This is a genomic window from Pelomonas candidula, from assembly GCF_043555985.1.
GTDB lineage: Bacteria > Pseudomonadota > Gammaproteobacteria > Burkholderiales > Burkholderiaceae_C > Pelomonas > Pelomonas candidula.
Map to the genome: position 1 here is coordinate 386,988 of NZ_JBIGIC010000003.1, position 113,735 is coordinate 500,722.

101 protein-coding genes, 1 pseudogene and 1 riboswitch (2 of these 103 cut by a window edge) are annotated in these 113,735 nt (G+C 69.5%); of the genes and pseudogenes, 61 read left to right on the forward strand and 41 right to left on the reverse strand.

Annotated features, from left to right (window positions below):
• Positions 1-592: the final stretch of an Hsp70 family protein gene (locus ACG04R_RS08025; protein ID WP_394407841.1), read on the forward strand. Its footprint begins 698 nt before the window's first position; the window shows 592 of its 1,290 coding nt (coding positions 699-1,290); its start codon lies off the left edge, out of view; it ends in the stop codon at positions 590-592.
• Here the strand turns inward: ACG04R_RS08025 and ACG04R_RS08030 are convergent.
• Entirely contained in the window at positions 516-1,247 is a 732-nt protein-coding gene (locus ACG04R_RS08030; RefSeq protein WP_394407843.1) for a YecA/YgfB family protein, read from the reverse strand. The two genes, ACG04R_RS08025 and ACG04R_RS08030, sit on opposite strands and share 77 nt — an antisense overlap.
• A gap of 224 nt (positions 1,248-1,471) precedes the next feature.
• Between ACG04R_RS08030 and ACG04R_RS08035 the strand changes: the two genes are divergently transcribed.
• Positions 1,472-3,652 (forward strand): putative bifunctional diguanylate cyclase/phosphodiesterase, encoded by a 2,181-nt coding sequence (locus tag ACG04R_RS08035; RefSeq protein WP_394407844.1) that lies wholly within the window; start codon positions 1,472-1,474, stop codon positions 3,650-3,652.
• On the opposite strand, the gene gshA is transcribed toward ACG04R_RS08035, so the two are convergent.
• From gshA to ACG04R_RS08075, 8 genes are all read right to left on the reverse strand, one after another.
• A complete protein-coding gene (gene gshA, locus ACG04R_RS08040) occupies positions 3,622-5,115 on the reverse strand; it encodes a glutamate--cysteine ligase (RefSeq protein WP_394407846.1) in 1,494 nt (497 codons plus the stop codon). The two genes, ACG04R_RS08035 and gshA, sit on opposite strands and share 31 nt — an antisense overlap.
• A gap of 44 nt (positions 5,116-5,159) precedes the next feature.
• Entirely contained in the window at positions 5,160-6,821 is a 1,662-nt protein-coding gene (locus ACG04R_RS08045) for a SulP family inorganic anion transporter (protein ID WP_394407848.1), read from the reverse strand.
• Between the two features lie 130 nt (positions 6,822-6,951).
• Positions 6,952-7,944, reverse strand: a complete 993-nt coding sequence (locus tag ACG04R_RS08050) for a Bug family tripartite tricarboxylate transporter substrate binding protein (protein WP_394407850.1) — start codon at positions 7,942-7,944, stop codon at positions 6,952-6,954.
• Entirely contained in the window at positions 7,941-9,962 is a 2,022-nt protein-coding gene (locus tag ACG04R_RS08055) for a GGDEF domain-containing protein (RefSeq protein WP_394407852.1), read from the reverse strand. The genes ACG04R_RS08050 and ACG04R_RS08055 overlap by 4 nt, the downstream gene beginning before the upstream one ends.
• Positions 9,959-12,040, reverse strand: coding sequence for a GGDEF domain-containing protein (locus ACG04R_RS08060; RefSeq protein ID WP_394407854.1), 2,082 nt, complete (start codon positions 12,038-12,040; stop codon positions 9,959-9,961). Before ACG04R_RS08060 ends, ACG04R_RS08055 begins: the two co-directional genes overlap by 4 nt.
• Before the next feature lie 90 nt (positions 12,041-12,130).
• Positions 12,131-13,840, reverse strand: coding sequence for an ABC transporter ATP-binding protein (locus tag ACG04R_RS08065; protein ID WP_394407856.1), 1,710 nt, complete (start codon positions 13,838-13,840; stop codon positions 12,131-12,133).
• Positions 13,841-14,011: 171 nt separating this feature from the next.
• On the reverse strand, positions 14,012-15,034 hold the full coding sequence (locus ACG04R_RS08070) for an ABC transporter permease (protein ID WP_394407858.1): 1,023 nt from the start codon (positions 15,032-15,034) through the stop codon (positions 14,012-14,014).
• Positions 15,031-15,969, reverse strand: a complete 939-nt coding sequence (locus tag ACG04R_RS08075) for an ABC transporter permease (RefSeq protein ID WP_394407860.1) — start codon at positions 15,967-15,969, stop codon at positions 15,031-15,033. Before ACG04R_RS08075 ends, ACG04R_RS08070 begins: the two co-directional genes overlap by 4 nt.
• A gap of 139 nt (positions 15,970-16,108) precedes the next feature.
• Here ACG04R_RS08075 and ACG04R_RS08080 point away from each other — a divergent pair, with 139 nt between their 5' ends.
• From ACG04R_RS08080 to ACG04R_RS08115, 8 genes are all read left to right on the forward strand, one after another.
• Complete coding sequence (locus tag ACG04R_RS08080; protein WP_394407862.1) at positions 16,109-17,902, forward strand: ABC transporter substrate-binding protein; 1,794 nt, start codon at positions 16,109-16,111, stop codon at positions 17,900-17,902.
• The gene (locus tag ACG04R_RS08085) at positions 17,899-19,695 is read left to right on the forward strand and encodes an ABC transporter substrate-binding protein (protein WP_394407864.1); all 1,797 of its coding nucleotides are present in this window, start codon (positions 17,899-17,901) and stop codon (positions 19,693-19,695) included. The genes ACG04R_RS08080 and ACG04R_RS08085 overlap by 4 nt, the downstream gene beginning before the upstream one ends.
• A 104-nt stretch (positions 19,696-19,799) precedes the next feature.
• The gene (locus tag ACG04R_RS08090) at positions 19,800-20,129 is read left to right on the forward strand and encodes a PspC domain-containing protein (protein ID WP_394407866.1); all 330 of its coding nucleotides are present in this window, start codon (positions 19,800-19,802) and stop codon (positions 20,127-20,129) included.
• A gap of 151 nt (positions 20,130-20,280) precedes the next feature.
• Positions 20,281-21,921 carry a wax ester/triacylglycerol synthase family O-acyltransferase gene (locus tag ACG04R_RS08095; protein ID WP_394407868.1) on the forward strand — a complete coding sequence of 547 codons (1,641 nt, stop codon included), beginning with the start codon at positions 20,281-20,283 and terminating at the stop codon, positions 21,919-21,921.
• 37 nt (positions 21,922-21,958) lie between these two features.
• Positions 21,959-22,783 (forward strand): esterase/lipase family protein, encoded by an 825-nt coding sequence (locus ACG04R_RS08100; protein WP_394407870.1) that lies wholly within the window; start codon positions 21,959-21,961, stop codon positions 22,781-22,783.
• A 75-nt stretch (positions 22,784-22,858) separates the two neighbouring features.
• Positions 22,859-23,626, forward strand: coding sequence for a DUF4184 family protein (locus ACG04R_RS08105; protein WP_394407872.1), 768 nt, complete (start codon positions 22,859-22,861; stop codon positions 23,624-23,626).
• 64 nt (positions 23,627-23,690) lie between these two features.
• Positions 23,691-24,287: an ATP-dependent Clp protease proteolytic subunit gene (locus tag ACG04R_RS08110; protein WP_394407874.1), complete on the forward strand. Its 597-nt coding sequence runs from the start codon at positions 23,691-23,693 to the stop codon at positions 24,285-24,287.
• The gene (locus ACG04R_RS08115; RefSeq protein WP_394407876.1) at positions 24,287-25,183 is read left to right on the forward strand and encodes an alpha/beta fold hydrolase; all 897 of its coding nucleotides are present in this window, start codon (positions 24,287-24,289) and stop codon (positions 25,181-25,183) included. The genes ACG04R_RS08110 and ACG04R_RS08115 overlap by 1 nt, the downstream gene beginning before the upstream one ends.
• A 3-nt stretch (positions 25,184-25,186) precedes the next feature.
• Here ACG04R_RS08115 and ACG04R_RS08120 read toward each other — a convergent pair whose 3' ends face one another.
• The 3 genes from ACG04R_RS08120 to ACG04R_RS08130 all read right to left on the reverse strand — a co-directional run bounded on the left by ACG04R_RS08120 (position 25,187) and on the right by ACG04R_RS08130 (position 26,772).
• On the reverse strand, positions 25,187-25,420 hold the full coding sequence (locus ACG04R_RS08120) for a hypothetical protein (RefSeq protein ID WP_394407878.1): 234 nt from the start codon (positions 25,418-25,420) through the stop codon (positions 25,187-25,189).
• Between the two features lie 212 nt (positions 25,421-25,632).
• Positions 25,633-26,244, reverse strand: coding sequence for an EF-hand domain-containing protein (locus tag ACG04R_RS08125; RefSeq protein WP_394407880.1), 612 nt, complete (start codon positions 26,242-26,244; stop codon positions 25,633-25,635).
• 87 nt (positions 26,245-26,331) lie between these two features.
• Positions 26,332-26,772 (reverse strand): copper chaperone PCu(A)C, encoded by a 441-nt coding sequence (locus tag ACG04R_RS08130; RefSeq protein ID WP_394407883.1) that lies wholly within the window; start codon positions 26,770-26,772, stop codon positions 26,332-26,334.
• A 99-nt stretch (positions 26,773-26,871) separates the two neighbouring features.
• On the opposite strand from ACG04R_RS08130, the gene ACG04R_RS08135 reads away from it, so the two are divergent.
• The 5 genes from ACG04R_RS08135 to ACG04R_RS08155 all read left to right on the forward strand — a co-directional run bounded on the left by ACG04R_RS08135 (position 26,872) and on the right by ACG04R_RS08155 (position 32,796).
• A complete protein-coding gene (locus tag ACG04R_RS08135; RefSeq protein ID WP_394407886.1) occupies positions 26,872-27,267 on the forward strand; it encodes a GntR family transcriptional regulator in 396 nt (131 codons plus the stop codon).
• The gene (locus ACG04R_RS08140) at positions 27,264-28,151 is read left to right on the forward strand and encodes an ABC transporter ATP-binding protein (protein WP_394407889.1); all 888 of its coding nucleotides are present in this window, start codon (positions 27,264-27,266) and stop codon (positions 28,149-28,151) included. Before ACG04R_RS08135 ends, ACG04R_RS08140 begins: the two co-directional genes overlap by 4 nt.
• Before the next feature lie 12 nt (positions 28,152-28,163).
• The gene (locus ACG04R_RS08145; RefSeq protein WP_394407892.1) at positions 28,164-29,621 is read left to right on the forward strand and encodes a hypothetical protein; all 1,458 of its coding nucleotides are present in this window, start codon (positions 28,164-28,166) and stop codon (positions 29,619-29,621) included.
• Between the two features lie 121 nt (positions 29,622-29,742).
• A riboswitch (cyclic di-GMP riboswitch) is annotated at positions 29,743-29,843 on the forward strand.
• A gap of 95 nt (positions 29,844-29,938) precedes the next feature.
• The gene (locus ACG04R_RS08150; protein WP_394407895.1) at positions 29,939-30,802 is read left to right on the forward strand and encodes a hypothetical protein; all 864 of its coding nucleotides are present in this window, start codon (positions 29,939-29,941) and stop codon (positions 30,800-30,802) included.
• Positions 30,803-30,885: 83 nt separating this feature from the next.
• The gene (locus tag ACG04R_RS08155) at positions 30,886-32,796 is read left to right on the forward strand and encodes a potassium transporter Kup (protein ID WP_394407898.1); all 1,911 of its coding nucleotides are present in this window, start codon (positions 30,886-30,888) and stop codon (positions 32,794-32,796) included.
• A gap of 7 nt (positions 32,797-32,803) precedes the next feature.
• Here ACG04R_RS08155 and ACG04R_RS08160 read toward each other — a convergent pair whose 3' ends face one another.
• Positions 32,804-33,247 carry an SRPBCC family protein gene (locus tag ACG04R_RS08160; protein ID WP_394407901.1) on the reverse strand — a complete coding sequence of 148 codons (444 nt, stop codon included), beginning with the start codon at positions 33,245-33,247 and terminating at the stop codon, positions 32,804-32,806.
• Positions 33,248-33,306: 59 nt separating this feature from the next.
• Positions 33,307-33,783: a flavin reductase family protein gene (locus tag ACG04R_RS08165; protein WP_394407904.1), complete on the reverse strand. Its 477-nt coding sequence runs from the start codon at positions 33,781-33,783 to the stop codon at positions 33,307-33,309.
• Between the two features lie 140 nt (positions 33,784-33,923).
• On the opposite strand from ACG04R_RS08165, the gene ACG04R_RS08170 reads away from it, so the two are divergent.
• Positions 33,924-34,892, forward strand: coding sequence for a M48 family metallopeptidase (locus ACG04R_RS08170; protein WP_394407907.1), 969 nt, complete (start codon positions 33,924-33,926; stop codon positions 34,890-34,892).
• Between the two features lie 10 nt (positions 34,893-34,902).
• Here the strand turns inward: ACG04R_RS08170 and ACG04R_RS08175 are convergent, their stop codons facing one another.
• Positions 34,903-35,535 carry a Crp/Fnr family transcriptional regulator gene (locus tag ACG04R_RS08175; RefSeq protein ID WP_394407910.1) on the reverse strand — a complete coding sequence of 211 codons (633 nt, stop codon included), beginning with the start codon at positions 35,533-35,535 and terminating at the stop codon, positions 34,903-34,905.
• 96 nt (positions 35,536-35,631) lie between these two features.
• The gene (locus ACG04R_RS08180; protein ID WP_394407913.1) at positions 35,632-36,234 is read right to left on the reverse strand and encodes a helix-turn-helix transcriptional regulator; all 603 of its coding nucleotides are present in this window, start codon (positions 36,232-36,234) and stop codon (positions 35,632-35,634) included.
• 358 nt (positions 36,235-36,592) lie between these two features.
• Here ACG04R_RS08180 and ACG04R_RS08185 point away from each other — a divergent pair, with 358 nt between their 5' ends.
• Complete coding sequence (locus ACG04R_RS08185; RefSeq protein ID WP_394407916.1) at positions 36,593-37,393, forward strand: class II glutamine amidotransferase; 801 nt, start codon at positions 36,593-36,595, stop codon at positions 37,391-37,393.
• A gap of 58 nt (positions 37,394-37,451) precedes the next feature.
• Positions 37,452-37,964, forward strand: coding sequence for a DUF7482 domain-containing protein (locus ACG04R_RS28650; protein ID WP_419964741.1), 513 nt, complete (start codon positions 37,452-37,454; stop codon positions 37,962-37,964).
• Positions 37,965-38,020: 56 nt separating this feature from the next.
• On the opposite strand, the pseudogene ACG04R_RS08190 reads toward ACG04R_RS28650, so the two are convergent.
• The 3 genes and pseudogenes from ACG04R_RS08190 to ACG04R_RS08200 form a co-directional block, all read right to left on the reverse strand.
• A pseudogene (locus tag ACG04R_RS08190) lies at positions 38,021-39,088 on the reverse strand (acyltransferase family protein); the annotation flags it as partial.
• Positions 39,089-39,148: 60 nt separating this feature from the next.
• On the reverse strand, positions 39,149-39,841 hold the full coding sequence (locus ACG04R_RS08195) for a LytR/AlgR family response regulator transcription factor (RefSeq protein WP_394407922.1): 693 nt from the start codon (positions 39,839-39,841) through the stop codon (positions 39,149-39,151).
• Positions 39,829-40,887: a sensor histidine kinase gene (locus ACG04R_RS08200; RefSeq protein WP_394407925.1), complete on the reverse strand. Its 1,059-nt coding sequence runs from the start codon at positions 40,885-40,887 to the stop codon at positions 39,829-39,831. The genes ACG04R_RS08195 and ACG04R_RS08200 overlap by 13 nt, the downstream gene beginning before the upstream one ends.
• A gap of 170 nt (positions 40,888-41,057) precedes the next feature.
• Here ACG04R_RS08200 and ACG04R_RS08205 point away from each other — a divergent pair, with 170 nt between their 5' ends.
• Positions 41,058-41,549, forward strand: coding sequence for a lipocalin family protein (locus tag ACG04R_RS08205; RefSeq protein ID WP_394407928.1), 492 nt, complete (start codon positions 41,058-41,060; stop codon positions 41,547-41,549).
• 5 nt (positions 41,550-41,554) lie between these two features.
• Positions 41,555-41,998, forward strand: coding sequence for a hypothetical protein (locus tag ACG04R_RS08210; RefSeq protein ID WP_394407931.1), 444 nt, complete (start codon positions 41,555-41,557; stop codon positions 41,996-41,998).
• Positions 41,999-42,023: 25 nt separating this feature from the next.
• Here ACG04R_RS08210 and ACG04R_RS08215 read toward each other — a convergent pair whose 3' ends face one another.
• The 8 genes from ACG04R_RS08215 to ACG04R_RS08250 form a co-directional block, all read right to left on the reverse strand.
• The gene (locus tag ACG04R_RS08215) at positions 42,024-43,424 is read right to left on the reverse strand and encodes an efflux transporter outer membrane subunit (RefSeq protein ID WP_394407934.1); all 1,401 of its coding nucleotides are present in this window, start codon (positions 43,422-43,424) and stop codon (positions 42,024-42,026) included.
• A complete protein-coding gene (locus ACG04R_RS08220) occupies positions 43,424-46,702 on the reverse strand; it encodes an efflux RND transporter permease subunit (RefSeq protein ID WP_394407936.1) in 3,279 nt (1,092 codons plus the stop codon). Before ACG04R_RS08220 ends, ACG04R_RS08215 begins: the two co-directional genes overlap by 1 nt.
• Positions 46,703-46,720: 18 nt before the next feature.
• Complete coding sequence (locus tag ACG04R_RS08225) at positions 46,721-47,914, reverse strand: efflux RND transporter periplasmic adaptor subunit (RefSeq protein ID WP_394407940.1); 1,194 nt, start codon at positions 47,912-47,914, stop codon at positions 46,721-46,723.
• 171 nt (positions 47,915-48,085) lie between these two features.
• Positions 48,086-49,636, reverse strand: a complete 1,551-nt coding sequence (locus ACG04R_RS08230) for a peptide MFS transporter (RefSeq protein ID WP_394407943.1) — start codon at positions 49,634-49,636, stop codon at positions 48,086-48,088.
• Between the two features lie 123 nt (positions 49,637-49,759).
• Complete coding sequence (locus ACG04R_RS08235) at positions 49,760-50,341, reverse strand: L,D-transpeptidase (RefSeq protein ID WP_394407946.1); 582 nt, start codon at positions 50,339-50,341, stop codon at positions 49,760-49,762.
• 129 nt (positions 50,342-50,470) lie between these two features.
• Positions 50,471-51,292, reverse strand: a complete 822-nt coding sequence (locus tag ACG04R_RS08240) for a hypothetical protein (protein ID WP_394407949.1) — start codon at positions 51,290-51,292, stop codon at positions 50,471-50,473.
• 26 nt (positions 51,293-51,318) lie between these two features.
• Positions 51,319-51,681, reverse strand: coding sequence for a hypothetical protein (locus ACG04R_RS08245; RefSeq protein ID WP_394407952.1), 363 nt, complete (start codon positions 51,679-51,681; stop codon positions 51,319-51,321).
• A 154-nt stretch (positions 51,682-51,835) separates the two neighbouring features.
• Positions 51,836-52,627: an exodeoxyribonuclease III gene (locus tag ACG04R_RS08250; RefSeq protein WP_394408300.1), complete on the reverse strand. Its 792-nt coding sequence runs from the start codon at positions 52,625-52,627 to the stop codon at positions 51,836-51,838.
• Between the two features lie 184 nt (positions 52,628-52,811).
• Here ACG04R_RS08250 and ACG04R_RS08255 point away from each other — a divergent pair, with 184 nt between their 5' ends.
• The 3 genes from ACG04R_RS08255 (at position 52,812) to ACG04R_RS08265 (ending at position 56,613) form a co-directional block, all read left to right on the forward strand.
• On the forward strand, positions 52,812-55,136 hold the full coding sequence (locus ACG04R_RS08255; RefSeq protein ID WP_394407955.1) for a TonB-dependent receptor: 2,325 nt from the start codon (positions 52,812-52,814) through the stop codon (positions 55,134-55,136).
• A 109-nt stretch (positions 55,137-55,245) separates the two neighbouring features.
• Positions 55,246-55,914, forward strand: a complete 669-nt coding sequence (gene pyrE, locus ACG04R_RS08260) for an orotate phosphoribosyltransferase (RefSeq protein WP_394407958.1) — start codon at positions 55,246-55,248, stop codon at positions 55,912-55,914.
• 6 nt (positions 55,915-55,920) lie between these two features.
• Positions 55,921-56,613 (forward strand): hypothetical protein, encoded by a 693-nt coding sequence (locus ACG04R_RS08265; RefSeq protein ID WP_394407961.1) that lies wholly within the window; start codon positions 55,921-55,923, stop codon positions 56,611-56,613.
• A 36-nt stretch (positions 56,614-56,649) separates the two neighbouring features.
• On the opposite strand, the gene gatB is transcribed toward ACG04R_RS08265, so the two are convergent.
• Genes gatB through gatC form a run of 3 tightly spaced genes read right to left on the reverse strand, consistent with a single transcriptional unit; the run spans position 56,650 to position 59,887 of the window.
• The gene (gene gatB / locus ACG04R_RS08270) at positions 56,650-58,101 is read right to left on the reverse strand and encodes an Asp-tRNA(Asn)/Glu-tRNA(Gln) amidotransferase subunit GatB (protein ID WP_394407964.1); all 1,452 of its coding nucleotides are present in this window, start codon (positions 58,099-58,101) and stop codon (positions 56,650-56,652) included.
• Between the two features lie 2 nt (positions 58,102-58,103).
• Positions 58,104-59,591, reverse strand: coding sequence for an Asp-tRNA(Asn)/Glu-tRNA(Gln) amidotransferase subunit GatA (gatA, locus tag ACG04R_RS08275; RefSeq protein WP_394407967.1), 1,488 nt, complete (start codon positions 59,589-59,591; stop codon positions 58,104-58,106).
• Positions 59,588-59,887 (reverse strand): Asp-tRNA(Asn)/Glu-tRNA(Gln) amidotransferase subunit GatC, encoded by a 300-nt coding sequence (gene gatC / locus ACG04R_RS08280; protein ID WP_394407970.1) that lies wholly within the window; start codon positions 59,885-59,887, stop codon positions 59,588-59,590. Before gatC ends, gatA begins: the two co-directional genes overlap by 4 nt.
• 211 nt (positions 59,888-60,098) lie before the next feature.
• Here gatC and ACG04R_RS08285 point away from each other — a divergent pair, with 211 nt between their 5' ends.
• The 5 genes from ACG04R_RS08285 (at position 60,099) to rodA (ending at position 65,975) form a co-directional block, all read left to right on the forward strand.
• A complete protein-coding gene (locus ACG04R_RS08285; protein WP_056191483.1) occupies positions 60,099-61,142 on the forward strand; it encodes a rod shape-determining protein in 1,044 nt (347 codons plus the stop codon).
• A gap of 33 nt (positions 61,143-61,175) precedes the next feature.
• Entirely contained in the window at positions 61,176-62,180 is a 1,005-nt protein-coding gene (gene mreC / locus ACG04R_RS08290) for a rod shape-determining protein MreC (protein WP_394407973.1), read from the forward strand.
• Positions 62,181-62,280: 100 nt separating this feature from the next.
• Positions 62,281-62,802 (forward strand): rod shape-determining protein MreD, encoded by a 522-nt coding sequence (mreD, locus tag ACG04R_RS08295; protein WP_394407976.1) that lies wholly within the window; start codon positions 62,281-62,283, stop codon positions 62,800-62,802.
• Between the two features lie 6 nt (positions 62,803-62,808).
• Positions 62,809-64,824, forward strand: a complete 2,016-nt coding sequence (gene mrdA, locus ACG04R_RS08300; protein WP_394407980.1) for a penicillin-binding protein 2 — start codon at positions 62,809-62,811, stop codon at positions 64,822-64,824.
• The gene (gene rodA / locus ACG04R_RS08305; RefSeq protein ID WP_394407983.1) at positions 64,821-65,975 is read left to right on the forward strand and encodes a rod shape-determining protein RodA; all 1,155 of its coding nucleotides are present in this window, start codon (positions 64,821-64,823) and stop codon (positions 65,973-65,975) included. The genes mrdA and rodA overlap by 4 nt, the downstream gene beginning before the upstream one ends.
• On the opposite strand, the gene ACG04R_RS08310 is transcribed toward rodA, so the two are convergent.
• Complete coding sequence (locus ACG04R_RS08310) at positions 65,953-67,458, reverse strand: sensor histidine kinase (RefSeq protein WP_394407986.1); 1,506 nt, start codon at positions 67,456-67,458, stop codon at positions 65,953-65,955. The genes rodA and ACG04R_RS08310 overlap by 23 nt on opposite strands.
• Entirely contained in the window at positions 67,458-68,129 is a 672-nt protein-coding gene (locus ACG04R_RS08315) for a response regulator (RefSeq protein WP_394407989.1), read from the reverse strand. The genes ACG04R_RS08310 and ACG04R_RS08315 overlap by 1 nt, the downstream gene beginning before the upstream one ends.
• Before the next feature lie 153 nt (positions 68,130-68,282).
• On the opposite strand from ACG04R_RS08315, the gene recA reads away from it, so the two are divergent.
• The 15 genes from recA to ACG04R_RS08390 all read left to right on the forward strand — a co-directional run bounded on the left by recA (position 68,283) and on the right by ACG04R_RS08390 (position 83,745).
• The gene (recA, locus tag ACG04R_RS08320) at positions 68,283-69,320 is read left to right on the forward strand and encodes a recombinase RecA (protein ID WP_394407992.1); all 1,038 of its coding nucleotides are present in this window, start codon (positions 68,283-68,285) and stop codon (positions 69,318-69,320) included.
• A gap of 16 nt (positions 69,321-69,336) precedes the next feature.
• Positions 69,337-69,900 carry a regulatory protein RecX gene (locus ACG04R_RS08325; RefSeq protein ID WP_394408304.1) on the forward strand — a complete coding sequence of 188 codons (564 nt, stop codon included), beginning with the start codon at positions 69,337-69,339 and terminating at the stop codon, positions 69,898-69,900.
• A gap of 177 nt (positions 69,901-70,077) precedes the next feature.
• The gene (locus ACG04R_RS08330; protein WP_394407995.1) at positions 70,078-70,653 is read left to right on the forward strand and encodes a DUF2889 domain-containing protein; all 576 of its coding nucleotides are present in this window, start codon (positions 70,078-70,080) and stop codon (positions 70,651-70,653) included.
• A gap of 25 nt (positions 70,654-70,678) precedes the next feature.
• Positions 70,679-71,839, forward strand: coding sequence for an ADP-forming succinate--CoA ligase subunit beta (sucC, locus tag ACG04R_RS08335; RefSeq protein ID WP_394407998.1), 1,161 nt, complete (start codon positions 70,679-70,681; stop codon positions 71,837-71,839).
• 18 nt (positions 71,840-71,857) lie between these two features.
• Positions 71,858-72,751, forward strand: a complete 894-nt coding sequence (sucD, locus tag ACG04R_RS08340; protein ID WP_394408001.1) for a succinate--CoA ligase subunit alpha — start codon at positions 71,858-71,860, stop codon at positions 72,749-72,751.
• A 213-nt stretch (positions 72,752-72,964) separates the two neighbouring features.
• On the forward strand, positions 72,965-73,660 hold the full coding sequence (locus ACG04R_RS08345; RefSeq protein WP_394408004.1) for a TerC family protein: 696 nt from the start codon (positions 72,965-72,967) through the stop codon (positions 73,658-73,660).
• A 10-nt stretch (positions 73,661-73,670) separates the two neighbouring features.
• Positions 73,671-74,801, forward strand: coding sequence for a serine/threonine-protein kinase (locus ACG04R_RS08350; protein WP_394408007.1), 1,131 nt, complete (start codon positions 73,671-73,673; stop codon positions 74,799-74,801).
• Positions 74,798-75,595 (forward strand): Stp1/IreP family PP2C-type Ser/Thr phosphatase, encoded by a 798-nt coding sequence (locus ACG04R_RS08355; RefSeq protein ID WP_394408010.1) that lies wholly within the window; start codon positions 74,798-74,800, stop codon positions 75,593-75,595. The genes ACG04R_RS08350 and ACG04R_RS08355 overlap by 4 nt, the downstream gene beginning before the upstream one ends.
• A gap of 48 nt (positions 75,596-75,643) precedes the next feature.
• Complete coding sequence (locus tag ACG04R_RS08360) at positions 75,644-76,303, forward strand: FHA domain-containing protein (protein ID WP_394408013.1); 660 nt, start codon at positions 75,644-75,646, stop codon at positions 76,301-76,303.
• A gap of 239 nt (positions 76,304-76,542) precedes the next feature.
• Entirely contained in the window at positions 76,543-77,328 is a 786-nt protein-coding gene (locus tag ACG04R_RS08365) for an MBL fold metallo-hydrolase (RefSeq protein ID WP_394408016.1), read from the forward strand.
• Positions 77,329-77,573: 245 nt separating this feature from the next.
• Complete coding sequence (locus ACG04R_RS08370) at positions 77,574-78,053, forward strand: pilin (protein ID WP_394408019.1); 480 nt, start codon at positions 77,574-77,576, stop codon at positions 78,051-78,053.
• A 96-nt stretch (positions 78,054-78,149) separates the two neighbouring features.
• Positions 78,150-80,030, forward strand: coding sequence for a hypothetical protein (locus ACG04R_RS08375; RefSeq protein WP_394408022.1), 1,881 nt, complete (start codon positions 78,150-78,152; stop codon positions 80,028-80,030).
• A gap of 2 nt (positions 80,031-80,032) precedes the next feature.
• Positions 80,033-80,443 carry a GtrA family protein gene (locus ACG04R_RS08380; protein ID WP_394408025.1) on the forward strand — a complete coding sequence of 137 codons (411 nt, stop codon included), beginning with the start codon at positions 80,033-80,035 and terminating at the stop codon, positions 80,441-80,443.
• A complete protein-coding gene (locus ACG04R_RS08385; protein WP_394408028.1) occupies positions 80,440-82,011 on the forward strand; it encodes an NAD(P)/FAD-dependent oxidoreductase in 1,572 nt (523 codons plus the stop codon). Before ACG04R_RS08380 ends, ACG04R_RS08385 begins: the two co-directional genes overlap by 4 nt.
• Before the next feature lie 27 nt (positions 82,012-82,038).
• Positions 82,039-83,745 carry a PglL family O-oligosaccharyltransferase gene (locus ACG04R_RS08390; protein ID WP_394408031.1) on the forward strand — a complete coding sequence of 569 codons (1,707 nt, stop codon included), beginning with the start codon at positions 82,039-82,041 and terminating at the stop codon, positions 83,743-83,745.
• Position 83,746: 1 nt separating this feature from the next.
• Here ACG04R_RS08390 and moaC read toward each other — a convergent pair whose 3' ends face one another.
• Entirely contained in the window at positions 83,747-84,235 is a 489-nt protein-coding gene (moaC, locus tag ACG04R_RS08395) for a cyclic pyranopterin monophosphate synthase MoaC (protein ID WP_394408034.1), read from the reverse strand.
• A 97-nt stretch (positions 84,236-84,332) separates the two neighbouring features.
• Between moaC and ACG04R_RS08400 the strand changes: the two genes are divergently transcribed.
• Positions 84,333-85,937: a M48 family metalloprotease gene (locus ACG04R_RS08400; RefSeq protein WP_394408037.1), complete on the forward strand. Its 1,605-nt coding sequence runs from the start codon at positions 84,333-84,335 to the stop codon at positions 85,935-85,937.
• 125 nt (positions 85,938-86,062) lie between these two features.
• On the opposite strand, the gene ACG04R_RS08405 is transcribed toward ACG04R_RS08400, so the two are convergent.
• Positions 86,063-86,416 carry a phage holin family protein gene (locus tag ACG04R_RS08405; protein WP_394408040.1) on the reverse strand — a complete coding sequence of 118 codons (354 nt, stop codon included), beginning with the start codon at positions 86,414-86,416 and terminating at the stop codon, positions 86,063-86,065.
• Positions 86,417-86,585: 169 nt separating this feature from the next.
• Here ACG04R_RS08405 and ACG04R_RS08410 point away from each other — a divergent pair, with 169 nt between their 5' ends.
• The 8 genes from ACG04R_RS08410 (at position 86,586) to ACG04R_RS08445 (ending at position 93,505) form a co-directional block, all read left to right on the forward strand.
• On the forward strand, positions 86,586-87,302 hold the full coding sequence (locus ACG04R_RS08410; protein ID WP_394408043.1) for a TonB family protein: 717 nt from the start codon (positions 86,586-86,588) through the stop codon (positions 87,300-87,302).
• Between the two features lie 98 nt (positions 87,303-87,400).
• Positions 87,401-89,662 carry a TonB-dependent receptor gene (locus ACG04R_RS08415; protein WP_394408046.1) on the forward strand — a complete coding sequence of 754 codons (2,262 nt, stop codon included), beginning with the start codon at positions 87,401-87,403 and terminating at the stop codon, positions 89,660-89,662.
• Positions 89,663-89,687: 25 nt separating this feature from the next.
• Positions 89,688-90,371 (forward strand): Fe2+-dependent dioxygenase, encoded by a 684-nt coding sequence (locus ACG04R_RS08420; protein WP_394408049.1) that lies wholly within the window; start codon positions 89,688-89,690, stop codon positions 90,369-90,371.
• On the forward strand, positions 90,368-91,486 hold the full coding sequence (locus ACG04R_RS08425) for an alpha-hydroxy acid oxidase (RefSeq protein WP_394408052.1): 1,119 nt from the start codon (positions 90,368-90,370) through the stop codon (positions 91,484-91,486). Before ACG04R_RS08420 ends, ACG04R_RS08425 begins: the two co-directional genes overlap by 4 nt.
• A gap of 11 nt (positions 91,487-91,497) precedes the next feature.
• On the forward strand, positions 91,498-91,791 hold the full coding sequence (locus tag ACG04R_RS08430; RefSeq protein ID WP_394408055.1) for a PepSY domain-containing protein: 294 nt from the start codon (positions 91,498-91,500) through the stop codon (positions 91,789-91,791).
• Between the two features lie 3 nt (positions 91,792-91,794).
• Positions 91,795-92,340: a cytochrome b/b6 domain-containing protein gene (locus ACG04R_RS08435; RefSeq protein ID WP_394408058.1), complete on the forward strand. Its 546-nt coding sequence runs from the start codon at positions 91,795-91,797 to the stop codon at positions 92,338-92,340.
• Positions 92,341-92,562: 222 nt separating this feature from the next.
• Positions 92,563-92,991, forward strand: a complete 429-nt coding sequence (locus ACG04R_RS08440) for an SWIB/MDM2 domain-containing protein (RefSeq protein WP_394408061.1) — start codon at positions 92,563-92,565, stop codon at positions 92,989-92,991.
• Positions 92,992-93,076: 85 nt separating this feature from the next.
• Positions 93,077-93,505 (forward strand): hypothetical protein, encoded by a 429-nt coding sequence (locus ACG04R_RS08445; RefSeq protein WP_394408064.1) that lies wholly within the window; start codon positions 93,077-93,079, stop codon positions 93,503-93,505.
• Here the strand turns inward: ACG04R_RS08445 and ACG04R_RS08450 are convergent.
• Positions 93,502-93,894 (reverse strand): response regulator, encoded by a 393-nt coding sequence (locus ACG04R_RS08450; protein ID WP_394408066.1) that lies wholly within the window; start codon positions 93,892-93,894, stop codon positions 93,502-93,504. The two genes, ACG04R_RS08445 and ACG04R_RS08450, sit on opposite strands and share 4 nt — an antisense overlap.
• A 222-nt stretch (positions 93,895-94,116) precedes the next feature.
• On the opposite strand from ACG04R_RS08450, the gene ACG04R_RS08455 reads away from it, so the two are divergent.
• A complete protein-coding gene (locus ACG04R_RS08455; RefSeq protein WP_394408069.1) occupies positions 94,117-94,938 on the forward strand; it encodes an MHFG family PEP-CTERM protein in 822 nt (273 codons plus the stop codon).
• On the opposite strand, the gene uvrA is transcribed toward ACG04R_RS08455, so the two are convergent.
• A complete protein-coding gene (gene uvrA / locus ACG04R_RS08460) occupies positions 94,939-97,827 on the reverse strand; it encodes an excinuclease ABC subunit UvrA (RefSeq protein ID WP_394408071.1) in 2,889 nt (962 codons plus the stop codon).
• A gap of 76 nt (positions 97,828-97,903) precedes the next feature.
• Here uvrA and ACG04R_RS08465 point away from each other — a divergent pair, with 76 nt between their 5' ends.
• The 6 genes from ACG04R_RS08465 to ACG04R_RS08490 all read left to right on the forward strand — a co-directional run bounded on the left by ACG04R_RS08465 (position 97,904) and on the right by ACG04R_RS08490 (position 105,421).
• Positions 97,904-99,901, forward strand: a complete 1,998-nt coding sequence (locus ACG04R_RS08465; protein WP_394408074.1) for an alpha/beta hydrolase family protein — start codon at positions 97,904-97,906, stop codon at positions 99,899-99,901.
• 138 nt (positions 99,902-100,039) lie between these two features.
• Positions 100,040-100,291: a hypothetical protein gene (locus tag ACG04R_RS08470; protein ID WP_394408077.1), complete on the forward strand. Its 252-nt coding sequence runs from the start codon at positions 100,040-100,042 to the stop codon at positions 100,289-100,291.
• A gap of 195 nt (positions 100,292-100,486) precedes the next feature.
• A complete protein-coding gene (locus ACG04R_RS08475) occupies positions 100,487-101,692 on the forward strand; it encodes a hypothetical protein (protein ID WP_394408080.1) in 1,206 nt (401 codons plus the stop codon).
• A 58-nt stretch (positions 101,693-101,750) separates the two neighbouring features.
• Positions 101,751-104,714, forward strand: coding sequence for an ATP-binding protein (locus ACG04R_RS08480; RefSeq protein WP_394408083.1), 2,964 nt, complete (start codon positions 101,751-101,753; stop codon positions 104,712-104,714).
• A gap of 95 nt (positions 104,715-104,809) precedes the next feature.
• Positions 104,810-105,010, forward strand: coding sequence for a hypothetical protein (locus ACG04R_RS08485; protein ID WP_394408086.1), 201 nt, complete (start codon positions 104,810-104,812; stop codon positions 105,008-105,010).
• A gap of 144 nt (positions 105,011-105,154) precedes the next feature.
• A complete protein-coding gene (locus ACG04R_RS08490) occupies positions 105,155-105,421 on the forward strand; it encodes a 2OG-Fe(II) oxygenase (RefSeq protein WP_394408089.1) in 267 nt (88 codons plus the stop codon).
• Positions 105,422-105,448: 27 nt separating this feature from the next.
• On the opposite strand, the gene ACG04R_RS08495 is transcribed toward ACG04R_RS08490, so the two are convergent.
• The 3 genes from ACG04R_RS08495 to ACG04R_RS08505 all read right to left on the reverse strand — a co-directional run bounded on the left by ACG04R_RS08495 (position 105,449) and on the right by ACG04R_RS08505 (position 110,363).
• Positions 105,449-106,240: a putative signal transducing protein gene (locus ACG04R_RS08495; RefSeq protein ID WP_394408092.1), complete on the reverse strand. Its 792-nt coding sequence runs from the start codon at positions 106,238-106,240 to the stop codon at positions 105,449-105,451.
• A gap of 116 nt (positions 106,241-106,356) precedes the next feature.
• On the reverse strand, positions 106,357-106,830 hold the full coding sequence (locus ACG04R_RS08500; RefSeq protein WP_394408095.1) for a hypothetical protein: 474 nt from the start codon (positions 106,828-106,830) through the stop codon (positions 106,357-106,359).
• A complete protein-coding gene (locus tag ACG04R_RS08505) occupies positions 106,830-110,363 on the reverse strand; it encodes a hypothetical protein (RefSeq protein ID WP_394408098.1) in 3,534 nt (1,177 codons plus the stop codon). The genes ACG04R_RS08500 and ACG04R_RS08505 overlap by 1 nt, the downstream gene beginning before the upstream one ends.
• 197 nt (positions 110,364-110,560) lie before the next feature.
• On the opposite strand from ACG04R_RS08505, the gene ACG04R_RS08510 reads away from it, so the two are divergent.
• Positions 110,561-110,833, forward strand: a complete 273-nt coding sequence (locus ACG04R_RS08510; protein WP_394408101.1) for a hypothetical protein — start codon at positions 110,561-110,563, stop codon at positions 110,831-110,833.
• Here ACG04R_RS08510 and ACG04R_RS08515 read toward each other — a convergent pair.
• Positions 110,830-111,036, reverse strand: coding sequence for a DUF3565 domain-containing protein (locus tag ACG04R_RS08515; protein ID WP_394408104.1), 207 nt, complete (start codon positions 111,034-111,036; stop codon positions 110,830-110,832). The genes ACG04R_RS08510 and ACG04R_RS08515 overlap by 4 nt on opposite strands.
• Before the next feature lie 150 nt (positions 111,037-111,186).
• Entirely contained in the window at positions 111,187-113,064 is a 1,878-nt protein-coding gene (gene recQ, locus ACG04R_RS08520; RefSeq protein WP_394408107.1) for a DNA helicase RecQ, read from the reverse strand.
• 71 nt (positions 113,065-113,135) lie between these two features.
• Between recQ and ACG04R_RS08525 the strand changes: the two genes are divergently transcribed.
• Positions 113,136-113,735 carry the 5' end (the start) of an amidohydrolase gene (locus ACG04R_RS08525; protein WP_394408110.1) on the forward strand. The gene runs 720 nt beyond the window's last position, so only the first 600 of its 1,320 coding nucleotides appear in the window; the start codon lies at positions 113,136-113,138; the stop codon falls past the right edge of the window.

The following is a 113,735-nucleotide window of genomic DNA, read 5'->3' on the forward strand; positions in this document are numbered from 1 at the left end:
CCACATCGAGCTGGCCGGCCTGCTGCAGGAGTTCGGCTACCGCGCGACGGGCCCGACCGGACGCGAAGTCCCCAGCGGCATCTACTTCGACCTCGCCACCTGGCACCTCATCAACACCTGCTACTCGCCGCTGCGCGTGGCCGAGTGGCGCGGCATGAAGAGCTGGTTCAACGACGTGCGCCAGCACGCGCGGCTGATGACGGTGCTGGAAGACCGCCTGGGCCATGAGCTGGCAGCGCGCGCCGAGGGCGCCAAGATCGCCATCTCCGGCGGCGCCGACACGACGGTGGACCTGAGCCACGTCGAGCTCGGCCTCGTGCTGCCGCTGAGCGAGAAAACCGCCGTCGACGCGCTGCGCGCTGACCTGGACCGCATCATCTCGACCGCCCACGAGACCGTCGCGCTGGCCGGCCTGAAGGTCGAACAGATCGACGCGCTCTACTTCACCGGCGGCTCGACCGGGCTGCGGCTGCTGGTGGACGGCATGGCCGCCGGCTTCCCCGGCGCGGCACGCGTCACCGGCGACCGGTTTGCCTCGGTCGCGACCGGCCTGGGCTTGCACGCCCAGCGCCTGTTTGCGCCGGCGCATTGACGCCCCCGCGGCCGGGCTCGCCCGGCCTGCCTCCCGAGGGAGCGCGGGCATCCTGGGAGCGGCCCGGCGATGCCCGGAGCGGCCGTGACACGTCAGCCAGCATCAGCACCGCGCTGACCAGGCCTTCCACGGCCTCCTCCAGGTCGGCCGGCGGCTCCAGCGACTCGATCTCCTCCAGCAGCGCGTCGGCGTCCTCGAGGTCGTCGGGGTCCAGGTGCAGGTAGATCGCGGCCAGCGGCTCCAGCAGCGGCTCCTCGGGCAGGCGCATCAGCGCCGGGTGCGCGTCCAGCGCGTGGGCGAAGCCGGCCACCCAGGGCAGCACGGTCTCGCTGGGGTCGGCATCGTCATCGAGCTCGAAGATCCACGGGTCGAACCACTGCCGGCCGGCGATGGCGACGTTGAGCTCCTTGTGGCGGCGGCGCAGCAGTGCCAGCAGCTCGTCATCGACGCGCTGCGGCGTCGGCCTTCCCTCGCTGTCCAGGATGGGCGGCAGCCACGCGCCCAGCGGCACGGCCTCGGGCTGCAGCAGCACGCCGCAGAGGTAGCCGTCCAGCATGCTGACGTCCAGCGGCTCCAGCGGCGCAGGCAGCGCATCCAGCAGCGCCTGCAGGCGGTCGAGGTCGTCTTCGGAGAGGGCTTCGGGGGCGTGGTTCATCGTCGAATTATCGATAAGGTGTCGTGAATAGTGCCCGCCTGCAAGGCGGACTGCCGCCTACATTGGTGGTCCCAACGACGCCCTCTCACTCGAGGGCTTGAAGACCCGGCAGCCCGCTGACCGGGTCTTTTTTTATGTATCTCCCGGGCTTGCCGTGAAGGCTGTCGCGGACGTGGTGGCGCCACCAGGCGCCGTCGGCGCACATCGCGCCCATACTTGAAACCATGCCCGTCGCCGACATCGCGCTGCGCTTCGACCCCGGCGTCGTCGTGCTGTCCTACCTGACTGCCGCCTTCGCGTCCTTCGTGGCGCTGGACCTGGCGCAGCGGGTGCGCACGCCCGACGCGGCGAGCGCGCGCCTCTGGTGGATCACCGGCTCGCTGTCCATGGGCACCGGCATCTGGGCCATGCACTTCATCGGCATGCTGGCGCTGCGCCTGCCTTTCATGGTCGGTTACGACGCCGCCATCACGGGGCTGAGCTGGCTGGCCGCCGTGGCCGTGTCGGCCATCGCACTGCGCGTGGCGTCGCTGGACCAGCTGACGCCCAGGCGGCTGATGCTGGGCGCCGTCAGCATGGGTGCGGGCATCTGCGGCATGCACTACACCGGCATGGCCGCGCTGGAGCTGGCGCCTGGCATCCGCTGGAACTGGGCGCTCGTGGCGGCCTCCGCCGCCGTGGCCACCGGGGCCGCCGCGGCGGCCCTCGTCATCTTCTTCTGGCTGCGCCGGCTCAACGCCAGCCAGGCCCGCCGGGGCCAGGTCGCGGCCGCCCTCGTCATGGGCGCCGCCGTGGCTGGCATGCACTACACCGGCATGGCCGCCGCCGGCATCGCCGAGAACAGTGTCTGCCTCAGCGCTGACTCGCTGGCAGGCGACAACCTGGACTACCTCGTCGCCGGCGCCACCCTCGGGCTGCTGCTGTTGACGCTGTTCACTTCCATGCTCGACGCCCGGCTGCGCCGCCGCGCCAGCGGGCTGCAGCAATCGCTGCATGCGGCGACGACCGAGCTGGCCGAGCAGGCGCTGCGCGACCCGCTGACCGGCCTGGCCAACCGCCAACTGCTGGACGACCGCATCAGCCACGCCATCGCGCGCAGCCAGCGCGACGGCGCCGGCGTGGCGCTGCTGATGCTGAACCTGGATGGCTTCAAGCCCGTCAACGAGGCCTTCGGCCATGCCGCCGGCGATGCCGTGTTGCGCGAGGTGGCCAGCCGGTTGACGGCGCTGGCGCGCGGCCACGACACGCTGGCCCGCCTGGGCGCCGACGAGTTCGTGCTGCTGCTGGAGGGCGAGGCCGGCGAGGCCGTGCTGGCCCAGATCGCCCAGCGGCTGCTGGACTCGCTGGCAGAGCCCATGTCCGTCCGCGTCGGCGAGGGCCAGCAGCCGCTGCGGCTGTCAGCCTCCATCGGCATCGCGCTGCACGGCGGCCCGGACCTGTCCAGCCGCCCCCTCATCACCCAGGCCGACTCGGCGGCACAAGCCGCCAAGCGCAGCGGCGGCAACGGCTTCGCCTTCTTCGAGGCCCACATGCAGGACGGCGTGCGCGACCAGCTGGAGCTGTCCCGCGACCTGCGCACCGCGCTGGAAGACGGCGGTGCCGGCCTGAGCCTGCACTACCAGCCCAAGGTGGCGGGCGCCAGCGGCCTCGTGCTGGGCGTGGAGGCCCTGCTGCGCTGGCAGCACCCGCGACGCGGCCCCGTCAGCCCGGGCACGTTCATCCCGGTGGCGGAGCGCTTCGGCCTCATCACCACGCTGGGCGACTGGGTCATCGACGAGGCCTGCCGCCAGATCGCCGACTGGCGCGATCAGGAGGGGCTCAAGCTGCGCGTCGCGATCAACCTGTCCGTGCAGCAACTGCGCCAGCCCGAGGCGTTGCTGCAACGACTGGAGCAGGCGCTGCTGCGCCACCGCCTGGACGCCTCGCAGCTGAGCTGCGAGATCACCGAATCCGTCGCGATGGAGGATGCCGGCGCCACCGAACGCGTGCTGCAGCGGCTGAGCGCGCTGGGCGTGAGTCTGTCCATCGACGACTTCGGCACGGGCTACTCCAGCCTGGCCTACCTGCGCCGGCTGCCGGTGTCGCAGCTCAAGATCGACCGCAGCTTCGTCCAGGACCTGGAGACCAGCGCCGATGCCCGCGCCATCGTCAACGCCGTCATCGAGCTGGCCCACGCGCTGGGCCTGGAAGTGGTGGCCGAGGGCGTGGAGACCGAGGGCCAGGCCGACGTGCTGCGCGCCAAGCACTGCGACAAGTTGCAGGGCTTCCTGTTTGCCAGGCCCATGCCCGCACAGGAGCTGGCGCAGTGGGCGCGGCGCTCGCAGTCGCCGGACGCCCGGCTGGACTTCAGCGACTCGGTCTTTGCCGACGTCGATCAGACCGCCATGCGCTCCGGTGCGACGTAGAAGCGCCGGAATTCCTCGAAGCCCAGCGTGTCGGCCTTCTCGATGCGGGCCTGCTCGGCCAGCGACTCGGCCGCCATCTTCTCGAAGCGCTGCTGCAACTCGTCCGGGAACGGCAGGGCCAGCAGCGCGGCGCGGGTCGCATCGCTCTGGCGGCGGATGAAGCCGATGTGGCTGTCGTCGAAGTCCTGCGCCATGACGGCCAGCACGCGCGCCGACGGACACAGCTCGGGCCGCTGCAGCCGCTCCGCCACGCGCTCGAGCGCTGCGCGGTAGGCATTGCCGCCGTGGGCCGCGTCCAGCGCCTCGGCCTGGGCCCTGCAGCCGGCGATGATCTCGGCCGCCCAGTCCTGCAGGCTGCGCTCGCCGCCCTGCCAGTGCTCCAGCATCAGGCCCGGCTCGCGCCCGCGCGCGGCGACGGCGTGCTGGTTGCGTGCGTTGGCGGCGATCTCGTCTGGCGTGTCGTCAGGGCTTTCGCCGTGCAGGCAGTGCAGCAGGAAGGCGTCCAGCACGCGGATGGTGTCGGCGCCGATGCCGACCGGCTCGAAGGGATCGAGGTCCATCAGCCGCACCTCGATGTACTCGACGCCGCGCTCGCGCAGCGCATGCAGAGGCCGCTCGCCGGAGCGGATCACGCGCTTGGCGCGGATGGTGCTGTAGAACTCGTTCTCGATCTGCAGCAGGCTGGTGGAGAGCTGGTTGTAGTCGCCGCCAGGCGTCTGCACGCCGATGGCCTCGTACGCCGGGTAGGGCCGGCTCAGCGCGTCCTGCAGCGAGGCGGCGTAGCTCTCCAGGCAGTTGTACGTGACGGAGATGTTGGACTGCGCATCGCTCTGGTAGCCCAGGCGACCCATGCGCAGCGACGTCGCGTGCGGCAGGTACAGCGTGTGGTCGGCCAGGCGCTGCAGGCCGTGGTCGCGGCCATGCACGAAGCTGTCGCACAGCGCCGGGCTGGCGCCGAACAGGTACAGCAGCAGCCAGCCATCGCGGCGGAAATTGCGGATGGCGCCGAAATAGCCCTCCGTCGACACGCCCGGCAGCGACCAGTTGTAGTGGATGCCCGAGATCGTCTGCATGCGCCGGCCGTAGCGCTGGCCCAGGCCCATGCGGTAGACGCTCTTGGCGCGGCCGACGTTGCTGGAGCCGTAGCGGCCGATGGGGATGGTCTCGTCGGCCGGCAGGCCGCAGGGCATGGAGCTGACCCAGAGCCGCTCGTCGGCCAGCGCGCGGTAGACGGCCTGGTGGATCTCGGTGAGCTCGCGCAAGGCTTCGTCCACGCCGGCATGCACACCGGTGATGAGTTCCAGCTGCGACTCGCTGTAGTCGGTGGTGATGTGCGGGTGCGTCAGCGCCGAGCCGAGCGCGAGCGGATGTGGGGTCAGCGCCAGGCCGCCCCCGGGCAGAGCGCGCAGGCTTTCCTTCTCGATGCCGCGGCGGATGCCGAGCAGGGTCTCTTTGTCGTTCATCGCGTCTCGAGCGCTAATTGGGCCGAGACGGTAGCAGATACGCGCTACAACTGCCCTGGCGCGTCATGGTCAGCCAGACTGGGCCTCAGGTCATGTTCGCCGGCCTGGATGCCGTCATGGTGGCTGAGGTAGAGAGATACGTCGTGCCGCTCCAGCCAGCCGATGGCCCTCAGGCGGTCCAGCACCGGGCCCTTGACCTCGGAGAACTCCAGCCTCAGCCCCTCGATCCGCAGTGCCGTGTGCAGCTCCTGCAGCGCCGTCAGGCCCGACACGTCGATGTGGTTGACGGGCGCCATCAGCATCAGCACGCGCTGCGGCGTGCCGACGAGGGCGCGGTGCTCACGCACGCGCGCCAGCACCACGTCGGCCAGGCCGCGGGAGTTCGTGAACACCAGGCTCTCGTCGATGCGCAGGCCCACCACCTCGGGCTGGCATTCGACGGCGTAGCGTTCGACGTTGCGGTAGTGCTGCGTGCCCGGCACGCGACCGATGCGGGCCACGTGGGGCTGGGCCGTGCGCTGGATCAGCAGTGCGATGGAGCCCACCACGCCCAGCGCCAGCGCCGCGCCGATGCTCCACAGCAGCACCGCCGCCGAAACGGCCGCCATCAGCAGGCCCTCGGCGCGGGCGTAGCGCCAGGCCTCGCCGTAATGGCCCAGCGTGAAGCCGCCCAGCACCGCCACGACGATGGTGGCCGCCAGCACCGGCTTGGGCAGATGCGCCAGCGGCTCGGCCAGCAGCAGCATCGCCAGCAGCATGAAGCCGGCGACGAAGACCAGCGTCCAGCGGCTCTTCGAGCCCGCCTCGTGCAGCAGGATGCTGCGCGAGAAGCTGCCCGCCACCGGCATGCCGCCGGTCAGCGACGCGGCCAGGTTGGCTGCTGCCAGGCCGCGCATCTCGGCAGCCGGCAGCAGCTTTTCGCCGCGGCGCTGCGCCAGCGACTCCGCCACCGCCAGGCTGGACACGAAGCCCATCAGCGCGACCAGCGCCGCCGAGGGCAGCAGGTTCCGCCACAGCGCCGCATCCAACAGCGGCAGGCCTACCGGCAGCGCCAGCGACGGCAGCGCACCCACCTCAGCCACACCGCGCGCGGCCGGCGTGAAGGTCGACAGCAGCATCGCCCCGATCATCAGCAGCAGCGGCGCCAGCCGGGCCAGCGTGCGCGAGCCGGTGCGGCGCGACAGCAGCAGCAGTACGACGGCCGCGCCGCCCCAGGCCGCACTCAGCGGCGCAATGCCGTGCTGCACCGCCGCGCGCACCAGGGCCGGCAGCGTCGAGCCCGTCGCCGCGCTGCCCAGCAGCACCGGCACCTGGCTGGCCGCGATCATCAGCGTCGCGCCGTTCTCGAAGCCGCGCAGCGCCGGCACCGACAGCAGGCTGGACAGCGCATCCAGCCGCAGCAGCGCCGCCAGCGCCAGCAGCCCGCCCACCTCGGCCGCCAGCACCAGCGCGCCGGCCTCCGCGCTCACGCCCGGCGGCAGCCCGCCCAGGGCCTGGGCGATCATCAGCGCCAGCACGGCCACCGGCCCCAGGCCCAGCACGGGGCTGGAGCCCAGCGCCGCGTAGGCCAGCAGCGGCAGCAGGCTGGCGTACAGCCCCACCTGCGGCGGCAGCCCGGCCAGCATGGCGTAGGCCAGGCTCTGCGGAATCAGCAGCACGGCGACGACGGCGCCGGCCATCAGGTCGGCACGCCAGGTGGCTCTCATATCAGGTGCAAATCGTTGAATGCGCAGGCCGAGCGCCGGTCCGCTCCCAAGCCGGCCCGCCTCGGGCGATGCTCGAAGACTGCCAGGTGCATTCGCGTTCAGCAAGGCGCGACCGGACGAGGGGCTTCATCTATCTGTCCACCTTCACGCCGGACCACAGCACCACGCGCGCCCACTTGGCCGTCTCGGCAGCGATCAGCGCGGCCAGTTCGGCACCGCCACCCGTCTGCACCAGCATGCCGCGGGCCGTCAGCCGTTCGCGCAGCGCGGGGCCGGCCAGCGCGGCGGCGGTGTCGCGCTGCAGGCGGGCGAGTTGCTCGGCGGGCTGGCTGCTGGGCGTGAACAGGCCGATCCAGGCGCTGGCCTCGTAGCCCTTCAGCGCCGGGCCGCCGGCCTGCTCCACGGTGGGCAGGTCGGGCAGGCTGGGGCTGCGGCGCGCGCTGGTCACGGCCAGCGCCAACAGCTTGCCGGCGCGGATCTGCGGCAGCGCGGCGGGCAGCGTGTCGAACATCAGGTCCATGTTGCCGGCAACGACGTCCTGCTGTGCCGACGCCGCGCTGCGATACGGGAAGTGCAGCATGTAGGTCTGCGTCAGCCGCTTGAACAGCTCGCCGGCCAGGTGCGTGGGGTTGCCGTTGCCGCTGGATGCGATGTGCAGCCGCCCCGGCTGGGCCGATGCGGCGTGCACGAGGTCGGCCAGGCGGCGCACGCCCAGCGACTGCGCGACGGCCGGGTTCATGACCAGCACCAGCGGCACCGTCGCGACCAGCGCCACGGGCGAGAAGTCCTTCACCGCGTCGTAGGGCAGGCGGCGCGACAGCAACGGGTTGATGGCGTGCGTGCCGACGCTGCCCATCAGCAGCGTGTGGCCGTCGCTCGCGCCGGCGACCTCGGCCGTGCCGATGTTGCCGTCCGCGCCGGGGCGGTTGTCGACGGCAACCGTCTGGCCCAGGCTGCGCTGCAGCTCGGGCGCGAGCAGCCGCGACGCGATGTCGGCCGGGCCGCCGGCCGGATAGGGCACGACGATGCGCAGCGGGCGGGCCGGCCAGGCGGGCTGGGCCGACACCCCTGCGCTGGCCAGCCAGAGCAGCAGCGCACGGCGATGGCACAGGCGGTGGCTCATGCCGGGCCGACCAGCACGTTGAGACGCACCTGGCCGTGCAGGCAGGCGGCGTCGAAGTCCTGCAGGATGGCCGCCAGCGTGTCCGCGTCGGGCGCCTCGACGCCGTTGATGCCCACGCCGCGGTTGCGCCCCTCGGCCTTGGCCTTGTAGAGCACCATGTCCACCCAGTTGACGGCCTGCTCCCAGTGCAGGCGCAGCGCGGCGCTGCCCGTGCCCTGGCCGCCGAGCGGGAAGCTCGCGAAGCCGATGGAAGCGGTGATGCGCAGCGCGCCGTCGGGCGTGTCGATCGCCGCGCCGCCGATGCCGTTGAGGATGCGCGCCGCCATCTGGGCGAGGTCGGCGCCGGGCAGCTCCGGTGCGAAGACGAGGAACTCCTCGCCACCCCAGCGCACGACGAGGTCGCTGTCGCGCACCGCGGCGCGGATGCGCCGGCCCACCTCGACGATGACGGCGTCGCCGGCCGCGTGGCCGTGCCGGTCGTTGACGTTCTTGAAGTGGTCGATGTCGATCATCAGCAGCGCACCACGGAATCCCTCCGCCCCGGCCTGGCGCGCGGCCAGGTCCATGACGGCGAGGAAGTGGCGACGGTTGGACAGGTCGGTCAGCGGGTCTCGTTCACTCTGCGCACGCAACAGGCGCTGGTTGGCGGTCAGGCGCGCCTGGGCGCGGCGCATGCGCAGCAGCGTGACGCCGATCAGCGCCGTGGACAGCAGCAGCAGCGCGCCGACGGCGATGCCGACCTTCTGCGCCAGCCGGCCATTCTCCAGCTGCTGGTCCTTGAGCTGGCCGTCCCGGGCCAGCAGGTCGAGATCGCGCTGGCGGGCGGCCGTGTCGTATTTGCGGCGCAGCTCCTCCAGCGCGGTGGAGCGGTTGCGCTCGTTGACGCGCGCGTTCAGCTCGCGCTCGTCGTGGAAGGCGGCCAGCGACTCCTTGTACTGGCCGGCCTCGGCCCAGGTGTCGCCCAGCTCGCGCAGCTCGCGGGCGCGCGGCAGGAGGTCGGCCGGGTCGGCAGGGATCTCGACCACCCTGGCGAGCTCCAGCCGCGCGGCGTCGAACTGGTGCAGCTTGATGTTGGCGACGGCCAGGTTGTGATGCAGGCTGCGCTCGTTGAGGCGGTCGTGGAAGCGCTGCAGCACCGGCAACGCGCGCTGGCCGGCCGCCAGTGCCTCGGCCAGCAGGCCGAGATGCATGTAAGGGTCCACGAGGTTGGCGCGCAGCTGGGCGGCGAGGTGGGGCGCGTCGGCCTGGTCGGCCAGTTGCAGGCCGGCCTCCAGCGCGGCCCGCACGGCGGCGGCGTCGCGCGTACGGCGCTCGACGACGGCCTCGAAGTTGCGCACGCGCGCGCCGGCCACGGGGTCGCCCTGGGCCTCGATGTGCGCAGCGCGCAGCTCGGCACGCGCTGCTTCGCCCTGGTCCTGCTGCTGCAGCACGATGGCCAGTTGCCCCAGGCTGAGGGCGATGAGGTGCTTGTCGCCACCCGCCCGGGCCAGCGTCAGTGCGCGGCGGGCGGCGGCCTCGGCGTCGACGAAGGCGCCCTGCCCGCCCTGCTCGCGCATCTGCAGGCGCAGCGCCTCCCAGGTGGCGCGGAAGTCGCAGTCCAGCTCGCGCACGGCGCGGGCCTCGTCGCCGGCGGGGCAGTGCCGCTCCAGGCCGGCCAGCGCCCGCGCGGCCAGCGTGCCGGCGGGCTTGCCGGCGCGCTCCTGGATGAGGGCGCGCAGCAACCAGCTGCGGTCCGCGCCGTCCTCGGTCGACATCAGCTGCACGGCGATGACATCGGCCGCCTCGTACTGGCCGGCAGCCAGCTGCACGCGACCGCGCGCGAACAGCCAGGCAGCCTCGCGCGCCGGCGAGGCGTCGGCCGGCCAGCGCCGGGTCAGCTCGGCCAGCATGGCGGCCGGGTCGTCGAAAGCGCGGCGCGTGATGTTGGCCAGCAGCTGGCGGTCAGCCGCCAGCTCCGGGTCGGACACGGCGCCCGCCGTCGTGGCGAGCAGGGCCAGGGAGAGCAGCCAGGCCTTCATGTGCGGGTCGGCCGGAAGCCGTCGTGCGAGGGTGGGCCGCTCAGCGCCGTCAGCCCCACCTGGCCTTCGCCCCAGGCGGCCTCCAGGCGCGCGGTGAGCCGGGCAGCGGCAGCCACGTCGCTGGCGTGGATGCGCTCGACGCCGTAGGCCTTGTTGCGGCCGTGTGCCTTGGCGAGGTACATGACGGTGTCGACGAGGTCGATGGCGCGCTCCCACGGCAGGCGCAGGCCATGCGGCGGCACCGGCAGGCTGACGAAGCCGATGGAGACGCTGACGGCGATGCGGCGACCCTCGTGCTCGACCGGCTGGCCGCCCAGCAGGTCCAGCAGGCGCTGCGCGAGCTGCGGAGCGAACAGGCCTTCACGGGTGCGGGCGACGATGAGGAACTCCTCGCCGCCCCAGCGCACGACGAGGTCGTCGTCACGCACGGCCTCGCACAGCCGCCGCGCGATCTCGATGAGGACGGCGTCGCCGGCTGCGTGGCCGAAGCCGTCGTTGATGCGCTTGAAGTGGTCGACGTCGATGAGGAAGAGGCTGGCCTCGAGACCGTCGGGGCCGCTCAGGCTCTTGATGGCAGCCTGGAAGTGACGGCGGTTGGCCAGGCCGGTCAGGGGGTCGGTCTCGCTCTGGCTCTTCAGCGACGCGTTGCTCTGCACCAGCGCCTCGTTGGTGCGGCGCACGCGGCGGAAGGCCTGGTACAGCAGGCCCAGCGACACCAGCACGCAGCCGCCCAGCGCCGTCCACAAGGTGCCGGCGAGGTTGCGCTGGTGGACCTGCTCGGCCTTGATGGCGTTGTCGCGGTTCAGCAGCTCGATGTCGCGGGCGCGCTGCTCGGCGTCCTGGCGCTCCTGGGCCTCGATGAGCAGCTTGCGGGTCTCGTCGCGCAGTACGCGGTCGACGAGCCGGCGGTGCTCGCGCCAGGCGGCCACGGCACCAGCCAGGTCACCTGCACGCTCCAGATAGCCCGCCAGCTCCTTCCAGCCATCGGAGGCGTAGGCGACGGCGCCCTGCTGCTCGTCCAGCTTGACGGCGGCCTGCGCCTCGGCGCGGCCCTCGGCCACGCGGCCCAGCGCGATCTTGGCCAGGCCGATGTTGGAACGTGCCACGCTTTCGGCGCTGAAGTTGTGCGTGGCGTGGGCCAGCGGCAACGCCTGCTCGGCCAGCTCCAGCGCGCGCGCCGGGCGGCCCTGGCGCAGGTGATAGTCGGCAAAGTTGGCCAGGCCCAGCGCGCGCACCGAGTCGGCACCGGCGAGCGCCGCCTGCTCCAGCGCGTCGGAATTGGCGAGCAGGGTGATCGTCGTGTCGCTGTCGTCGGCGTGCACGATGCCACGCACCGTCTGGACCTGGTTCAGCGTCATCGGGTCCGGGTCCTTCTGCGCCTCCGCCAGCGCCTGCGCGGCGAGCTGGCGGGCGCGGGCCGGCGTGTCGGCGCGCAGCGTCGTGAACGCGAGATCGGCCAGCGACAACGCAACGCGCCAGGACTGCCCCGTCTGCTGGGCCAGGCGCAGCGCCTTGTGGCCTTCGGTCAGCGCGGCGTCCAGCTCGCCGGCGTCGCCGCTGAGGGCCGCGTACTGGCGGTGGTAGCGCCACCGGAAGACCGTGCCGGCAGCGCCGAGCTGCACGCTGTCCACGGCCATCAGCAGCTTGCGGGCCTCGCGCGTATCGCCCTGGGAGCGCTGATATTCGGCGCCGATGCTGGCCGCGGCGACGAGGGCGTCGGCGCGACGCTCGCCGGCTGGCCAGTCGCGCAGTTGCTGGCTGAGCTGGTCGGAGAGCAGGCGGTCGCGCGCCTGCGCTGCCAGCAGACCGCGCAGAGCGATGCTGTCCAGCAGGGCCGGGCTGCCGGGCCGCAGCCCCCCGGCGCGGCCGCGCAGCTCCAGCTCGTAGGCCGCAGGCTTGGCGCGGGCGGCGCGCTCGATGCGATCCAGGTCCTGCGCCAGGCCGGCATCGACGACCGCCGACGCGGCCGGCGCCGGCGGCGCGACCGCACCCTCTCCCCCGCCCGGCGAGCAGGCGGCGAGCAGCAGCGCAGCGAGCGCGGCGGTCAGCATCGAGGACAGGGCCTGGATTGGGTGCATCTGGGCGGAGGCAACGGGAGCTTGTGGTCCCGAGCCGATCATTTCAGCGCGGTTCCGTCGCGGCGTGGCGCACGCTCTGGCGGAGACCGTTCAGATTCCACGCGCCTCGCCCGGTCGGCCCACATAGCCGCGCGGCACGGCGCCCAGCAGGCGGCGCGTGTAATCCTGCCGCGGCGCCGCGATCAGGTCGCCCGTGGCCGCCTGCTCGACGACGTCGCCGTTCTGCATGACCAGCACTTCGTCCGAGATGAACTTGACGACGGCCAGGTCGTGGCTGATGAAGATGTAGCTCAGGCCGAACTCGTCCTGCAGATCCTTCAGCAGGTTGAGCACCTGGGCCTGCACCGACACGTCCAGCGCCGACACGGCCTCGTCCAGCACCAGCACCTCGGGCTGCAGCGTCAGGCAGCGCGCGATGGCGATGCGCTGGCGCTGGCCACCGGAGAACTCGTGCGGGTACTTGGCCATGGCGGCCTCGTCCAGGCCCACCTTGCGCAGCAGCGCGATGGCAAGCGCCTCGCGCTCGGCGGTGTCGGCGCCGATTCCATGGATTTCCATCGGCTCACGCAGCGTCTGGCCGATGCTGAAGCGCGGGTTCAGCGAGGCGTAGGGGTTCTGGAACACGACCTGGATGCGCCGGCGCATGCGCTGCCAGTCGGCGCCCCCCATCTTCAGCAGGTCCTGGCCGTCGAACAGCACCTGGCCGGCCAGGGTGCCACCCGTCTGCTCGTGCAGGCGCAGCAGCGCCAGGCCCATGGTCGTCTTGCCGGAGCCGGACTCGCCGACCACGCCCAGCGTGTGGCCGCGCCTGAGCTTGAAGCTGACGCCCTTGACCGCCTTGAACTCGCGACGGCCGAACAGGCCCTCCTTCAGCCAGAAGCTCTTCTGCAGGCCCGTCACCTCCAGCACGACGGGCGCGTTCGCGTCCTTGGCCTTGACGGCGGTGGACGCGGCGCGGCCGGCAATGTGGTCGTCGATGACCATCAGCCGCGCCGGGTTCTCGGTCAGCGACGGGCGGCAGGCCAGCAGCGCCTTCGTGTAGGCGTCCTGCGGGGCGTTGAAGATCTGCTCGACCGGCGCGGTCTCGCGCACCTGGCCGTGGCGCATGACGACGACGCGGTCCGAGATCTCGCCGACGACGCCCAGGTCGTGCGAGATGAACAGCAGACTCATCTTGTGGCTGTCCTTGAGCCGCGCCAGCAGCTCCATGACCTGGCGCTGGATGGTCACGTCCAGCGCCGTCGTCGGCTCGTCGGCGATCAGCAGCCTCGGGCTGCAGGCCAGCGCCACGGCGATCATGACGCGCTGCTGCTGGCCGCCCGACATCTCGTGCGGGTAGGCGCGCAGGCGCCGCTTCGGCTCGGGGATGCCGACCTCGTGCAGCAGTTCCTCGGCGCGCACCAGCGCCTGGCAGCGACTCATCCCCAGGTGCTTCATCAGCGGCTCGCAGATCTGCGTGGCGACGTCGAACACCGGGTTCAGCGAACTCATCGGGTCCTGGAAGACGCAGGCGATGTCCTTGCCGCGGACGGCCTGCAGCTCGCGCGTGGACGCCCGCAGCAGGTCGCGGCCCTGGAAAAGGATGCGGCCCTCTCGCTCGGCGTTGCTGGGCAGCAGGTTGAGGATGGACATGGCCGTCACGCTCTTGCCCGACCCCGACTCGCCGACCAGCGCCACGGTGCCGTTCTCCGGCACGTCGAAGCTGATGCCCTTGACGGCCAGCGCACGCTGCATCTGACCGCCTTCCTTGCCCATGCGGAAGGCGACCTTCAGGTCTTGGATGCTCAGTAAAGGGCTCATGTCAGTTGTCCGCCGCACGACGGTTTTGCGGGCCGAGCGCCGGGCCGCTCCCAAGCCGGCCCGCCTGGGCGATGTGCTTGCGGCTCAATGCCGCAAGCATCGCCGTCCCCTCGGGGGATCGGCTGGACAGGCCCGCGCTCAGCGCGGCCTGACCGGACGAGGGGCTCACAGTCATTCCAGGCCCCGCAACTTGGGATCGAGCGCGTCGCGCAGCGCGTCGGTGAACAGCGCGAACGCCGTGACGAACACGGCCATGAAGGCGGTCACGGCGGCGAGCTGCCACCAGTAGCCGAGGATGAGCTCGTTCTGCGCCTCGCCCAGCATCGTGCCCCACGACACCTGGTCGACGCTGACGCCCAGCCCCAGGTAGCTGAGGATGACCTCGCTCTTGATGAAGCCCACCACGTGCAGCGACAGCTGCACCAGCACCACGTGCGACACGTTGGGCAGGATGTGGCGGAACATGCGCGCCCCGCGGCTCGCACCGATGGCCTCGGCCGAGCGCACGTACTCGCGCACGCGGTGCTTGATGAACTCCGCGCGGATGAGCCGGTAGATGCCGGTCCACCCGCTCAGCGCCAGGATGCCGACGACCGCACCGATGCCGCGCGGGAAGATGGCCGCGAACGCGAAGATCAGCAGGATGCCCGGGATTGCCGTGAACACGTTGTAGACCCACTCCAGCAGGTCGCCCACCCAGCCCCCGAAGAAGCCCGACACGGCGCCCAGCACGGTGCCGATCAGCGTCGCGACGACGGCCGCCGCGAGCCCCACGAAGATGGTCACTTCGGCGCCCTTGACGACCTTGGCCAGCACGTCGCGGCCCAGCCGGTCGCCGCCCAGCGGCAGTGTCTCGGCGCGCACCAGCTCCTCGGTCTTGAAGGCCTTGGCGCGTTCGGCCCACTCGGCGTAGCGCGGCGCCAGCGGGTCGATGTCCGACAGGTCGACGTTGGGCCCCTTGGGCGCGGCGATGGTGCCGGTGTCCTCGGCCGGCTGCGGGCCCAGCAACGTGGGCGGCGCGTTGGGCACGCCGATCTCCTGCTGCCAGCCCGACGCGACGAGGTTGGTGGCGGCCAGCAGCACGACGACGAGGAAGACGGCAACGACGGCCATGGCCGCCATGCCGACACGGTCGGTCCGCAGACGGCGCCAGGAGGCGGCCCAGACGCCGCCGGAAGAGGCAGGCGCGCTCACTTGAGCACCACCCGGGGATCGACGACCTTGTAGAGCACGTCGACGGCCAGGTTGACCACCATCGTCAGCGCGGCCAGGTAGATGGAGAAGGCCTGGATGACCGGGTAGTCGCCGCGATTCACCGCGAGGTAGAGCTCACGCCCCAGGCCCGGGATGGAGAAGAACACCTCGATGAGGAAGCTGCCCACCAGCACGCCGGGCACCAGCACCGAGACGTTGGTCAGGATGGGGATCAGCGCGTTGCGCAGCACGTGCTTGAGCAGCACGGTGCGCTCGGTCAGCCCCTTGGCGCGGGCGGTACGCACGTAGTCGTGGCCCAGCTCATCGAGGAAGAAGCTGCGGTACAGGCGGATCTGCGGCGCCAGCGACACGGCCACGGCGACGAGGATGGGCAGCGGCGCGTAGGTGGTGAGGTTGGTCCAGGTGCTGGCCGTCCAGCCCTGCACCGGGAACCAGCCGAGGCGGAAGGCGAACAGGTACTGCGACAGGATCACGTAGACCAGCAGCGAGACGGACACCGCCACCGTCGTGCAGATCATCACCGCGCGGTCGGTCAGGCTGCCGCGCACGGTGGCCACCGCCAGCGCGAACGGGATGGCCAGCAGCACCTCCAGGATGAGGATGGGCACGGTCACCGTCAGCGTGGCCGGCAGCCGCGTGGCGAACAGGTGCGCCACCGGCTCCTGGGTGGCCCAGCTCTTGCCCCAGTCGAAGGTGACGATCTGCTTCAGGAAGATCAGCAGCTGCTCCCAGACGGGCTTGTTGAGGCCCAGCTGGTCGCGGATCGCCTCGATCTGCTCGGCGCTGGCATTCATGCCGCCGAGGATGATGGCCGGGTCGTTGCCAAACTTCTTGAACAGGAAGAACACCAGCAGCACGACCCCCACCAGCGTCGGGATCATCTGCCACAGGCGTCGCACGAGATAGGCCGCCATCGGGGCTCCTAGAAACCACAAACCCCGCCGGAACCGAGGGGTTACAACAGAAAACGGGGCGCAGTCTATGCGAGCGGCGCTGGTGACGCCCCTGACGGTTTCACTAGACTCCGCGCTTCTCCGAGCAAGCGCCCCCGCGATGAAGCTTCCCGTCCTGTTGAGCGGCCTCCTGCTGGCCGGCACGCTGGTCTCCGCCCAGGCGGCCGACAAGGTGATGCGCTACGCCTTCAAGGTGGCCGAGACCGGCTTCGACCCCGCGCAGATCTCCGACAAGTACTCCAAGGACATCGCCGGTGCCATCTTCGACGCGCCGCTGGAGTACGACTTCGGTGCCCGGCCCTTCAAGCTGCGCCCGGCCACGCTGGCCGAGATGCCCCAGGTCAGTGCCGACTTCAAGACGATCACGATGCGGGTCAAGCCCGGCATCTACTTCTCGGACGACCCCGCCTTCAACGGCAGGAAGCGCGAGCTGACCGCGGCCGACTACGTCTACAGCCTCAAGCGCCACTACGACCCGCGCTGGAAGAGCAACAACCTCTACCTGCTGGAGAACGCACAGATCCTCGGGCTGTCCGAACTGCGCCGCGAGCTGATGAAGGCGAAGAAACCCTTCGACTACGGCCGCGAGGTCGAAGGCCTGAAGGCGCTGGACCGCTACACCTTCCAGGTCAAGCTGGGACTGGGCGACCCGCGCTTCGTCCACCAGTTCGCCGACCCCGGCTTCCTCGGCGCCGTCGCGCGCGAGGTGGTCGAGGCCTACGGCGACCGCATCATGGAGCACCCGGTCGGCACGGGCGCCTTCCGCCTCGTCGAGTGGCACCGCAACTCGCGCATCGTGCTGGAGCGCAACCCCAACTTCCGCGACCTGCGCTACGCCGAGATCGCGCCGCCCGACGCCAGCGACAAACTCAAGGCCGAGGTGGCCGCGCTGCAGGGCAAGAAGCTGCCCATCGTGGACCGCGTCGTCGTCAGCATCGTCGAGGAGGCGCAGCCGCGCTGGCTGTCCTTCCTGCGCGGCGAGGCCGACGTCATCGAGGAAGTGCCGATCGACTTCGCCACCGTCGCGATGCCCGGCAACCAGCTCGCGCCCAACCTCGCCCGGCAGGGCATGACGATGACGCGCTATGCGCGCGCCGACGTGTCCTTCAGCTACTTCAACATGGAGGACCCGGTCGTCGGCGGCTACACGCCCGAGAAGATCGCGCTGCGCCGCGCCATCAACCTGGCCGTGGACCTGGACAAGGAGATACGCCTCGTGCGCCGCGGCCAGGCCATCAAGAGCCAGGGCCCGATACCCACCGTGGTGTTCGGCCACGACCCGGCCTTCAAGTCGGAGATGAGCGAGTTCAACCTCGCCAAGGCCCGCGCGCTGCTGGACCTGTACGGCTACAAGGACCGCGACGGCGACGGCTGGCGCGAGCTGCCGGACGGCAAGCCGCTGCTCATCGAGTACTCGACGCTGGCCGATGGCGAGCGCCGCCAGCTCGCCGAGCAGTGGCAGAAGAACATGAAGGCGCTGGGTGTGCGCTTCACGATCAAGATCGGCAAGTTCCCCGAACAGCTCAAGGCCGCCAACGCCGGCAAGCTGCAGATGTGGATGGTCGGCTGGGTCGGCACGACGCCCGACGGCGACACCTTCCTCGCGCTGGGTTCCAGCAAGGCCAAGGGGCACGCCAACAAGACCCGCTTCGACCTGCCGGCCTTCGAGGCGCTGTACGACCGCCAGAAGGCCTTGCCCGATGGCCCCGAGCGCCAGGCCGCCATGAACGACGCGCAACGCCTGCTGGTCGCCTATGCGCCCTACAAGTTCCACGTCCACCGCGTCTTCACGGACATGGCCCAGCCCTGGGTGCGCGGCTACAGCCGCAACCTGTTCGTGCGGGACTTCTGGAAGTACATCGACATCGACCCCGACACCCAGCCCCAGTCATGAGACTCCTCCTCGCCGCGCTCACCACCTGCCTGGCCCTGGCCGCGCCCGCCCGCGCCGCCGAGCCGCTCAAGACGCTGCATTACGCCTTCCGGGTCGCCGAGACCGGATTCGATCCGCCGCGCCTGTCCGACATCTACTCGCGCACGGTCACGGCCCACATCTTCGAGTCGCCCTACACCTTCGACCCGCTGGCCCGGCCGGCCCGCCTGGTGCCGCTGATCGCCGCCGGCCCGCCCGAGATAAGCGCGGACTTCAAGACCTTCACGATCAAGCTCCGGTCCGGCATCTACTTCGCCGACGACCCGGCCTTCAAGGGCAGGAAGCGCGAGGTCACGGCCGCCGACTTCGTCTACAGCATCAAGCGCTTCGCCGACCCGGCGACCAACGCGCAGGGCTGGTCCAGCTACGAGGACCAGGGCATCGTCGGCCTGGGCGAACTGCGCGAGCAGGTCCTCAAGAGCAGGAAGCCCTTTCCCTACGACACCGAGATCGAAGGCCTGCGCGCGCTGGACCGCTACACGATCCAGGTCAAGACCCACGGCCCACGCCCCCGGCTCGTCGAGGCCATCTTCGCGGGCAACGACCTCTACGGCGCCGTCGCGCGCGAGGTGGTCGAGTTCTACGGCGACCGCATCATGGAGCACCCGGTGGGCACCGGCCCCTTCATGTTGAAGGAATGGCGGCGCAGCTCGCAGATGGTGTTCGAGCGCAACCCCGGCTACCGCGAGCGCTTCTACGAGGCCCAGCCCGCCGCCGATGACAAGGAGGCGCAGGCCATCTACGCGAAGTTCAAGGGCCGCCGCATCCCGATGATCGACCGCATCGTCGTCGACGTCATCGAGGCCGACCAGCCGCGCTGGCTGGCCTTCCTGAACGGGCAGCACGACTTCATCGAGCGCGTGCCCGAGAGCTTCATCACACAGGCGGCACCTGGCGGACGGATCGCCCCCAACCTCGCCAAACGCGGCATGCACGCGGTCTTCACCGTCGCGCCGGACATGACGCTGACCTGCTTCAACATGGAAGACCCCATCGTCGGCGGCATGACGCCCGACAAGGTCGCGCTGCGCCGCGCACTGTCGCTGGCCTTCGACGTGAACAAGGAGATCAGCTCCGCCCGCCGCGGCCAAGGGATGCCCGCGCAGGCGCCCATCCTGCCCAATACCAGCGGCTACGACCCGGCCTTCAAGAGCGAGATGAGCGACTACGACCCGGCCCGCGCCCGCGCGCTGCTGGACATGTACGGCTACGTCGACCGCGACGGCGACGGCTGGCGCGACATGCCCGACGGCAGCCCGCTCGTGCTGACGCGCAACACGCAGTCCGATGCGCTGAGCCGCGCCCTCGATGAATTGTGGGATCAGGCGCTGCGCGCCATCGGCATCAAGCTGCAGCTCAAGGTCCAGCAGTGGCCCGAGAACCTCAAGGCCGCGCAAGCCGGCAACTACCAGATGTGGCCCGTGGGTTCGACCGCGGCATCGCCGGACGGCCAGGAGGCGCTGCAGCGCCTCTACGGCCCGTACTCGGGCACGCAGAACCTGCCACGCTTCAAGGACGCCCGCTTCGACGCGCTGTACGACCGCATGCAGGCCCTGCCCGACGGCCCCGAACGCGACGCGCTGTTCAAGGAGGCCAAGCGCATCGCCGTGGCCTACATGCCATACAAGGTCCACGCCCACCGCATCGTCACCGACATCGAGCAGCCGGCGATGACCGGCTTCTACCGCCCGCTGTTCTGGCTGGACTTCTGGCAGTTCGTCGACATCGACCCGGCGAAACAGCCTGTCCATTGATTTCCGCGGCGGCATCCCATCGAATCGACCGACTGTCGCAAGCCGCTGGCCTGCATGCGTGGCACCGCTAGGCTTCGCTCCATCAACACCAAAAGGAGCTCGAGATGAACGACGCAGAAGAACTCAACAAGCTGGCCGACTTGCACGCCCGCGGCGTGCTCAGCGACGACGAGTTTGCCAAGGCCAAGGCCCGTGTGCTGGGCGGCCAGACGCCCCCCGGCTACGGCAGCGCGGCAGGCCCCAACATGGGCGCCGTCAACGGCCTGCGCCGCTCGCGCATGGACCGCTGGATCGGTGGCGTCTGCGGCGGCATCGCCCGCGCGACGGGGCTGGACTCGTGGGTCTGGCGCCTGATCTTCACGGTGCTGTTCCTGGCCTTCGGCAGCGGCGTCTTCCTGTACATCCTGCTGTGGATCTTCGTACCGGAAGAATGAGCCCACCCCGTGCGGCCTGACGGCCGCCCCCTCCAGGGGGCACGCCCAGCCGCCTGGCAAGGCGGGATCGGCGGGAGTCACCGGAGGGGTCAGCCCCGAGGGCCGTCAAGGGTTTCGTCGGTATGCTGGGCCGACAACACGGAGACAGCCGATGAAACAGCTCGCCGGCCTCGACGCCAGCTTTCTCTACCTCGAGACGCCGCAGATGCCGATGCACGTCGGCGCGCTGCACCTGCTGGAGCTGCCCCCCGGCTACGACGGCGACTTCGTCGAGGACCTGCGCGAGCACATGCGCACCCGCATGCCGCTGCTGCCCGCGCTGCGCCGCAAGCTGCTCGCGATGCCGCTGGGTCTGTCCAACCCGGGCTGGGTGGATGCTGAACCCGATCTCGATGAGCACATCGTCGAGATCCCCTTGCCCGAAGGCAGCGGCATGGGCGAGCTGGAGGCTCAGGTCGGTGCGCTGCATCCCGTGCTGCTGGACCGGACTCGTCCGCTGTGGAAGTTCCACGTCTTCACCGGCATCGAGCCGGGCCCCGAAGGCCAACCGCGCGTGGCCCTCTACACGCAGCTGCATCACGCCGCCGTGGATGGCCAGGCCGCCGTCGCGCTGGCGCAGGTCATCCTCGACCTCAGCCCCGAGCCGCGCGCCATCGAGGCCACGCCGGCGCGCGGCAAGAAGCGCGGCCAGCTCGGCACCGTCGGCATGCTGCGCGCCGCCGTCTCGCAGCAATGGAAGCAGACCGTCAAGCTGGCCCGCTCGCTGCCCAGCGCCGCCGGCATCCTCGGCAACATGGCCGTCGGCTACGCGGGCGGTGCTGCGGCCGGCGCGTCCATCGACAAACTGCGCACGCTGCTGGCCGGCGTGGCCGCACAGACGACCGCGCTCGTGCGCGGCAAGGCGTCCGTGGCCGGCCTGGGCCCGGCGCCGCGCACGCGCTTCAACGTCAGCCTGTCGGACACGCGCTCGTTCGCCGGCGTCACGCTGCCGCTGGCCGAGCTGAACCGCACGCGCAGGCGGCACGGCGCCAGCCTCAACGACGCGGTGCTGTTCGTCATCGGCGGCGCGCTGCGGCGCTACTTCACCAAGCACGGCCCGCTGCCGCGCAAGAGCCTCATCGCCGCCGTGCCCGTGTCCACGCGCGCGGCCGGCGACACGACGTCCAACAACCAGGCCACGATGACCTTCATGAGCCTGGGCACCCACCTCGCCAAACCGGCCGAGCGCCTGGCCCACGTCATGGCGTCCAGCCAGGCGATGAAGGCACAGATGGCCCAACTCAAGAGCCTGATGCCGACCGACTTCCCCAGCCTGGGCATCCCTTGGCTGATGCAGGCCGGCGCCATGCTCTACGGCCGCGCCCGGGTCGCCGAGAAGCTGCCGGTCGTGGCCAACGTCGTCATCTCCAACGTGCCGGGGCCGCAGGTGCCGCTGTACCTGGCCGGCGCCAGGATGCTGACCAACTACCCCACCTCCATCGCCGTACACGGCCTGGCGCTGAACGTGACGGTGCAGACCTACAACCAGTCCCTGGACATCGGCCTGATGGCCTGCGGCGAGGCGCTGCCGCAGACGGCCGAACTGGCCGCCTACGTGGAAGCGGCGTTCATGGAGTTCCAGGCGCTGCAGGTTGCGGAGGCCGAGGCCAAGCCCGAGCCGGCACCGGCCGTGAAGAAGAAGACCCCGGCAAAGAAGGCGGCAGCGAACAGGGCGGCGGCGAAGAAGCCCGTCGCCAAGGCGACACCCAAGCCCAGGGCAAGCCCCGCCAGGAAACGCGCCGCGGCTGGCTAACAATGGTCGGGCCTTGCCCGCTCCCGTTTTTTCCTGAATGCCCGCCACCCGTTCCCCGCGCCTGCCGCGCCGCGCCCCGGCGCCCGCCACCGCCGCCCTCGACTGGTCCGACCTGCGCGCCCCCAATGCCTGGCTGCTGATGCTGGAAGGCCGCGCGCCGTGGGAGTACGCGGCGCTGCTGGCCTCGCTGCCATGGATGAAGAAGCTGCCGCAGGGCGATGGCCATCCGGTGCTGGTCTTCCCCGGCCTGGGCGCCAACGACGCGACGACCGCGCCGCTGCGCGCGCTGCTGGACTCGCTGGGCTACGCGACGCAGGCCTGGGGCCAGGGCTTCAACTTCGGCCCGCGCACCGGCGTGCTGGAGCAGGCACGGGCCGATCTGCAGCAGCTCTACCGCCGCCATCACCGCAAGGTCAGCCTGATCGGCTGGAGCCTGGGCGGCATCTACGCCCGCGAACTGGCCAAGGAATGCCCGGACCTGGCGCGCTGCGTCGTCACGCTGGGCACGCCGTTCACCGGCCACCCGCGCGCGACGAATGCGTGGCGCTTCTTCGAGATGGTCAGCGGCCAGACCGTGGCCGACGACCACGCACTGCTGGAACAGATCCGCCAGGCCCCGCCAGTGCCGACGACGTCCATCTACTCCAAGACCGACGGCGTCGTTGCCTGGCGCTGCAGCGTCAACGAGCCGTCACCGCTGGCGGAGAACATCGAGGTCCAGGCAAGCCACATCGGCCTGGGCGTGAACCCCATCGCGCTGTACGCACTGGCCGACCGGCTGGCGCAGCCGGAGGGGCAATGGAAGCACTTCGAGCCCAAGGGCGCGCGGCGCTGGTTCTACAAGACGCCGGAACGGCCCTGAGAATCGACCCGCCCGCCGGGCGGCATGGTGCATGCATGCGCGACGGTGACTTCGTGAGCTGTTGACGACCCACCCATGCCCTGGACCTTCGCCCACCCGGCGGCCATCCTGCCGCTGCGTTCCCTGTGCCCCCGCTGGCTGTGCTGGCCCGGCCTGATCCTCGGCGCGATGGCGCCGGACCTGAGCTACTACATCGGCATGCACGGCGCGCTGCGCGCCTTCTGCCACACGCCCGCCGGCGTCGTGAGCGTCTGCCTGCCGGCCTGCCTGCTGCTGCTGGGCCTGATGCAGCGCTGGCCGCGCCCGCTGACCGTGCTGTTGCCGGAACCCCACCGGTCGATGGCACGCGACGAACTGCAGCCGCCACCGCAGGCTGCCGCGGCGCGTTGGGCGGTGGCGGCGCTGTCCATCCTGCTCGGCGCGGCCACCCACCTGCTGTGGGACCTCTTCACCCACCCGGTGCCGCAGCTCGCCGACCTGTTGCCCTGGCTGGAGCAGCCCGCGCTGACCGTCATGGGCCGGACGCTGACGGCGGCCCGGCTGCTGCAGTACCTGAGCAGCGTGGCCGGCGCGCTGGTCCTCGCCGTCGCCTATGCGCGCGCGCTGCGCCGCCGGCCGGCCCGCACGCTGCCGCCAGACCCGCGGCGGACGCGCGTGCTGTGGGCCTGCCTGGCGACGGCGCTCGCGGTCGGCGCGCTGTCGGCCTGGGCGCTGACGCCCGACACGCTGCCCGGCTACCCGATGCGCCGGCTGGTGCGCGCCGTCGTCTGGAGCACCAGCTGCTTCACGGTGCTGTTCGTCGCCGCCAGCGCCCTCTGGTGGCGCCGCCACGGCGACGCCTGAAACCTCGTGGCGCGCCGACCGTTGATCTCGCGGTAAGGTAGCGCCCTCAACCGGACCCGTGACCATGCACCACCACACCCTCGCCGCCGACGACAAGGCCGCCAAGAAAGAAGCCCCCGAGAAGATGGAAGAGCAACTGCTCTTCAAGGGCCGCTACGTGATGATCTTTGGCGAGATCGACGACAAGATGGCCCACGCCACCTGCCGCCGCCTGCTGGCGCTGAGCCAGGAATCCGACGCGCCGATCACGCTGCTGATCTCGTCGCCCGGCGGCCACGTGGAGAGCGGCGACGCCATCCACGACATGATCCGCTTCGTGCGCGCCCCGGTCACGGTGGTGGGCACGGGCTGGGTCGCCAGCGCCGGCACGCACATCTACCTGGCCGCGCCCAAGGAACGGCGCCTCGCCCTGCCCAACACGCGCTTCATGATCCACCAGCCGGCCGGCGGCGCCGGTGGCCAGGCCAGCGACATCGCCATCCAGGCCAAGGAAATCATCCGCACCCGCGAGCGCATCGCCGCCACCATCGCCAAGGAGACGGGCCAGCCGCTGGACCGCGTGCGCGTCGACATCGAGCGCGACTTCTGGATGGGCACCGACGAGGCCATTGCCTACGGCCTGGTCTCCCGCGTCATCGAGCGCCAGGCGGACCTGGGCTGATGCAGGTCTCGGCCAACGGCGTCCGCATCGAAGTCGACGTCCGCGGCCCCGACAGCGGCGAGCCGCTGCTGATGATCATGGGCCTGGGCATGCAGCTCATCGCCTGGCCCGAGGGCCTGGTGGACGAGCTGGTGGCGAAGGGCTTTCGCGTCATCCGCTTCGACAACCGCGACGTCGGCCTGAGCCAGCCTTTCGACGAGCTGGGCGTGCCCAACGTCCCGCTGGCGGCGCTGCTGCACACGCTGCACCTGCCGGTGAAGGCGCCCTACCAGCTGGCCGACCTGGCGCGCGATGCCGTCGGCGTGCTGGACGCGCTGGGCATCGCCCACGCCCATGTCTGCGGCGCGTCCATGGGCGGCATGATCGCCCAGCACCTGGGCTTCGCCCACGCCGGCCGGCTGAAGAGCCTGACGCTGATGATGACCAGCAGCGGCGCCCGCGGCGTGCCGCGCGAGAGCCTCAAGGTGCGCCGGGTTCTGATGTCGCGGCCCCGGCCCGGCGCCACGCCGGCGCAGACGCTGGAGAACGTCCTCGACCACTTCGTGACCCTGTACGGCGTCATCGGCAGCCCCGGCTATCCGGCCGAGGCGCGCGCGCTGCGTGAGCGCATCGCGGTGGGCGTGCGGCGGTCCTTCCGCCCGCAGGCCGTGGCACGCCAGATCGTCGCCATTGCGGCCGACACCCACCGCGCCGAGCGCCTGCCGCGCATCGCGGCGCCGACGCTGGTCATCCATGGCGAGGGCGACGCACTGATCCCGGTGGCCGCCGCGCACGACCTGGCGGCACGCATCCCCGGCGCGACGCTGGAGGTCATTCCCGGTTGGGGCCACGACCTGCCCGGGGCGCTGTGGCCGCGCCTGGCCGGGGCCATCGCGGCCAACGCCGCGCGGGCCTGAGCGTCAGCGCTGCACGTCGGCCAGGGCCGCGATGGTCTCGTAGGTCTGCAACGCCTGTTCGAGGTTGGGGCCGCCTTCCAGCATGGCCTTCTTCAGCGCCACCTGCGCATCCTCGGTCTGCTGCTCCTGGTCCGACACCGTGCCGTCGCCGTTGACGTCGGCCGACGCATGGACGATGCCGGTGGCGATCTTGGCGGTGTCCTGCGAAGCCGCCACGCGGGCACCCGCAGCAGACACCGTCACCACGGCAGCGGCCTCCGCCCCCGCCGGCCGGGCGGACGCGGGGGCGGGCACAACTGCGCCACCCTGAGAGAGTGGGGCAAGTGATGGGGTGACGGGGGGCAGCATGGCGGATTCGGAGCGCTCGTTCCGGTCTATCGGCCCCCGAGCGCTGAACTTGAGCGCTTTCTTCGGTTGCGACAGGACACGGACCGGCCCGTGGCCATCGGTCAGCTCGCCGCGCTGGCCTTGCCGAGCTGCTCGACCGACTCGTAGGTCTTGACCGCGGCATCCGCCTCGGCAGTCTTGCCGCTGCTGGCGGCCTGGGCGGCCTTCTCGGCGGCCAGCTTGGCGTCGTAGGCCGCCTGCTCCTGCGCGGAGACCTTGCCATCCTGGTTGGTGTCGGCCGGCTCGTAGGTCTTGGTGCTGCTCGCGCTGGCCGTGCCGCCCGACTTGCCGCCGCTCGCGGCGGCGGCCTGCGCCTGACCGCCCTGGCTCTTGGCAATCGAGTTGCCGCCACCCTGGGCGGCTCCAGGCGGCGGGCCCTTGGGCGCGGCGGCCTTGAACTCATCCAGCGTCACCTTGCCGTCGCCATCGCTGTCCATCTTGGCCAGCATCTCCTCGGCGCTGGGTGCCGTCTTGCCCGCAGCATCGGCCTTCTTGGCGCCCTCAACGGAGATCTTGACGACGGCGGCCTTCAGGTCGTCGACCGTCAGGTAGCCCTTGTTGCCGGCATCCAGCTCCTTGAAGACCTGCTCGGCATCCGGCCTGCCAGCCTTGCTGGTCGACGAGCCGCTGGACACGGAACTGGCCAGCGCTTGGGTGTTGACGGCGGTGATCATGGGCGGCTCCCTGAGTGGTCCCAGGGTTTTCGACCATGCGCAAACCAGCTGTACCGGCTTTACCTGCTTGACACAAGCGGCACCACGTCAGTGCCCGGCGGCAGCGCTGCGCGCGTCGGCCTTGATCTCGACCACCGTGCGCTTGCCGTCCTCGGCCTCGACGGTCAGCGTCAGCGGCACGGCCTCACCGGCCTTGATCGGCGCTTTCAGCCCCATCAGCATGACGTGATAGCTGCCCGGCTTCAGCGCCACGGCCTGGCCGGCCGGCAGCGGCAGCGCGTCGACGGCGCGCATCTTCATGACGCCGCCGTCCATCTTCATCTCGTGGATTTCGGCCACGGCCGCCACCGGCGAGCTGACCGCAACGACCTTGACCGGCTTGGCGGCGGTGAGCTGCATGAAGGCGCCCGTGGCCTTCTGCGGCGCGACGGTGGCGCGCACCCAGGCATCGTCCACCTTCACGGCAGGGCTCTGGGCCTGCGCGGCCAGGGATGCGAACAGGGCGGAAGCGAGCAGCAGATGGCGCATGGCGGGTGAGGTCGACGACAAAACGCCGATTGTGCGACCGGGGGCTTGACCCTTACTGTCTACGTGTACTATAGTACTAGTACACATTGGCAGTTCCGCATGGACCCGACTCACTTCGTCCACATCAACACCGGCTCGCCCGAGCCCATCTACCGCCAGCTCATCGAGCAGGTGAAGCGGCGCGTGGCGGCCGGACAGCTGAAGGCGGGCGACGAGATCCCTTCGGTGCGCGAGCTGGCCCAGGCGCTGGCCGTGCACCCGATGACTATCTCCAAGGCCTATTCGCAGCTGGAGGCGGACGGCGTGCTGGAGCGCCGCCGCGGGCTGTCCATGGTCGTGGCCGCCCAGCACCGGCGCGCGCAGCCCACCGCCGACCGCGTTGAGCTGCTGCGCCCGACGCTGGAGAAGGCCGCCGCCGAAGCCCGCCAGCTGGAGCTGCCCAGCGCCCAAGTCCTGCAGTTGTTCAAGACCCTCCTCGACGAGCAAGCCCCATGACCAGCCCACACTTCCCGCACACCGACACCCTCAGCGCCGAGCTCCATGGCGTGACCCTGTCCTACGCCGAAGGCGCCAGCGTGCTGAACGGGCTGGACTGGCAGCTGCTGCCCGGCCAGGTCGTGGGCCTGCTGGGCCGCAACGGCGCCGGCAAGACGACGCTGCTGGAGACGCTGCTGGGCCTGCGCGACCCGCAGACCGGCAGCGTGAAGATCTTCGGCCAGGACGCCGCGCGGCTGGACGACGCGGCGCGCGCCCGCATCGGCTACGTGCCGCAGCAAAACGACTTGTTCGAGGGCTTCACGGCCACGCAGCTGCTGGCCTACTTCAGGAGCTTCTACCCGCGCTGGAACGAGTCGCGCGTGGAGGGCCTGCTGTCGCGCTGGGAGATCCCGCGCGACCGGCCCATCCGCAAGCTCTCGGGTGGCCAGCAGCAGCGCCTGTCCATCATCCGCGCACTCGCCCACGAGCCCGACCTGCTGGTGCTGGACGAGCCGGTCGCGAGCCTGGACCCCGTCGGCCGGCGCGACTTCCTGCGCGAGCTGGTGGACCAGGTGCTGGACCGCGGCACGACGGTGGTGTTCTCCACGCACATCCTGTCCGACCTGGAGCGCGTGGCCTTCAACCTCGCCTTCCTGAGCCGTGGCCGCATCGCGCTGCAGGCACCGCTGGACGACCTGCTGGAGCAGGTGCGCGCCTTCACCGGCAGCGTCAGCGAGATGGCCGGCCTGATGGGCCGCCTGGGTGTGCAGCCGCTCAAGCGCACGCCACTGGAGGCCGGCCGCGAGCGCGTGCTGGCGCGGCTGCCCGCCGACACGGCGTTGCCAGATGGCGTCGCGGCCGACCGCGTGAACCTGGACGACCTGTTCGCCGAGCTGACCTGACCTGACCTGACCATGACTGCAAGCTACAACCAGATCCTGCTGGCGGCCTGGCGCCAGTCGAACACGGACGGCAGCCGCTGGTTCCGCATCGTGTTCTACAGCGTGGTGCTGGTCGGCCTGGCCGTCGCGGTGTGGTTCATGCCGGTCATGCAGATGCGCATCGCCCTCGTCTGCGCGGTGCTCGTCTTTGCCCTGTTCGGGCTGTGGGTGCTGCTGCTGGTGAGCCTGCTGGAGCAGAACCACCCCACCACCACCCGCCTCGTGCCCGGCCAGCTGCGGCGGCTGCGCCAGGCCGCGCTGGTCGCTTGGTTGCTGATCAGTGGCGCGCAGGGCGTGCTGGTGTGGCTGATCCTGGCAGAGCGAGTGCCGTTGGCGCCGCTGCTGCTCGCGGCCGCCGCGGCCGGCGTGGGCGTCGCCTGGACGCAGCGCCACTGGATCTGGGCCATCGTGCTGTACACGGGCCCCTCCCTCATCACGCCGCTGCACCTGCAGCAGCGCCTGGCACCGCTGTGGCACGCGCTGGTCGATGTCTGGCAGCTGCAGCCCTGGGCCTGGCTGGCGCTGAGCCTCGTCGTGCTGGGCGCACTGCTGACGCAGGTCTTCGGCAGCGGAGATGCCGCCCACCACGCCGCCTACGAACGGCGCCGGCGCATGCTCAGGGCCGCACGCAATGGCATGACCGGCAACCGCGCCGGCATCGCCAACCTGGGCCGCGCCGGCGAATGGTTCGCGTGGCCGGTCGACGCCGGCGTCTCCCGGTGGCTCTCGCATCTGCTGGCCCGGGCGCAACCGACGCAGGCCAGCGTGATGGCTCGGGCCGAACTTGCGCTGCACGGCCTGCAGCACTGGCTGAGCCACTCGGTCAGCATGGCCCTGACTCTGGCGTGCGTGGTCCTGGGTGGCACCATGACGTTCAGGCTGTTCGGCATCTCGCCCGGCGCCATGTTCAAAGGCATGGCGCCAGCCATCGCCATCGGGCTGGGCATCGCCGGCTTCAACCCCGGCTTCGGGTTGCGCAACATGCTCTGGCATACGCGGCGCGAACAAGCGCTGCTGGTGCTGCTGCCCGGCATGCCCCAGGGCCCGCAGCTGAACCGTGCCGTGGCCTTCCTCCAACTGCGCCACTTCCTGCTGGCCTGGCTCGCGACGACGCTGCTGCTGGTCGGCCTGTTGATGCTGGCCGGCATGCCGTCGCTGCTGAGCCTGTCCATCGCGGCCCTGCCGCTGGGCATCCTGAACCTCACAAACGCGCCGGCCAGGATGCGTGCGCCGACGCCATGGGCGACGTCGCGTCCGGTGCTGGGCTTCTTCCTGGCGTACTCGGTGCTGTGGGCGCTGTGCGCCTTCGTGGACGGGCTGGTCTGGCCGCTGATGGCCGCCAGCGTGGTGCTCAGTACGGTGCTGCTGGCCCGGCGCTGGCGCACGCTGAGCCAGGCGCCATCGGCCCTGCCGGCCGGTCGGCTGGCCTGAGCAAGCCCGCCGCAAGCTTCAGAAACCGCCCGTCGCGAGCCGCCCGCCGCTCTTCCGGCGGGGGTGGTGATTCGTGAACTGGCGCACGGACGTGACAACGCTTGCATCCGCACACTGCGCCCCATGCAGTCGGCAAACCCGTTGAAAAGCGGGGACGCAAAGCCTCCGGTCTTCCCTGCCCCCAACCCTTGCCAAGGGGCAGCAGATAGCGGGGCCGCCCTGGGCGGACAGGGTCATGTCCGCAGCGTGGCACACGGGGAGGTGCCGGCTACTGCCCGGTAGCCCCACCCATGCACCAACCCGAAAGCACTCACGCCATGAAGACCCGCCTCATCACCACCGCCGTACTCGCCGTCATCGCCCAGCAGGGCTTCGCCGCCGACGCGACCGCCACGCAGACCGCCCAGCTCACCGGCCTCGTGCGCCTCGTCAAGAGCGATGGCAAGACCGTCATCGCCCAGGCCGCGCCGCTGCTTGTCACCACCAACGTGACGACGAGCAAGCTGCCCGAGATCACCGTCAGCGACAAGGACGCCTTCCTGAGCTCGCTGGGCCGCTGCGCCTTCAACTTCCAGTACGACGAGGTCAGCGCCACGGCCGTGGCCAGCAGCACCAACCGCCTCTACGGCAATGACGCGCTGATCGCACAGAACACGCAGATCGCGCTCACGCCCAAGGTCGTCAGGACGATCTGGACCCAGCCCTACCTCGTGGCCGGCGCGAACAACGTGAAGATCGTCGTCAACGCCGACTCGAGCGCACCGAGCATCGGCTGGGTGCGCATCAACGTGACCGGCACCTGCGGCGCGGCGACACCCGCGCCGGCGCCGGCGCCCACCACGGCCCCCAAGCCCGCGCCCGCCCCGGCGCCCACTGCCTCGGCCCCGACGCCTGCGCCGGCACCCGTCACCTACATCCAGCCCGGCTCGGGCGACTGGAACAACCTCAACACCGCGTGGGGCTACAGCAACTACGCCGTGACCCAGCTCAAGGGCAAGGGCTATGCGAAGTACGACGCGGTCGTGCGCCTGAACGCAGCGCTCACCGCGGCGATCACCGCGAAGAAGATCTCCAGCGGCGACTACGCCTCGCTGATGGCCGCCTGGAACGCGCTGCTGGCCGACCCCGCCTTCAAGGCCGCGATGGCGGCCATCGTGCCGACGACCGCCGGCAGGAAGTGAAATCGGCGCCGCCGGCAAGGCGGCTGCAAGCTCGGCTCTCGCCGAGGTGGCAAGCTGCCGCGCCCTGAGCGATGCTTGCCCCCATGACGACCGCGACCGACGCCTCCACCGACACCCCGCCCACGCAGCACCGCCACGGCCTCGCCGCACTGACGCTGGGCGCCATCGGCGTCGTCTACGGCGACATCGGCACCAGCCCGCTCTACACGGTCAAGGAGATCTTCACGCCGGCCACCGGCGTGGCCGTCACGCCGGACGCGCTGATCGGCGCCATCTCGGCCATCGTCTGGGCGCTGATGCTGGTCGTCACGCTGAAGTACGTCGTGCTGATCCTGCGCGCCGACAACCGCGGCGAGGGCGGCGGCCTGGCGCTGACGGCGCTGGCCACGCAGGCCGTGCGCGAGCGCCCCGGCCTGCGCCGCTTCCTGCTGCTGATGGGCGTGTTCGGTGCCACGCTGTTCTACGGCGACAGCGTCATCACGCCGGCCGTCTCCGTGATGGGCGCCATCGAGGGTCTGGAGATCGTCAGCCCCCACCTCGAAAGCTATGTGCTGCCACTGTCCATCGCGGTGCTCATCGTGCTCTTCGTCGTGCAGAAGCACGGCACCCATGTCGTGGGCCGCGTGTTCGGACCGGTCATCCTGCTGTGGTTCGGCGTGCTGGCCGTGACCGGCGCAATGCAGATCGCCCACCAGCCGGCCATCCTCGCGGCACTGAACCCGCTGCGCGCGCTGGAGTTCCTGGCCGGCCGCGGCTGGCAGGTCTTCGCCGTCGTCGGCGCCATCGTGCTGGCACTGACCGGCGCCGAGGCGCTGTACGCCGACATGGGCCACTTCGGCGCGAAGCCCATCCGCCTCGCGTGGACAGGCATCGTCTTCCCCGCGCTGGCGCTGAACTACCTCGGCCAGGGTGCGCTGCTGATGGCCGACCCCGCCGCCATCGACAACCCGTTCTACCGCCTCTTCCCCGCGGCGCTGGTGCTGCCGGTCGTGGTGCTGGCCGCGGCAGCCGCCGTCATCGCGTCCCAGGCCGTCATCTCCGGCGCCTACTCGATGACCAAGCAGGCCATCCAGCTCGGCTTCCTGCCACGCATGCCGGTGCGCAACACCTCGGCCGCGGAGGCCGGGCAGATCTACATCTCCAGCGTGAACTGGGCCCTGCTGGCGGGCGTGCTGGGCGCGGTGCTGCTGTTCCGCAGCTCCTCGGCACTGGCAGGCGCCTACGGCATCGCCGTCACGCTGACGATGATGATCACGACGGTGCTGACCTTCTTCGTCATTCGTCACGGCTGGCGCCTGCCCGCGCCGCTGGCCTGGGGCGCGACGGCGTTCTTCCTGGCGCTGGACGCGCTGCTGGTGGCCGGCTGTGCGATCAAGATCGTCGACGGCGGCTGGTTCCCGCTGGTGCTGGGCGGCCTGCTCTTCGTGCTGATGAGCACCTGGGCGCGCGGCCGCAAGGCCATGCAGCAGCACCTGGCCGACGAGGGCATCGAGCTGCTGTCCTTCGTCGAGTCCCTGCATGCCTACGGCGACGCCGAGCGCCCGCGCGCGGCGCGCACGGCCATCTACCCGGTGGCCAACCCGCAACTGGTGCCACCGGCGCTGCTGCACAACCTCAAGCACTACCAGGTGCTGCACGAGCGCAACGTCGTGCTGACGGTGGTCTTCTGCGATCGCCCCTACGTGCCCGACGCCGAGCGCCTGCAGCTCGAGCAGCTGGCGCCCGACTTCTGGCGGCTGACGCTGACCTACGGCTTCATGGACCAGCCCGACGTGCCGGCAGCGCTGCAGCTCTGCAACGTCCGCGGCCTGCACACCGAGCCTGCCGAGACCAGCTACTTCCTGAGCCGCGAAACCCTGGTGCCGCGCGCCGGCATGGCGCACTGGCGCGAAGCGCTGTTCGCGGCCATGAGCCGCAACGCCAGCAGCGCGGCGGACTACTTCCGCCTGCCGGGCAACGCGGTGGTGGAGCTGGGCACCAAGGTCCAGCTCTGACGCGGGCCTACTGCCGGATCTCCGGCTCGGCCAGCTGAGCCAGCAGCGTCAGCGACTCCTGCCAGCCCAGCATGCAGGCCTCGGCCGGGATCACGTCGGGGATGCCTTCCTGCCGGATGTGGACCTCGGTGCCGCAGAACACGGCGCGCAGCTCGACGGTGGTCGTCATCTCGCCGGGCAGGTTGGCGTCGTCGAAGGTGGCCGTGTAGCGCAGCTTCTGGCCGGGCACCAGCTCCAGGTAGCGCCCGCCGAAGCTGTGGCTGCCGCCGGTCGTGAAGTTCGTGAACGACATGCGCCAGCTGCCACCGACCTGAGCGTCCATCTCATGCACGGTGCCGGTGAAGCCGAAGGGCGGCAGCCACTTGGCCATCGCGGCCGGCGTCGTGAAGGCGCGGTAGACGCGCTCGGGCGGGCAGCGCAGCACGCGGTGCAGGGTGACGGTGTTGGCCATGGCAGTCCTTTGGAGTGGATACAGGCACGACGATCGGCACGCCACCGGATCGACAAGCCTCAGATCGGAAGCTCGGTGAAGTAGCGCCCACCGTGGAAGATCAGCGGCTGTGCACCCGGCCGCGACGTGCAGCGCTCCACCTCGCCGACGAAGATGACGTGGTCGCCCTCCTCGTAGCGGCTGCGGTTGGCGCACTCGAACACGGCCACGGCGCCCTCCAGCACCGGCGCACCGCCGGCGCCCTCGTGCCAGGCCACGCCGGCGAAGCGGTCGATGTCACGCGTCGCGAAGCGCTGGGCCAGCTCCTTCTGGTCCGCCGCGAGGATGTTGATCGCGTAGTGCGTGCCATGCGTGAACACCGGCAGCGAGCCCGCGCGCCGCGCCAGACTCCACAGCACCAGCGGCGGGTCCAGCGACACGGAGTTGAAGGAATTGGCCGTCAGGCCCACGAGGCTGCCGTCCGCCGAGCGCACGGTGACGATGGTCACGCCGGTGGCGAACATGCCGAGGGCGGCGCGGAATTGCTGGGGGTCCATATCAATGGCGCCCGGCCGCCCGAAGGCATGGATGCGCCCCCTCGGGGGGCAGCGAGCAGCGCGAGCGTGGGGGCTGATTCATTCAGGTGATTGTCGCCAGTCCTACGGGTGATGCGGCGGCGTCATCGCACAATGCCGGCATGCACGCCGACGACTTCCAGATCCACGACGACCTGCAGTTCAGCCATTCCATCGCCCGCCAGTTCGGCGCCTGTGGCGACTGCGTCGCGGGCCGCTGCGCGCCGAAGCAGCGCGGCCGCCGCCTCTTCACCGGCCTGATGGCTGCGACGGGCGCAGCGGCCTTCGCGCCGGCCTGGGCGCGCGAGGGCGTGGACGTCGGCCCCAAGAGCAAGTTCACCGGCCTCGTCTCGGCCGAGCAGCTGGAGCGCGAAGGCGGCCAGCAGTACGCGCTGATGATGCAGCAGGCTGACCAGCAGCGCGGGCGGGCGCCTTTGCAGCACCCGCAGCTGCAGAGGCTCCGCTACATCGCCCAGCGCATCATCCCGTTCAGTTACGAGTGGAACGACCGCGCGCGGCAGTGGAAATGGGAGGTCAATCTGCTGGGCGACCCGCAGCTCAACGCCTTCTGCATCCCCGGCGGCAAGATCGCCTTCTACTACGGCATCCTCGACAAGCTCAAGCTGGAGGACGACGAGGTCGCCGCCATCATGGGCCACGAGATGGCGCATGCGCTGCGCGAGCACGCGCGCGAGCGGGTCGGCAAGTCGGCCGCCACCAACCTGGGCGTCGAGGCGCTGTCCGCCCTGCTAGGGCTGGGCAACGTCGGCCGCACCGTGGCCGGCTACGGTGCGGAGATATTCAAGCTGACCTTCAGCCGCGCGGACGAGACCGAGGCCGACCTCGTCGGCATCGAGCTGGCCGCGCGTGCCGGCTACGACCCGTCCGCCGCGATACGACTGTGGGAAAAGATGATGGCCTCCAACAAGGGCGCGCCGCCGCAATGGCTGTCCACCCACCCGGCCAACGCGACGCGCATCCGCGACATCCAGGCCAACCTTCCCAAGGTCCAGGGCCTGTACCAGCGCGCGCCCAAGCCGGACCAGCGCTTCCCGGTCGCGCCGCCGCTCACGACGCGCTCCGCGAACTGAGCGCCGGCCGCTACCAGCGCGCCGGCAGCGTCTTCAGCCGCTGGTACTCGCCGGCGGCGATGCGCTTCAGGTAGCCGCCCAGCTCCAGGTCCTTGACGAGCTTGGACACCATCTCGCGCGAGCAACCCAGGCGCTGGGCCATGCCCTGGTGCGTCAACGCCAGCAGGCGGCCGTCGCCGGTGGATTCGTCGACGAGGTTCTTCAGCCGCCCGTAGACGTCGTTCAGCGCCAGCTGCTTGGTCGACAGCGTCGCCGCCCGGGCACGGCGGATGACCTTGGTCAGCAGCTCGAAGGCGAACTCGGGATGCTCGCTGATGTGCGTCAGCAGGCTGGCGCGCGTGACCATGACAAGCCGGCTGCCCACCTCGGTGATGACGCTGGCCGAGCGCGGCCCGCCGTCCAGGCTCATCTCACCGACGTACTCGCCGGGGCCGTAGACGCCGTAGGTGATCTCGCGGCCGCGCGCGTCGCTGCTGTAGGCGCGCAGCGAGCCCGACAGCACGAGGTAGAGGTTGTCGCCAACCGAGCCCTCCTCGATCAGCACGACGCCCTTGCGGTAGCTGCGCGAGATGCCGCGCGCGGCGAGCAGACGCAGCGAGGTCGGCAGGGCCAGGAGTTCGTTGTCGAGGGAATCGTCAGCCATCCAGACAGCGCGACGGGCAATAGGCCCGGCCGCGTGTCGGAATGTTAAGTCACCCGACCAGATGACCCGCCGCAACGGGTTGAAACATCGGATCGATCAGTTGACCAGCTTGGCCGGCCGCAGCGACGACACCAGTGGCGGCAACAGCGCCAGCTGGCGCATCAGCTCGCCGATGCTGTCGGCGCCGCTCTTGGCGCGGATGCTCTGGATCTGGCTGCGCACCGTGGAGATGGCCACGCCCTGGCGCTGCGCGACCTCGGCCGGCTTGACGCCGTTCGACAGCGCCTTCAGCACTTCGGTCTCGGCCGGCGTCAGCTGGTAGCGCAGCGCGAACCACTGCGCGGCGAGGTCACCGCAGAGCTGGCGACGCTCCAGGATCAGCAACACGGCGGCCTGGCTGACGTCCCGATTGAGCGGCACCACGACGACGTTGGCGCGACCGCACTCGGCGCGGTCGTCGCCCAGGCGCAGCAGGCAGCGCCGGCCACTCGCCTCGGCACCTTCCAGCGCCTCGGCCAGCGGCACCGCGTCGGTCAGCAGCCGGGCCCGAAGATGCGGGCCGACCAGCTCCAACGGGTGGTTGTCGTCCAGCGAGGCCCGCGCCGCGAGGTTGGTGTGCAGCACCCGGCCGGCGCCGTTGAGCAGCACAACGCCGTGGTCCAACTCCTCCAGCACCAGGCCCATCCACTGCGTCGACAACGACGCAGCCTGGCGACGCTCTTCGCGGGGGCGACCAGGGGCCTGACCCGGTTGAACAAACTCATTCATCCACATGGCAGCACTCCTTGGCTCACCCGCTGTGAGCCTTTCCTCAAAGCGTAGGAGAGCACGTTTGCAGTTTGGCGTAAATGTTGCTGGGTGTGTTTGTGAACGAATTACCGGCGCGCGTCATGCCCACAAAACGTCATGTCAAGTTAGGGATTGCGGGGCCGATCCCCGTGCGCCTTGTGCACAAAGCACGCTGGAATTAGCTCATGACGGAACATTCGTTGGCGTTTCTGTCATCCCCCGTCAGACTGGCAGCGTTCCCTCCCCACCGCCACTGACCACCACGCCGATGTGCGAGCTTTTCGCCCTCAACAGCCACCTGGCAGCCGCCGCCAACTTCTCGTTGAGCGGCTTTGCCGCCCGGGGCGGGCGCACGGCGGACCATGTCGACGGCTGGGGTCTGGCCTTCCATGAGGGCGAGCGCTGCGAGGTCATCGTCGAGGACCGGCCGGCCGCAGAGTCCGACCTGGCCTCGCACTACGGCCGCCATCCGGTCCAGGCACGCAACATCATTGCCCACATCCGCAAAGCCACGCAGGGCGTGCGCTCGGTCGAGAACTGCCACCCGTTTCGCCGCGACTGGGCTGGCCGCACCTGGGTCTTCGCCCACAACGGCGACCTGAAGGACTTCCACCCCGCGCTGTCCGGTGCGTTCACGCCGGCCGGCCAGACCGACAGCGAGCGCGCCTTCTGCTGGCTGATGCAGCGCCTGCAGCAGCACTTCGGCAACCGCCTGCCCGACTGGCACGAGCTGGCCGCCACGCTGGCGCCGTGGCTGCACGAGATCGCCGAGCACGGCCGTTTCAACCTGCTGCTGACCGACGGCCGCGCCATGCTGGCCCACGCATCGACCCGGCTGCACTGGCTGCGCCGCCAGCCGCCCTTCGGCCATGTGCGGCTGCGCGACGGCGACCTCAGCGTCGACCTCGCCACGCTGAACGGCCCGCGCGACCGCATGACGCTGGTGGCCACCGAGCCGCTGACGCACGACGAGGCCTGGACCGCCTTCCAGCCCGGCGAGGTGCGCGTGTTCGCCGACGGCAACTGCGTCTATCTGAGCGAAGGGCTCGCCGAGCGCGCCGCGGCTTGAGTCCCCCGACCTGGCCGGCCTGCTGTAAGGTGGTTGGCCATCGCCCCGACGGACTTCGATGCCCCCGACCCTGCTCACCCGCTTCGCCTGGCCCTGCCTCCTGGTGCTGTCCGGATGCGCCATCTACGGTCCAGCCGAGACGGTGCTGCCGCGCCAGCAGGCCTGGGTCGACGGCCGCCGCGTGGACTACGTGACCACCGACATCTCCGACCACGCCATGGCGGCCCAGGCCGGCGTCAACCACGTGCCTCGCCTGGCCGATGCGCTGGGTGCCGGCCGCGCCTCACTGACCGAGCGGGTCTACAAGTTCGCTGACGGCTCGCAAATCAGCGTGTTTGCCTCCGGCCCGGCGGCGCCGGGTGCCGATCGGCCCGACCCCAACTACAGCCCCTTGTGGCGGCTGGTGCTGGCGCGCTGGAAGGCCGGCGCATCGCCGCGCGAGCTGCGCTCCGAGGAAGCGGTGCTGGCCGCCGAGTCCGAGGGCTCGCTGACGCTGGAAGTGACCGGCATCGTCGTGAACTGCCCCATCACGCGCGGCGTCGACGGCGCGGCCCTGCGCGGCGTGCGCTGAATCCCCACCAGCAGCGCCAGCCCTTGCACCCGGCGCAGGGCCAGGTAGGCCAGGCTGCAGATCGAGAAGGTCAGCACGATCAGCAGCACCGCCTCCAGGCCCCAGGGCAGCGCCAGCGGCTTCAGGGCCTGTGTCAGCAGCACGATGACGCTCTGGTGCAGGATGTAAAGGCAGAACACCGCGGCGCTGGCCTGGCGCAGCCACGGCGATTCGCGCGGGAACGCGCGCTGCGCCCAGCCGCAGGCGGCAGCAATGCCCCACCACCCGAGCGCGCCTCGCGCCGTGCTGTAGACCACGCCGGCGGCGTCGGGCCACGGCTGGTCGCGGTAGGCATGGACGATGGACAGCATCAGCACCCAGAAGGCGAGGGACAGCGCCAGGGCCGCCCAGCGCAGCCGCAGCGTGGCCGGCCACAGGCCTTGAGCCAGCGGCGTGCGGCTGGCCCAGCCGATGGCGAACACGAGCCCGTACTGCAGATGGTTGTAGAGGTCGTGCACGAGATCGTGTGTCTCCGGCCAGTGCGGCCGCACGAAGACGCGCAGCAGCGCCATCGGCACGGCGGGCAGCAGCAGCCAGGCCCAGGCTGGCAGCTCGATGGCACGCGGCCGCAGGCGCAGCGCGGCCAGCCCCGCGCCGGTGACGGCGTAGACCCACAGGTAGGGCAGGAACCACAGGTGGTTCCACGTCGGCACGGTCATGCAGTCGGTGCCGCGGCAGTACCGGCCGCCGTGCAGATAGGCCCACCAGAAGTCCAGGTAGCCACCATCGCCGGGCAATTGCGCGGGCACCTTGGTCAGCACCTCGAAGTAGGCCTGCGGCGTCACGATGACGGCCATGCCGAACAGCAACGGCAGCAGCAGGCGCAGCGAGCGGTCCTTCAGCGTGCCGAGGGCGCCGCGCTTCGCGAACAGCCCCTGGCAGGCCGCGCCGGCAACGAGGAAGAGCAGGCTGAGCCGCCAGGGGTAGCTCAACGCCATGAAGGGTTCCAGCGCATCGCTGGCGGCGGGGCTTTTCACGTGCCAGTCCCAGCTCACGTAGTACATGCCCACGTGGTACGGGATCAGCAGCGCGAAGGCGGCGACGCGCAGGCCGTCGAGGAAGGGGAGGCGCGAAGAGGTGTTCATGCCCGCCAGCTTCGCGGCCGGGTGCGCCGGGCGCGAGCGGGCTGGGGCGAGCGGCGGCGCCTATGGGGCGAATGCGTCCAGCACGTCGCGGTAGCCGCGCGACACGCGCAACACCTCGCCGCAGGCCAGCGTCAGCTGGGCCTCGCCACCGCCCAGCCGCTCGATGCGCCGCACGTGCGCCGGGTTGACCGCGTGGCTGCGGTGCACGCGCAGGAAACGCGCGGCCCAGCCGGGGCGGGCCAGCGCATCGGCCAGCGTGGCGCGCTCCAGCAGGCTGCGCGGCGGCAGGTGCAGCTCGATGTAGTTGTCCGCCGCCGAGATCCACTGCACATCGGCCAGCCGCACGCGTTCGCCGCCCACCCACCACTCGCCCACCGGTGCAGGCGGGCGCGCCAGCCGCTCGCGCACGCGAGCCAGCGCGGCCGACAGGCGCTCGGCCGTGTAGGGCTTGAGCAGGTAGTCCAGCGCCGCCAGCTCGAAAGCCTGCAGCGCGTGCTCGGCATGCGCCGTCGAGAAGATCACGCTGCGCACGCCCGACTCGCGCAGCGCCGCGGCCAGCTGCACGCCGTTGCCGCCCGGCATCTCGATGTCCAGCAGCGCGAGGTCGGGCGGTGCGGCCAGCATGCGCACGAGGGCCAGCGCGGAGGGTGCGTCGGGCGCGTCCAGCAGCTCGGCCACGTCGGGCTCGGCCGCCAGCAGGCGGCGCAGCTTGGCGCGCGCGGCCGGCTCGTCGTCGACGATCAGCACGCGCATGGCAGCTCCACGGTCAACGTCATGCCACCGTCGTCCGGGCCGAAGGCCACGCGCGCCGCATCACCATAGCGCGCGTCCAGCCGTTCTCGCAGATTGCGCAGGCCCAGGCCGCCGTCGGGGTCGGGCGGGGACTCGGGCACCGGCGCATCACCGTGGTTGCTGACGCGCAGGCGCAGGCGGTCGCCCTCACGCGTCGCCGCGACGACGACGGTCACACGGCCGAGGTGGCGGGCCACGTCGTGCTTGACGGCGTTTTCCACCGGCGCGAGCAGCAGCAGCGCCGGCAGCCGGCATTCGCGCGCCGCCTCGTCCGCGGCGATCTGCACGACCAGCCGCTGCGGCCCGAAGCGCGCCTGCATCAGCGCGAGAAAGGGCTCGACCAGCGCCAGCTCCTCGCGCACCGTGTGCTCCACGCGCTGCTGGGCCGCCAGCGTCTGGCGCAGCAGGTCGGCGAGCTGGCACAGCAGCCGGTCGGCACGCGGCACGTCCTCGTACATGACGGAGGAGATGAGGTTCAGCGTGTTGAACAGGAAATGCGGCTGCACCTGGTCCGCGAGGCGCGCGAGCCGCACCTCGGCCAGGTCGCGGCGGGCGCGCTCCAGCTCCTGCGCACGCGCCGCCGCGGCACGGGCCATCCAGACGCCGCGCGAGATCAGGCAGAAGCTGATGTAGCTGACCGCGTCCTTGCCGCCCTCAAAGACCAGCAGCGTGCCGACGTCGTCCGGGTCGTAGCCCGAGCCCGCCAGCGTGTAGACCGCCAGCCGCAGGCCGCACATGCCGGCGATGTGCAGCACGCTGAACGCCGGCAGTCCCAGCGCATGCGCGAACAGCTGGCGTGGCCACGCCAGGCCTTGCAGCCGGCCGACCAGCGCATGCACGCCCAGCGCCAGCGTGCCGATGACGGCCACCGAGCTGAACTCCCACAGGAACGGCTCCCATGGCCGCGTGCCGTCGTAATGCTGCAGCGCCGACACGCTCAGCAGCAGCGCGATGACGGTCAGCAGTGCGACATAGGGCAGGCGCCAGCGGGGCGGCAGGATGGGCATGCCGCAGTGTGCCCGCTGGCGGCGCCGCGGCCGGCGCCATTCACCCCGGGCAGCCCGCCATTCGCCCCGGCCGGCGCGGGCTTCCGGGCTCGGCACAGCCGGCGACATGGTGGTGGCGCCAGAATCCGTCCATGCGAATCTTGCTGACGCTCCTGCTTGCCACCCTGGCCATGTCGACTCCCGCCATGGCTGCCGAACCGGCCCCGCTGCCCACCGTGGCCGAGGTGGACCTGGCCCGCTACGCCGGCGCCTGGTACGAGATCGCGCTGCTGCCCAACCGCTTCCAGAAGCAGTGCGTGGCCGACACGCAGGCCCGCTACCGGCTGGACGGCGAGCGCGTCGAGGTCATCAACCGCTGCCGCATGGCCGATGGCCGCGTGGACGACATCAAGGGCCACGCCAAGGTGGTGCCGGGCAGCGGCAACGCGCGGCTGCGCGTGACCTTCTTCTGGCCGTTCTATGGCGACTACTGGGTGCTGGCGCTGGACCCGGACTACCGCCACGTGCTCGTCGGCGCACCCAGCCGCCAGTACGCCTGGGTGCTGTCGCGCACGCCGCAGATGGACGAGGCCACGCTGCAGGCGCTGCTGGAGCGCGCCGCCGCGCTGGGCTTCGACAAGACGGCCTTCCGGCGCACGCCGCAGACGCAGCCGCTGGACTGACGCGCATGGCCGCCATGCACGTCGAACACCTCCGTTTGCAACGCGTCTTCGATGTGAGGCGAGGCGCGCTTTCCAAGACCAGTGTCACGAACTTCTCGTTCGAGACCACCGACGGCCGGCGCTGCCTGTCCGTACAGCTGCCTGGCCACCCACGGCTGGAAGCGGGTGACCCGATCGCGGCCGTGCTCACGAGGGCGGGCCACTGGCAGACACTGCGGGGCTGGAAGAACCTGGCCACCCATGAGATCAGCATCCGAGGCCAGCTCGACGGCGTCGACGCGCTGCGGATGGCCGTCGTGACGGCCTTCATCTTCGCCATGCGCCCGACGGCCGCCCCGGGCCGCACCTTGGCGGATCTGGCGTTGGGTGCCTGCGGGCTCATGGCCGTGGCACTGGCCCGGCAACAATGGCAAACGTGGCAGGCACGCCGCCTGCTGGAGAACCTCTGATCGAAGCCGCCCGAGGGCGGCTTCGTCATGGCTTACTCGACGCCGTCAGCCTGGCCGCAAACGCCTTGTGCACGGCCAGCAGCGCCGTAGCGCGGCTGGTCTGCACCTGGATCAGCGCGTCCTGCGCGGCCAGGCGGTCCTGCTCGGCGCTGAGCAGCACGTAGAAGTCGGTCACGCCGGCTTCGTAGCGCTTCAGCGCGAGGTCGCGGGCGCGGGTCGTCGCCTCGGCGGCGGTGGCCTGCTGCGTGGCCTGCAGCTCGGTCTCGCGCAGCGTGGACAGGCTGCCCTGCGCGTCCTGCAACGCCGTCAGCTGGGCCTGTTCGGCGGCCGCCACGGCAGCGTCGAAGCCGGCGCGGGCGGCGGTCTCCTCGGCCTTGCGGGCGCCGAAGTCCAGGAACTGCCAGTTCAGCGCGGCGGCGATGCTGTGGATCTGCGTGGCGCTCTTGAACAGGTTGCCGGTGCTGCCGGCGCTCCAGCCGATCTGGCCCGTCAGGCCCAGCGTGGGCCAGCGCGCGGCCCAGGCGACGTGGGCGCGCGACGCGGCGGCCTGCGCGCGCACGGCAGCGGCCTTCACGTCGGGGCGCTGCGCCAGCAGCGCCGCCGGGTCGGGCAGCGTGCCGAGGCTGATGAGCTTCGGCTCGGGCATGGCGGGCAGCGGGTCGCTGTCGGCCTTGTCGCAGTCGGCCGGCGGCTGGCCGCGCAGCACGTCGAGTTGCAGGCGCACGAGGCAGGCGGCGTTGCGCAGCGCGGGGACGCTGGCTGACGTCTGCGCAACGAGGGCCTCGGCACGGGCCTGGTCCAGCGCCGTGCCGCGGCCGGCGCCGACGCGGGCCTTCACGAGGTCCAGCAGCTGGTTCTGCACGACCAGCGTTTCCTTGGCGAGGGCCAGCCGATGGCCCAGGCCGATCAGCTGGGCCTGCAGGTTGAGCGCGGTGCCGGCCAGGCTGAGCTGGGCGGCGTCGCGGTCCAGCGCTGCGCTTTCGGCGTCGTAGCCGGCGGCCTGCGCGGTGGCCGATACGCGCCCCCACAGGTCGACCTCCCAACTGGCCGTGGCGTTGACGCCGTAGCTGTTGAAATTATTGAACTGACCTAAGTCGTTGGGCGCGCGCTGGCGGCTGGCGCTGGCACCGGCGCCCACGGAAGGCAGGCGGCGCGCGCCGGCCGCGTCGGCCAGCGCCTCGGCCTGCTTGAGGCGGGCCGCGGCACCGCGCAGGTCACGGTTGTTGGCCAGCACGTCGTCGACGACGCGCTGCAGCTGCGCGCTGTCGACGAAGGCGGCCGTCATCGTCGCGGCGCCGGGGTTGGCCGGCGGCAGCTGGGCGAACGTGGCGGGGGCGAGGTTGGCCGGGCCGGACGACAGGCCCGGCGCGGCGCAACCGGCCAGCAGCACGGCGGCTGCAGCGAGGGGGGTGAGGCGGGCGAGCATCAGTGGCCCTCCTTTTCGTCGTCGATGCCGGGGTGGAAGGCGTGCGCCGAAGCGTCAACCTGCGCGCGCAGCGCGGCGGCGCGAGCGCGGCGCTTCTCGGTGCCCTTGCGCAGCAGGCTGTAGAACACCGGCGTCAGGAAGATGCCGAAGAAGGTCACGCCCAGCATGCCGGCGAACACGGCGATGCCCATCGCGCGGCGCATCTCGCTACCCGCGCCGGAGCCCAGGATCAGCGGGATGACGCCGGCGCAGAAGGCGATGGACGTCATCAGGATGGGGCGCAGCCGCAGGCGGCAGGCCTCGATGACGGCATCGAAGACCGACTTGCCATGCTCCTCGAGCTCCTTGGCGAACTCGACGATCAGGATGGCGTTCTTGCAAGCCAGCCCGACCAGCACGACCAGCGCCACCTGCGTGAAGATGTTCAGATCACCCGACTGCATGAACGGCGGGAAGTGCGAGATCCACACGCCGAACAGCGCCGACAGGATGCACATCGGCACGATCAGGATGATGGCCAGCGGCAGGCTCCAGCTCTCGTACTGCGCGGCGAGCACCAGCACGACCAGCAGCACCGAGAAGGCCAGCACGGCGGCCAGCGTCGGCACCTGCACGTTGAGCACCGGCACCGTGACGTTGCGCGTCAGGCGGTCCTGGTAGGCCAGGTCGGTGAACTCGTAGCCGAAGCCACGCGGCAGGTTCTTCAGCAGCGACTCGATCTCGGCCTCGGCCTGGCCCGACGAGAAGCCGGGCTTGGGCGCGCCGTTGATGTCGGCCGACGGGAAGCCGTTGTAGCGCGTGACACGCGTCGGGCCGAAGGTCGGCTCCACGCTCATCAGCGAGCCCAGCGGCACCATCTGGCCGGCGTCGTTGCGGGTCTTGAGCTGCACGACGTCGTCGGCCTTGGCGCGGAACGGCGCGTCGGCCTGCACGATGACCTGGTAGGTCTTGCCGAACTTGGTGAAGTCGTTGACGTACAGCGAGCCGAGGTTGATCTGCAGCGTATCGTAGATGGAGCCCAGCGGCACGCCCATCTGCTTGGCCTTCACGCGGTCCACGTTGGCGAACAGCTGCGGCACGTTGATGTCGTAGTTGGAGTACGGCGTGCCGATGGAGGTGCCGGGGTTGCCGTAGACCTGGCCCAGCGTGCCCCAGGCCGCGCCGTACAAGGCCTGCTCACCCTGGCTGCTGCGGTCCTGCACCTGCACCTTGAAGCCACCAGCGATGCCCAGACCGTCCACGGGCGGCGGCGGCACGACGAACATGCGCGCGCCCTGGATCTGCTGGATGGCGCCGTTGACCTGGCCGAGGATGGCCTCCTTGCTCTTCTCGCGCGAGGTGCGCTTGTCGAAGTCTTCCAGGCCGAAGAACACGATGCCTTCGTTCGGCGACGCCGAGAAGCCGGCGACCGACAGGCCGGGGAAGGCCACCGAGTCCTGGATGCCCGGCACCTTCAGCGCGATGGCGCTCATCTGGCGGATGACTTCCTCGGTGCGGTCCAGGCTGGAGCCGGCGGGCAGCTGGGCCACGCCGATCAGGTACTGCTTGTCCGGCGCCGGCACGAAGCCGCTGGGCAGGCGAGTGAACACGAGCGCCGTGGCGCCCAGCAGCAGCGCGTAGACGATCAGCGCCAGCGACTTGCGCCGCAGGATGCCCGTCACGCCGCGGCCGTAGTCCTCCGAGCGGCGGCGGAAGAAGCGGTTGAACCAGTGGAAGAAGCCGCCGAACAGCTTGTCCATGCCGCGCATCAGCGCGTCCTTGGGCGCGTCATGCGGGCGCAGCAGGATGGCGGCGAGCGCGGGCGACAGCGTCAGCGAGTTGAACGCCGAGATCACCGTCGAGATCGCGATCGTGACGGCGAACTGCTTGTAGAACTGGCCCGACAGGCCCGGCACCAGCGTCAGCGGGATGAACACCGCGCACAGCACCAGCGCGATGGCAATGATGGGCCCCGAGACCTCCTGCATCGCCTTGATCGTCGCGTTGTGCGGCGTGAGGCCGTCCTGGATGTTGCGCTCGACGTTCTCGACGACCACGATGGCGTCGTCCACCACGATGCCGATGGCCAGCACGAGGCCGAACAGCGTCAGCGTGTTGATGGAGAAGCCCAGCGCCAACAGCACGGCGAACGTGCCGACGATGGACACCGGCACGGCCACCAGCGGAATGATGGATGCGCGCCAGGTCTGCAGGAAGATGATGACGACCAGCACGACCAGCGCGATGGCCTCGAACAGCGTGTGCACCACCTTCTCGATGGAGCTCTGCACGAAGCGCGTCGGGTCGTAGACGATGGCGTAGTCCACGCCCTTGGGGAAGCTGGGCTTGAGGCGCTCCATCGTCTTGCGGACGTTGTCGGAGATGGCCAGCGCGTTGGAGCCGGGCGCCTGGAAGATGGCGATGGCCGCAGCTTCCTTGTTGTTCAGCAGGCTGCGCAGCGCGTAGGTGTTGGCGCTGATCTCGACGCGGCCGATGTCCTTCACGCGCACCAGGGCGCCGGTCTTGGGCTCGGTGCGGATGATGATGTTGCCGAACTCCTCCTCGGTGGCCAGGCGCCCCTGCGCGTTGATGGCGAGCTGGAAATCGGTGCCCTTCGGGGCCGGCGACGCGCCGACCACGCCGGCCGCGACCTGCGTGTTCTGCTCACGGATGGCGCCCACCACGTCCGACGCGGTCATGTTGCGCGCGGCCAGCTTCTGCGGGTCCATCCAGATCCGCATCGCGTAGTCGCCCGCGCCGAAGCTCAGCACCGAGCCCATGCCGGGCACGCGCAGCAGGTCGTCGCGCACGTTCAGCGTGCCGTAGTTGCGCAGGTACAGCGCATCACGCGAGTTGTCCGGGCTGACGAGGTGGACCACCATCGTCAGGTTGGACGCGGCCTTCTCCGTCGTCACGCCGATCTGGCGCACGATGTCGGGCAGGCGCGGCAGCGCGCGGTTGATGCGGTTCTGCACCGCCGTCTCGGCGGCCTCGGGGTGCGTGCCGATCTTGAACGTGACCGTCAGCGCCATGCTGCCGTCGCCGGTGGCCTGGCTCTCGAAATAGAGCACGTTCTCCAGGCCGTTGATCTGCTCCTCCAGCGGCGTGGCCACGGTCTCGGAGATCACGCGCGGGTTGGCGCCGGGGTATTGGGCGCGCACGACGACCTGCGGCGGCGCGACCTCGGGGTATTCCGAGATCGGCAGCAACGGGATGGAGAGCGCGCCGATCAGGAAGATGAAGAGGGACAACACGGTCGCAAAGCGCGGCCGGTCGATGAAGAAGCGTGAGATGTCCATGGCTGGTGCCGCCTTTGCTTACTTCGAGGCGGCAGAAGCCGGGGCCGGGGCGGGCGCGGCGCCCTGCTGGCCCGCAGGCGCGGCCGGGATCGGCATGCCCTTGTCGTCCACCTTCAGCACCTGCGGTGTGACCGGCGCGCCGGGGAAGGCGCGCAGCAGGCCGTCGACGATGACCAGTTCGCCCGGCTTGACGCCCTCGACGACGCGCATGCCGTCGATCAGCGCGCCCGGCGTGACGGGGCGCGGCTGCACGATGTTGTTGGGGCCGACGATGAGGATGATCTTGTGCGTCTGGTCGGTCGTGATCGCGCGGTCGGGCACGACGACGCCCTGGTAGGTGGCGCTGCCGCCCAGCTTGACGCGGGCGTACAGGCCCGGCGTGAACTGGCCGCCCTTGTTGTCGAACACGGCGCGCGCGCGGATGGACGCGGTGGCCGGGTTCAGGCGGTTGTCGACGAAGTCCAGCTTGCCGGTGTGCGGGAAGCCCTGCTCGTTGGACAGGCCCATCTGCACGACGGTGGAGACCGGCTTGGCCGAGTGCATGTACTTCAGGAAGGTCGCCTCGCTGGCGTCGAAGTAGGCATAGACCTTGTCGTTGGAGACGAGCGTCGTCAGCACCGCATCGCCGACACCGACCAGGTTGCCGGGCGTCACATTGGCGCGCGACGTGCGGCCCGACACCGGCGCCGTCACGTTGGCGTACTCGACGTTCAGCTTGGCCTGCACCAGCGCGGCCTCGGCGGACTTCTGGTTGGCCTCGGCGGAGCGCAGCGCGGCGCGCAGCTGGTCGATCTCCTGCTGGCTGACGGCGTTGACGGCGACCAGCTTCTCGGAGCGGGCCAGATCGGCCCTGGCCAGCTCGGCCTGCGTCTTGGCGGCGGCAATCTGCGCCTCGGCGCGGGCGACGTCGGCCTTGAACGCGCGGGCGTCGATGCTGAACAACGGGTCGCCCTTCTTGACCAGTTGACCTTCCTTGAAGCGTACCGCCTCGACGGTGCCGGCCACGCGGGCGCGCACGTCGACGGTGTCAGGCGCCTCCAGGCGGGCGGTGAATTCGTCGAACTCCTGGACCTCGCGCTGCGTGGCCGGCGCGACGGAAACGGGCGGCGGGCCACCGGCGTGGCCACCGGGGCCGCCCTGCTGCTGGCCACAGGCGGCGAGCAGGACGGCAAGGAGGGAGGTCAGGGGCAGCGCCAGGCTGTTCTTCGTCATGGGGGGCTCCGGATGCAAGCCGGCGACTGTAAGCAAATCACACCCAGCCCTGTAACCCCGAACCTGAAAGACCTTTTGGCTGCTGACATGTCTTGTCAACAGCCCGGAACTGTGGACAAAAAAGCCGCCGGGCTGGGAGCGCGGCGGCTTTTGGGTCGGTTACGGCCGGGTTCAGTGAACGCCGTGCATCTTTTTCTTCATCCAGGGGGTCAGCAGCATCAGCACGATGCCGGCCCCGATGGGGATGGCCGTGAAGATCAGGAAGAAGACCGACATCGAGTAGTGCGTCGAGATGTCGTCGATGTACGAGCCGCTGAAGCCGGCCAGCTTGTTGGCGATGGCCGTGTTCAGGAACCACACGCCGAACATCAGGCCCAGCAGGCGCGCCGGGGCCAGCTTGGAGATGTAGGACAGGCCCACCGGCGACAGGCACAGCTCGCCCATCGTGTGCAGCAGGTAGGCCAGCGACAGGTAGACCATGCTGACCTGGGCCGTCTTGGCGCCCTGCGGGATGCCGGCCGAGCCGTAGGACAGCGCGGCGAAGCCCAGGCCCAGCAGCACCAGGCCGACGCCGAACTTGACGGGGCCGGGCGGGTTCCAGTGCCTCTCCCACATCTTGGAGAACATCGGCGCCAGGATGACGAGGAAGAACGAGTTCAGCACGCCGAACCAGCTGGCCGGCACCTCCGACTGGTCCAGCGCGAACTCGCGGCCCAGCATCCAGATGACCAGGCCCCAGATGACGGCGAAGGCCAGCGCGAGCAGGCCGTTGGCCAGCAGGTAGCGGCTGCCGGTGCTGCGGTTGAGCTTCCACAGCAGCCAGGTCAGCAGCACGGCGGGGCCGACGGTCATCAGCGAGTTGACGACCTTGAAGATGAAGCCGCTGGTGCCGACCAGCGAGCGGTCGGTGTAGTCGGCCGCGAAGATGGTCATCGAGCCACCGGCCTGCTCGAAGGCGAACCAGAAGAAGATCGTGAAGAACGAGAAGACGACGATGGCCTTCAGGCGGTCGGCGACGACGTGGGCCGGGCCCTCGTCGGCCACTGCAGCGTCGGCCTTGGCACGGTCCGCGGCGCTGGGCGGCGCGCCGATGTCGCCGAACAGCGCCTGGCTGAAGTAGAACTGCAGCGCGCCGAGGATCATGAACAGGCCGGCCAGACCGAAGCCGAGGTGCCAGGACACCTTCTCGCCGATGTAGCCACACAGCAGGATGCCGAAGAAGGCGCCGGCATTCACGCCCATGTAGAACAGCGTGTAGCCGCCGTCACGGGCGTTGTCTTCGGTGGGGCCGTAGAGCTGGCCGACGACGGCCGACACGTTGGGCTTGAACAGGCCGGTGCCCACGACGACCAGCGCCAGGCCGATGTAGAAGCTTGGCACCGTGTTCAGGAACATCGAGATGTGGCCGGCCGCGATGACGAAGCCGCCGATGACGACCGCGCGGCGCGTGCCGAGATAGCGGTCCGCCAGGTAGCCGCCCAGCACGGGCAGCAGGTAGGCCAGGCCCGTGTACCAGCCGTACAGCGTCGTCGCATCGGCGCGGCTCCAGCCCCAGCCGCCCTTGGCGACCTCGGACACGAGGAACAGCACGAGCAGCCCGCGCATGCCGTAGTAGGAGAAGCGCTCCCACATCTCCGTGAAGAAGAGGACGAAGAGCTGGTTGGGCTGGCCGAGGATGGTGGCCGGCGTGGCGCGGTCGGCCACGGGAGAGGGGTGAGTCACGTCGTTCGTTCCAGGTGGGCCCGGTAGGGCGGGCGAGGCGGGCGGTAACCCGCGGCACGGGGCGGGATTGTCCCGTCCTGGAACGCACTTTCCGGGCCAGCCGGACCTCGGGATTGCCCTGGGTCAGGGCGCGGCGGCGTGCGGCTGGCCGCTGCTGCCCGCAGCGACCCGCGGATCGCGCTCCGGCAGGATGTAGACCAGGCTGGGGCCGTTGCCCAGCGTGGGCAGCACGACCTCGTCGAAGAACGCCGGCTCGACGACGACGCAGCCCAGCGTGATGCGGTGGTCACGCGCGTCGGCCGATGCCAGCCGCTGCGGACGGCGCTGCGCCGCGGCGACCGGGCGCAGGCGGTGGATGGCGAGGTTGGCGTCGTAGTTGAACCAAACGACGCGCTCGCCGCTCAGGTTGCGGCCCGGGACGGCCTCGAAGCGGCCGGCCGGTGTCACGCGCTCGTGCTCGCCCAACGCCGACGGTGCCTTGCCGCGGGCACTGGCGGGCTCGGCGTCGCCGGGTGTGAGGCCCAGCAGCGCGGCGGTGCGGCCGACGAGCCGGCCATCGGCGGCGTAGACGGACAGCGTCGCCTGGCGCTTGTCGACGATGGCGAAGGGGCGGCCGTCCTGCGCATCGAGCGCGACCGGCCGGAGGGCGACCTCCACGGACGCCGCGGCCGTCGCCACGATGCCCAGGGTTGCAACGATGCCCACGATGCCGGCCTTGAACCGGCTTGCCCAACTGCTGCCCACGCGATGCCCCGCTCTTCCTGGCCGGCGCAACCTCGCACCAGCCTGGCGGGCAGTCTAGGAAAGCGGGCCTGCGGCGCACAGCCGAGGACTTCACGGTTTGGCGCTGTTACCTTGTCCGCCGGAAGCCTGAGCCAGGTATTGCGGTGCGGCGGCGGCAGGAAAGAAGGCCGTCAGCGCCCGCCTCTCGGGCAGCACGTAGACGACACCGCGGCGCTGACCGATGTGGGGCCAGACGGTCTTCTCGAAGAAGTCCACCGGCACGTTGATGCAGCCCCAGCTGATGCGGTTGTCCGCCGGCGTCGGCGTGGCCAGTCGCTGCAGCCGGCGCTCCCGGGGGTTGTCGTTGATCACGCGGTGCATGGACACGGCGGCGGCGTAGTCGACCCAGACCACTTCCTTGCCCTCGGCGTTGCGACCCGGCTCGGACTGGAAGCGGCCCGCGGGTGTCGTGCGTTCCGAGGGCTTGATGTCCTCGATGGCCTTGTTGCCGACGCCGGCCACCGTGTAGTCGCCAGACGCATAGCCCAGCAGCACCGGGCTGGTGCCGATCAGCCGGCCGCCGGGCTCGAAGACGTAGACCTGGGCGCGGCGCTTGTCGACGACGGCGAAGGGGCGGTCGCCGTTGTCCGCCTCGCGCACCGCCCAGGCGGCCACGCGGGTGACATCGGCCGGCGCGGAGACGCTGCCGAAGTCGAGGTGACGCTCGATGGCGGGCGCCGACGCGGGCAGCCCGGCCGCGACGGCGACGGGACGGGGGGCCGGCGCGTGGGGACGCCGGAACCCGCCCGTGCCGAAGGCGATGTAGAGCACGGCCAGGGCGACGGCTGCGAACAGCGCGCCCTGCCCGACGCCGAAGAGGATGTCGCGCCGCCGGGCGGCGGCGGCTTCATCGGCGCGGGCCCCGAATCGCATGCTCGGCCTCGGCGCGGCAGGCGGGCTCAGTGACGGTCGGCGCGGGGCGCGGGCTCGCTGGAGGTCGCAGGGGGCGTCGTGGCGGCCGGGGTCGGGTTGTCCTGCGGCAGCGGCGTGCTGCTGGTGGTGTCGGCAGGCGGTGTCGTGCGCGAGGGGTCATCGGCCTGCTGCGCCTGCTGGGGCTGCTGCATCGGGCTGGCCGCGGTGCTGTCCGCCGGCGGTGCCGCGTTCGGGTCCGCGGGCGTCTGCTCGCTGGGCATCGGGGCAGCGCTGGCCGCAGTGTCAGCCGGCTGGGCTGACGGATCTTCGCTCTGGGCCCAGGCCAGGCCGATGCCGGTCACGAGGACGGCGGCAGTCAGTGCAGTGGTGACGGTCTTGAGGTTGGACATGAGGGACTCCTTGTGAAGCGGGGGGACCGGCAACTCCACCGGTTGAGTCCACTCTAGGAGGGTCACGTCACGGCCGGGGTCGGTCCCCGGCCCGATGCGCTGTAGGAGGCGCGCCCACCGCGTAGCGCCCGGTTACGCCACGCTAGGGAGGCCCTCAGAGCGTGAAGTCGTAGTCGATCGTCAGCGGCGCGTGGTCGCTGAACATCTGGCCTGTGTAGATGGACTCGGCCTTGGCCAGCGCAGCGACGCCGGGCGTGGCCAGGTGGTAGTCCAGCCGCCACCCGACGTTGTTGGCGCGCGCGGCGCCGCGGTTGCTCCACCACGTGTACTGCTCGGCCTTGTCGTTCAGCGTGCGGAACACGTCGACGAGGCCGGCGCCCTCGGCCGTGTCGAACAGCCGCGTCAGCCAAGCGCGCTCCTCGGGCAGGAAGCCGCTGTTCTTCTGGTTGCCACGCCAGTTCTTCAGGTCGATTTCCTTGTGCGCGATGTTCACGTCGGCGACGAGGATGAACTCGCGCTCGGCCTTCAGCGCCTGCAGGTGCGGGTACATCGCATCCAGGAACCGGTACTTGACCTGCTGGCGCTCCTCGCCGCTGGTGCCGCTGGGGAAGTAGACGCTGATGAGGCTGAGCTTGCGGCCGGGTTTGTCGAAGCGCTTCTCGACCCAGCGGCCCTCGCTGTCGAATTCCGCAATCCCTAGACCGGTGATGACGTCGCTCGGCTGCTCCCTCGTATACAGCCCGACACCCGAATAGCCCTTCTTCTCTGCGTAGTGGAAGTGGCCGTCGAGCTTGCCGCAGCTGCGGAACTTGGCCTCGACGACGTCCGCCTGCGCCTTGAGCTCCTGCACGCCCACGGCGTCGGCCTGCTGCTGGTCCAGCCAGTCGAAAAAGCCTTTGCTGGCCGCGGAGCGGACGCCGTTCAGGTTGGCGGTGATGAAGCGCATGGACACGTCGATGGAATCTGGGTTTTCCTCAGTATCGCAGTGCAGCAAACGCACAACAGGGGCGGGTTCACCGTCATCTTGAAATTGTCACGTGATCTTTACTATCCCGTAGCAATCGAGAGGCATCACAAGTGCCCGGCTTCCCGTCTCCCCCGTTCACCGACCCGTCAACCGAGGAATTCCCATGCCGAATCACCGCATTTCTCTGACCCTGCTCGCGCTGGCGCTAGGCGCGGCCTTCCCCGTGCACCAGGCCGTGGCGCAGGAAGCTGCGGCCCCCGACGCCAAGGCCGACGTCACCAAGCTGCAGGCCGTCATCGTTACCGGCAGCCGCCGCGCCGAGAACCTGAAGGACGTGTCGCTGTCGATCTCGGCGATCAAGTCGGAGGAGCTCGACACCTACAACGCCAGCGGCCAGGACATCCGCGCGCTGTCCGGCAAGGTGCCCAGCCTGAACATCGAGTCGGACTACGGCCGCACCTTCCCGCGCTTCTACGTGCGCGGCCTGGGCAACACCGACTTCGACATGAACGCCTCCCAGCCCGTGGGCCTGGTCTATGACGACGTCGTGCAGGAGAGCATCGCGCTGAAAGGGTTCCCGGTCTTCGACATGGCGCAGGTGGAACTGCTGCGCGGCCCGCAGGGCACGCTGTTCGGCCGCAACTCGCCGGCCGGCGTCATGAAGTTCGACTCCGCCCGCCCGACCAAGCGCCTGGAGGGCTATGCCAACGTCGGCTGGGGCCGCTGGAACGCCGTCAACGTGGAGACGGCCGTCAACGTGCCAGTCAACGACGACCTGCAGCTGCGCGTGGCCGGCCTGGTGCAGCGCCAGGACAACCGCGTGCACAACCCGCTGGCCGCCACCGGCAGCGCGACCGCCGACCTCGAAGGCTACAACGACAAGGCACTGCGCCTGCAGGCCCTCTACAAGACCGGCGGCTTCGAGGGCCTCTTCAAGGTCCAGGCCCGTGACTACAAGGGCACGGCGACGACCTTCCGCGCCAACATCATCAAGCGCGGCACCAACGACCTCGTCGACGGCTACGACGACAGCTACTACCCCACCGACGGCTACAACTCGCAGACGCTGAAGTCCAGCGAGGTCAGCGCCCGGCTGCGCTGGGACTTCGACGGCATGTCGCTGTACTCGATCACCGCGCACGATCAGGCCAAGTTCTACAGCCGCGGCGACGTGGACGGCGGCTACGGCAGCCGCTTCGGTGGCATCCCAGACGGCCCGAGCTACCCCGGCCAGCCAGCACTCATCCCGTTCGACTCCCAGACCGCCGACGGCATCCCCTACCTGCGCCAGACGACGCAGGAGTTCCGCCTGCAGTCCAACACCAACGACCCGCTGCAGTGGATCGCCGGCCTGTACTACTTCAACGAGAAGCTGCAGGTGGACAGCTTCAACTTCGACAGCTTCGCCGCCGGCGACCCGCAGAACGGCTACGCCGTGCAGCACCAGGAAGCCACCTCCTGGGCCGCGTTTGGCAACGTGAAGTACGCCGTCACGCCCGACCTCAAGCTCACCGCCGGCCTGCGCTACACCGACGACAAGAAGGACTTCGACGCCCAGCGCACGCAGCACCCCACGCTGCCCAATATCGCCCTCGTGACCGCCAACCCCAAGTCGAGCAACTGGAGCTGGGACCTGGGTGCCAACTACAGCCTGGACAAGGCCACCAGCGTGTACACGCGCGTCGCCACCGGTTACCGCGCGCCCTCCATCCAGGGCCGCATCCTGTTCTTCGACGCGTCCGCCGTGCCCGCCGGCACGTCGCCGATCTCGATCGCCAACTCGGAGAAGGTGCTGTCCGTCGAGGCCGGCTTCAAGGCCGACCTGCTGGACAACACCGCCCGCATCTCCGGCTCGGTGTTCAAGTACCGCGTCAAGGACATGCAGCTGACGGCAGGCTCCGGCTCCATCAACCAGAACCGCCTCGTCAACGCCGCCAAGGCCGAGGGCCAGGGCTTCGAGCTCGACGCCCAGGCCATCATTGCCCGCGACTGGCGCACGACGCTGGGCTTCTCGTACAACGACACCAAGATCAAGGACCCCAACCTCTACGTTGCCCCCTGCGGCAACGCGAACTTCCAGTTCCTGCAGGCCAACACCGGCTGCACGGTGACCAACGCAGCCGGCCCGAACGGCACGGTCAGCATCAACGGCAACCCGCTGCCGCGCGCGCCCAAGATCGTCTGGAACTGGACGCTGAAGTACAGCACCGAGATCGGTGCCGGCGAGTTGACCGTGCTGACCGACTGGGCCTACAAGGACAAATACAACATGTTCCTGTACGAGGCCAAGGAGTACACGGCCAAGGCGGCGCTGGAAGGCGGCCTGCGCGTCGGCTACGGCTGGGAGAACGGCAAGTACGAGGTGGCCGCGTTCTCGCGCAACATCACCAACCACCGGCAGGTTGTCGCCGCCATCGACTTCGACAACCTGACCGGCATCGTCAACGAACCGCGCAGCTACGGCGTGCAGTTCAAGGCGTCGTTCTGACGCGCGGACGACAAGCGGGCCCCGCCTGCGACTCGGTGTAAACCACCTCAAGGCCCGATCCCTTCTAGGGATCGGGCCTCTTTTTTTGACCCCTAGAATCCTGGCGATCATGTCCGCCGCGCCCACCGATTCCCTCGCCCAGTCCTTTGTCGCCTTTGCCGTCGAGGCCGGTGTGTTGCGCTTCGGCGAGTTCAAGACGAAGGCGGGCCGGCTCAGCCCCTATTTCTTCAATGCCGGCCTGTTCGACGACGGCGCCAAGCTCGGCCGACTGGCGGGCTTCTACGCCGAGCGGCTGATCGCCTCGGGCCTGCCGTTCGACATGATCTTCGGCCCGGCCTACAAGGGCATCACGCTGGCAGCCGCCGTGTCGATGGAGCTCGCCCGCCGCGGCCGCAACGTGCCCTTCGCCTACAACCGCAAGGAGGCCAAGGACCACGGCGAGGGCGGCACCCTCGTCGGCGCGCCGGTCAAGGGCCGCGTGCTCATCATCGACGACGTCATCTCCGCCGGCACGTCGGTGCGCGAATCCATCCAGATGATCGAAGCCGCCGGCGCCCAGCCCTGCGGCGTGTCCATCGCGCTGGACCGCCAGGAGAAGGCGGCCGAAGGCGGCGTCGACAGCCCGCTGTCCGCCGTGCAGCAGGTGCAGCAGCGCTACGGCATGCCGGTGGTCGCGGTGGCGGGTCTTGCCGACCTGCTGGCCTACCTGGACGGCGCCCCGGAACTCGCCGCGCACCGCCCGGCCGTGCTGGCCTACCGAGAGCGCTACGGAGTCTGACTGGCCGTGAAACGCGCGCTGATCGTCACCGGCCTGCTGCTTGCCTCCACCGCCTGGGGGCAGGAGACCATGCCCGGCAAGGGCATCTACACCTGCACGACGGCCGACGGCCGCAAGCTGACCAGCGACCGGCCCATCCCCGAGTGCACCGCGCGCGAGCAACGCGTGTTGAACGCCGACGGCTCGCAGCGCAGCACGCTGCCGCCCTTCCTCAGCCCCGAGGAGCGCGCCGCCAAGGAAGCCGCCGACCGACGCGCCGCGGCCGACCGTATCGCCCAGCAGGACGCCGTCCGCCGCGACCGCACGCTGATGCAGCGCTACCCCACCGAGGCAGCCCACCAGCGCGCACGCAACCTCGCGCTGGACGACGCCAACAAGGCCATGCGCATCTCCGAACGCCGCATCAAGGACCTGGGCCAGGAGCGCAAGCCGCTGCTGGACGAGGCCGAGTTCTACAAGGGCAAGCCGCTGCCGGGCAAGCTCAAGCAGGCGCTGGACGCCAACGATGCCGCCGTCGAGGCCCAGCAGGTGCTCATCGAGAACCAGAAGGCAGAGATCGTGCGCATCAACACGCGCTTCGACGCCGAGCTCGCACGGCTCAAGAAACTGTGGGCCGGCGCCGCACCGGGCTCGATGCCGCCGCTGGAGGATGCGCCCAAGACGGCGCTGCCGGCCTCACCCTCCGCGTCCAAACGCTGAGCGGCCGATCCCGCACGGCGAGGCCGGCCGCGGGCATCAGCCGAGTTTCTTCTTCAGCAGCTCGTTGACCAGCGCCGGGTTGGCCTTGCCCTTGGTCGCCTTCATCGCCTGGCCGACCAGCGCGTTGAACGCCTTGTCCTTGCCGGCGCGGAACTCGTCGACCGACTTCTGGTTGGCAGCCAGCACCTCGTCGAGGATGGCCTCGATGGCGCCGGTGTCGCTGACCTGCTTCAGGCCCTTGGCCTCGATGACGGCGTCGACGTCGCTCGCTTCACCGGTCCACAGCACCTCGAACACCTGCTTGGCGGCGTTGTTCGAGATCGTCCCGTCGGAGATGCGACCGATGAGCTTGGCCAGCAGTTCGGGTCCGACCGGCGCGGCGTCGATCTCGCCACCCGACGCATTGAGCCGCTTGCTGATCTCGCCCATGACCCAATTGGCGACGAGCTTCGGCGTCGCACCCGCAGCCTTGGCGGCCTCGTAGTAGCGCGCCGTCGCCAGGCTCTGCGTCATCATCGTCGCGTCGTACTCGGGCAGGCCGTCGACCTCGATGAAGCGCCTGGCCATGACAGCCGGCAGCTCCGGCATCTCGCCCTTCACGCGCTCCACCCACTCCGGCGCGATGACCAGCGGCGGCAGGTCGGGGTCGGGGAAGTAGCGGTAGTCGGCCGAGTCCTCCTTGCTGCGCATCGCGCGGGTCTCGCCAGTGTCCGGGTTGTAGAGCACGGTCGCCTGCTGGATCTTGCGGCCGTCCTCGATCTCGTCGATCTGCCAGTTGACCTCGTAGTTCACGGCGTCGACGAGGAAGCGGAAGCTGTTGAGGTTCTTGATCTCGCGCCGCGTGCCGAAGGGCTCGCCGGGCTTGCGCACCGACACGTTGACGTCGCAGCGGAACGAGCCTTCCTGCATGTTGCCGTCGCAGATGCCCAGCCACATCACCAGCGCATGCAGCGTCTTGGCGTACTCGGCCGCCTCGGCGCCCGAGCGCATGTCGGGCTCGGAGACGATCTCCAGCAGCGGCGTGCCGGCGCGGTTCAGGTCGATGCCCGACTGGCCGTGGTAGTCCTCGTGCAGGCTCTTGCCCGCGTCTTCTTCCAGGTGGGCGCGGGTGAGGTTGACCTTGTGCTTCACGTCGCCAACGAAAAACTCCACCGCGCCGCCCTGCACGACCGGGATCTCGAACTGGCTGATCTGGTAGCCCTTGGGCAGGTCGGGGTAGAAGTAGTTCTTGCGGGCGAAGATGGACAGCGGCGCGACCTTGGCACCGACCGCCAGGCCGAAGCGGATGGCCCGCTCGACGGCGGCGCGGTTCAGCACCGGCAGCGTGCCAGGCAGGGCCAGGTCCACCGGCGAGGCCTGCGTGTTGGGCGCGGCACCGAAGGCCGTGGAGGAGCCGCTGAAGATCTTCGACTGCGTCGACAGCTGGACGTGGTTTTCCAGGCCGATGACGACCTCGTAGCCGCGGATGAGTTTGGGCGTCGTGGGCATGTTCAGATTCCTGCCGGAGCGCGCTGGTGCCAGTCGGTCGCCAGCTGGAGAGCATGCGCGGTGTGCAGCAACTGCCCTTCCTTGAAGTAGTTGCCGATCAGCTGCAGGCCAACGGGCATGCCGCCTTCGCCGGCGCCTACCGGCACGCTCATGCCGGGCAGGCCGGCCAGCGAGCCGGGCAGCGTGAAGATGTCGGCCAGGTAGGCCTGCGTTGGGTTGTCCTTGCCTTCGCCATGCTTCCACGCGACGGTGGGCGCCACCGGGCCGGCGATCAGGTCGCACTGCGTGAAGCACTGCTGGAAGTCGTCCGCGATCATGCGGCGCAGCTTCTGGGCCTGCAGGTAGTAGGCGTCGTAGTAGCCGTGCGAGAGCACGTAGCTGCCGATCATGATGCGGCGCTTCACCTCGGGGCCGAAGCCCTCGGCGCGCGTCTTCTTGTACATGTCCAGCAGGTCGTCGTACTGGGCCGCGCGGTGGCCGAACTTGACGCCGTCGAAGCGGCTCAGGTTCGAGCTCGCCTCGGCCGGGGCAATGATGTAGTAGACGGGGATGGCCAGCTCGGTGCGCGGCAGGCTGACGTCCACGAGCGTCGCTCCCAGCTTCTCCAGCTCGGCAAGACCCGCACGCACGGCGGCGTTCACATCGCCCGATAGCCCGGCCGGGAAGAACTCCTTCGGCAGGCCGATGCGCAGCCCCGCCAGCGGCTTGCCCGCGGCGGCGCCTTCACGGGCGGCCAGCATCTGCGCGTGGAAGTCCTGCGGCGGCTGCTGCACGCTGGTCGCATCGCGCTCGTCGAAGCCGCTCATGGCCGACAGCAGCAGCGCGCAGTCCTCGGCCGAGCGGGCCATCGGGCCGGCCTGGTCCAGGCTGGAGGCGAAGGCGATCATCCCGTAGCGCGAGCACACGCCGTAGGTCGGCTTGATGCCGGTGATGCCGGTGAAGCTGGCCGGCTGGCGGATGGAGCCGCCGGTGTCGGTGCCGGTGGTGCCGGGAACGAGGCGCGCGGCCACGGCGACGGCCGAGCCGCCGGACGAACCGCCCGGCACGCGGGACACGTCCCACGGGTTGTGCGCAGGGCCGAAGGCGCTGTTCTCGTTGGCCGAGCCCATCGCGAACTCGTCGCAGTTGAGCTTGCCGACGCTGACCGTGCCGGCCGCGTTCAGGCGGGCGACGACGGTGGCGTCGAACGGGCTGCGGTAGCCGGCCAGGATCTTGGAGCCGGCCGTCGTCGGCATGTCGGCCGTGACGTAGATGTCCTTGTGCGCGATCGGCACACCGGTCAGTGGGCAGGCGTTGCCGGCGGCAATCAGCGCATCGGCGGCGTCAGCCCGGGCCAGCGCGACGTCGGCGTCGACGTGCAGGAAGGCGCCCAGCTTTTCATGGGCGGCGATGCGATCCAGCGCGGCCTGCGTCGCCTCGCGGCTGGACAGGGCACGGCTCTTCAGGGCGGCGGCCAGCTCGGCCACGCCCATGTCGTGAACGGGCTTCATTCGATGACCTTGGGAACGAGGAAGAGGCCGTCCTCGACGGCCGGGGCGCTGCGCTGGTTCAGCTCGCGCTGGTTGCTCTCGGTGACCACGTCGTCGCGCAGGCGCAGCTGCACCTGCTGGATGGCCGACAGCGGCGTGTACAGCGGCTCGACGCCAGCGGTGTCGACGGCGCTCATCTGGTCCACGATCTTGAAGAAGTCGTTCAGGTTGCCGAGCAGCGCCTGCGACTCGGCTGGTTGAAGCTCCAGGCGGGCCAGGTTCGCGATGCGGCTCACGTCGTCGAGGGTGAGGCTCATTGGGGTCGTTTTCAGGTGTAAGGTTTGAGCGCAAAAGCCTTTGCAGACGGGCTCAAAACAGGGGTGATCGGTTATTATCGCCGCCCATCTTCATGGCCTTCGAGGCTGCCCTCTCAGCGATGCAATTCGTCGCCGTCCGGGCGGCCTCGCTGCTTATTCAGCCCCCCGATTTCGAGCCGCGCCCGCCGGCGAGGCTCCTCCCGCGCCCACCATGTTCGCCTCCCTGCGCCGCTATTTCTCCACCGACCTCGCCATCGACCTCGGCACCGCCAACACCCTGATCTACGTGCGCGGCAAAGGTATCGTCCTCGACGAACCGTCCGTCGTGTCGATCCGCCACGAGGGCGGCCCCAACGGCAAGAAGACCATCCAGGCCGTCGGCCGCGAGGCCAAGGCCATGCTGGGCAAGGTGCCAGGCAACATCGAGGCCATCCGCCCGATGAAGGACGGCGTCATCGCCGACTTCACCGTCACCGAGCAGATGCTCAAGCAGTTCATCAAGATGGTCCACGACTCGAAGACGTTCAAGCCGTCGCCGAGGATCATCATCTGCGTGCCCTGCGGCTCGACCCAGGTGGAGCGCCGCGCGATCCGCGAATCGGCCCTGGGCGCCGGCGCCAGCGAGGTCTACCTGATCGAGGAACCGATGGCCGCCGCGATCGGCGCCGGCCTGCCGGTGGCCGAGGCCTCGGGCTCCATGGTCGTCGACATCGGCGGCGGCACGACCGAAGTCGGTGTCATCTCGCTGGGCGGCATGGTCTACAAGGGCTCGGTCCGCGTCGGCGGCGACAAGTTCGATGAGGCCATCATCAACTACATCCGCCGCAACTACGGCATGCTGATCGGCGAGCCCACCGCCGAGGCGATCAAGAAGAACATCGGCTCCGCCTTCCCCGGCTCCGAGGTCAAGGAGATGGAGGTCAAGGGCCGCAACCTCTCCGAAGGCGTGCCGCGCAGCTTCACGATCTCGTCCAACGAGATCCTGGAAGCCCTGACCGACCCGCTGAACCAGATCGTCTCCGCCGTGAAGAACGCGCTGGAGCAGACGCCGCCCGAGCTGGGTGCCGACATCGCTGAGCGCGGCATGATGCTGACCGGTGGCGGCGCGCTGCTGCGCGACCTGGACCGCCTGCTGGGCGAAGAGACCGGCCTGCCGGTGCTGGTGGCCGAAGACCCACTGACCTGCGTCGTGCGCGGCTGCGGCATGGCCCTGGAGCGCATGGAGCGCCTGGGCAGCATCTTCACCTCCGAATAAGCCCACAAGCTCTCTCAAAGCGCCCCGCGCGCCATGCCTTTCGGCACCCTCGACCGCTCCCCACCGCCGTTCTTCCGCCAGGGTCCGTCGGCGCTGACCAAGCTCGCGCTGTGTTCGGCGCTGGCGCTGGTGCTGATGGTGGCCGACGCCCGTTTCAAGCTCGTGCAACCGGCCCGTGCCGCGCTGGCCCTCGTGCTGCAGCCGGTACAGCGCCTGCTGCTGACGCCGGTCGACGCCTGGGAGACGGCCGGTGACTACCTGCGTGGCACCAAGCGCGCCATGGCCGCCGAGGACCTCGCCCGCCGCCAGCTCGCCGAGCAGGCCGAGCGGCTGTCTCGCGCATCGGCGCTGCTGACCGAGAACGAGCGGCTGCGCAAGCTGCTGGACCTGCAGCCCTCGCTGACCGTGCCATCGCACGCCGCCGAGATCCTGTTCGAGGCCCCCGACCCGTACTCCCGCCGCGTCGTCATCGACCGCGGTGCGACGCAGGGCATCGCCGCCGGCTCGCCGGTCATCAACGAAGCCGGCGTGCTGGGCCAGGTGACGCGGGTGTATCCGCTGTCCGCCGAGGTGACGCTGCTGACCGACAAGGAAGCCGCCATCCCGCTGCTGAACGCCCGCACGCAGATGCGCAACGCCGCCGCCGGCCGCGCCGACGGCTCGGGCATGGAACTGCGCTTCCTGGCCGCCAACGCGGACGTGAAGGTCGGCGACCTGATGACGACCTCCGGCCTGGATGGCGTCTACCCACCCGGCCTGCCGGTGGCCAAGGTCACGGCCGTCGAGCGACGCGGTGATTCCAGCTTCGCCCTGGTGCTGCTGGCGCCCATCGCTCAGCCCGACAGCGCACGCCACGTGCTGGTGCTGCAACCGATGGACCGCCACATCGCGGCCAAGAAGGAGGCCGAGGTGGCCAGCGCCGCGGAAGCCGCCTCGGCCGCCGAAGCCAAGGCCACGGCACGCGAAGTGAAGAAGGCCGCACGCGCCGAAAAGGCGGCCGAGAAGGCGGCCGCCAAAGCCTCGGGAGCAACGCCATGATCATGCTGGCATGCCTGCCCCCCGCCGCGCTGCGGCGGCCCCCCGAGGGGGCCGGGCCTTGCTTGGGGCGGCCCGGCGCGCGGCCCGTGGAGAGCGCGCCATGATCATGCCGCGCGCCGCCGAGCGGCTGCTGCTGCCCGCCAATCCCTGGTTCATCGGCTTCACGCTGATCGCCTCGCTGATGATCGACATGGTGCCGGTCGGGCGAGTCGCCGCGATGCCGGACGTGCTGGCCGTGGTGCTGGTGTTCTGGGGCGTGCACCAGCCGCGCCGCGTCGGCGTGCTGTGGGCCTTCGTGTTCGGCCTGCTCATCGACGTGCACGACGGCGCGCTGCTGGGCCAGCACGCGCTGGCCTACAGCGGCCTGAGCTTCTGCGCGATCGCGCTGCACCGCCGCCTGCCCTGGTTCTCGCTGCGCGCGCAATCCATCCAGGTGCTGCCGCTGTTCTTCGGCGCCCATGCGCTGGCCCTCGTCGTGCGGATGATCGTTGGCGGCATGTGGCCGGGCTGGGGCGTGCTGCTGGCGCCGGTGTTCGAAGCCGCGCTGTGGCCTGTCGCCAGCGTGCTGCTGCTCGCCCCCCAGCGACGCGCGCCGGACCGCGACGCCCACCGTCCGCTCTAAGCCCAAGTGGTCGTCCTCAAGAACCTCCACCAGGAGCTGTCGCGCTTCCGTCTGCGCGTGCTGGCTGCGGGCGCCTTCGTGCTGTTCTGCTTCGGCCTGCTGATCTCGCGCCTGGTCTGGCTGCAGGTCATCCAGTACGACAGCTTCGCCGAGCGCGCCGAGTCCAACCGCATCGCGGTCGTGCCCATCGTGCCCAACCGCGGCCTCATCAAGGACCGCAACGGCGTCGTGCTGGCCAGCAACTACTCTGCCTACACGCTGGAGATCAACCCCGAGAAGGTCACCGACCTGGACGGCACCATCGAGGAACTCTCGAAGGTCATCGAGATCCAGGCCCGTGACAAGCGTCGCTTCAAGCGGCTGCTCGAGGAAGCCAAGCACACCGACTCGCTGCCCATCCGCACCAAGCTGACCGACGAGGAAGTCGCGCGCTTCACGGCGCAGCGCTTCCGCTTCCCCGGCGTGGAGATCAAGGCGCGGCTGTTCCGCTCCTACCCGCTGGGCGAAGTCGGCGCCCACCTGATCGGCTACATCGGCCGCATCAACCAGGCCGAGAAGAAGGCCATGGACGACTGGGAAGAAGAGGACATCGCCAACTACCGCGGCACCGAGTACATCGGCAAGCTGGGGCTGGAGCAGGCCTACGAGCGCGAGCTGCACGGCACGACCGGCTTCGAGCAGATCGAGACCAGCGCCGGCGGGCGCGCCGTGCGCCGGCTGGACCACAAGCCGCCCACGCCCGGCAACACGCTGCACCTGTCCATCGACATCAAGCTGCAGGCGCTGGTGGAGCAGCTGTTCGGCGAGCGCCGCGGCGCGCTGGTGGCCATCGACCCGCGCAACGGCGAGGTGCTGGCCTTCGTCTCCAAGCCCACGTTCGACCCCAACCTGTTCGTCGACGGCATCGATGCCGACTCGTGGCGCGACCTCAACGAGGACATCGACAAGCCACTGCTGAACCGCGCGCTGCGGGGCACCTACCCGCCGGGCTCGACCTTCAAGCCGCTGATGGCCATGGCTGCGCTGAACACCGGCAAACGCGACCCGCATCTGGTCATCCAGGACAACCTGACCTACAGCTTCGGCGGCCGCACCTTCGGCAGCGCCGAGGGCGACCGCGCCGGGCCGAAGGACATGCGGCTGGCCATCGTCACCTCGTCCAACGTCTACTTCTACAGCCTGGCCAACGAGATGGGCGTGGATCTCATCCACGACCAGTTGATGCCATTCGGCCTCGGCCGGCGCACCGAGATCGACGTCCAGGGTGAAGTGACGGGCGACTTGCCGTCGACCGAGTGGAAGCGCACGGACCGCCGGTTCAAGACGCCGGAACAGAAGCGGTGGTATCCGGGCGAGACCATCTCGCTGGGCATCGGCCAGGGCTACAACAACTTCACGATGCTGCAGATGGCCACGGCCTACTCGACCATCGCCTCCGGCGGCCTGCGCTTCAAGCCGCGCCTGGTGCGCGACATCGAGGACGTGGTCAAGCACGAGGACCGCCGCATCGCCAGCGACGCGCTGCCACCGCTGCCGCTCAAGCCCGCCGACGTGGCCATCATCCACAACGCGATGAACGGCGTGACGCTGGAAGGCACCGCGCGCCAGGTTTTCATGGGCGCGCCCTACCAGAGTGCCGGCAAGACCGGCACGGCCCAGGCCGTCAGCCTGAAGGCCGGCGAGAAGTACAGCAGCATCAAGGCCGACGAGCGAAAGCGCGACCACTCCCTGTACGTCGCCTTCGCGCCGCTGGACCACCCGACCGTGGCGCTGGCGCTGATCGTCGAGAACGCCGGCTTCGGCTCGATGTCGGCGGCGCCGATCGCGCGGCGCGTATTCGACTACCTGCTGCTGGGCCAGTACCCCAGCGAGGAAGACATCGCCAAGACGCAGCTGGGTCAGACCTTTGCACCCATCGGCACGCCGCGCCGCGCTGCCGACGTGCCGCTGCCAGGACAGCCGGGCTACGCCGCGCCTGCGGCTTCCTCCGCCTCGGCACCCGCTTCAGGAGCCTCGCAATGACGGTCATCGAACGCCCGCCGCTGATGAGCCGGCTGCGGCCCTGGCTTGTCGGCTTCGACATCCCGCTGCTGCTCGCCGTGCTGTGGCTGTGCGCCTGGGGCCTGCTGTGCATGTACTCGGCCGGCTACGACAACGGCACGCGCTTCCCCGACCATGCCCGCAACATGGTGCTGGCGCTGGGCCTGATGTTCATCGTCGCCCAGGTACCGCCGCAGAAGCTGATGGCCGTCGCCATCCCGCTCTACACCGTGGGCGTGCTGCTGCTGGTCGCGACGGCGCTGTTCGGCGTCACGAAGAAAGGCGCGACGCGCTGGCTCAGCATCGGCGTGACGCAGATCCAGCCCTCCGAGCTGCTCAAGCTCGCTACGCCGCTGATGCTGGCCTGGTGGTTCCAGAAGCGCGAGGGCATCCTGCGCTGGCCCGACTTCATTGCCGCCTTCGGCCTGCTGCTGCTGCCCTTCCTGCTGATCGCCAAGCAGCCCGACCTCGGCACCGGCATCCTCGTGCTGGCCGCGGGGCTGTACGTGATCTTCTTCGCCGGCCTGCCGTGGAAGCTCATCGTGCCGGCCTTCGTCATCGGCGCGGCCGCCGCGACGGCGCTGGTGCTCAGCGAAGACAAGATCTGCGAGCCCGACGTGACCTGGCCGGTGCTGAAGGACTACCAGAAGCACCGCATCTGCACGCTGCTGGACCCGAGCAAGGACCCGCTGGGCAAGGGCTTCCACATCATCCAGGGCGAGATCGCCATCGGCTCCGGCGGCACCACCGGCAAGGGCTTCATGAAGGGCACGCAGACCCATCTGGAGTTCATCCCCGAACGCACGACGGACTTCATCTTCGCGGCCTTCGGCGAGGAGTTCGGCTTGTTCGGCGCGCTGGCGCTGCTGTTCGGCTTCACGGCGCTGATCCTGCGCGGGCTGATGATCGCGTCCGACGCGCCGACGCTGTTCACGCGGCTGATGGCCGGCGCCGTGACGCTGAGTTTCTTCACCTACGTCTTCGTCAACATGGGCATGGTCAGCGGCATCCTGCCCGTCGTCGGCGTGCCGCTGCCCTTCATCAGCTACGGCGGCACGGCGATGGTGACGCTGGGCCTGAGCCTGGGGCTGCTGCTGTCGATCGCGCGGGTCAGGAAGCTGGTGAAAACGTAGGCACTGCCGCGAACCGGATCGTGAATCTCGCCCCCGGCCCCTGGCCATCCGGCGACTCGCCGCCCGCCGCACGGCGCACACGGGTGTCGTCCAGCGTCAGCTCGGCGTCGTGCTGCTGCACGATCTCGCGGACGATGGCCAGGCCCAGGCCCGAACCTTCGACACCGCTGCCCAGCGACCGGTAGAACGGCTGGAAGACCTTCTCACGCTCGCCCGGCGAGATGCCCGGGCCGGTGTCCTCGACCTGCAGCACGACGACCTGGCCGAACGGGTCCTCGACGATGCGCACCGTCACGACGCCACCCGCCGGCGTGTACAGCAGCGCGTTGTCGACGAGGTTGCGGATCAGCTCGCCGATCAGCACCGGCTGGCCTTGCACGTGCAGCCGGCTGTCTTCCGGCAGCACGCCGTCGTAGCCGAGGTCGATGCGTCGCTCCAGCGCGCGCGGGACGAAGTCGCGCACGGTGTCGACGGCGATCTCGGCGAGGTTGACCGGCTCGCGGCGCAGCGCCTGCTCGGCGTCCTCGGCCCGCGCCATCGACAGCAGCTGGTTGACCATGTGCGCCGCTCGCTCGCTGGCCCGCGCGATGTGTGCGAGCGAACGCTTGAGCTCCTCGGGCGACGCACGGCCGGTGTCGATCTCTCGCTGGATCAGCTCGGCCTGCGTGCGCAGCCCGGCCAGCGGCGTCTTCAACTGGTGCGCGGCGTCGGCCAGGAAGTGCTTCTGCCGGCTCATCGACGAGTCCAGCCGTGCCAGCAGGTCGTTGATGGCCTGAACCAGCGGCGCCACTTCGTCGGGCACGCGCTGCTCGTCGATGGGAGACAGATCAGAACTCTCGCGCGAGCGGATGCGCCGCTGCAGCTCGTTCAGCGGCGAGATACCGCGCGCCAGCGCCAGCCACACCAGCAGCACCGCCAGCGGCAGGATGACGAACTGCGGCAGGATGACGCCCTTGATGATCTCGTTCGTCAGACGCGTGCGCTTGCCCAGCGTCTCGGCCACCTGCACGAGCATGGTCTTGCCCGACACGGCCTGCCCCTCGGACGCCACCCACAGGTAGGCCACGCGCACCGACTCCGCACCGACCTCGTCGTCACGGAAGTGCAGCTCCCACGGCACGACTGGGGCATCGTCCGTTGGCACCGGCAGCGCAGCATCCCCACTGAGCAGTTCGCCGCGCACGCCCAGCACCTGATAGAAGACCGTGTCCGACGCATCCACACGCAGCAGCGCCGCGGCTTCCGGCGCCAGCGCGTAGCGGTCGCGCCCCTTGGCCGGTGCCTCCGCCGCGGCCGCCTGCTGACCCAGGCTGCGCGCCATCTCGCCCAGCTCGCGGTCGTAGGGGCGGTTGGCGATGCCTTGCGCCACCAGCCATGTCAGCGCCACGCTGATCGGCCAGATCAACAGCAGCGGGGCGAGCATCCAGTCCAGGATCTCGCCGAACAGCGAGCCCTGCTGGGGGCTGCTGCCGTCCTTCGCCATCAGCCGGCGATCTTTTCCAGGCAGTAACCGAGGCCACGCACGGTGGCGATGCGGATCGGGCCCTGCTCGATCTTCTTGCGCAACCGGTGGATGTAGACCTCGATGGCGTTGTTCGAGACCTCCTCGCCCCACTCACACAGGCGCTCGACGAGCTGGTCCTTGCTGACGAGACGACCCGCGCGCTGAAGCAGCACCTCCAGCAGCGACAGCTCACGCGCGGACAGTTCAAGCATCTGGTCGTTGATGTAGGCCACGCGGCCGGTGGCATCAAACGTCAGCGGACCGTGCTTGATGACGCTGCTGGCCGTGCCCAGGCCGCGACGCGTCAGCGCCCGCACGCGCGCCTCCAGCTCCTGCAGCGAGAACGGCTTGGCCATGTAGTCGTCCGCGCCCAGGTCCAGGCCCTTCACGCGCTGCTCGACGCTGTCGGCCGCGGTCAGAATCAGCACCGGCATCGTCGAGCCGCGCGCGCGCAGCTTGCGCAGCACCTCCAGCCCATGCAGGCGTGGCAGGCCGAGGTCGAGGATGACGAGGTCGAACTCGTGCGTCGCCAACGCTGTATCGGCCTCGGTGCCCGAGCTGACGCGGTCCACCGCATAGCCCGACGCGCGCAGCGCTCTCAACAGGCCATCGGCCAGCACTTGGTCGTCTTCGGCAATCAGGATGCGCATGGTGTTTATGTCTCCGGCGCCGATGTTATGTGTTGGTCATGTGGCTCACGCCATGAGCCACCCAGCGCCTAGGATGCTCATCAAGCCTGGGGATGAAATACTGTACAAACATACAGATTGCCCCATAATTCCGACATCGCACTGGAGAAACACATGGACGCGCCCGTCAAAGCCCTGAACACCGAAAAAGCCAAGGCCCTGCAAGCCGCCCTCGCCCAGATCGAAAAGCAGTTCGGCAAGGGCTCCATCATGCGTCTCGGTGAAGGCGAAGTCATCGAAGACATCCAGGTCGTCTCCACCGGCTCGCTGGGCCTGGACATCGCGCTGGGCGTCGGCGGCCTGCCCCGCGGCCGCGTCGTCGAAATCTATGGTCCGGAGTCATCCGGCAAGACCACGTTGACGCTGCAAGTCATCGCCGAGATGCAGAAGCTCGGTGGCACCGCCGCCTTCATCGATGCCGAGCACGCCCTCGACATCCAGTACGCCCAGAAGCTCGGCGTCAATCTGCAGGACCTGCTGATCAGCCAGCCCGATACCGGTGAACAGGCCCTCGAGATCGTCGACGCGCTGGTGCGCTCCGGCTCGGTGGACCTCATCGTCGTCGACTCGGTCGCCGCCCTCACGCCCAAGGCCGAACTCGAAGGCGAGATGGGCGACAGCCTGCCCGGTCTGCAGGCCCGCCTGATGAGCCAGGCGCTGCGCAAGCTGACCGCCACGATCAAGAAGACCAACTGCATGGTCATCTTCATCAACCAGATCCGCATGAAGATCGGCGTCATGTTCGGCTCGCCCGAGACGACCACCGGCGGCAACGCGCTGAAGTTCTACGCATCCGTGCGCCTGGACATCCGCCGCATCGGCTCCATCAAGAAGGGCGAGGAAGTCATCGGCTCCGAGACCAAGGTCAAGGTCGTCAAGAACAAGGTCTCGCCCCCGTTCAAGACCGCCGAGTTCGACATCCTCTACGGAGAGGGCATCAGCCGCGAGGGCGAAATCGTCGACATGGGCGTCATCGCCAAGCTCGTTGAGAAGTCTGGTTCCTGGTACGCCTATCAGGGCGAGAAGATCGGCCAGGGCAAAGACAACGCCCGCGAGTTCCTGCGCGAGAACCCCGACGTGGCCCGCGAGATCGAGAACAAGATTCGCGAATCCCTGGGCGTGGCGCTGCTGAGCGCACCGACCGAGGAATAAGCCCGCCGTGCCCGGCATGGCGCGGCAGCCCCTGTCGCTGAAGGCTCGCGCCATCGGCCTGCTGGCCCAGCGCGAGCACAGCCGCGCCGAACTGCGGCGCAAGCTGCTGCGCATCGAGCAGCAACAACGCACCCGGCAGGCCGCGGCGGCGCAATCTGCCAGCTTGAGAGGGCGCGAAGGCGGGTTCGATGAAAGCTCGGGCAGCGAAGCGCGGCCCGATAAGGATGACGCCGAAGTCGACAGCGAATCCGGCACGGCGGCAGTCGACGCGCTGCTGGACGCCCTTGCCGCCGACGGCTATCTGGATGAAACCCGCTTCGTCGAATCCCGGCTACACGTGCGGGCCGGTCGCTTCGGCACGCAGCGCATCCAGCAGGAACTGGCCCACCACGGGCTGAGGCTGGATGCCGATCAGCAGGCCGCGCTGCGTGCTTCCGAACTGGAGCGAGCCCGCGAGGTCTGGCTCAGGCGTTTCGGCACGGAACCGTCCCGTAACCCAGAAGACCGCGCAAAGCAGACGCGTTTCCTGCTGGCCCGAGGGTTTGCCCCCGAAGTGGTGCGCCGCTTGCTCAGAGCCTAAGGACCGCTTGACCCAGCGCGCAGGGGGCATTTTTACCCTCCGTGCTACATTGCCGGCTGCCGCCAGCACGGCGGTTCATCCGGTTACACGCCCCGAGCTCCTTGGCATAGCGGCCCTGAGAGTCGCCTCCACCCGCTGTCCCCGGCACCGGCCGGGTCGTTTCGCCCGCTCCGTTCCATGCGTCCCGTTCACCCGTCCGTCACGCGCCGCCCGCTGCACCGCCGCGCCCTCGATGTGCAGGTGTTCGCGCGTGAAGATGGCCTGTTCGACGTCGAAGCCAGCCTCATCGACACCAAGTCGCAGGACGTACCGCTGGCCGGCGTCCCCCGCAAGGCCGGCGATCCGATCCACCAGATGCAGCTGCATCTGACCATCGACGCGACGCTCACAATCACCGCCGCCTCGTCCGACACGCTGTGGATGCCCTACCCCGAGGCCTGCGCCGCGCACGGCAATGCCTATGCGCGACTCGTCGGCCTGAACCTGCTGAAGGGCTTCCGCCAGGACGTCGCCGAACGCCTGAGCGGCACCCAGGGCTGCACCCACCTCACCGAGCTGTGCCAGATCCTGCCGACGGCCTTCATCCAGGCGATGGCCGGCTCCATCATCGACACCCGCGAGGGCGATGCCGACGGCAACCCGCCCTTCCAGCTCGACCGCTGCCACGCGCTGCGCCGCGATGGGGCGACCGTTGCCAAGTTCTATCCACGCTGGCATCTGGCGACCCCAGAACCAGTACCGACCGCTTCCTGACTTCCCCGACCCGAAAGACCCAGCCATGAAAATCCACGAATACCAAGGCAAAGAAATCCTGCGCCAGTTCGGCGTGCCGGTGCCGCGCGGCATCCCGGCCTTCACCGTGCAGGAAGCCGTTGAAGCAGCCCAGAAGCTGGGCGGCCCGGTCTGGGTCGTCAAGGCCCAGATCCACGCCGGCGGCCGCGGCAAGGGTGGCGGCGTCAAGGTCGCCAAGACCATCGACGACGTCAAGGAGAAGTCCGAGGCCATCCTGGGCATGCAGCTCAAGACGCACCAGACCGGCCCCGAAGGCCAGAAGGTCCGCCGCCTGTACATCGAGGACGGCGCCGACATCGGCAAGGAGTTCTACATCTCGCTGGTGACCGACCGCGCCACGCAGAAGGTCGCGTTCATCGCCTCCAGCGAAGGCGGCATGGACATCGAAGAGGTGGCCCACAGCACGCCCGAGAAGATCGTCACCGAAGTGATCGATCCGCTGACCGGCATCACCACCGAGCAGTCCAAGAAGATCGCCGCCGCCATCGGCATGGAAGGCCACACGGTCGACCAGGCCGTCGACCTGTTCGCCAAGCTCTACAAGTGCTACATGGACACGGACGCGTCGCTGGTTGAAATCAACCCGCTGAACCGCGACGGCAAGGGCAACCTGATGGCCCTGGACGCAAAGTTCAACTTCGACGCCAACGCGCTGTTCCGCCACCCCGAGATCGTCGCCTACCGCGACCTGGACGAAGAAGATCCCGCCGAAGTCGAGGCCTCCAAGTTCGACCTCGCCTACATCTCGCTGGACGGCAACATCGGCTGCCTGGTGAACGGCGCCGGCCTGGCCATGGCCACGATGGACACCATCAAGCTGTTCGGCGGCGAGCCGGCCAACTTCCTGGACGTCGGCGGCGGCGCCACGGCCGAGAAGGTCACCGAAGCCTTCAAGATCATGCTCAAGAACAAGAGCGTGAAGGGCATCCTCGTCAACATCTTCGGCGGCATCATGAAGTGCGACACCATCGCCGAAGGTGTCATCACCGCCTGCAAGGCCGTGAACCTGTCCGTGCCGCTGGTCGTGCGCATGAAGGGCACCAACGAAGAACTGGGCAAGAAGATGCTGGCCGAATCCGGCCTGCCCATCATCGCCGCCGACACGATGGCCGAAGCGGCCACCAAGATCGTCGCCGCTGTTGCCTAACGCCCAGGAGTAAGAGAAATGTCGATCTACATCAACAAAGACACCAAGGTCATCACCCAGGGCATCACCGGCAAGACCGGCCAGTTCCACACGCTGGGTTGCCAAGCCTATGCCAACGGCAAGAACGCCTTCGTCGCGGGCGTGAACCCCAAGAAGGCCGGCGAGAAGTTCAGCGAGATCCCCATCTACGCGACCGTCAAGGAAGCCGCCGGCCAGACCGGCGCGACCGTCTCGGTCATCTACGTGCCGCCCGCGGGCGCCGCTGCGGCCATCTGGGAAGCCGTCGAGGCCGACCTGGACCTGGCGATCTGCATCACGGAAGGCATCCCCGTCCGCGACATGCTGGAAGTGCGCAACAAGATGAAGGCCAAGGAAGCCGCCGGCGGCAAGCGCACGCTGCTGCTGGGCCCCAACTGCCCCGGCCTGATCACGCCCGAAGAAATCAAGATCGGCATCATGCCCGGCCACATCCACCGCAAGGGCCGCATCGGCGTGGTCTCGCGCTCCGGCACGCTGACCTATGAAGCGGTCGCGCAGCTGACCGAGCTGGGCATCGGCCAGTCGTCGGCCGTCGGCATCGGTGGCGACCCGATCAACGGCCTCAAGCACATCGACGTGATGAAGGCCTTCAACGACGACCCGGACACCGACGCCGTCATCATGATCGGCGAGATCGGCGGCCCGGACGAAGCGGAAGCCGCCCGCTGGTGCAAGGCCAACATGAAGAAGCCCATCGTCGGCTTCATCGCCGGCGTCACCGCCCCTCCGGGCAAGCGCATGGGCCACGCCGGCGCGCTGATCTCCGGTGGCGCCGACACGGCGGATGCCAAGCTCGCCATCATGGAAGAGTGCGGCTTCACGATCACGCGCAACCCGTCCGAGATGGGCAAGCTGCTGAAAGGACTTCTCTGAAGTCCTTCAGGGCAGGCTCATATCCGCGTAGCGGATGTGAAGCCGCACAAGCGGCGGGCCGAAACTAAGGCACTGCTGTAAACCTGCCCCAGCGTCTGACGAGGGCCGTTCATAGAACGGCCCTTTTCTTTTGCCGATTGCTAGCTGCGTAGTTGCACGCAGGCACAAGGTCGCCGGCCGCAACGACACTCCGGAGACCAACCTCGCACCTGCATGGACCTGCTGAACGCCACCTTCTTCATCGCCCTGCTCAAGATCGTCTGGGTCAACCTCCTGCTGTCGGGCGACAACGCCGTCGTCATCGCGCTGGCGGCACGCAACCTGGCCCCGGCCCAGCAGAAGAAGGCCATCGTGTTCGGCAGCGGCGCGGCCATCGTGCTGCGCGTCGTGCTGACGCTGTTTGCGGTGCAGCTGCTGCAGCTGCCGTGGCTGAAGCTGGCCGGCGCCGTGCTGCTGCTGTGGATCGGCATCCAGCTGCTGGCCGACAACGATGCCGACGCCGAGGTCCATGCCAGCAACAGCGTCTGGGTGGCCATCCGTACCATCCTCGTCGCCGATCTCGTCATGAGCCTGGACAACGTCATCGCCGTCGCGGCCGCTGCCAACAGCGCGCCGGATAACGACCGCATGCTGCTGTTGGTCATCGGCCTGGGCCTGTCCATTCCGCTGATCATCTTCGGCAGCACGCTGCTGCTGAAGCTGATGGAGCGCTTCCCGTCCATCATCACCCTGGGCGCGGCGCTGCTGGGCTTCGTCGCCGGCGAGATGGCCACGACCGACGCCGCCGTGCACGACTGGTTCGAGGCCCACCTGCACGAGCTGGACTACACCGTCAGCATCGGCTGCGCCATCCTCGTCGTCGCCGTCGGCCTTGCGCGCGCCCGCCGCGGCAGGCGCGAGGCCGCCTAAGATCGGCCGCATGGCAAGCGGCGGCATCCCCGGCAAGCTGGGCGGACTTTGGCAGCGCCTCGTCGGCCGCGCCGATGACGCGCCGCCGGGTGAGCCGTCGGTGTCACCCACATCGCAGCAAACCCTGGCCGACGACACCCCGCCGACGCAGGCCGAGGTCGGCAGCACGCCGCCGGATCTGCACGACTTCGAACTCGGCGCCGAGATCGGCCGCGGCGCCATGGCCATCGTCTACAAGGCCACGCAGCGCTCCACCGGCCGCCAGGTCGCCATCAAACGCCTGGCGCTGAGCCGCGAGTTCTCCAGTGAAGACCTCGCCGACGTGCGCGACCGCTTCATGCGCGAGGCCCGCGCCGCGCGCGCGCTGCAGCACCCGGACATCCTGCAGGTCGTCGACGCCGGCCAGGACGGCCGCGACGCCTGGCTGGCGCTGGAGTACGTGCTGGGCCGCGACCTCAGCCTGTTCACGAAGCCCGGCCAGCTGCTGCCGGTGCGCGAGGTCGTGCAGATCGGCGCCCGGCTGGCACGGGCGCTGGACTATGCGCACAGCCAGGGCGTCATCCACCGCGACATCAAGCCGGCCAACGTCATGCTGGACCGCATCAACGGCAGTCTCAAGCTGATGGATTTCGGCATCGCCCGCGTCGGCGACGGCAGCCGCACGCGCACGGGCCTCGTGCTGGGCACGCCATCCTTCATGTCGCCCGAACAGCTGGCCGGCCTGACGGTCGACGGCCGCAGCGATCTCTACTCCCTCGGCGTACTGCTCTACCAACTGCTGACGGGCACGCTGCCGCACCAGAGCGAGTCCATGGCCCGGCTGATGCAGCAGATCGCCACCGAGCCGGCGCCGGACGTGAGGATTCACCGACCCGGCCTGCCGGAGTCCCTGGCCCTGGTGCTGGCCGTCGCGCAGGAGAAGCGTCCCGAGCTGCGCTATCCCAATGGAGAGCAGATGGCGCGCGACCTGGAGGCCGTGCTCATCATGGACCTGCAGAACGAGCCCGCCACGCCCGAGGCCGTCAAGCCCCAGGATGATGCCTTCGCACAAACACTGCGCTTGACCCCGGAGGAAGCAGGGCAGAATCGCCGCTCCTCCGCCCTACCCGGCGAGTCCCACGAGCCACCCCAAGCCCCATGATCCTGGAGTTCTTCAGCGCCACCGACGTGGGCCGCGCGCGCGACAACAACGAAGACTCGGTCGCCCTTGACGAGGCCGCCGGCCTGGCGGTGCTGGCCGACGGCATGGGCGGCTACAACGCCGGCGAAGTGGCCAGCCAGATGCTGACCAGCTTCGTCAGCAGCGAGCTGGGCCGCTGGCTCAAGGACGCCGGCCGCGAGGCCCGCGCCGGCGAGGTCAAGCGTGCGATGGACATCTGCGTGGACAACGCCAACCGCGCCATCTTCAACGCCGCCAACACCAACCCCAAGTACGCCGGCATGGGCACGACGCTGGTGCTGGGCGTGTTCCGCCCCGAAGGCCTGCTGCTGGGCCACGTCGGCGACTCGCGCGGCTACCGCCTGCGCGCCGGCCGACTGGCCCAGATCACACGCGACCACTCGCTGCTGCAGGAGCAGATCGACGCCGGCCTGCTGACCGTGGAAGAGGCCGCCTTCTCCAGCAACAAGAACCTCGTCACGCGCGCCGTCGGCGTCGAGGACACCGTGCTGATGGAGCTGCACCTGCACGAGGTGCAAGCCGGCGACACCTACCTCTTCTGCTCGGACGGCCTGTCCGACATGCTCGACGACGACAGCATCGCCAACCTGCTCAATGGCAATCCCACGCTGCCCGAAGCGGCACGGGCACTGATCAACGCAGCCAATGACAGCGGCGGCCGCGATAACATCGCGCTCATCCTGGCCCGCGCGGAGGGCCGTCAACGAACCGAAGGTCGGGGCTGGTGGCCCTTCGGACGACGTAACGGCCAGTAAGTCCTCGCCTGAGAGTCACGGCACGAACAACAGAACTTGAGGTCATTCATGGGCAAACTGGTGGTTTCGCTCGACGGCGTCGTGATCAAGGAAGTCCAGATCACCAAGGACAAGACCACGCTCGGTCGGCGGCCCTACAACGACATCGTCATCGACAACCTCGCCGTCTCCGGCGAGCACGCTGTCTTGCAGATGGTCGGCAATGACGTCTTCATCGAAGACCTCAACTCCACCAACGGCACCTACATCAACGGCAAGGCGATCAAGAAGCAGCTGCTGGCTGACAACGACACCGTCGAGATCGGCAAGTACAAGATCAAGTTCCTGCTCAACGACGGCGGCGACTACGAGAAGACGATGATCCTCAAGCCCGGTTCGGCTGCGCCGGGTCTGGGCAGCGGGCTTGGCTCATCGTTCGGCGGACTCGGTGGTGGCGCGGCCGCCGTCGGCCCGGCCTCCATCAAGGTGCTGACTGGTGCCGCCGCGGGTCGTGAGGTCGCGCTCAGCAAGGTCGTCACAACGCTGGGCAAGCCCGGCGTGCAGGTGGCCTCGATCACCAAGCGCCCTACCGGCTATGTGTTCGCCCACGTCGAAGGCGCCCAGCGTCCCAGCGTCAACGGCATCCCGCTGACCGGCGAATCGATCGCCCTGCGCAGCGGCGACCTCATCGAGTTGGCCGGCACGCAGATGCAGTTCATCCAGGGCTGATCGACCCGCTCCGCAACGGCTGCGCCGCTCCCTCGAAGGGGCGCTTCCGACCGACCGGCAGGGCCGGATCGGCGGGAGTCGCCGAGTGGAAAACGTGCTCCGCGATCGGCTGTGACTTCCTCACGATTGGGATACCCCCAACTCGGTAATCCGACCGCCTCCGATATCGGGCCGCTGCGTACATTCTTGGCTCCACCTCGCCTGACGCGAGGCCCCTCGACACCGAGCCAACGCACCGCATGAACATCCGCGTTTTGGGCTGCTCCGGCGCCATCGCCGCCGGCTACAAGACCACCGCCTTCCTGCTCGACGACGATGTCCTCATCGACGCCGGCACGGGCGTGGGTGACCTGCCGCTGGACGCGCTGGCCGCCATCGACCACATCCTGCTCAGCCACTCCCATCTGGACCACGTGCTGGGCATCCCGCTGCTGGCCGATGCCGTGCTGCGCCTGCGCGCGGCCGCCGGCCGCCCGCCCATCCAGGTCCACGCGCTGCCCGAGACGCTGGCCGCGCTGCAGCTGCACATCTTCAACGGCGCCATCTGGCCCGACTTCACCCGCCTGCCGAGCCGCGAAGCGCCCGTGCTGAGCCTGCACCCCTTCCAGATCGGCGACCGCCTGAACCTGAACGGCCGCGTCATCGAAGTCCTGTCCGCCGCCCACACCGTGCCGGCCGTCGGCTTCGCCGTCGACGGCGGCGCCATCACCGGACACGCCCACTGGGTCTTCACCGGCGACACCGGCCCGAACCCGGCACTGTGGCAGCGGCTGGCGCAACTGAAGCTGTCCCACCTCGTCATCGAGACCGCCTTCAGCGACGACGAGGCCGAACTCGCCCATGTCAGCCGCCACCTGTGCCCGACCGAACTGGGCCGCGAACTGAGCCAGCTGGCCGGCAGCGTCGACGTACGCATCACCCACATCAAGCCCGGCGAGGTCGAGGCCGTCATGGCCGGCGTGCAGGCGCTCACCAGCCCGCACCGCATCAGTGCGCTGGTGGCGGGGCAGGAGATGGCGCTGTAAGCAGGCGTTACCTTCGCGGCTGAACGGCGCCTGCGGGCGCCGTTTTGCTTGGCTGACGTTTTTTGGCCCGTCGGCTGCAGCTGACAAAAGACGTCAGCCCCAGGTGACCATTTTTGTCAGAAGCGGGCTGCGAAAGCGGTCAAACGTGCGCTTTCACACGCTGCGGACGGGCCGGAAAGCTGGCACGCCCCCTGCATTCATGGGGACTGCCCTCCCACCCACTCACACTCGCTGGAGTAACTGACATGCAACTGAAAGCACGTGCCCAACAGGGCTTCACCCTGATCGAACTGATGATCGTCGTGGCCATCATCGGCATCCTGGCTGCTGTGGCGATTCCCCAGTACAAGGACTACACGATCAAGGCCAAGATCGGCAATGCACTGAGCGCCGTTGATTCGTACAAAGCTGCGGTTGCCCTGTGCATCCAAGAAACCGGGGTTGGCGCTGGCTCTGCTCCGACTGCTTGCGGCCAAGGTGACGCCAGCGCAAATATCCCCGCTACTGCCGCAACCAAAGAAGTTTCCAAAGTTGAAGTGTCCAGTGCAGGCGTCATCAAGGCGACCTTGGCTTCGGGCATCGGTACTGGCATTGACGGCCAGACGATCTCGTGGACTCCCACTGTCGGCACGTCTAGCGTGACCTGGACCGCGACTACCGACATCGACGCTTCGAAGTACCCCGCCGCCACGAACGCAATCACCAAGAACAACGTGTCTTCCTAAGACAATCGACAGCAGGGCGGCTATCGCCGCCCGCGCTCACGACAAAGGGGCTTCGGCCCCTTTTTTGCTGTCTCCCGAGGAATTCAACGCTTACGCATGCCTATTGACCGCCCGAAGCACCGATTCGCGATGTTGCTTGCCGTGCTTGCGTGGCTGTTCATGGCGCACCCTTATGAGGGTCTGAGGCACGATGGCGTTCTCTACTTTGGCCAGGCACTGCTCCATTCAACCGTCCCCGTTCTGAGCCAGGACGTCTTTTTCTCTGGCGGATCGCAGGACCAGTATTCGATCTACGCGCACCTGATGGTGCCGCTGTATGAGCACCTCGGGCGGTTGTCCACGCACGTGGGAGTGCTCATGTGCAGTTGGCTTCTCATGGCTGGCGCCGTGCTCCGACTGCTGAGACGTTTCGAACCCTCGGGCCCACTTCCTTACTGGGGGCTGTTCGCTTACACCGTCATGTCGCCGATTTACGGTGGAGGCTGGGTCTTCAGTTACGGCGAGGCTTTCGTCACCGCACGTACCTTTGCAGAGCCGGCGCTGCTCTGGAGCCTTGCGGCGCTGATGGACGACCGGCGCCGCGTCGCAGTCGGGCTGCAGGTTCTCGCGGCGTTCTTCCATCCACTGATGACCTTGCCCGTCATCGTTCTGAGTTGGTGCTTTCTCGCTGAATCCGACCGACGCTGGCTATGGCTGCTCCTCTCAATCCCGGCCGCCCTTCTGGTGGCGCTGGCAGGCATTCCTCCGCTGGACGGACTGCTGAAGACCTATGACCCCTATTGGTGGTCAGTCTTCGACATCAACAACCATCACCTGATTCTCGGCAATTGGAATCTGCACGACCACCTGACGGTACTGCTTGACGTCGCTGTCCTTCTGGCGGTGACACGTCTGCGGCCAACGGATATCTGGACACGGCTGATCTATGCGGCCGTCATCACGACGGTGGCAATGCTCGCCCTGACTGCGATCGGAGTCGACCTGCTGCACGCCGTGCTATTGACGCAACTCCAGCTCTGGCGCGCCCACTGGGTCTCACACCTGATGGCCATGGCCTTGGCGCCCTGGCTGGTGGCTCGGCTGTGGTCGATGGACGGGCTCTGGAAGGCAAGCGCCTGCGCGCTGGGACTCGCGCTGCTCAATTCCCACATTGGCTTGGAGCATGGTGTGGCGACGCTGCTGCTATGGGGGCTGTGCTCGTTGCTGGCCTGGCGCACGAGCCACGTCACACGGGTGACCGTGATGCTTGCCTGCAGCGGCATCCTGATCGGCTTGCTCGGACTCACGGCATACCAACTGGATGCGGTCGTTGAGCAACAAAGTTGGGAGTTACCCGGCGAGTGGTTTGCAAGCGCCGTGAAGATCATGGCCTTCCCGACGATCGCCTTTTCCGCCTTCGCCGCCCTGCTCCACCTCGCACGCTGGCGTCGCGCCGGGGCGGGCCTCGCCGCAGTGGTCAGCGGCCTCTTGCTGTGCCTGTCCCTGGCTCATTGGGACCAGCGCACCGACCTGGCTCGTGCCATCGAGTCACCCGCCGAGCGCCCTCACCCGTTCTCGGACCTGGTGCCAGATCGAGCAACCGTCTATTGGCCCAACCAGTTGATCCCTGTGTGGGGCCTGCTGGAGAGGGCAAGCCACTACTCCGAGCAGCAGGGCGCCGGTGTGCTGTTTAACCGCCAAACTGCGCTGATCTATGCGCCCCGACGGGAGACGTATCGCCCAATCAGGGACGATCGCGAGCGATGCCGTACCGGCGCTCAATTCACTCGAAATCGCAAGGCGCTCGCCCACTGCGACATGCCGACCAATGAGCGGTTGGTGACCTTGTGCTCCCAGCCTGATCCCCCTGACTTCCTTGTGCTCGTTGATCGGCTCAAGCCAGAGCCTCTGGCCACATGGACGCTACCTCAACGGCGTGACGTACCCCAGACCTTCGCCCTCTACGCCTGTTCTCAGCTGACCCGCCCAGAAAGCTAACCATGCCCTCGATATCGCGCGAGTTCATCCTGTACTTCGCAGCCAGCGCCGCCGCGCTGGCGCTGGACACCGCCGTATTCAACCTGTCGCTGCGTCTGGGTGTGGGCCTGGCGATGTCGGCCTGCCTGGGCTTCAGCCTCGGCCTGATGCTGGTCTACACGATCAGCACCCGGCACGTGTTTTCTCAGCACAGCATGGCGGACAGCCGCAGCGAGTTCGCGCTGTTCGCCATGATCGGCATCGCCGGGCTGCTGCTGACCGAGGCGCTGCTGTGGCTGTTCGTCAAACAGCTCGGCATGGCACCGTTGGCAGCCAAGCTGACCAGCGCCTGCGGGGTATTCGTCTTCAACTTCGCACTGCGCAAGGCCCTCCTGTTCACGGCTCGCAGCAAAGCGCTCAGCACGCAGCAATGACCCAGCCCTCCACCCTCGTCATTGGCGCCGGCCCCGCCGGCCTGACCGCCGGCCTCGAATTGCTGCGCGCCGGCTACCCGCAGGTCACCATCCTGGAGGCCACCCAGGAGATTGGTGGCATTTCCAAGACGGTCAACTACAAGGGCAACCGCATCGACATCGGCGGGCACCGCTTCTTCTCCAAGTCCGACTGGGTCATGGACTGGTGGCGCGACGTGCTGCCGGTCGCCCAACCGGCCGCCGGCAATGGCGATGCGCGCCTGGCCTTCCAGGGCAAGGAGCGCCTGCTCGGCGGACACGAGGCCACGGCCAGCGAGACGGACGACTCGGTGCTGCTGATCCGCAGTCGCCAGTCGCGCATCTACTTCGGCGGGCAGTTCTTCGACTACCCGCTCAAGCCCGGCATGGACCTGGTCCGAAAGATGGGGCCGCTGCGCTGCCTGCAGTTCGCGGGCAGCTACATGGCCGCCGCGGCCAGCCCCATCCAGCCCGAGCGCACGCTGGAGGACTTCTTCATCAACCGCTTTGGCCGCCAGCTCTATCGGCAGTTCTTCAAGGACTACACCGAGAAGGTCTGGGGCGTGCCCTGCCGCGACATCAGCGCCGACTGGGGTGCGCAGCGCATCAAGAGCCTGTCGATCGGCAGCGCCGCCAAGCAGGCGCTGAAGAAGCTCGTCACCGGCAAGACCGACAGCCAGCACACATCGCTCATCGAGAGCTTCCTCTATCCCAAATATGGCCCTGGCCAGATGTGGGAGACGGCCACGGCCGAGTTCGAGCGGCGCGGCGGCCGGCTGCTGCGTGGCTGGGCCGTCGACGAGATCCACCGCCAAGAACGCCGCGTCGAGCGCGTCGTCGCGCGTGACGCCGACGGCCAGCGCCAGAGCTTCGACGCCAGCGCCGTCGTGTCGACCATGCCCATCCGCGAACTGGCTCAGGCACTGCGCCCCGCGCCCGACGCGCCGACGCTGTCGATTGCCTCCGGCCTCGAGTACCGCGACTTCATCACCGTGGGCCTGCTCTACCGTCGCATGAGCCCGAAGGTGGCCGGCAAGGCAAGGCATGTCAGCGACAACTGGATCTACATCCAGGAGCCCGGCGTCAAGGTCGGCCGCGTCCAGGTGTTCAACAACTGGAGCCCCTACATGGTGGCCGACCCCGACACGGTCTGGCTGGGGCTGGAGTTCTTCGCCCGCGACGACGACGACCTGTGGGCACTCAGCGAGGACAAGCTCAAGGCCCTGGCCGTGCGCGAGATGCAGCAGCTGGGCCTGGCCGACGAGGCCGAGCTGCTGGATGCCACCGTGCTGCGCCAGCCCAAGGCCTACCCAGGCTACTTCGGCTCGGCCTTCGAACGCTTCGACGAGCTGCGCGGCTGGCTGGACGGCCTGGACAACCTCTTCCTGTGCGGCCGCAACGGCATGCACCGCTACAACAACCAGGACCATTCCATGCTGTCCGCGCGCCTGGCCGCGCAGGCCATCATGAACGGCGGCGCCGGCCGAGACGCGATCTGGGACGTCAACATCGACGACGACTATCACGAAGACACGGCAAAGACGACCTGAGGCGTCAGCGTGCCATCATCCGCGCCCATGTCGTCCCAGACCCCTTCCGCCGCGGCCGATGCCGCGCCGTTCAGCATCGTCATCGCGGCCGCGCTGCCGCCATTGCTGGCCTTCAACCAGACGCCGGCCGCCACGCTCTACAACCAGTTGCTGGCCCTCGCCGGCTGGGGGCTCGCGCTCGTCTTCTGGGCATCCTCATCGCCCGGTTGGCGCATCAGCCTGAAGAGCCCCGCGGCGCTGGCGATGGCGCTGCTGCTCGTCGCCCCGATCACATCCGTCGCCTGGCGTTCGCTGCCGCTGTCGCTGGGGCTGAACGCCGTCGCCGTCATTGGCGCCGGCTTGGTCGTGCTGGTGCTGGCGCAGGGCCTGTCGCGCCAGGCGCGTCACGTTGCCGCCGAGTCGCTGTGCTGGGGACTGCTCGCCACCGGTCTGCTCAGCGTCGTCATCAGCCTCGTGCAGGTCTTCGCGCCCGATCTGGCCGACGGCATCATCATTGCCCGCTCTGGCGTCGTGGGCAGCGCGGTCAGCAACCTGCGCCAGCCAAACCACCTGGCCAGCCTGATGATGTGGGCCGCCATCGCCGCTGTCTACGTGACCGAGCGGCGCGGCTGGCGCTGGCTGCTGCCGCCACTGCTGGCGGCCTTCGTCTTCACCGTCGTGCTGAGCGCATCGCGCACCGGCTACATCGGCGTTGGCATGCTGGCTGTCTGGGGTGTGGTGGATCGCAGCCTCTCGCGCAGCGCCCGCCTGAGCCTGCTGGCAACGCCGCTGATGCTGGGTGCAAGTTGGTGGCTGATGTCGATGTGGTCCACCGAAAGCGGCCACGCCTTCCGCGGGGCCTCGAGGCTGGCCGAGGGCGCTGGCTCGCCGTCGCGGCTGGCCATCCTGCGCGATGCCTGGGCGCTGACGAAGGCCAACCCGCTGACGGGCGTGGGCTGGGGCGAGTTCAATTTCGCGTGGAGCCTGACGCCGTTCCCGACCCGCCCCATCGCTTTCTTCGACCACACGCACAACATCGCGTCCCAGCTGGCCGTCGAACTGGGTCTGCCTTGGGCGGGTACTGTGCTCGGGTTGCTGTGCTGGGCCATCGTGAAGGCGTGGCACGGAGCGGCGACCGGCCAGGGCGACGACGCCCCGCTGCGTCGCATGGCGCTGATGATCGTGCTGACCATCGGTCTGCACAGCCTGCTGGAGTACCCGCTCTGGTACGCCTACTTCCTGCTGCCCGCCTGCTTCGCGCTGGGCCTAGCCCTGCCGGCAGCCGACACCGAGACGCCCGCGCCGGCAGCGCCCGGCATCTTCGTCGGGGCTCTGCTGATCGCGGGCAGCCTGTTCGCCGTGGTGGACTACCAGCGCATCGCCGACATCTATGCCCCGAGCGCCGACGCCGTTCCGCTGGGCGAGCGCATCACCACCGGCCAGGCTTCGCCGCTCTTCGGCCACCAGGCCGACTACGCGGCCGCGACCAGCCTGCCGCCCGGCCCCGCCGCGCTGGCCGCCGCGCGGCGCACCGGTTTCAGCCTCATCGACGCGCGGCTGCTGATGCACTGGTCGCTCTCGCTGCAGGCGACGGGAGACATCAACGGTGCGCGCTTCCTCGCCGACCGACTGCGCGAGTTCCGCAACTCGACGGGTGATACGTGGTTCGAGAGCTGTGGCGCACCGGCCTCTGGACCGGTCATGGTGCAGTGCCAGCCGGCCTCGGGTGTCGTCGACTGGCGGACACTGCGTTGAGCTAAGCGGCGTCGGGGGCGTGCCAGTCGCCGCTCTTGCCGCCCTGCTTCTCCAGCACGCGCACGCGATCAATGACCATGCCGCGGTCGGCGGCCTTGCACATGTCGTAGATGGTCAGCAGGCCCACCTGCACGGCGCACAGCGCCTCCATCTCCACGCCCGTGCGGCCCAGTGTCTCGACCTGTGCGCGGCACAGCACGCGGCTGCCGGGCTCGTCGAGCTCGAAGTCGACCTTCACACGCGTGATGGGCAGCGGGTGGCACAGCGGCACGAGGTCGCTGCAGCGCTTGGCGCCCTGAATGGCAGCGATGCGCGCCACGCCCAGCACGTCGCCCTTCTTCGCGGTGCCACTGGCGATCAGCGCGAAGGTGGCGGGCTGCATGCGGATCTCGCCCGCAGCGACCGCCACGCGGTGCGTCTCGGCCTTGGCCGACACGTCAACCATGTGGGCTTCGCCCTGGGCGTCGAAATGGGTCAGCGGGCTCGTCATGGCAGCGTGGGGAGGGGCTTCATCTTCACGAAACGTTCGGGGTTCGAGTTGCAGGCATCATAGGCAGATGGCTGCTGACGGCCGGAGTTCCCGTTCGATGAAGAAGTTGCTTGTCACCCGCCCCCTGTTGACGCTGATCGCAGCCGCCACGCTGGCCCTGCCCGGCGCGCCGCTGAATGCCCAGGTCAACCTGCCGGCGCTGGGCGATGCGGTCTCGCAGGATCTCGACGTCGGCTCCGAGCGCCGCCTGGGCGACCAGGTCATGCGCCAGATCCGCATCGACCCCGACTACGTGCAGGACCCGATCCTGCAGGAGTACCTCGAAGGCATCTGGCGGCCGCTGGTGCAGGCCGCTCGCAAGCTGGGCCAGATCGGCGACGAGACGCAGGCGCGCTTCGCGTGGGAGCCCTTCCTCGTGCGCGACAAGAGCGTCAACGCGTTCGCGCTGCCGGGCGGCTTCGTCGGCACGCACCTGGGCCTGATTTCGATGACGGTCTCGCGCGACGAACTCGCGTCGGTGCTGGCGCACGAGCTGTCGCACATCACGCAGCGCCACATCGCGCGCCGCATCGCGGGTGACTCGAAGAACAGCATGGTCGCCGTCGCCGGCCTGCTGCTGGGCATCCTGGCCGCCACGCGCGGCAACATCGACATGGCCAACGCCGGCATCATCGGCGGCCAGGCCGCGGCCACGCAGCTGTCGCTGAACTTCTCGCGCGACATGGAGCGCGAGGCCGACCGCGTCGGCTTCAACGTGCTCGTCGAGGCGGGCTTCTCCGGTGCCGGCATGGTGAGCATGTTCGAGCGCATGGAGCAGGCCTACCACCTGATGGACGACGGCGCCTACCCGTACCTGCGCTCGCACCCGCTGACCAGCGAACGCATCGGCAACGCGCGCACGCGCCTGGCGCTGGAGCCCTTCTCGCGTCCGCGCGGCCTGGCCGAGCACGCACTGATCGCCGGCCGCGCCCGCGCATTGCAGGACCCGCGCGTCGAGGCTTGGAAGGTGCTGGAGAACTACGACGCCGGCGCCCGCAACATCAAGGACAGTGGCGGCTACGAGCAACTCGGCGCGCGCTACGCGGCGGCGTTGTCGTCCATCAAGCTGCGCAACTTCGACCGCGCCGAGGCCACGCTGCGCAGCGCCGAGGTGACGCTCAAGCTCATCAACCCCAGCCCCACCGAGACCGCGGCCGCCAGCCGGCTGCTGACCTATCTGCGCGCGGAGCTCGCCGAGGCGCGCGGCCGGCCGATGGAAGGCATCGCCGCGCTGGACTCGCTGGGCGGCGAGAAGTCGCGCCCGATGCTGATGCAGCGCGTGGGCCTGGCGCTGGCCGCGGGGCCCGCGGACGTCTCCGGCCCGCAGCTGCGCGAGGCCGCCGATGCGCTGCAGACGCATGTCTCGCTGGAGCCTAACGACGCGCTGGCCTGGCACGAGCTGTCGCTGATCTGGGAGAAGCTGGGCCAGCCGCTGCGCGCGGTGCGCGCCCAGGCCGAGACACGAGCCGCCGCGGGCGACCTCAACGGCGCCATCGACCGCCTGCGCTCGGGCCTGCGCCAGTCGCGCTCACGCGATGCCGACCAGGTCGAGGCCTCGGTCATCGACGCCCGCCTGCGCACGCTGGTCTACCAGCGCCAGGCCATCCTGGGCGAGATGTACAAGGGCCGCTATATCCCGCCGGACGTTGAACTGCCGAATTGACGCCCCTCGCCCGGCCCTGCCGCGCTGAACGCGGGCAAGGCCAGTCGATCCCCCGAGGGGACGGCGATGCAAGCGGCATCAAGCCGCTTGCACATCGCCAAACGGGCCGGCCTGGGCGAATGAACCTACTCCTGCGGAAACAGCCGCTCGATGACGACGTCGATGACCATGCCGCACAGGCTGTAGATCAGCGAGCCGATCAGCGCCGCGCTGAAACCGGCCACGGCCAGGCCGTCCAGCAGGTAGGCGGCAGCCCAGAACATCAACGCGTTGATGACGAACAGGAAGAGGCCCAGGCTGAGCACCGTCACCGGCAGCGTCAGCAGCACGAGCACGGGCCGCAGCAGCGTGTTCAGCAGGCCCAGCACCAGCGCCGCGATCAGCGCCGACGTGAAGCTCTTGACGACGACACCGGGGTAGAGGTGGGCGACCAGCAGCAGCGCACCGGCCAGCATCAGCCAACGGATGAGGATTTTCATGGCGCGAGCATAGCCAGCGGACGCGTCGCCAGGCTGTCGCGTGCTCGCCTCAATCGTCAGTCATTAAATAGGAATCGTTCGCATTCGTGTTAGTATTTTCGGGTTGTCACCGATTCCTTGTTCTGCCGTGAAGCCCGCTCTCGCCTTCGTCGCCCCATCGCCGGTTGCCATGCCCACGCAACCCGCGGCGGTGCTGCACGCGCAGCCGCGCACGTCGCAGCCCAGCTATGCCGAGGTGTCCCGTGCGCCACGCAGCCGCCGGCTGCTGCTGGTGGGTATCGCCGTGCTGCACGTGCTGGCCTTCTGGGGCCTGAGCCGCGTGCAGGACGTCAAGCGCAAGCTGGTCGAAGTCGCGCCAGTCGTGGTGCGCCTGATCGCGCCGGCGGAGCCGCCCAAGCCGCTGCCGCCCACGCCGGTCGCCATGCCGGAGATGAAGGTGCCCGCGCTGACGATGGTCGAGCCGCCGCTGATCGCCGTGGCAGCCGCGCCGGCCCCGTCGCCCGTCGTCGCGGCGCTGCCACCGCCTCCGCCGACGCCCGTACCGGTGCAGGCCACACCCGCGCCGCCGGTGCAGGTCACGCCGCCGCCCACGCCGGCCATCAAGCGCATCCCCGCCAGCGCGGTGCGCTGGCTGAAGGAGCCACGCATGACGTGGCCGCTGATGTCCAGGCGGTTGAAGGAGTCCGGCGTCGTGCACGTGCGCGTCGTCGTCGATGTCAAAGGCCTGCCGCGCGAGGTCGCGCTCGCGAAATCCTCGGGCTTCGCGCGACTGGACGAACAGGCGCTGCTCGACATCCGCACTGCGCGCTTCGTGCCGCAGACCGAGAACGGCCAGCCGATCGAGTGGGAAGTCATTGCACCGATGTCCTACGAACTGGACCGCTAGCCCGCTTTTCCCTTTCCCGAGTAGCCATGCCGTGGATGGCGCGCTTGCGCGCCGTCGTGGGCAAAGCCATGCCCATTCAAGATCCACTGGAGATTTCCATGTCCCGCAAGAACAAGAAGTCCTGCAAACCCCTGAGCCCGGCGCTGCTGCCGCTGGGCGCCCTGGCCGCCGGCTTTGGCCTGGCCTCCGCCGCGCTGGCCCAGACCGCCCCCGCCGCCAAGGACGAAACCGTGCTGCCCACCGTCCGCATCAAGGCCAGCGCCGAGAAGCAGGGCAAGGATGACTATCAGGCCACCGAGACGCGCATCGGCAAGGGCAAGCAGGACATCCGCGACATTCCGCAGGCGATCACCGTCGTCACCGAGAAGGTCATCGACGACCGCAACTTCAACAACGTCAAGGAAGTGTTGAAGAACACGTCCGGCATCACCTTCCAGGCCGCCGAAGGCGGCGAGGAAGACGTCAAGATCCACGGCATCTCGCTGCAGAGCACCGGCGACATCTTCATCGACGGCATGCGCGACCCGGCCTTCTACGACCGCGACACCTTCTTCCTGGACAAGATCGAGCTGCTGCGCGGCTCGGCATCGCTGCTGTTCGGACGCGGCTCCACCGGCGGCGCCGTCAACCAGGTCACCAAGCAGGCCGTGCTGGCGGACCAGAACCAGATCGACGTCTCGATGGGCAGCCACGGCGCGCTGCGTGCCATCGGCGACTTCAACACCCGCACCGGGGAGAACTCGGCCTTCCGCGCCAGCGTGATGACCAATACCGCCGACAGCAACGGCGCAGGCTCCAAGATCGACAAGCGCGGCCTCGGTGCCAGCTACCGCTTCGGCATCGACGAGACGGACGAGTTCGGCATCACGGTCTACGGCCTGCAGAACGACAACGGCATGAACTACGACGTGCGCTGGATCAAGCCGAACGCGTCGTCGCCGGTAGCCAACGCGCTGAACACCAAGCTGGACCCGGACGCCTACTACGGCCTGTCCAGCGACTTCAACAAGGGCGCGGCCTACTACGGCATGCTCACGCACACGCACCGCTTCTCCAAGGACACGGAAATCGTGACCAAGGTGCGCGCCGCCAACTACTCGCGCGACCAGCGCGCCACGCTGTGGAGCACGCCGGCGGCCAGCCAGCCCGACGGCAAGGAAGTCACGCTGGATTCGTGGAACAACGCCACGGTCATCGTGCGCGGCTTCCAGCCCAAGAAGCAGGACATGCAGACCATCACGGCGCAGAGCGACCTGAACACCAAGTTCAGCGCGCTGGGCTTCCAGCACACGCTGCAGGCCGGCGTCGACTTCGCCCACGAGAAGAAGCAGGTCTACACGCCGGTCACGGCCCTGCAGGGTGGCATCGTGCCGGCCCGCCCGAACACGACCGCCGGCACACCGTACGACGGCGCCAGCATCGACGAGAGCGTGCGCAGCTACCGCGCCAACAACGACTACGTGTCCAAGGCCTACGGCGGCTACGTGCAGGACCTGATCGAGGTCGCGCCGATGTGGAAGGTGCTGGCCGGCCTGCGCTACGACCACCTGCTGGGCGACTACAACCAGTACGCAGCAGCCTCGACGACAGCCGTGAACCCGCTCACCGTCACGTCGTACCAGATGAAGGTCTCGGAAGTGAGCAAGCGCGCCGCCGTGCTGTTCCAGCCGGACGCGCAGTGGTCCTTCCACCTGATGGGCGCCACGTCCTTCAACACCTCGGGCGACGCCTACTCGCTGAGCGCGGCCAACGCCGACATCCCGCCCGAGAAGTCGGTCAACGTCGAACTGGGCGCCAAGTGGGACAGCGCCGACGGCAAGCTGAGCCTGCGTGCCAGCGCTTTCCGCAACACCAAGCTGCACGAGCGCAATACCGACCCGCTGAACACCGGCGTCGTCACGCTGTCCGGCAAGCGCCACGCCGCCGGGCTGGACTTCGACGTCGTCGGCCGCATCACGCCCGAGTGGGAAGTCTTCGGCAACTTCACGTGGATGCCGGTCTCCAAGATCGACATCTCCAGCGCCACCTCGGGCGAGAAGCAGGGCGACCGCCCGTCGCTGTCGCCGCGCTACTCGGGCAGCATCTGGACGGCCTACCAGGTCCTGCCGCAGCTGCGCCTGGGCGGCGGCCTGAATGCCCGCAGCAGCCAGACGCCCAACCGCAACCCGGTGGGCATCGTCGCGCCGAAGTTCGTCACGGCCGACGCGATGGCCGAGTACACGGTCGTGCCGGAGACGCTGAGCTTCAAGCTCTACGTCAGCAACATCGCCAACAAGCTCTATGCTGACCAGCTGTACACGAGCTTCTACGTGCCCGGCACGGGCCGCGTGACGACGCTCACGGGCACCTACAAGTTCTGACCTCGACGAGAGACCGCGCCACGCCATGCTGCTGAAGATCCCGCAGATCCTCGACGCCGCCGGCGTGGCCCGGGCCCGCGAACTGCTGGCCGAAGCCCCCTGGGCCGATGGCCGCACGACCGCCGGCCGCCAGGCCGCGCAGGTCAAGAACAACCAGCAGCTCCAGCCCGGCAGCGACCAACACCGCGAGCTGCAGGCGCTGGTGCTGCAGGCGCTGGAGAAGCACCCGCTGTTCTTCTCCGCGACACTGCCCAAGCGCGTGCTGCCGCCGCTGTTCAACCGCTACGCCGGCACCGCCAACACCTACGGCGCCCACGTCGACCAGGCCGTGCGCTACCTACCGGGCGGCGTGCAGCGCGTGCGCACCGACATCTCCTGCACGCTGTTCTTCAGCGACCCGGCCGACTACGACGGCGGCGAACTCGTCATCGACACCACCTTCGGCGAGCAGCGCGTCAAGCTCGCGGCCGGCGACATGGTCGTCTACCCCGGCACCAGCGTGCACCGCGTCGAGCCGGTCACGCGCGGCGCGCGGCTGGCCAGCTTCTTCTGGATCGAGAGCATGGTGCGCGCCGACGAGCAGCGCCGCCTGCTGTACGAGATGGACATGAGCCTGATGAAGCTGCGCGGCGAGCTGGGCGAGACGGCCGAGCTGGTGCAGCTGACGGGCACGTATCACAACCTCCTGCGGATGTGGGCCGACACGTGAGCGCGCCCACTCTTGAGGCACTGCCCGAAGGCCTGGCCAACCTCGCCGACTTCGAGGCGCCCGCGAAAGCACGTGTCACCGCCAACGCCTGGGCCTACCTGAACGGCGGCGCGGCCGACGAGATCACGCTGCGCGCCAACCGCGCCGCGTGGGACGCCATCAAGCTGCACCCGCGCGTGCTGCGCGACCTGGCCGGCGGCCACACGCGCGTGACGCTGCTGGGCCGCGAGCTGCTACACCCGATCATCCTGGCGCCCATCGCCTACCAGCGACTCTTCCACGCCGACGGCGAGGTCGCGATTGCGCACGCCGCGGCCGCACAGAGTGCCGGCGTGTTGCTCAGCGCGCAGTCCAGCGTGCCGATGGAAGACGTGGCCGCGCCGATGCTGGCCGAGCCGAGCGCCGGCCCGCTGTGGTTCCAGCTCTACTGGCGCGACGACCGCGATTTCATGCGCGCGCTGCTCAAGCGCGTCGAGGCCGCCGGCTACCAGGCCCTCGTGCTGACCGTCGACGCGCCCGTGCACGGTGCGCGCGACCGCGAGCGGCGCATCGGCTTCAAGCTGCCCGACGACATCCGCGCCGTGAACCTCGGCGGCCTGAAGAAGCCGCTCAACCTGCAGCCCGGCCAGAGCGCGCTGTTCGACGGCCTGATGCCGCGCGCCGCCACGTGGCGCGAGATCGACTGGCTGCGCGCCGAGAGCCGGCTGCCACTGCTGCTCAAGGGCGTCACGCACGCCGACGACGCGCGCGAGGCCCTGGCCCGCGGCGTGACCGGCTTCGTCGTCAGCAACCACGGCGGCCGCGCGCTCGACACGCTGCCGCCCACCACCGAACTGCTGCCGCCGCTGCGCGCCGCGCTGGGCCCGGACGTGCCGCTGCTCGTCGACGGCGGCATCCGCCGCGGCACCGACGTGCTGAAGGCCATCGCGCTCGGCGCCAACGCCGTGCTGCTGGGCCGTCCCTACGTGCACGCACTCGCCGCCAGCGGTGCGCTGGGCGTGGCCCACGCGCTGCGGCTGCTGCGCGACGAACTGGAGATCGCGATGGCGCTCTCCGGCTGCAAGACTCTCGCCGACGCGGGCCCGGCCTTGCTCTGGCCCGCCAACCCTCGCTGAAGGACTCCCTCATGAAACACCTCCTCGTCACCATCGCCCTGGCCGTCACCGCCGGCACGGCCTTCGCCCACGGCAACGTGTCGTGCCCCGCCATGCCCAAGGAAGAGAAGAAGCTGCAGACCGAACTGCAGAAGAAGCTCGAGAGCGAAGGCTGGAAGGTCCGCAAGGTCCAGAACTACAACGGCTGCTACGAGGTCTACGGCTTCGACGGCCAGGGCAAGAAGGCCGAGGCCTTCTTCAACCCCAAGACCTTCGAGCGCGTCTACCCCGAGGGCGAGCAGCCCGAAGCGGCGCCCGCGAAGTAAGCGATGCGCATCCGCGTCTGGGACGCGCTGGTGCGCGTCCTGCACTGGGCGCTGGCCGGTGCCGTCGCCACCTGCTGGATCAGCGGCCACTGGCCGCCGCACCACTTCGACGACTGGCACCACACCGCCGGCTACGTGGCCGGCGCGGCCGTCGTGCTGCGGCTGATCTGGGGCTTCACCGGCTCGCGCTACGCGCGGCTGTCGCAGTTCGTGCGCCGCCCGCGCGACGTGCTGGCCTACGCGCGCTCGATGCGCGCCGGCCACGAGCCGCGCTACATCGGCCATAACCCGCTGGGCGGCTGGATGGTGCTCGCGCTGTGGTTCACGGCTGGCGCGCTGTCGCTGACCGGCTGGCTCTTCACGACCGACTGGCTGTGGGGCTACGAGTGGCTGTCGGACCTGCACGCCTGGCTCGCATGGGGCATCGCGGCGCTGGTCGCGGGACACCTCGGTGGGGTCGTCGTGACGAGCTGGCGGCACCGCGAGAACCTCGTTGGCGCGATGTTCAGCGGCAAGAAGCGCGCGCCCGAAGCGGGCGACATCGACTGATGCAAAGCTCCGCAAAGGCCAGGACTGATGCGGCCCCGCGACAGGCGAGTGCCGAAAGCCTCGATTTCATGGGCCAGTGCGGGTCATCCCCTCTATGAAAGCCTTCTCTTCCCCTGGGGAGCGCAGTACCATCGCCGGCGCAGGGTGCTAGCGAGTATTGAAGGCTTACGCGGCCTTCACCCAGGCCCGGCACATCAACAACTTTTGATGGAGTGAATCGACATGGCAACTGCGAAGAAGGCCGCGCCCGCGAAGAAGGCGGCTGCACCGGCGAAGAAGGCTGCGGCTCCGGCCAAGAAGGCCGCCGCGCCCGCGAAGAAGGCTGCGGCCCCGGCCAAGAAGGCCGCCGCACCGGCGAAGAAGGCAGCTCCGGCCAAGAAGGCCGCTGCCCCCGCCAAGAAGCGCACGCCCAACGCCGCCTTCATGAAGGCGCTCACCCCCAGCGCGGCCCTGGCCGCCATCGTCGGCGCAGCCCCGCTGCCGCGCACCGACGTGACCAAGAAGGTCTGGGAATACATCAAGAAGAACAAGCTGCAGGACGAGCTGCAGAAGCGCGTCATCAACGCCGACGCCAAGCTGAAGGAAATCTTCGGCAAGGCCAAGGCCGACATGTTCGAGATGACCAAGCTGATCAACAGCCACCTGAAGTGAAGCGGCGCCGCGCACGCCGCGGCCTCGTCAACGCAAGCCCGGCACTGCCGGGCTTTTTTGTGCGCGCTGCTTCGCTCGACCGGGCATGACCTCTCTTCATTCCTTCAGAAAGCTCGCCGCCCCACTGGCAGTCGTCGCGGGCCTCGGCGTCATCGCACTGCTCGCGACGCACGGCTGGCGTGACGCCGAGGTGCGCACGATGTCGCTCGACTGCGGCAACACGGATGACCCGCCTGGCACCGGCATGCCCGCCTGGCCTGGCGGCAAGCAACGCTTCTACACGCGCCAGCACTGGACCGAGGATGGCGTGCTGAAGGTGGAGGTGTGGGAGTTCCTGTCGCCCGGCTACGAGCTGGTGTCGGCCCGGCACGAAGTCCAAGCCCGCCGCATCGTCATCGAGCCGCGCTGGGAAGTACCACCCGGCGGCGCTGTCGCGGCCTGCATCGCCAAGTTCGGCATCGAGGTCAGCTTCCGCGACCTGCCGCGTGGCGACTACTTCATCGAGGCGCGCTAGGCCAGCAAGGCCCGCAACCCGGCCTGCAGCTGCGGCACGTCGATGGGCTTGAGCCAGTAGTCGTCGAAGCCGGCCGTGCGGGCAGCTCGCACCACTTCCGTCGGGTTGTCGGCCGACAGCGCCACCCAGCGCGCGCCATTCAGCGAGGCCGCCAGCGCGGCGTCCGCATTGACACGCTCGCGCAACTCCACGCCCGTCATGTCGGGCAGGTTCATGTCGATGAGCAGCAGGTCGGGCCGGCGCTCCGCCAAGGCTGCCAGCGCTTCGGCGCCGGTCTCGACGCAGCACAGTTCCCAGCCCGGCAGCGTCCGGAACACCTCCTCCATCAGGATCAGGTGGATGCGGTCGTCTTCGACGTAAAGCACCAGCGGCGCGGCGCGGTCGGGCATGGCGGGGAGTGGGGGGACAGCTACAGCGGTCGGCACGATAGCAGCAATGCCCGGGCGGGCCGGCAGCCGCCGAAATGCAATCGTTTCCCGGGTTTTGCGTGACATTTCGCACCGCGCGGACACCCCGCTTTCGGGGGTCTTCAACGCGTGAAAACCCTGGGCATCCCTAACATTTGGGATATGCGCCCTGGTTCGGGCGCGACCCGTTTCTGGGGCCCCGAAATGTCCATCATCGCCACCCTTGCCCTCGCCGTTTCCGCCGGCTCCACGCTGCCTGCCTGCAGCTGGGATCGCCCGGGCGTCAACCCGTTCATGGGCGACGTGGTGGCGGCCGTGGACCGTTACCGGGACATCCCGGCAGCGACCCGCGACAAGCTCAAGGCGCGCATGAAGACGCGCAGCTACGACGACATCGCCCTCATCGAGCGAGATTCCATCACCGGCCAGGGCAAGGCCGAGTACGCGCCGGAGATCCGCGACATGCACTTCGGCCCGGGCGCCGTCTGCCGCACGGTCACGCGCACGAAGTGGGCGGCCAAGACCCAGGAGCGCGGCCTCGTCTACTGCGAGGACGGCCAGTGCATCCTCGTGCCCACGGTCTGCCGCAACGTCAGCCGCATCCGTCGGCTGGAGAAGCCCAGCGCCGTCGCGCCGTCCAGCGCCACCAACACGGCCTCGTCGACACGCGAGAGCGAGAGCGAGAACGCCACGCCGCTGGTGTTCGACCCGCCGGCCGCCGGCCCGATGGCGGCCGCCGCGCCGGACAGCTTCGCCCAGCAGTCGGGCGTGCCGGCGCTGGCCGAGGGCACCCCGCAGGGCGGCAGCCTGGCGTCGCTGAGCAGCCCGGCACCGCAGCCGGTGACCACATCCGGTGGCAGCTTCCCGTCACTCGTCAGCACGGGCATGCCGTCGCTGCCGCCCGGCGTGCGCATCGCCGGGTCCAACCCCGGCACGACGCCGGCGGTCCCGGAACCGAGCACCTGGGCCATGATCGCGCTGGGCCTGCTGGTGGTCGGCTACCGCGCCCGCCAGCGCCGTCGTTGATCAGCGCTTCCTGAGCAGGGGCGCCAGGTAGCGCCCCGTGTGGCTGGCCTCGCAGGCGGCCACGTCCTCCGGCGTGCCGGCCACCAGCAGCGTGCCGCCGCCGGCGCCGCCTTCCGGCCCCATGTCGACGAGCCAGTCGGCCGTCTTGATGACGTCCAGGTTGTGCTCGATGACGACGATGGTGTTGCCCGCGTCGCGCAGCTGGTGCAGCACCTTGAGCAGCAACGCGATGTCGGCGAAGTGCAGGCCGGTGGTGGGCTCGTCCAGGATGTAGAGCGTGCGGCCGGTGTCGCGCTTGGACAGCTCCAGCGCCAGCTTCACGCGCTGGGCCTCGCCGCCGGACAGCGTCGTCGCGCTCTGGCCCAGCTTCACGTAGCCCAGGCCCACGTCCAGCAGCGTCTGCAGCTTGCGCGCCAGCGCCGGCACGGCGTTGAACAGCTGGTGGGCGTCCTCCACCGTCATGTTCAGCACGTCGGTGATGTTCTTGCCCTTGTAGAGCACCTCCAGCGTCTCGCGGTTGTAGCGCCGGCCCTGGCAGACGTCGCAGGGCACGTAGACGTCGGGCAGGAAGTGCATCTCCACCTTCAGCACGCCGTCGCCCTGGCAGGCCTCGCAGCGGCCGCCGGCGACGTTGAAGCTGAAGCGCCCCGGGCCGTAGCCGCGCTCGCGGGCGGTGTTCATCTCGGCGAACAGCTCGCGGATGGGCGTGAACAGGCCCGTGTACGTCGCCGGGTTGGAGCGCGGCGTGCGGCCGATGGGCGACTGGTCGACGTTGATGACCTTGTCGAACGCGTCCAGGCCCTCGATCTCGTCGTAGGCAGCCGGGTCGGCATGGCTCTGGTAGAGCTTCTTGGCGACGGCGGCGTACAGCGTGTCGTTGACCAGCGTGCTCTTGCCCGAGCCGGACACGCCGGTCACGCAGGTCAGCACGCCGACCGGGATCTCGACCGTCACGCCCTTGAGGTTGTTGCCGCGCGCGTTGACGATGCGCAGCTTCTGGTCCTCGACCGGCTTGTGGCGCGTGGCGGGCACCTCGATGCGCGCGGCGCCGCTCAGATACCGGCCGGTCGGCGAGTTCGGATCGGCCGCCACCTGGTCGGGCGTGCCCTGCGACATCACCCGGCCACCGTGCACGCCGGCGCCGGGCCCCAGGTCCAGCACCCAGTCGGCCGCGCGGATGGCGTCCTCGTCGTGCTCGACGACCAGCACCGAGTTGCCCAGGTCGCGCAGCCGGCGCAGCGTGGCGATGAGGCGGTCGTTGTCGCGCTGGTGCAGGCCGATGCTGGGCTCGTCCAGCACGTACATGACGCCGGTCAGCCCCGAGCCGATCTGCGACGCGAGCCGGATGCGCTGCGCCTCGCCGCCCGACAGCGTGTCCGCACTGCGGTCCAGGCTCAGGTAGTTCAGGCCCACGTCGTTCAGGAAGCGCAGACGCGACGCGATCTCGCGCACGACCTTGTCGCCGATCTCGGCCTTGTTGCCCTTGAGCTTCAGCCCCTCGAAGTAGTCCAGGCACTCGCGCAGCGTCGAATGCTCCACCTCGTAGATCGGCCGCCCCTTGACGCCCGGCGCGGCATCGGCCGGTTGCAGCACGACGTTGCGCGCCTCGCGGCGCAGCCGCGATCCTTCGCACGACGGGCAGGGCTTGGCGGCCATGTAGCGGGCCAGGTCCTCGCGCACGGCGGCCGAGTCGGTCTCCTTGTAGCGGCGCTGCAGATTGGGCAGGATGCCCTCGAAGGGGTGACTGCGCTTGACCGACCGCTTCTTGCCGCTGGCGGTCTCGGCCTGGTAGGTGAAGCTGATGTCCTCCGTGCCCGAGCCGTTGAGCAGCACCTGCTGGGCGGCAGGCGGCAGCGTCTCCCACGGTGCCTCGACGTCGAACTGGTAATGCGCCGCGACCGACTCCAGCAGCGAGAACGTGTACGGATTGCGGCGGTCCCAGCCCTTCACGGCGCCGCTGGCCAGGCTCAACGTCGGGAAGGCGACGACGCGGTCGGCGTCGAACACCGTCACCTGGCCCAGGCCTTCGCAGCTGGGGCAGGCACCCACCGGCGAGTTGAACGAGAACAGCCGCGGCTCCAGCTCCGGCAGCGAGTACGAGCACACCGGGCAGGCGAACTTGCTGGAGAACAGCGTGGTCTCGTTGCTGTCCATGTGCATGACCAGCGCGCGGCCATCGGCCAGTCGCAGCGCGGCCTCGAAGCTCTCGGCTAGGCGCTGACGCAGTTGGTCATGGGCGTCGGCACGCAGGATCACGCGGTCGATGACGACGTCGATGTCGTGCTTCTCGGCCTTCTTCAGCGCCGGGATCTCGGGCGCCTCCACCGTCGCGCCGTCGACGCGGAAACGCACGTAGCCCTGCGCCTGCAGCTCCTGGAACAACTCGACGAACTCGCCCTTGCGGTCGCGCACGACCGGCGCCAGCAGCATCAGCTTGCTCTCGTCGGGCATGGCCAGCACGGCGTCCACCATCTGGCTGACGGACTGCGCCTCCAGCGGCAGGTGGTGGTCCGGGCAGAACGGCGTGCCGGCGCGGGCGTACAGCAGGCGCAGGTAGTCGTGGATCTCGGTGACCGTGCCGACAGTGGAGCGCGGGTTGTGGCTCGTCGCCTTCTGCTCGATGGAGATCGCCGGCGACAGGCCCTCGATGATGTCCACGTCGGGCTTGTCCATCAGCTGCAGGAACTGCCGCGCGTAGCTGGACAGGCTCTCGACATAGCGCCGCTGCCCCTCGGCATACAACGTGTCGAAGGCCAGCGACGACTTGCCCGAACCCGACAGCCCGGTGATGACGACCAGCGCGTGCCGCGGCAGGTCGACGTCGATGTTCTTCAGGTTGTGGGTGCGCGCGCCGCGCACGCGGATGAATCGCGACTCTGGAGACGACATGGGAGTTTTCACAAGCGAACCGGCCATGATAGGTCGTGACAATCGCGCCCGTCCAAGGACGCCAGGGAGAGAGAGCATGTCCACGCGCCTTCTGGCCGCCGCCATCGCGGCGGCCGGCCTGCTGCTGAGCTCGGCCGCGCCCGCGCAGACGGCAGCCGGGCCCACGACGGCCAAGCCGCCATCGATCACCGACTTCTTCAAGCGCCCCGTGCTGCGCGAGCCCAAGCTCAGCCCCAGCGGTCGCTACCTGGCGGTGCAGATGGCCGGCCAGGAAGACCGCATGTGGCTGGCGGTCATCGACCTGGAAACGATGTCGCCGGCCCACGTGGTCGCCTCCTTCCGCGACGCCGATGTCTACCGCCACGACTGGGTCAACGAGGACCGCCTCGTGCTGCAGGCCAGCGAATCGCCAGACGGCGCCCGCCGCGTGGACAACCCCGGCCTGTGGGCCGTGAACCGCGATGGCAGCGACATGCGCCAGCTCATCCAGGCCAACCAGCAGACGTTCACGACCGGCACGCTGATCACCGACCGTCGGCTGGACGCCAACTACCGCTTCTTCTCCACGCTGCACGACGGCAGCAGCGATGTGCTGGTCGTGCGCCTGCCCTGGTCCGACGAGCAGGCCAGGATGGGCGAGCAGCTGTACCGCCTGGACACGCGCACCAGCCAGGTCAGGAACCTGAACACCGGCATACCCGACAACGTCGCCGAGTGGCATGTCGACTGGCGCGGCGAGCCCCGCGCTGTCGAGGTGGTCAGCCAGGGCCGCGCCCGAACCTACCGCCGCGACGCCGACGGCGCCTGGAAGCCCTGGCTGGAGGACGACAACCTGGCGCGCAAGTTCGCCCCCTACTGGTTCGGGCCGGACGGGCTGACGCTCGTGATGGCCGGCTACAAGGGCGCGGCGGCGCTCTTCAGGCTCGACCCCCAGACCGACAAACCCGAAAAGCAGCCGATGGTCAGCCTGCCCGGCTACGACTTCCGTGGCCACCTGATCTTCGACCCCGCGGCGGGCCGGCTGCTGGGCGTGCGCTACGAGACGGACGCGCCCGGCACCGTCTGGCTGGACCCGACGATGAAGGCCATCCAGGCCGACATCGACGCCAAGCGGCCCGGCACCGTGAACCTGATCGACTGCGAGCGCTGCCTCAACGCGGCCTTCCTGATCGTCACCTCGGTGTCGGACCGGCTGCCGCGCGGCTACTGGCTCTACAAGCCGGCCACCAAGACGCTGCAGCCGCTGGGCGGGGAGCGCCTGAACTTCAAGGTGGCGGACTCGGGCGAACGCGACGTCGTGCGCTTCAAGGCCCGCGATGGCCTGGAGCTGCCGCTGCTGGTCACGCAGCCGCCCGGACCCAAGGCACGCCGGCCGGCCGTCGTGCTCGTGCATGGCGGCCCCTACCTGCGCGGCACGCACTGGGCCTGGGAGCCCACCGCCCAGTTCCTGGCCAGCCGCGGCTACGTCGTGCTGGAACCCGAGTTCCGCGGCAGCAGCGGCTATGGCTGGCAGCTTTTCCATGCCGGCTGGAAGCAATGGGGCCTGGCCATGCAGGACGACCTGGCCGACACGGTGGCGCTGGCCGACAAGCAGGGCTGGATCGACCCGAAGCGCGTCTGCATCATGGGCGCCAGCTACGGCGGCTATGCGGCGCTGATGGGCGCCGTCACCCAGGGCGACATCTTCAAGTGCGCCGTCAGCTGGGCCGGCGTCACCGACATCGGTCTGATGAACAGCATCCACTGGAGCGACGCGTCGGAAGAGTGGAAGCAGTACGGCATGAAGCGCCTCGTCGCCGACGTGGACAAGGACGCCGAGCAGATCCGGCGCACCTCGCCGCTGCGCCGCGCCAAGGAGATCAGGATGCCGCTGCTGGTCGCCTACGGCGCCGACGACCGGCGCGTGCCGCTGGAACACGGCACCGAGTTCCGCGCCGCCCTGCGCCCCGACCAGGAGCTCGAATGGGTGGTCTACCCCGAAGAGGGCCATGGCTGGTTCAACCTGAAGACCAACGAGGACTTCTGGGGGCGCGTCGAGCGCTTCCTGGCCAGGCATCTGGCGGCGCCGAACTGACGCTTCATCCGCGCGGCATGCGGCTGGCGCCCTGCGTCCGACGCTTCATCGCAGCGCGCTGGCAGCGGGCCGGCCCGCTGACGAAACTGCTTCCATCGACACAGCAATCCCGCTGTGAACACCCCGAAAGGAAGCACCATGAAGACCACCGTTCTGATCCAGGCCGCCGCCGTCGCCGCCTTTGCCGTCACCGCCTTCTCGGCCAGCGCCGCTGCCCACGACGCGCAGGTCATCCAGAAGCTGCCCCGCGTCGTCATCACCGGCAAGGCCCAGCGCGACGTCGCCCAGGTCGAGCAACTGCCGCGCGTGGTCATCACCGGCACCGCCGTGCGCCAGGTGGCCCAGGTCCAGCAACTGCCCCGCGTCGTCGTCACCGCCCGCCGCGCCTGAGCCGCGTGATGCAGGCATGGCAAGCCACTTTTCGAGCCGAGTCGCCGGCGCAGCGGGCCGCCGGCCACCGCTGCGCCGCCGAGTCGGCTTGATTTCGGGAAAAAAGTCACAGCTCTGAAAGACAATCGGGCTTCTTATCGGAGCCAGGTTGTGAAAGAAGAGCTACGCAAACGTCGATCCTGGCTGGATGGCTTCATGGCCTATCCCGCCCCGGCCGGACTGAGCGAATCCCAGCTGCGCGAAAACATCATCCTGCTGGACCAGGCGCTGTACGCGCTGTGGAACCTCGGCCACAACCTCATCTTCGCGTGGACGCCCGAGGCCAAGGGCCTGCGTGTGCTCGTCGCACCGCACCCCATGCTGACGGAGTTCGCGCTCGGCGACGGCAACCTGCCGCCGCAGGAGCTGACGCGCCGCGCGCGGCTGCTGGACAAGATCCTGTCCAACCAGGAGCACCTGGAGGCCGGGGCCTTCGACGCCGTCAGCACCGCGCTTGGCTTGACGCCGCGCCTCATCGAGCTGCCGTTCGCGCCCGAGAAGGGCCTGGGCCTGCCGCTGATCGCCGCCATCGCGGCGCGCTACGGCGTGCGCCTCGTCGAGGACCGCGCCGTCATCCTGTTCGACGCCGTCGGCTTCTCGCTGCTGACGCCGCTGCAGCAGGTCGTGCAGCTCAACAGCCTGTCCTGCTCGGTCAACGCGGCCTACGCCAAGCTGCTGGACCAGGAAATCAACATCAACTTCGCCCGCACGACGACGGGCGACGGCTTCTACATCTGGAACCGCATGCGCGGCGTGGAGGCCAACGTCGAGCTGTATCAGCTGATGCAGTTCATCCTGGCCGACAACGCGCTGGCGCACGAGCGCGCGACACGGCCGGAATCGGTGCCGCGCCTGCGTGCCTGCTTCCACGTCGGCTCGCACTACGAGTTCTATCAGTCCGAGGGCCTGAACCCCACGTCGTTCAGCTACTTGGTCGGCCAGGTCACGATCGAGCTGGCGCGCATGATCGAGAACGCGCAGCCGGGCCAGATCCTGGTCGGCAAGTTCAACACGCTGATGCACGACGAAGCCAGCGGTGGCGACGTGCGCATCGACAGCCTGGACTTCGTCGAGCGCACGCGCGCACCGCTGCGCAGCCTCAATGGCCTCAAGCTCGCCGGCTCCGAGGTCGACGAGATCGCCTGCTACCTGACCGGCCGGCGCGACAACACCGGCCTGTGGGGCATCAGCGAGTACCAGGTGGCCGACAAGCACGGCCTGATCCACCGCGTCTACAACGCCAAGATCAACATCCATCGCCGCAACGGCGAGCCCATCTACCTCGGCCTGCGCGAGGAAGACCTGCCCCCCGACGCACCAAGAACGGTCGCCGACACCGACTTCCAACCGATGCAGGCTTGACGAAAAGCAAGCCGAAGACAGCGCAGTCAGGCGCTCTCTCGCTAGGATGACGGGCGTCGTGACCGAGTCTTCCGCCCCCGCTCCCTCCAACGGCCAGCGCCGCCTGCTGACGCTGCTGTTCGTCGACCTCAGCGGCTCGACGGCCATGGCCGAGTGGATGGAGGCCGAGCATTACTCCGCCATGCTGGGGTCCTTGCGCGAGCTGTACGAGCGCATCGTGCCCCACCACGGCGGTCAGATCGCGCGCATCCAGGGCGACGGCATGTTGGCCGTCTTCGGCCACCCCGAGGTGCGCGAGGACGACGGCCGCCGCGCCACCGAGGCCGCGCTGGAGCTGCACGCCGCCGTGCGCGGCATCCAGCCGCCCGGCCCGCGCCCGGCCGACTTCAAGGGCCTGACGCTGCACAGCGGCATCCACGCCGGCATCGTGCTCGTCAACGATGGCGACCAGATGCGCGGCCGCTTCGAGCTGCTGGGCAACGCGCCCAACATCGCCGCGCGGCTGTCCGAGGCGGCGCGCGCCGACGAGATCATCGCCAGCGAAGAGAGCCTGGGCCTGCAGAGCCAGTTCTTCGAGACCGGCCCGCGTTTCAGCCTGCAGCTGCGCGGCCGTGCGACGCCGCTGGCCGCCTACCGCGTCTTCGGCCGCGCGCCGGTGGGCCGGCGTTTCGAGGCCAGCATGCGCCGCGGCCTGGCGCCCTTCGTCGGCCGCGAGAGCGAGCAGGTCATGCTGGAGGCGGCGCTGGCCCGCACGCTGACCGGCCAGACGCTGTGGGTGGGCCTGCGCGCCGGCGCCGGTGTCGGCAAGACGCGGCTGACCGAGGAATTCCTGCGCCACGCCGAGGACCAGGCCGACCGGCCCTGCCGCATCCACCGCGGCTACTGCGAGAGCTACCTCAGCGCCGAGCCGCTGCAGCCCTTCCTCCAGATGCTGCGTGCGATGGACGGCATGGCCGATCCCCCGTTCGAACTCACCGCTGCCCAGCAGAGCACGCCCGCCGGCCGCGCCGACGCGCTGCTGGCGCTGCTGCTGGCGCTGGCGCTGCGCACGCCGCAGCTGGTCTTCATCGACGACCTGCAGTGGGCCGACGACGCCTCGCTGAGCCTGCTGCACCGGCTTCGCGCCGCCAGCGCGCGCGAGGGCCTGCCGCTGCTGCTGCTCACCGCCAGCCGCCCACAGCCCGCGGCCGTGCTGCCCAGCGAGCACGACGACGGCGCCGAGATCATCGAGCTGCCGCCGCTGACCGAGGACGAGTCGGCCCGCGCCGTGCAGCAGCTGGCCCCGCAGGTGGACCCCTTCATCGCCGCCGAAGTGCTGCGCCATGCCGGCGGCAACCCGCTGTTCATCGAGGAGCTGTGCCACGCCGCGGCCGACGCCGGCGAGCACCTCGTCGAAGGCCAGAGCAGCTCGGCCTGGCTGGCCGCACTGGTTGAATCGCGCGTGGGCCGCCTGCCGGCCGAGCAGGCGCGGCTGGTGCGGCTGGCCGCCGTCATCGGCAACGTCATCCCGGTCTGGCTGCTGGAGGCGCTGTCCGGCTGCGGCGAGCAGCACCCCGCCGTGCGCGCGCTCGCGGCGCAGGACTTCATCTTCCCGGACCAGCGCCCCGGCCACCTGCGCTTCAAGCACGGCATCACGCGCGACGTCGTCTACGAAGCCACCGGCCTGCACGAGCGCCAGGCCCTGCACCGCCGCATCAGCATCGAACTGGCCGCGCGCGGCGGCGCCGACGGCCAGGGCCAGCTGCACGAACAGCTGGCCTACCACGCCGCCGCCGCCAACGACTGGCCCGCCGCCGGCCTGCACGCCGAGGCCGCGGGCGACCAGGCGCTGGCCGCGTCGGCGCTGGACCGCGCCAAGAAGCAGTTCCGTGCCGCGCTGGCGGCGCTGGAATTCCTGCCCGATGAGGCGGGCCGGCGCCGCCGCTGGATCGCCGTCGCCCAGCGCCTGGGCATGGCCTGCGTGTTCGACGCCTCGCAGGACGACCTGCGCGTGCTCAAGCACGCCGCCACGCTGGCCCAGGCCGAGGGCGAGCCCGGCCTCATCGCCCGCACCGAGTACTGGCTGGCCTACGTCGGCTATGCGCTGGGCGAGACGCGCGACAGCCTGCGCCACGCACGCGCCGCCGTCGAGACCGCCCAGGCCTGCGGCGACCACGCGCTGCTGGCCCAGCTGCCCGGCACCGTGGGCCAGCTGCAGGCCGCCGCGGCCAACTACGCCGAGGCCCTGCCCATGCTGGACCTCGCCATCGCCCGCCAGCGCGCTCGCGCCAGCAAGAGCGCCGTCAACCGCATCGGCCTGTCGTTCTCGCTGTGCTGCCGCGCCTACGTGCTGGGCGACCAGGGCCGCTTCGATCACGCGCACGAGGTCTTCGCCGAGGCGCTGGAGCCATTCAACGGCAGCGGCCACGCCGTGGAGGCCAGCATGCAGGGCTGGCGCGCCGCCGTCTTCCTGTGGCAGGGCCGCTGGGCAGAAGCCCGCGCCGCCGCGGCCGTGGCCCACCGCGTGGGCGCCCAGGTGCGCAGCATGTTCACCTGCGCGATGGGCCAGGCTGCCGGAGCCTACGGCGCGTGGATGCAGACACACGACCCGGGCGCGCTGCAGCTGATCCTCGACGCCACCGCCTGGCTGGCGCCGCGTGGCGGCGGCCTCTACAACAGCTTCAACCACGGCTGGCTGGCCGACATCCTGTCCACGCAGGGCCACGTCACCGCGGCGCGCCACCACATCGCGCTGGCCCTCAGGCGCGGCCGCCAGCACGACTGGATCGGCGGCGCGATGGCCTACCGCGCGGCAGCCCGGCTCGCGACCGGTACGGGCGACGTGCCGCTGGCGCGTCGCTACCTGGCACTGGCGCGAGGCGCCGGCGAGCAGCGCAACTCCGACCACGAGGCCGCCGTCACGGCGCTGCTCGAAGCCGAGCTGAAGCTGGACGGCAGCTGGACCGACGCGCTGGACTTCGCCCGCGCCGAGTTCACGCGCATGGGCATGACCGGCTTCCTCGAACGCGCGCAGGCGCTCTGACGCGCGGCCTCGCCGCGCCCTCATTCGGAAAACACCAAGCCAAGCGCGAAAAGCGGATTGGCGCGCGGCCAGCGCGCCTCCTATCCTCGCGCCGCATGAACAAGCCTGAACGCCCTGGCGCCGGCCCGGCGGCGGACATCCTCCACGACCGCGACTTCATCGTCATCTACCGCGGCCTGGACCGGGCCCCCTGCGAAGCCGTCGTGCAGCGCTTCGACGCCGATCCGGGCAAGCGGCCCGGCCGCATCGGCGCCGGCGGCAGCAGCGCCTATGTGCGGGACGACAAGATCTCCTAGGACCTGGAGCTCAACCCGGGCGACGCCTGGGACGACCTGTTCCGCCGCATCCACGGCCCCATCCAGGCCTGCATCGCCGACTACCTGTCGCGCAGCCCCATCCTGCAGTCGTTCCCGCTGCAGGCCACCGGCTACAAGATCCAGATGTACCCGCGCGGCGAAGGCCGGTTCGGCTGGCATGCCGACGCCGTCGGCGGCGCCAGCGGCAACCGCGTCGTCGCGATGGTGCTGTACCTCAACGACGTGGAGCGCCGCGGCGAGACCGAGTTCTTCCACCAGGGGCTGAAGGTCTCACCCCGCACCGGACAGCTGCTGCTGTTCCCGGCCGGGTGGAACTACATGCACTGCGGGCAGGTGCCGGAGTCGGGGGACAAGTACGTGATCTCGACGTTTATCAGAATCAAGCACTGACCCGGGGGACACGGCCCATTTCTCCCATCACTTCGGCAGCGGCTCCCGCGACGCGACTTCAGCCAGCTTCGTGTAACTGACTCGGGTGTCCAGCGCGCCGTCCAGATCGGTATCCACATCCGCGAACTGCAACACGCCCAACGAATAGTGCTCGATCCGTACAGGCCGACCGCTGGTGGCATTGATGTACTCGACGGTATCGACGACGCCGTGAACGTACGTCGATCGAAGGTCAGGAATGCCATCGCCGTCCGTGTCGGACAACGAAGACTCGAGATTCCCGTTCTTGAACCAATGTCTGGTTTCAAAGACGCCATCGAAGTTGTCGTCTGACTCGGCAGACTCCAACTGCCCCCGCGCGTCATAGTGCGCGACGTAGTCGACCTTGTGGTCCAGGTTGCGATCCATCTCCACCTTGAGCAACATGCCGTTGGGCGAATAGGTCCACTTCTCATCGAGCACACCATCCCGGTCGTAGTCGATGCCATCGGTCGTCGCCGGTGCCCGGTAAGCCGCGTAGGTCGCGCCGATGCCGATCACCAGCCCCAGCAGCAAGCCTCTCACGCCTGACGACCTGGGCGATGGGCCAGGCCTTGGCGTGGGCTCGATCTGCGTACTTTCCCAATGATCGATGACGGCGCGTGCGGCCGGAAAGCTTTCCTCCTCCACGAGCAACCGCACCAGCCCGTTCGCAGGTATTTCCCCCATCGCGCCCTGCAGCGCCTCGCCCTGGATGTGAGCGTCGATGCCCTCCTGCGCCAGAAGGTCGACGAGCATGTGGGCTTCGATCGCGCTCGCTGCTTCGTAGAGAGTTTTCATGAGCCCGTAGGTTGTAGTGAACGAAGTGAAGCCCAATGAACGCGCATCACATGGCAGGCACGCGGTGAGTTCGAGCGAATGCGGATGGTCGGATTTCTGGTGCGGGCCGGACAAGCTCAAGATTTGACCAAGCGCAGTCGGATCTCGTCACCTTGCAACTGTTCGGCGACGAAGTCCCGGCAAATCATCCGAAAGCTGAACGACGTGGCGCTCAGCCAGCGGCCGAACGCAAAATCCTCCGCACAAGCGTTGGGCGCAACAATGTTCAGAAGCTCAGACGTGACGATGTCGAAGTGCCGGGCGCGAACGAGACGGTGGCAACAGCCTTCGCGACCGAAGGTCCAGGATTCGATCCGAAATTCCGGTGGGCTCTGGTGCGGTCGATACAACACAAACCGCAGGTATTGCGGTTCGGCGCTGCCGGCCGGCGTCCACAACTGGCGCGCCGTCGACGTGAACTCGATGCGCGTGCCGTCCGGTTCACGTGCAGCCTCTGCCCGCACGGTGAACACTGACTGCGCACCCGCCAGCGAGGCGCAGGCAAGCAACGCGGCAACGATTCCGCAACGCAGCCACACGTTCGCTCCCATCACACCGCCAACGCCACCACGGTCGGCGCCCCCGTGAACCGCATGACGCCCGCGTCCAGCACCGCCGCGATGACGCCCAGCATGACGCCCATGCCCATGCCGTAGCCTGAGCAGGCGTGCGGCGGCGCGCCGTTGGGGTCGGCGCGGTCGCCGCCGAAGGCGACGTGGTGGCGCAGCGGGTCCTGCTGCGTCGCCGAGCCCAGGCCCACGACGAGCACGCGGCCCGGTTCGACGTCCACGTGGCCGAGCTTGTGCGCGACACGCGCCTTGCGCCAGATCTGGAACGGCGTGGGCCGCACGTTGAGCGTCGCGATCATCGTCGGGCGCAGCCGTGCGACGGCCTCGGCGTAGGGGCGCAGGCCGGTCTTCTCGTCCGGCTTGACCTCGTTCCACAGCGGCTGCAGCTCCCACAGCTTGCGCGTCTGCACCCAACCGGCCAGCACGGTCAGCAGGTTGGCATGCGTGGTGGGCGGAAAGCCCAGCATGATGCCGGCCAGCGTGCGCGCAGGCAGGTCGGGCGTCGCTTCCGGCACCGCCTTGGCGGCGGCGACGATCTGCTGCGCCAGGTGCGGCAGCTGGGTGCCGGGCTCGTCCAGCCAGGCCTGCACGGCGGCCGTGAAGCGCTGGCCGGCGGCGCGGCCCTCGGCCTTCACCGCATCGGTCGGGTAGGGGCCGAACACATGGCGCGACACCTTGAACAGGTCGCGCGGGCAGCGCGGTGCGATCGGGCCCACGCCCGGCGCGCCGGCATAGGCCTCGGCGTGGAACTCGGTGCCCCAGATGCGGTGGCCGTCGGGCTGGCCGAACCACAGCTGGCACAGCTTGGCGAGCACGCCTTCGCTGAGGCGCTCGAAGTCCAGCGGCGTGTCGGTGGGCAGGTCTTTGGGCTTCTGCGAGTCCGGGAATGCGGCCAGCAGGTCCACCGCCTCCTTCTTCAGCTGTGCCAGGCCCGCCTTCGCGACCTGGTAGGCCACGGCGTAGCACTGCGCCTCGCCATAGGCCTCGATGGCGGCGTTGATGGCGGGCGCCTGCTCGCGGTGGCCGGTGTCATCGTCCAGGCCCAGATAGCCCACGCCGATGGAGTCGTGCATGCGCTCGCCGTAGCCGCTGTTGGAGTAGCGGTCGGGCACGTTCCTCAGCACCTCGCAGACACGCTCGGCCGCGCCGACCAGCACGCCGTAGGCCGTGTCGACGACGCCGCCGGGCTGGGCGCGCACCCAGGCCCAGGCCTGGTCGCGGGTGTTGGTGTCTTCCAGCCAGAGCTGCATCGCGGCCTTGTCCTGCAGGTCGGGCACGCGCTCCGGCACCGGCGTGGGCGCCGGCAGCGGCAAGGGCAGCTCGACGAGGCCCGGCAGGCCTTTCAGCGCGGCGATGGACGGCACGAAGAAGTAGGCGCCCCACTGCAGTGTGACGAAGGGTTCGGGGCCGAGGTCGATCTCGTAGGGCTTGCCGTTGTGCTCGAACGGGAACAGCCGCGGGCCGGCGCTGCCGTCCACCACGCCCAGCAGCGGGTCACTCTGCGCCGAGTAGCCGCCGCTGGCGTTGCCGCCGGCCACCCAGCGCTGCACAACCTCGAACTGCTCGGCCAGGTGAGCGTTGTAGGCCATGAAGACGAGGCCGCGGTCCTCGTCGTCCGGCGCGTCGGCGTGCACCGGCGCGCCATAGCTCATGCCACGACGAAGGATGCGCGGCATGCGGCTCCTGGAGAACGCCGTGCCGGCCAGGTCCCGCGGGTTGACGCGGCGGATGTGGGCGTGGAAGGGGCAGGCCGAGCCCTGCGCGTCCTTGGCGTAGTTGAAGTCGTTGCCGCTGCCCGACTCGGGCGCGGCGAGCGGGCGACCGTCCTGCCAGCGGCCCATCAGCTTGGCGAGCACGAGGTCGTGGTCCAGGCCGATCTTCTTGGCCTGCTCGTAGGTACGGCGGCTGAAGCGGCCGGTGTACTGGCGCAGCTTGCGCACGACGAGGAAGCTGCCGCGGTCCAGCAGCGCGTCGGGCTGCTCGGGGACGCTGTAGCCCTTGTCGCGCTCGGTCGGGAAGCCCTGCAGCACCTCGCCGGTCTTGACGGTGTCGTCCCAGGCCTGGCCCGGCGTGGCGGTGCCGGCCAGTTGCGGCTGGCTGATGCCGTCCTTGAAACCGAAGTTCTCCTTGTCCGCGGCGTTGCTGCGCATGGGCTCGATGGCCATCAGCGCCAGTCCGGTGCCGACGGTCAGCGCCTCGGCCAGCTCGCGCAGGTGCTTGTCGTCGGCGGCCGAGAACGCATCGCCGGGCTCGGCGGCGGGGAAGCGCAGCTGCACCAGCACGTGGGCGTCGGCCGGCGCGATGCGGTCCACGCCGTTGACGTGGCGGGCCAGCGCCCAGTGGGTCGGGTGGTTGTGGCGCACGTCGCCCAGCAGGCCGGCGCGCGCGGCCATGCCCTCCTTGAAGGCCTGCGGGAAGCGGTCCAGCCGCGCGGCCGGGATGCCCAGCGCCTTCAGGCCCGACAGCGTCAGCGCGATCTGGCGCCAGACGGCGAGCGGGGCCGCATCGTCGTTGTCGTGCTGCACCGGCGCCGTGCTGAGCCAGGCGACGGCCTGCGTCGGCTGGGCCACGCGCAGCAGCACCAGGCCGCCGCGGTTGCCGGGCGGCTTGGTCAGCACGCAGCACTGCAGGTCGCCGGGCTTCAACGACAGCTCGCGCGCCTGGCCCTGCGGCTCGGGCAGCGGCTGCTCGAACCAGCCCAGCATCTCGTAATGGCGCAGGCGCAGCTGGCCGCCGGGCGTCTTGCCGCCGTCGTTGGGGAACTGCCTGGCGGTGTCCAGTGCGATCAGCTCGAACAGGATGTCGTGCGTGGCGCGCAGCAGGCAGGCACGGTCGGGCGCCTGGGCGCCGAAGAAGCGCTGCAGCGTGAACAGGCCCGCCAGCGGCACCAGCCCGCGCGCGGCCATCGCGAAGCGGTCCTTGTCGCCGGTGGGCAGCGGCTGCGTCTCGCCGGAGGCCGGCGCACGCAGGCGGTTGAATTCCAGCTCGTTGGCACGGCCGCGCTGGGCGGACTCCAGCCGGCCGAGGTACTCGGCATCGCTGACGGTGCGGCCGGACTCGATGAACAGGAAGTCGGCCGACACCTCGTGCGCCCGCACCCAGCGCGCGTAGGTCTCGAAGCTGCAGTCGCGCGACAGCGTGTAGCCCTCGGTGTGGCACAGCATCAGGTCCAGCGTGGAGCCGAGCTGGTCCCAGATGACCCGCATGTAGGGCTCCCAGCCGCCGTCGAAATTGACGCTGAGCAACAGCCGGTCCGGCGCGCCGTCGACGCCTTCCACGATGCTCCAGCGGAAGGAGTGGACGATGCGCCAGCGGGCGACGATGTCGGTGTAGGGCGAGGCCGGCGAGCTGGACTCGCGCGAGCCCAGGCGCAGGCCGTTGAGCGTCTTGAGCACCTTGCGCAGGCGGTCGACGTAGGTGACGACCTCCAGCGCGTCGACGAAGCCGCGCTTGACGTCGGCCAGCAGGTTCAGGTCCGTGATGCCGCCCAGTTGGACGTCGTTGCCGCGTGCCATGTTTGCTCTCCCCTTGGATGAGCGCCGGAGTATGCGGTTTGACCGTGACGGACAGGCACATGGCGCCCACAAGCTTGATTAGGAATCTCGTCCCCGCCAGCCGCAATTCATCCGCCAAAAGCTGCGGCCCATCGCAAACCCGCGGACGGGAAAACCCTGAGCGCGCACAGTCCGGCTCACAGACACGGGAGAGCCACATGAACCGCATCAGCACCACCACCACCCGCACCAGCCGCCTGCAGGCCGCCAGCGCCATCGCCCTGGTCGCCCTCGTCGCGCTGACGGGCGCCACCTGGATGACCCTCACCGGCCCGAGCGACGAGCCCAGGATCGTGCAGCTGGAACGCGTCGTCATCGAGGGCCACCACGCCGAGGTGCAGCAGCTGCCGCGCGTCGTCATCGTCGGCAAGCGCGATCCGGCGGCGGACGGCGCCCAGATGGCGTCGGCCGACACGGGCAACGTTCGCTAAGGTCGATCCTTCGGCGCGCCCTGGTCGCACTTGACGCAGTTCAGGTGCCGGCCCAGCGCGCCGGACCGGCCCTCGGGCGTCTGCGTCCAGGGCCGGTTCTGCCACGGCGGGTCATGGCGCGTGTGCTGGTTGTGGCCACAGGCCAGCTCCGCGACCCAGTGGCCCTCCTCATCGAGATGGAAGCCGGTGATCGGCTGTTCCATCTCACATGCCCCTCGTCCGGTCTTGCGCTGCTGAACGCAGGCAAGCCCGACCGGTCCCCCGTGGGGACGGCGATACATGCGGCGTCGAGCCGCATGCACATCGCCTGAGCGGGCCGACTTGGGAGCGGCCCGGCGCTCGGCCCGCGAATCTCATCTGCCCAACACCCGCAGGATTTCTCGCCCGTAGGCTTCCAGCTTCTTGGCGCCCACGCCGCTGATCTCGCCCAACTCGGCCAGGTCGCCCGGCATCTGCCGCGCCATCTCGGCCAACGTTGTGTTCTGGAAGATGACGTAGGCCGGCAGGCCGTGCTCCTTGGCGACCTCGGAGCGCCAGGACTTCAGCGCCTCGAAGCGCTCGGCGGCCTCGGCGTCCAGCCCCAGCGCCGGGTCGGCCTTCGGCTTCGCCGTCCGGCCAGCCTTGCCGGCCCGGCCGCGCGGCTTCTTCTCCTCGGCCTCGCGCAGCCTCACCTCCACCTCGCCCTTGAGCACCGCACGCGCGCTGTCCTGCAGCGCCAGCGTGTTGAACTCGCCCTCGGCGGCCACGTGGCCCAGCGCGATCAGCTGGCGCAGCACGGCGCGCCACTGCTGCTCGGACAGGTCCGCACCGCAGCCCCAGGTCGACAGCTTGTCGTGACCATGCTGCCGGGTCTTGTCCGTCACCTTGCCGCGCAGCACGTCGATCAGATGGCCGGCGCCGAAGCTCTGGCCGCGCTGATGGAAGCGGTAGATGCAGGACAGCAGCTTGCGCGCCGCCTCGGTGGCGTCCCAGGTGGCCGGCGGGTTCAGGCAGTTGTCGCAATTGCCGCAGGCCGTCGACATCTCGCCGAAGTAGGCCAGCAGCCGCACACGCCGGCAGTCGGTCGCCTCGCACAGCGCCAGCAGCGCATCGAGCTTGCCGCGCTGGCCCTGCTTGAAGACCTCGTCCGCCGGGCTCTCGTCGATCATGCGGCGCTGGTTGACGACGTCGGCCAGGCCGTAGGTCATCCAGGCCTCGGCGGGCGCGCCGTCGCGGCCCGCCCGGCCGGTCTCCTGGTAGTAGGCCTCGATGTTCTTGGGCAGGTCCAGGTGGGCGACGAAGCGCACGTCGGGCTTGTCGATGCCCATGCCGAAGGCGATGGTCGCGACGATGACCAGCCCTTCCTCGCGCAGGAAGCGGTCCTGGTGGCGGCGGCGCACGTCGGCGTCCAGGCCGGCGTGGTAGGGCAGCGCGTTGATGCCCTCGCTCTTCAGCCACTCGGCGGTCTCTTCCACCTTCTTGCGGCTCTGGCAGTAGATGACACCGGCCTCGCCCTCGTGGTCGTCCTGGATGAAGCGCAGCAGCTGGTCTCGCGGCGAGCCGTTCTTCTCGACGATGAGGTAGCGGATGTTGGGCCGGTCGAAGCTGCTGATGAAGACGCGCGCGTCCTGCAGCTGCAGCCGTTCGATGATGTCGGCGCGCGTCAGGTCATCGGCGGTCGCAGTCAGCGCGATGCGCGGCACCTCGGGGAAGCGCTCGTGCAGCAGGCTCAGCTGCAGGTATTCCGAGCGGAAGTCGTGCCCCCACTGGCTGACGCAGTGCGCCTCGTCGATGGCGAACATCGACAGCAGGCCGCGCTCGCGCAGGCTCTCCAGCTGGGCCAGGAAGCGCGGCGTCGTCAGCCGCTCGGGCGCTGCGTACAGCAACGTGAGGCGCCCGCTCATCATCTCGCGCTCGACGCGGCTGGCCTCCTCGCCGGTCAGGCTGGAGTTCAGGAAGGCGGCGTGCACGCCGGCCTCCTCCAGCGCGCCGACCTGGTCGTGCATCAGCGCGATCAGCGGGCTGACGACGATGGCCACGCCCTGGCCGCGCTGGTGGCGCAGGATGGCCGGCACCTGGTAGCACAGGCTCTTGCCGCCGCCGGTGGGCATCAGCACCAGCGCGTCGCCACCGGCGGCGACCTGTTCGACGATGTCGGCCTGTTGGCCGCGGAAGGCGGTGTAGCCGAAGACCTGGGACAGCACGGCTTGCGGCGTGTCCGTGGCGGGGGAATGATGAGGGGGCGACTGCATGGCGAAGGCCGGGATTGTCGCCGCCGGCCGGCACGGGCCCGGGCCGGTCGTCCAACATCAGGGAGTTCCGCATGCTGCGTCACCGTCTCGCCAGCCTGTCGCTGGCCATCCTCGCCGCGCTCACCGGGTCCGCCGGCGCCCAGACCGCGGCGCTGAACAGCGCCGTCGCCGGCCAGGCCGACCGCGCCTACCCGGCGCTCCAGGCCCTTTACCAGGACCTCCACAGCCACCCCGAGATTGCCTTCGAGGAGGTGCGCACGGCCGCCAGGCTGGCCGCCGAGATGCGCGCGCTGGGCTTCACGGTGACCGAGGGTGTCGGCAAGACGGGCCTCGTCGCGATCTACGAGAACGGCGCCGGCCCCACCGTCATGGTGCGCACGGAGCTGGACGCGCTGCCGATGGAGGAGAAGACCGGCCTGCCCTATGCCAGCCGTGCCAAGGCGATGTCCAACGGCCGCGAGACCTTCGTCGCCCACAGCTGCGGCCATGACGTGCACATGGCCGCCTGGGTGGGCGCGGCGCGCACGCTGGTCGCGCTGAAGGACCGCTGGCAGGGCCGGCTGATGTTCATCGCCCAGCCGGCGGAGGAAATCCTGGCCGGCGCCCGCGCCATGGTGGCGGACGGCCTCTTCACCCGCTTCCCCAGGCCCGACATCGCGCTGGCCATCCAC

Coding starts and splice junctions, on each gene's coding strand:
- ACG04R_RS08220 (WP_394407936.1), bottom strand. CDS start 46,702: ATGGACATCTCACGCTTCTTCATCGACCGGCCGCGCTTTGCGACCGTG.
- ACG04R_RS08500 (WP_394408095.1), bottom strand. CDS start 106,830: ATGGGAGCGAACGTGTGGCTGCGTTGCGGAATCGTTGCCGCGTTGCTT.
- ACG04R_RS08490 (WP_394408089.1), top strand. CDS start 105,155: ATGTACCCGCGCGGCGAAGGCCGGTTCGGCTGGCATGCCGACGCCGTC.
- ACG04R_RS08195 (WP_394407922.1), bottom strand. CDS start 39,841: ATGCGCGTGCTGATCGTCGACGACGAGCCGGCCGCGCGCGCCAAGCTG.
- ACG04R_RS08315 (WP_394407989.1), bottom strand. CDS start 68,129: ATGCGCATCCTGATTGCCGAAGACGACCAAGTGCTGGCCGATGGCCTG.
- ACG04R_RS08350 (WP_394408007.1), top strand. CDS start 73,671: ATGGCAAGCGGCGGCATCCCCGGCAAGCTGGGCGGACTTTGGCAGCGC.
- ACG04R_RS08455 (WP_394408069.1), top strand. CDS start 94,117: ATGTCCATCATCGCCACCCTTGCCCTCGCCGTTTCCGCCGGCTCCACG.
- ACG04R_RS08420 (WP_394408049.1), top strand. CDS start 89,688: ATGCTGCTGAAGATCCCGCAGATCCTCGACGCCGCCGGCGTGGCCCGG.
- ACG04R_RS08390 (WP_394408031.1), top strand. CDS start 82,039: ATGTCGTCCCAGACCCCTTCCGCCGCGGCCGATGCCGCGCCGTTCAGC.
- sucC (WP_394407998.1), top strand. CDS start 70,679: ATGAAAATCCACGAATACCAAGGCAAAGAAATCCTGCGCCAGTTCGGC.
- ACG04R_RS08045 (WP_394407848.1), bottom strand. CDS start 6,821: ATGAGAGCCACCTGGCGTGCCGACCTGATGGCCGGCGCCGTCGTCGCC.
- ACG04R_RS08255 (WP_394407955.1), top strand. CDS start 52,812: ATGCCGAATCACCGCATTTCTCTGACCCTGCTCGCGCTGGCGCTAGGC.
- ACG04R_RS08360 (WP_394408013.1), top strand. CDS start 75,644: ATGGGCAAACTGGTGGTTTCGCTCGACGGCGTCGTGATCAAGGAAGTC.
- ACG04R_RS08155 (WP_394407898.1), top strand. CDS start 30,886: ATGACGACCGCGACCGACGCCTCCACCGACACCCCGCCCACGCAGCAC.
- ACG04R_RS08215 (WP_394407934.1), bottom strand. CDS start 43,424: ATGCTCGCCCGCCTCACCCCCCTCGCTGCAGCCGCCGTGCTGCTGGCC.
- ACG04R_RS08445 (WP_394408064.1), top strand. CDS start 93,077: ATGACCTCTCTTCATTCCTTCAGAAAGCTCGCCGCCCCACTGGCAGTC.
- ACG04R_RS08355 (WP_394408010.1), top strand. CDS start 74,798: ATGATCCTGGAGTTCTTCAGCGCCACCGACGTGGGCCGCGCGCGCGAC.
- gatC (WP_394407970.1), bottom strand. CDS start 59,887: ATGAGCCTCACCCTCGACGACGTGAGCCGCATCGCGAACCTGGCCCGC.
- ACG04R_RS08250 (WP_394408300.1), bottom strand. CDS start 52,627: ATGCGCTTCATCACCGCCAACCTGAACGGCGTCCGCTCCGCGGCCAGC.
- ACG04R_RS08035 (WP_394407844.1), top strand. CDS start 1,472: ATGCCCGTCGCCGACATCGCGCTGCGCTTCGACCCCGGCGTCGTCGTG.
- ACG04R_RS08325 (WP_394408304.1), top strand. CDS start 69,337: ATGGCGCGGCAGCCCCTGTCGCTGAAGGCTCGCGCCATCGGCCTGCTG.
- ACG04R_RS08030 (WP_394407843.1), bottom strand. CDS start 1,247: ATGAACCACGCCCCCGAAGCCCTCTCCGAAGACGACCTCGACCGCCTG.
- ACG04R_RS08140 (WP_394407889.1), top strand. CDS start 27,264: ATGACCAGCCCACACTTCCCGCACACCGACACCCTCAGCGCCGAGCTC.
- ACG04R_RS08385 (WP_394408028.1), top strand. CDS start 80,440: ATGACCCAGCCCTCCACCCTCGTCATTGGCGCCGGCCCCGCCGGCCTG.
- ACG04R_RS08400 (WP_394408037.1), top strand. CDS start 84,333: ATGAAGAAGTTGCTTGTCACCCGCCCCCTGTTGACGCTGATCGCAGCC.
- moaC (WP_394408034.1), bottom strand. CDS start 84,235: ATGACGAGCCCGCTGACCCATTTCGACGCCCAGGGCGAAGCCCACATG.
- ACG04R_RS08145 (WP_394407892.1), top strand. CDS start 28,164: ATGACTGCAAGCTACAACCAGATCCTGCTGGCGGCCTGGCGCCAGTCG.
- ACG04R_RS08160 (WP_394407901.1), bottom strand. CDS start 33,247: ATGGCCAACACCGTCACCCTGCACCGCGTGCTGCGCTGCCCGCCCGAG.
- rodA (WP_394407983.1), top strand. CDS start 64,821: ATGACGGTCATCGAACGCCCGCCGCTGATGAGCCGGCTGCGGCCCTGG.
- ACG04R_RS08405 (WP_394408040.1), bottom strand. CDS start 86,416: ATGAAAATCCTCATCCGTTGGCTGATGCTGGCCGGTGCGCTGCTGCTG.
- ACG04R_RS08370 (WP_394408019.1), top strand. CDS start 77,574: ATGCAACTGAAAGCACGTGCCCAACAGGGCTTCACCCTGATCGAACTG.
- ACG04R_RS08110 (WP_394407874.1), top strand. CDS start 23,691: ATGCACCACCACACCCTCGCCGCCGACGACAAGGCCGCCAAGAAAGAA.
- gatA (WP_394407967.1), bottom strand. CDS start 59,591: ATGAAGCCCGTTCACGACATGGGCGTGGCCGAGCTGGCCGCCGCCCTG.
- ACG04R_RS08240 (WP_394407949.1), bottom strand. CDS start 51,292: ATGCGATTCGGGGCCCGCGCCGATGAAGCCGCCGCCGCCCGGCGGCGC.
- ACG04R_RS08330 (WP_394407995.1), top strand. CDS start 70,078: ATGCGTCCCGTTCACCCGTCCGTCACGCGCCGCCCGCTGCACCGCCGC.
- ACG04R_RS08450 (WP_394408066.1), bottom strand. CDS start 93,894: ATGCCCGACCGCGCCGCGCCGCTGGTGCTTTACGTCGAAGACGACCGC.
- ACG04R_RS08105 (WP_394407872.1), top strand. CDS start 22,859: ATGCCCTGGACCTTCGCCCACCCGGCGGCCATCCTGCCGCTGCGTTCC.
- ACG04R_RS08365 (WP_394408016.1), top strand. CDS start 76,543: ATGAACATCCGCGTTTTGGGCTGCTCCGGCGCCATCGCCGCCGGCTAC.
- pyrE (WP_394407958.1), top strand. CDS start 55,246: ATGTCCGCCGCGCCCACCGATTCCCTCGCCCAGTCCTTTGTCGCCTTT.
- ACG04R_RS08165 (WP_394407904.1), bottom strand. CDS start 33,783: ATGGACCCCCAGCAATTCCGCGCCGCCCTCGGCATGTTCGCCACCGGC.
- ACG04R_RS08050 (WP_394407850.1), bottom strand. CDS start 7,944: ATGAGCCACCGCCTGTGCCATCGCCGTGCGCTGCTGCTCTGGCTGGCC.
- ACG04R_RS08245 (WP_394407952.1), bottom strand. CDS start 51,681: ATGTCCAACCTCAAGACCGTCACCACTGCACTGACTGCCGCCGTCCTC.
- ACG04R_RS08515 (WP_394408104.1), bottom strand. CDS start 111,036: ATGGAACAGCCGATCACCGGCTTCCATCTCGATGAGGAGGGCCACTGG.
- ACG04R_RS08510 (WP_394408101.1), top strand. CDS start 110,561: ATGAACCGCATCAGCACCACCACCACCCGCACCAGCCGCCTGCAGGCC.
- ACG04R_RS08200 (WP_394407925.1), bottom strand. CDS start 40,887: ATGCCCATCCTGCCGCCCCGCTGGCGCCTGCCCTATGTCGCACTGCTG.
- recQ (WP_394408107.1), bottom strand. CDS start 113,064: ATGCAGTCGCCCCCTCATCATTCCCCCGCCACGGACACGCCGCAAGCC.
- mreC (WP_394407973.1), top strand. CDS start 61,176: ATGCCTTTCGGCACCCTCGACCGCTCCCCACCGCCGTTCTTCCGCCAG.
- recA (WP_394407992.1), top strand. CDS start 68,283: ATGGACGCGCCCGTCAAAGCCCTGAACACCGAAAAAGCCAAGGCCCTG.
- ACG04R_RS08135 (WP_394407886.1), top strand. CDS start 26,872: ATGGACCCGACTCACTTCGTCCACATCAACACCGGCTCGCCCGAGCCC.
- gshA (WP_394407846.1), bottom strand. CDS start 5,115: ATGAACGACAAAGAGACCCTGCTCGGCATCCGCCGCGGCATCGAGAAG.
- ACG04R_RS08285 (WP_056191483.1), top strand. CDS start 60,099: ATGTTCGCCTCCCTGCGCCGCTATTTCTCCACCGACCTCGCCATCGAC.
- uvrA (WP_394408071.1), bottom strand. CDS start 97,827: ATGTCGTCTCCAGAGTCGCGATTCATCCGCGTGCGCGGCGCGCGCACC.
- ACG04R_RS08150 (WP_394407895.1), top strand. CDS start 29,939: ATGAAGACCCGCCTCATCACCACCGCCGTACTCGCCGTCATCGCCCAG.
- ACG04R_RS08055 (WP_394407852.1), bottom strand. CDS start 9,962: ATGAAGGCCTGGCTGCTCTCCCTGGCCCTGCTCGCCACGACGGCGGGC.
- sucD (WP_394408001.1), top strand. CDS start 71,858: ATGTCGATCTACATCAACAAAGACACCAAGGTCATCACCCAGGGCATC.
- ACG04R_RS08505 (WP_394408098.1), bottom strand. CDS start 110,363: ATGGCACGCGGCAACGACGTCCAACTGGGCGGCATCACGGACCTGAAC.
- ACG04R_RS08075 (WP_394407860.1), bottom strand. CDS start 15,969: ATGGCGGCCTATCTCGTGCGACGCCTGTGGCAGATGATCCCGACGCTG.
- ACG04R_RS08345 (WP_394408004.1), top strand. CDS start 72,965: ATGGACCTGCTGAACGCCACCTTCTTCATCGCCCTGCTCAAGATCGTC.
- ACG04R_RS08415 (WP_394408046.1), top strand. CDS start 87,401: ATGTCCCGCAAGAACAAGAAGTCCTGCAAACCCCTGAGCCCGGCGCTG.
- ACG04R_RS08175 (WP_394407910.1), bottom strand. CDS start 35,535: ATGGCTGACGATTCCCTCGACAACGAACTCCTGGCCCTGCCGACCTCG.
- ACG04R_RS08090 (WP_394407866.1), top strand. CDS start 19,800: ATGAACGACGCAGAAGAACTCAACAAGCTGGCCGACTTGCACGCCCGC.
- ACG04R_RS08210 (WP_394407931.1), top strand. CDS start 41,555: ATGGCCGCCATGCACGTCGAACACCTCCGTTTGCAACGCGTCTTCGAT.
- ACG04R_RS08100 (WP_394407870.1), top strand. CDS start 21,959: ATGCCCGCCACCCGTTCCCCGCGCCTGCCGCGCCGCGCCCCGGCGCCC.
- ACG04R_RS08115 (WP_394407876.1), top strand. CDS start 24,287: ATGCAGGTCTCGGCCAACGGCGTCCGCATCGAAGTCGACGTCCGCGGC.
- ACG04R_RS08205 (WP_394407928.1), top strand. CDS start 41,058: ATGTCGACTCCCGCCATGGCTGCCGAACCGGCCCCGCTGCCCACCGTG.
- ACG04R_RS08095 (WP_394407868.1), top strand. CDS start 20,281: ATGAAACAGCTCGCCGGCCTCGACGCCAGCTTTCTCTACCTCGAGACG.
- ACG04R_RS08470 (WP_394408077.1), top strand. CDS start 100,040: ATGAAGACCACCGTTCTGATCCAGGCCGCCGCCGTCGCCGCCTTTGCC.
- ACG04R_RS08440 (WP_394408061.1), top strand. CDS start 92,563: ATGGCAACTGCGAAGAAGGCCGCGCCCGCGAAGAAGGCGGCTGCACCG.
- ACG04R_RS08475 (WP_394408080.1), top strand. CDS start 100,487: ATGGCCTATCCCGCCCCGGCCGGACTGAGCGAATCCCAGCTGCGCGAA.
- ACG04R_RS08130 (WP_394407883.1), bottom strand. CDS start 26,772: ATGCGCCATCTGCTGCTCGCTTCCGCCCTGTTCGCATCCCTGGCCGCG.
- ACG04R_RS08495 (WP_394408092.1), bottom strand. CDS start 106,240: ATGAAAACTCTCTACGAAGCAGCGAGCGCGATCGAAGCCCACATGCTC.
- ACG04R_RS08375 (WP_394408022.1), top strand. CDS start 78,150: ATGCCTATTGACCGCCCGAAGCACCGATTCGCGATGTTGCTTGCCGTG.
- ACG04R_RS08065 (WP_394407856.1), bottom strand. CDS start 13,840: ATGAGCCCTTTACTGAGCATCCAAGACCTGAAGGTCGCCTTCCGCATG.
- ACG04R_RS08485 (WP_394408086.1), top strand. CDS start 104,810: ATGAACAAGCCTGAACGCCCTGGCGCCGGCCCGGCGGCGGACATCCTC.
- ACG04R_RS08310 (WP_394407986.1), bottom strand. CDS start 67,458: ATGGCGAAGGACGGCAGCAGCCCCCAGCAGGGCTCGCTGTTCGGCGAG.
- ACG04R_RS08435 (WP_394408058.1), top strand. CDS start 91,795: ATGCGCATCCGCGTCTGGGACGCGCTGGTGCGCGTCCTGCACTGGGCG.
- gatB (WP_394407964.1), bottom strand. CDS start 58,101: ATGCCCACGACGCCCAAACTCATCCGCGGCTACGAGGTCGTCATCGGC.
- ACG04R_RS08080 (WP_394407862.1), top strand. CDS start 16,109: ATGAAGCTTCCCGTCCTGTTGAGCGGCCTCCTGCTGGCCGGCACGCTG.
- ACG04R_RS08185 (WP_394407916.1), top strand. CDS start 36,593: ATGTGCGAGCTTTTCGCCCTCAACAGCCACCTGGCAGCCGCCGCCAAC.
- ACG04R_RS08085 (WP_394407864.1), top strand. CDS start 17,899: ATGAGACTCCTCCTCGCCGCGCTCACCACCTGCCTGGCCCTGGCCGCG.
- ACG04R_RS08125 (WP_394407880.1), bottom strand. CDS start 26,244: ATGATCACCGCCGTCAACACCCAAGCGCTGGCCAGTTCCGTGTCCAGC.
- ACG04R_RS08225 (WP_394407940.1), bottom strand. CDS start 47,914: ATGACGAAGAACAGCCTGGCGCTGCCCCTGACCTCCCTCCTTGCCGTC.
- ACG04R_RS08430 (WP_394408055.1), top strand. CDS start 91,498: ATGAAACACCTCCTCGTCACCATCGCCCTGGCCGTCACCGCCGGCACG.
- ACG04R_RS08410 (WP_394408043.1), top strand. CDS start 86,586: ATGCCCACGCAACCCGCGGCGGTGCTGCACGCGCAGCCGCGCACGTCG.
- ACG04R_RS08380 (WP_394408025.1), top strand. CDS start 80,033: ATGCCCTCGATATCGCGCGAGTTCATCCTGTACTTCGCAGCCAGCGCC.
- ACG04R_RS28650 (WP_419964741.1), top strand. CDS start 37,452: ATGCCCCCGACCCTGCTCACCCGCTTCGCCTGGCCCTGCCTCCTGGTG.
- ACG04R_RS08060 (WP_394407854.1), bottom strand. CDS start 12,040: ATGCACCCAATCCAGGCCCTGTCCTCGATGCTGACCGCCGCGCTCGCT.
- ACG04R_RS08170 (WP_394407907.1), top strand. CDS start 33,924: ATGCACGCCGACGACTTCCAGATCCACGACGACCTGCAGTTCAGCCAT.
- ACG04R_RS08465 (WP_394408074.1), top strand. CDS start 97,904: ATGTCCACGCGCCTTCTGGCCGCCGCCATCGCGGCGGCCGGCCTGCTG.
- mreD (WP_394407976.1), top strand. CDS start 62,281: ATGATCATGCCGCGCGCCGCCGAGCGGCTGCTGCTGCCCGCCAATCCC.